Raw genomic sequence first — 91,611 nt, 5'->3', positions numbered from 1 at the left:
TCGCTTTGGCTTAAATTCTCAAATGAATCTTAGGTGCGTCGGCTCCAGTCATTGCTGACCAGAGCGATTTACAAAGTTTCATTCAAGGTATAAGCACTTGTATCTTGAGTGTCATCCGTCTGCAATCCAACAGCGCCAAACTTGCGTCCGGGGCCATCAAACCATCAGGTGACTGCGTCAACCACAAGCACTCACACCTATCAGTTGTTCATCTTGTTAAAGAGCAGTTTTACTTCTTACTACACAGCGTCAGCAGCCTTGCCGCCTTCGCTTCACTCGCTGCCTCAGCAACGAGAGGTGCGCATTATACAGAGCCACTTTCTGTCGTCAACTAATTTATTTCATACTGAAAACTTAGCGACTGTTTTGGTTGCGGGGACAGGATTTGAACCTGTGACCTTCGGGTTATGAGCCCGACGAGCTGCCAGACTGCTCCACCCCGCGTCCGTATCGACCTGTGCTGCGTCGAGAGGTGAAACTATAGCAAACTACGGAAGGCAGCGTCAACCAGAATCTGGCAAACAAACCAGTACAGACGCGGGATGTAAGGCACCTTAGGCAAGATAAGGGCTACACATCAGCCACTTGCATGCGGCTGAGAATTTAAAAAATGGTTCAGGAAAACAGCGCGCGTACGCGCAGCAGATCTTCTTCCGTATCCACGCCGGCTGCGGGGGCCTCTGCTGTGACAGCAACACTGATACGGTAGCCGTGCCACATGGCACGCAATTGCTCCAACGCCTCATACTGTTCAATTGCAGCAGGGGCCAGACTGGCATACGCACGCAAGAAGGCAGCGCGGTAGGCATAGATACCGACATGACGATAGACAGGCATCTGCGCAGGCAAGACCACACCAGCGGCAAAGGCATCACGCGCATAAGGGATAGGCGCACGACTGAAGTACATGGCATAGCCACGCGCATCCAATACTACTTTTACTGCATTCGGATTGAACATGACCTCATGCTCATGCACTGGATGGCAAGCTGTCGCGATCGCCGCGTCGGCTTGCTCCGCCAGGTTTGCCGCCACATCCGCAATCAATGTTGGTGCAATCAGGGGCTCATCGCCTTGCACATTGACCACGATGGCGTCATCACCCCAACCACACGCCCCCACCACTTCTGCGATACGGTCGGTACCCGAAGCATGATCTTCACGCGTCATCAGCGCCGCATACCCGTGATCACGAACCACTTCCGCGATGCGTGCGTGATCTGTCGCCACCACCACACTTGCCGCGCCACTTAACAGCGCCTGCTCAACCACACGCACCACCATAGGCAGGCCGCCAATGTCCAGCAAAGGCTTGGCTGGCAAACGACTGCTGGCATAGCGCGCGGGGATGACCACGTGGAACGCCATATCAGACCTCTTCTTCACCAGGCAGGCGGCGCGCTTCATCTTCCAGCATCACCGGAATGTCATCACGCACCGGAAATGCCAGGCGACAGGGTTTGCAAATCAACTCCAGCACCGCTTTTTTATAATGAAGCGGTCCCTTGCATAAGGGGCACACCAATATTTCCAGTAATTTGTTATCCACATCGACTCCTTAATTGATTCAATAGCTGACCGAGAAAATCACCCTCGATCTCTGCCTGCACGGGCAGATACCACCAGTTCGACTGTGCGAAGGCTGCACACTTGACCGCATCCTTCTCCGTCATCAGCACGACTCCCGTTGACTCGAATGCCAAATCGTCAACGACAAAAGCATGATGATCTGCAAACGCACGTGATTCAAACACAAGACCCAGGCTGCGCAAATGGCTAAAGAAACGTTCCGGATTGCCAATACCCGCCACCGCCATCAATGGCACGCCGATAAAGTCGGAAGCTGATCGACACTGTTGTGATTGTTGCAGATTGATGAACTGGTCGCCTTGCAAGCGCATGGTATAAGCGCCCGGGTGAGCAGCTCCATTACACAGACCATTATATAAAACGAGATCAGCATCGCGCAGACGACGCACCGGTTCGCGCAACGGGCCAGCAGGCAGCAAGCAACCATTCCCGAACTGGCGTTCACCATCGACCACGACTATCTCCACATCGCGCTGCAGAGCGTAATGCTGCAGACCATCATCACTGATCAGCACATCACATTCCGGATGGGCTGCCAGCAGTGCTGCGCCAGTGGCAGCGCGCTGAGCGCCGACCCAGACCGGACAGGCGGCACGACGCGCCAACAATAGTGGCTCGTCGCCTACACTGGCAGCCTGACTGTCCGCCATGACCGGCAGCACCTGCCCTGAGTCACGACCATAACCACGACTGATCACACCGGGATAGAACCCCTGCTCGCGCAAGCGCTGGACCAACCACACGACCGCAGGTGTCTTGCCAGCACCGCCAACGGTCAGATTGCCGACGACGATCACTGGCACCGACAAACGATATGACTTAAGCAGACCAAGGCGGTAAGCGTAGCGCCTTAAAGCAACGATCAAGGCAAAACACCAGGAAAGCGGGATCAGCAGCAGATGCCATACGGAAATACCACGCCACTGCTGCTGCAGCCAGATTTCCATGGCTTGTCAGTGGAACTGTTTACGGTACAGCTTGGCGTAATGTTCACCTAGCTGCATGAGCTCGGCATGACTGCCGGACTCGATGATATTGCCCTGCTCCATCACCAGAATGCGATCAGCGTTCTCGATGGTGGACAGTCGGTGCGCGATGACCAGTGTGGTACGGTTACGCATCAACTCATCCAGCGCAGCTTGTACATGCTGCTCGGATTCGGTATCCAGCGCAGAAGTTGCCTCGTCCAGCAACAGGATAGGGGCATCTTTAAGGATGGCACGCGCGATGGCCAAACGCTGGCGCTGGCCTCCGGAAAGGCGCACACCACGGTCGCCGATCTCGCTTTGCAAGCCGTTAGGCAATTGCTGAATGAACTCCCAGGCATGCGCAGCCTTGGCTGCTGCAATCACACGCTCCTCACTCGCATCGCGCAACACGCCATAGGCAATATTGTTGAACACCGTGTCGTTGAACAGGATCACATCCTGACTGACCAGTGCAAATTGCTGGCGTAATTGACGTAGTGACAGGGATCGAATGTCTACGCCATCCAGCAAAACCTCACCTTGCTGAAATTCATAAAATCGTGGCAGCAAGTTGATGAGCGTGGTCTTGCCTCCACCGGAGCGGCCAACCAATGCCACTTTTTCACCGGGCTGAATATGAAAACTAAGATGGCTGAGCGCAGACCGTTTGGCATTTTCGTAGCGCAGGCCAATGTCCCGAAACTCGATCGCCCCTTTCGATGCCAGCATGACCGCAACGCCATCATCCACTTCGGCAGGTGAGTCGATCAGCCTGAACACACTGTCAGCGGCGGCGAGTCCTACCTGCAGATCCTCGTTCATGCTGGTCAGGTTCTTGATTGGCGCGATCAGCATCAGCAGCGCGCCAATAAAAGCAGCGAATTCGCCAGCTGTGAATTTACCTATTGCATAGTAAACCACCAGACCAAGCGCGACTCCCGCCAGTATTTCAATGACCATACTATTCAAACATGCCAGACGGGCGAGGCGAATATGGATACGTCGATTAACGCCTGCGACCTGCGAGAATCTGGCGTTCTCGTATTCCCCACCGCCAAAAATCTTGACGACACGCTGACCAGAAACCGCCTCTTCAATCACCTGAGTCAAATTACCCATCGAATCCTGTACCACACGACTGGCGGCGCGCAGCCTCGGGGTCATGACTTTGAGGTAGATGGCCATCACAGGCGCCATGATCATAAAAATCATGGTGAGCTTCCAGTCCAGATACAGCATATAGCCGACCATGCCCAAAATGGTCAGGCTGTCACGTACCGCCGTGACCGCAACATTGGTAGCTGCTTTGGAGATCTGCTCAGTATCGTAAGTCAGCTTGGAAGTGATTACCCCAGCAGACTGGGCATCAAAAAAACTCACCGGGAATGTCATCAGCTTTTTGAATGCATCAACACGCAAGGCTTCAATCACTCGGCGACCAACCCAGCGCATACCGAATGCAGCGACAAAACCGGCAATTGCGCGTATCGCCAGCAGACCGAACAACATCAGCGGCAAATAATGTGACGTATCCGAATCAAAATTGACGAACCCTTGGTCCGTGACCATCTTGATGGTCGCCAGAAAGCCGGTATTGGTAGCGGAAAGAATGATCAACGCGACAATACTTGCAGCAAACACCACCCAGAACTTCCCGGTATAGCGCAGCAAGCGCAGATACAGATTTTTGGCGTTATATAGGGTTGAAACTTCCATAAGGGCGTGAATTTCTCTCAAATACCATCGAGTTGTCGATGGTTAGACTAAAAACGAACGGGCAGCAGTCCGCGCATGCAGAACTGCAAAACCAATAAACCAGAACAGGTTTAAGAGCCGGAAGAGATCTGTGTGGTAAAGGTGATACGGCTGTAACCAGCGGCACGTGCCGCTTCCATGATATTGATGACAGATTGGTGATTACTGGCACCATCCGCATTGATCACGATGGTCGGCTCTTTCTGTTCACCGGCTGCCGTGCGCAAGGCCGCGCTGATGGCAGCGACAGTGGGGCTTGCCACATTGGTGCCGTTGACCTGGTAGTTACCTGCCGCATCCAGATCGACATTGACCAGTTCAGGCTTGTTCTGCTGCGGTGTCGCTTCTGCAGAAGGCAGATTGATCTGCAGTTCACTCATGCGCGAGAACGTGGTGCTGACGACCAGGAAAATGATGATGACCAGCAGCACGTCGATCAACGGCACCAGATTCATCTCCAGCTCTTCATGGCGTTTGCCGCGTTGAAAATTCATGTCTATTTACGCTCGCCATGAATGATTTCCACCAGCTTGATGGCCTGCTGCTCCATCTCGACGATGTAGCCATCCACCTTGCCACGGAAATAACGGTAGAAAATCATGGCGGGCACCGCCACCACGATACCGCCTGCCGTGTTGTAGAGCGCCACCGAGATGCCACGAGCAAACTGAGCAACATCATGGCCATTTTCAGTGAACGCACCAAACAGCTCGACCATACCGATCACGGTGCCCAGCAAACCAAGCAACGGCGCAACGGTAGAAATGGTGCCCAAGGTGTTCAGATAACGTTCCAGCTTGTGCGCCACCGAGCGGCCTGTTTCTTCGATCGCCTCCTTCATGATCTCGCGCGACGAATCGAGGTTATTCAAGGCACTGGCGAAGATCTCTCCCATCAGGGAGTGATGACGCAACTTGGCGATGCCATCCTGACTGATCTTGCCGTCACGCAAACTGCGCTGCACATCATCCAGCAGATTGGATGGCGCGACCGAGCTGGTACGCAATGCCCACAGACGCTCGAGGATGATAGCCACCGCCACCACCGAGGCAAAAATCAGCGGCCAGATCGGCCAGCCTGCTGCCTTAATAATTTCCCACACGGAACAACTCCTCGATAAGCGCTAAAGTGGCGTTACTTTAGCGTGTGAACCCCGATTCAGCAAGCACGCTACCCGTACTCATTGCGCGATAACAGCAGAAGCATGCCAGTAGCGCGGGCGCTGTTGCCGCCATCCACTTAGCCGTATCCCGTCAGCATCGAAATCCACCAACACTGCACCATGCTGGTCGGTACGGTAAACATGACGGCCAGCATGCACATATCTGGCCACGATGTCTGGCTTGGGGTGTCCGAAACGATTACGGTAACCCGCGCTGACCAGCGCAAACGCCGGATTGACCGCCTCGATGAACGCCGTGGTCGAAGACGTACCACTGCCGTGATGTGGCACCAGCAGCACATCCGCCGCCAACAAGGACGCATCTTGCTCCAGCAGCTGCATCTCCGCACGACGCTCGATATCACCCGCCAGCAGCAAGCGGCCTGCCACATGACTGACGCGCAATACGCAGCTACGGTCGTTATCTTTGGTCGCCGCCTCTACCGACCGCGCTGGATGGAGCATCTCGAAACGTACACCATCCCAGTTCCAGACCTGCCCAGCCCGGCAAGGCTGGTGCCTGACTCCCCTGGGCACAACAGCCAAAGAACTCCAAACTCGACTAACCGGCAGAGACTCGAGCAAAGTCTGCATGCCACCGCTGTGATCACTGTCATCGTGACTGACCACCAATCCATCCAGATGTTGCACCCCCTCGCCCCGCAAGTACGGCAAAATGACGCGGCTGGCCGCATCCGCCTCTTCGGAAAAGCGCGGCCCGGTGTCATACAGCAGCGCATGTCCAGCCGTACGCACCAGCACGGCGGTACCCTGCCCCACGTCCAGCATGACCACTTGCATCGCCCCGTTCGCAGGGCGTGGTGGCGCTGATAAAAACAGTGGCAGGCACAGCACCAGCCCCAGCCAGCGCAGCGGCACACCCCGCGGCAACAACAAACAACCCATGCCCAGTAGCGCCAGCGGCACGCTCCATAATGGTGGCGCGGCCTGGGCCCAAAGACTCACAGGCAAGCTCGCCAACACTTCCAGCAGCTGCATACCCCAATCCAACAGCGCATGCGCCAGCAGCAAAGGCCAGTCCAGCTGCAGGAATGCGCCCAGCAAGGCCAGTGGCACCACCACCAGGCTGATGAGCGGAATGGCAAACAGATTCGCCAGCGGCGCCACCACTGACAGCTGATTGAACATCAACAGCAGCATAGGCAGCAAACCCAGCGTGACAGCCCATTGTGACCACAACGATTGTTTCAGCCAGTGCGCGCTACGCAAACGCCCATGCAAGGCATAGCCGATGACGGCGACTGCACCAAATGACAGCCAGAACCCGGGCGCCAGCACTGCCCAGGGGTCGATCAGCACCACCACCAGCAAGGCCAGCGTCAATACCGCAGACAACCCCAGACCACGCCCCAGCCATAAGGCGGCAGCAAACACCAGCAACATATACAGCGTGCGCTGGGAAGGGATGGAAAAGCCCGCGATCAAGGTATACGCCAGTGCGGCCAGTGCTCCGGCCAGCGTGGCGGCCTTTAGCGCTGGCAAATGCAAACACAGCCGCGGGCTGCGCCGCCAGCCTGCATAACACAATGCAAACACCAGCCCGGACAACATGGTGATGTGCAAGCCGGAGATGCTCATCAGGTGATTGGTGCCGGTATGCAAGAACAACTGCCACTGCTCTGCCGGAATGACCCCTTGATCGCCTATCACCAGCGCCTGCAGCACCCCGGCATAGGCACGCCCTGCCAGCACCTGCTGCATGCTCTGGCGCAACTGCTCACGTACTGCCTGCAGCAGATAAGCGGGTTGCCACACGCGCGATTCAAGCAATTGCGGAGCAGGCTGATGCCGCACATACCCAGTTGCACGCAGATTCTGCTGCAACAACCAGGCCTCGTAGTCGAAACCGTGCGGATTGTAATTGCCATGCGCTTGCTTAAGCCTTACCGTCAATTGCCAGCGCTGTGCAGCCTGCATGACCTGCGGCGATGCGCTGGATCGACTGACTTGATAATTGGATAACAGCACACGTCCCGGCAGGTGTGCGCCTGGCGTCAACACCTGCTCCACGTCAAACACAAAGCGCTGACCGCGTGCATGCGACTGTGGCAGGCTGGCCACCACACCAATCAGGCTGATATCACGCCCTTCCCAAGCTGACTCCAGGCGATCTGACAAGCGACTGTGTGCAGCAATGGCAGCCCAACTGAAACCGGCAAGGAATGCCAGCAGCAAACAGAGCGCTTTGATGAAAAACGAGGGGTAAACAAAGGAAAACCAGCGGTCACTGACTGGCCGGCTTGCAGCAGCTCGCCGCGTCAACACCAGCAACAGCAACAGGCCAAGACCGACTGCAAACGCCAGCGATGGCAAGCCTGGCAGCTCGGCTTGCTGCTGCAAACCCCAGACACCGCAGACAAACATCAGCGCGCCGGGGATAAGCTGCATGCCTAAGGCCTGGTTTGAGTGAGGATTCCGTCCTGCAAACGATACTGGCGCTGCATCTTGGCGGCCAGTGCCAGATCATGGGTGACCACGACCAGACTCACGCCCTGCTCGCGGTTCAGCGTCAACAACAGGTCGAACACGCTGTCGGCGGTATGACGATCCAGATTGCCTGTGGGCTCATCCGCCAGGATGCAGCGCGGCCTGGTGACCAGCGCGCGCGCCACGGCAGCACGCTGGCGTTCGCCACCTGACATCTCGCCCGGCATATGCTCCATGCGATGCCCCAAGCCCACCTGACGCAGCACTTCGGCCGCCTGTTCGGTGGCCTGCTTGCGCGACACACGCCGGATCAGCAAGGGCAGGGCGACGTTCTCCAGCGCCGTGAATTCCGGCAGCAAATGGTGGAACTGATACACAAAACCCAGTGCGCTGTTGCGCAGTTGTCCGCGCTGCTGTTCGCTCAGTGTGGCGACGTTCTGGCCCACGATGCGCACGCTACCGGCATTCGGGCTATCCAGCCCGCCCAGCAAATGCAGCAGGGTACTCTTGCCTGAGCCGGAGGTGCCCACGATCGCCACCTGCTCGCCATGCGCCACATGCAGGTCGATACCATTGAGCACCGAAACATCCAGCCCTGCATAGGTCTTACTCAGGCCGCTACAGGCCAGGATCTCGTCAGGACTATTCATAGCGCAAGGCCTCGGCCGGGTTGGTTTTGGCAGCACGCCAGCTTGGATACAGTGTCGCCAGCAGACTCAGCAAAGCTGACATGCCGGCGATCACCCACACATCCATCCATTGCAACCTGGAAGGCAGGTCGTTGATGTAATACACGTCTTTGGCCAGGAATTGCGAGCCGATGGCCCGTTCTATCATGGGCACGATGGTTTCCACGTTCAGCGCCAGCAACACGCCGAAGAACACACCGAACAAAGTACCGATGATGCCGATGAGGGCCCCTTGCACCATGAAGATCTGCATGATGCTGCGCGGACTGGCACCGAACGTGCGCATGATGGCGATGTCTGCACGCTTGTCCGTCACCGCCATCACCAGCGTAGACACGATATTGAAGGCAGCCACCGCCACGATCAGCGTCAGGATGATGAACATCACGCGCTTCTCCATCTGGATGGCGCGGAAGAAATTGGCATGCTGTTGCGTCCAGTCACGGATGGTGTAACTGCCCATGCTGCCCAGATGTGTCACCAGCTGTTCGGACACGCGCGGCGCCTGGAACATGTCATCCAGCTTGAGACGCAGGCCGGACACCCAGTCACCCATGCGGTACAGGGCGGCAGCGTCGTCCATGTGGATCAGCGCCAAGCCCGCATCGTAGTCATACATCCCCACTTCGAACACACCCACCACACGGAACTGCTTGATACGCGGCAACACCCCGGTGGGCGTGAACTGGCCCTGCGGGGCCATCACCGTGACCTTGTCACCCACTTCCACCCCCAGCGCCTGCTTGAGCTCCAGACCAAGGATGATGTTGAACTCACCCGGCCGCAAATCATCCAGCCTGCCCAGCTTCATGTGCTCATCCAGCTCCGCCACATTGCGCTCCGAGGCCGGCAACACCCCGCGTACGATGGTGCCGCGCACCGCCGACCCGTTGGCCAGCATGCCTTGTGCCCATATATAAGGTGCGGAACCCAGCACATGTGGCTGCCCGGTGACACTGGCCGCCACCGCGGGCCAGTTCTGCAAGCCGCCGTTCGGCTCGTTGATCTCCATGTGCGAGGCCACACTCAGGATGCGCGAGCGGAGCTCATGCTGAAAGCCGTTCATCACCGACAACACCACGATCAGCGCCGCCACACCTAGCGCGATACCGACCATGCTGGTCATGGAAATGAAGGAGATGAAATGGTTGTTGCGCTTGGCGCGGGTGTAGCGCAAGCCGATCAGGAGTTCGTAGGGTAGTGACATGCGCAGATTCTAACAGGCTTGCCTGAAAAATAGATTCAGTAAAAGGTGAGACTTGCATCACCCCGAACAGCCCCCATCATTGAAGGCATCACCCATACGACTTAACTCAGCCAAAAGGTTCATTATGCAACTCGATCTGCAAAACAAAACTGCCCTGGTGACCGCCTCTTCTGGCGGCATCGGCCTCGAAATCGCACGCTCACTTGCCGCCGAAGGCGCGCAGGTGGTCATCAACGGCCGCAGCCAGGCCAGTGTGGATCAGGCCATCGCCAACATTCGGGCTGACCAGCCTGATGCCAGGCTGCTGGGCATCGCCGCCGATGCAGGTACTGAAGCGGGCTGCGCCGCCCTCATCAGCCAACTGCCAGAGGCGGACATTCTGGTCAATAATCTGGGTATCTACGAAGCCGTGGGCTTCTTTGAGGAAAGCGATGCCGACTGGCAGCGCCTGTTCGAAGTCAACATCATGAGCGGTGTGCGTCTGGCGCGCCATTACCTGCAGGGCATGCTCCAGCAGGATAGCGGGCGCGTGGTATTCATCTCCAGCGAATCGGGCCTCAGCCCAGCGCCCGAGATGGCGCATTACAGCGCCACCAAAACCATGCAGCTAGGCATTTCGCGTTCGCTGGCCGAGCTGACCAAAGGCACACAGGTGACCGTCAATGCGGTGCTGCCCGGCCCGACCCTGACCGACAATGTGGAGAAATTCATCCAGGACGTATTTCCGGGTACCGCTCCGGCTGAAGCGCAGCGCCGCTTCATCGCGGAAAATCGCCCGACCTCACTGATCGGACGCCTGATCGACCCCAGGGAGATCGGCGACATCGTCACCTTTATCTGCAGCGCACGCGCCGCCATCATCAACGGCGCCACTATCCGCGCCGAAGGTGGTTTGGTGCGCACTGCGTTCTAATCACGCCCACGCCACCCAGCTCTGCTAAAATTCGAACCATGTTTACTGGAATCGTACAGGCCGTCGGCCAAATAGCGCAGGTCACCCCGGTCGGGGACGACGTGCAACTCAATATCACAGTCGGCGCGCTGGACATGGCAGATGTACAACTGGGTGACAGCATCGCCGTCAACGGCGTATGTCTGACCGTGACAGCTTTCGATGCGGCCTCGTTCAAGGTGCATGTGTCGCGCGAATCGCTGAACTGTACCGTGGGCCTGGACGCACCGCGTGCGGTCAACCTGGAAAAAGCACTGCGCTTCAACGACAGGCTGGGCGGTCACCTGGTCAGCGGCCACGTGGATGGCATCGGGCAGATCGTACGCTTCGAGCCTGTCGGTGACTGCATGCTGTTGGCAGTGCGCGCACCCAACCTGCTGTCACGCTTCATCGCGGTCAAAGGCTCGATCACCATCGATGGTGTCAGCCTGACCGTGAATCAGGTCGAAAAGGACACCTTTAGCGTCAACCTGATCCCGCACACCCTGTCGGTCACCTCATTGCAAACACTGGGCGTAGGCAGCCGTGTGAACCTGGAGATCGACCTGATCGCACGTTATGTGCAGCGCATGGCCGAATGGGAACAGGACAACAACGGGGATAGCGCCTGATGTCAGCGAACCATTCCAGCCTGCCGATCAGCCCGACCACAGAGATCATCGAGGACATCCGCAATGGCCGCATGGTCATCCTGGTCGACGAAGAAGACCGCGAGAACGAGGGTGACCTGGTGCTGGCGGCCCAGTTCGCCACACCAGAACATATCAACTTCATGGCACGCTTCGGCCGCGGCCTGATCTGCCTGACACTGACCGAAGCCCGCTGTCGCCAGCTCAAGCTACCCGCCATGGTGCAAAAGAACGGCAGCAGCATGCGCACCAACTTCACTGTGTCGATAGAAGCAGCAGAAGGCGTCACCACCGGCATCTCCGCAGCAGACCGCGCCCGCACCATCCAGGCTGCCGTGAGCAAGCACGCGACAGCGCGCGACATCGTCAGTCCTGGCCACATCTTCCCGCTGACCGCCGAGAACGGCGGTGTACTGGTTCGTGCCGGTCACACTGAAGCCGGTTGCGACCTGGCCGCACTGGCCGGGCTGGAGCCTGCTTCGGTGATCTGCGAGATACTCAAGGACGACGGCAGCATGGCCCGTCTGCCGGATCTGATCACGTTTGCCCAGACGCACGGCCTCAAGATCGGCACCATCGCTGACCTGATCCATTACCGCAACCAGACGGAAAGTCTGGTGACACGCGCCGCCGAGCGTACCGTGGTCACGCCGTATGGCGAGATGCGGCTGATCGCCTATGCCGACCAGATCGCCAACGAGACCCATCTGGCGCTCATCAAGGGCACACCTTCGCCCGATCAGGAAGTACTGGTACGCGTGCACGAGCCGCTGTCCGTGTTCGACCTGCTGGACAGCAGCAGCCGCAGCCACTCCTGGAACACGCTTAAAGCGCTGGAAGTGATGCAGCAGGCAGAATGTGCGGTGATGGTGTTGCTGCATCACAATGAAGACGGCGCCGATCTGGTGGAGCGCATCCAGCATGCCGACCTGCCGGTACGCCCGCGTCAGGACTTGCGCAACTACGGCATAGGCTCGCAGATCCTGCTGGATCTCGGCGTGCGCCGCATGAAACTGATGGCCACCCCGCGCAAGATGCCCAGCATGGTCGGTTTCGGCCTGGAAGTCACCGGCTACCTGCAGGCGGATGGCGCTGACATACAAAATCAAGCTGTGAGATAATCGATCGCGTGGAAAATGTAAACCTGACCGGCCACTTCCTCATCGCCATGCCTGCCATGAGCGACCCCTATTTTGCCAAATCCGTCACTTACATCTGTGAACACTCCGAGAACGGCGCCATCGGCATCGTCATCAACCGGCCCATCGACATGCAGCTGGATGCCCTGTTCGAACAGATCGATCTCAAGCTGGACGACCCTGGCCTCAGCAAACATAGCGTGCATTTCGGCGGCCCGGTACAGACCGATCGAGGCTTTGTACTGCACCGGCCAGCCGGCGAGTGGAAATCCACACTCAAAGTCAGCCCGGATACCTCGCTGACCACCTCGCGTGACATCCTCGAAGCCGTGGCCAATGGCACCGGCCCGGATCAGCTACTGGTCAGCCTGGGCTATGCCGGCTGGTCGGCCGGTCAGCTGGAACAGGAAATGGCGCAGAACGCCTGGCTGTCAGTGAAGCCGAACTCCGCCGAAGACGAAGACAAGGTCATCTTCAAACTACCGCACAGCGAAAAACTGAACGCAGCCATGGGCTTGCTGGGCCTGGATTTCGCACGCCTGTCGGAAAGTGCCGGCCATGCTTAGCCAGCAAGCAGGCCCTGATGCAGACCAGGAACCCTGCACACTGCTGCGCAGAAAGGAAGGCGCTGTGCTGGCCTTTGATTTCGGTGAAAAACGCATCGGCGTCGCCAGCGGCGACCTGCTGATGGGCATCGCCCACCCGCTGACCACCATCGCGACTGAAGCCAATGACCAGCGCTTTGAACAGATCGCTGCCCTGATCAAGGAATGGCGGCCAGTCCAACTGGTGGTGGGCCTGCCACTCAGCATGGACGGTGAAGAACATGCGGTCACGCTGCTCTGCAAAAAATTCGCGCGCCGCCTGCATGGCCGCTTCTCCTTGCCTGTGACCATGGTGGACGAGCGCCTGAGCTCAGTGGAAGCCAGCGCTTCGCTGCGAGCAGCCGGTGTGGCCGGACGCAAGCAGAAAGTCATGCTGGACCAGGTGGCTGCGCAGCACATCCTGCAATCCTATTTTGATGGACTCAGCGCATGACCACACCATTACCCGAGGCAGAACAGCTGCTGACACGACTGGCCGAGCAACTGCGGCCGGTGATCACGCCCGCCACCGCACTGGTGGGCATCCACAGCGGCGGCGTGTGGATCATGCAGCGCCTGCTCAAGCTGCTGGACGTGCCGCTGGCACATGGCACGCTGGACGTTTCTTTCTATCGCGACGACTTCAACCAGCGTGGCCTCAAGCCCACCACACGGCCCTCGCAGATCCCATTCGAGGTGGAAGCCCGTCATATCATTCTCATCGATGACGTGTTCTATACCGGCCGTACCATACGCGCCGCCCTGAACGAACTGTTCGACTATGGTCGCCCGGCCAACATCAGTCTGGCAGTACTGGTCAACCGTGGCGGTCGCGAACTGCCAATCGCACCGCAATTCAGCGCCTGCGAACTGCCACTGCCTGCTGACAAGAACCTGCAATTATTACAACATGAAGATGGCCGCTTTTATCTACGACTGGATGACCAAGCCTGATGCATAACCCGCAACTCAACAAGGACGGCAAGCTCAAGCACCTGCTGTCGATCGAAGGCCTGCCACGTGCCATCCTGAATCAGATCCTGGATACGGCGGAATCCTTCACCGGGGTCTCCGAGCGCGAAGTGAAGAAGGTGCCGCTGCTGCGCGGCAAGACCGTGTGCAATATCTTCTTCGAGAACAGCACGCGCACCCGCACCACCTTCGAGATCGCGGCCAAACGCCTCTCTGCAGACGTACTCAACCTGAATGTGAGCACTTCCTCACAATCCAAGGGTGAGACCATCCTGGATACCGTGGACAACCTTACCGCCATGCATGCCGACATGTTCGTGGTGCGCCACAGCCAGTCTGGCGCAGCACACCTGATCGCACGCCATGTGGCGCCGCATGTGCATGTGGTCAACGCTGGCGACGGCCGCCATGCGCACCCCACGCAGGGTCTGCTGGACATGTTCACCATCCGCCGCTACAAACCGGACATGCACAACCTGCGCGTGGCCATCATTGGCGACGTGCTGCACTCGCGCGTGGCGCGCTCGGAGATCCATGCACTGACCACGCTGGGGGTGCCAGAGGTGCGCGTGATCGCGCCCAAGACCCTGTTGCCGCAAGACGTAGAAAAACTGGGCGTGCAGGTATATCACGACATGCGTGCCGGTCTCAAGGATGTGGACGTGGTGATGATGCTACGCCTGCAGAACGAGCGCATGTCGGGCAGTCTGCTGCCTAGCGCGCAGGAATACTTCAAATGCTTCGGCCTCACCCAGGAAAAACTGGCACTGGCCAAACCGGACGCCATCGTCATGCATCCGGGGCCGATGAACCGTGGCGTGGAGATCGATTCAGCCGTCGCAGACGGCATGCAATCGGTGATCCTGCCGCAGGTGACCTACGGCATCGCAGTCCGCATGGCGGTGATGAGCATACTGGCAGGAAGTAACGACGCATGAAGATACACATCAAGAACGGCCGCCTGATCGACCCCAAGCATGGCGTCGACGGCCAGCATGACCTTTATATCGCCGCTGGCAAAGTGGTCGGCATAGGCGAAGCGCCAGCGGGCTTTGTCGCCAACCAGAGCATAGATGCCAGCGGTCTGATCGTCTGCCCTGGCCTGGTGGACTTGTCGGCACGCCTGCGCGAGCCCGGCTACGAATACAAGGCCACGCTGGAAAGCGAGATGCGCGCCGCCGCCGCTGGTGGCGTCACCAGTCTGGTATGCCCGCCGGACACCGAGCCCGTGCTGGACGAGCCCGGCCTGGTGGAAATGCTCAAGCACCGCGCCAAACAGCTCAACCTCGCGCATGTCTACCCACTGGGCGCGCTGACCCGCCAACTGGCTGGCGCACAACTGACCGAGATGTCGGAGTTGACGGAAGCCGGCTGTGTAGGTTTTTCGCAGGCCGATGTTGCCATCACCGACACGCTGGTGCTGTGGCGGGCACTGCAATATGCCGCCACCTTCGATTTCACCGTCTGGCTACGCCCGGAAGACCCTTACCTCGCGAAAAGTGGTGTGGCCCATGACGGCGAGATCGCCGCACGGCTGGGCTTGCGTGGCATCCCGGCGGCAGCCGAGACGCTGGCGCTGGAGATCATCATCCGGCTGGTGCGCGAGACCGGGGCGCGCGTGCATGTATGCCGACTGTCCACCGCCGAAAGCGTCAGCCTGCTGCGGCAGGCCAAGCAACAAGGCCTGCCGATCAGCGCGGATGTGGCGGCACATTACCTGCATCTGACCGAATTCGACATCGGCTTCTTTGACGCCAATTGTCACCTTAAACCCCCGCTACGCACACAGCGTGACCAGCAGGCGCTCTGCGCCGGCCTCGCGGACGGCACCATAGATGCGCTATGCTCGGACCATGCCCCTGTCGATGACGACGCCAAGCTGCTACCGTTCGCAGAAGCCGAGGTGGGTGCCACCGGCCTGGAGCTGTTACTGCCACTGACCGTGAAATGGGCACAGGATAGACAGCTTGCCCTGTCCACCGCCATCGCCAGCATCACCAGCCGCCCTGCCGCCATCATCGGCCTGGATGCTGGCCATCTGGCCTTGGGCGCAGTTGCGGATGTGTGTGTGTTCGACCCCGCGCAATACCGCAGGATAGAAGCCAAATCACTGATCAGTCAGGGCAAGAACACACCGTTCATCGGCATGGAACTGCCGGGCGTTGTGCGCTACACCCTGCTGCAGGGGCAGCTCGTGCATCAAGCGTGATGTACGCCATCAATCGATTCAGCCCGAGCGCGTAGCAGACAAAAAAGGCAGCCAGTGGCTGCCTTTTTGTTGATATCGAGTTTTCTTGAAATCTAGCGCAAACGCTATTCGCTGATCTGCTTGTGCAGCTTGACCGGCTCGCTCTTGCGGCGCATGCGGATATTGATCATCTCCACCACCACCGAGAACGCCATGGCGAAGTAGATGTAGCCCTTGGGCACATGGAAACCCACCCCTTCCGCAGTCAGCGTAGCGCCGACCAGGATCAGGAAAGACAAGGCCAGTATCTTGATGGTCGGGTGGGTATCGACGAACTCACCGATGGATTTGGCCGCGAACAGCATCACCCCCACGGCCAGCACGATGGCGATGGCCATCACGGAGATCTGGTCGGCCAGGCCCACGGCCGTGATCACCGAATCCAGCGAGAACACGATATCCAGCACCGCGATCTGCAGCAACACCATGCCCAGGCTGGCTGCCATCACAGGCTTGCCACCTTCGGACTCCACGCCTTCCAGACTGTTATGGATCTCATGCGTCGCTTTGGCCAGCAGGAACAGACCACCGCCGATCAGAATGAAGTCACGCCCGGATACCGGGTGGTCGAACACCGAGAACCACGGCTCGGTCAGGCCCATGACCCAGGTCAGCGAGAACAGCAAGGCCAGACGCGCCAGCATGGCCAGACCCAAACCCAGACGACGTGCCAGATTGCGCTGCTTTTCCGGCAAGCGCCCGACCAGGATGGAGATGAAGATGATGTTGTCGATACCAAGCACGATCTCGAGTGCGGTTAGGGTACCGAGAGCGATCCAGGCTTCCGGGCTGGCGATCCATTCAAACATGTGCGATTCCTGTGAATTCGAAGCGGCTATTATAGGGGGCAAATGTGCATGCCAGCATGACCTGGCTGCACATTTAAGCAGCCGTCATCACGGATGTCAGCGGCTGCCACTGCACATCACGCCATGAACGCGTCCTTGTTGGTGCTGCGCGTACGTGCTTCTTCTGCGGCGGTGATCAGATTGCGCTGTTGCAGGTCATGCAGGTGCTGATCCAGCGTCTGCATGCCGAAGTTCTGGCCAGTCTGGATCGCCGAATACATCTGCGCTACCTTGTTCTCGCGTATCAGGTTGCGGATGGCAGGTGTGCCCAGCATGATCTCGAAGGCGGCCAGGCGGCCGTTGCCGTCACGGGTCTTGCACAGCGTCTGCGAGATCACGGCACGTAAGGATTCTGACAGCATGCTGCGCACCATTTCCTTTTCCCCGGCCGGGAACACATCCACGATACGGTCTATGGTCTTGGGCGCAGAACTGGTATGCAAGGTGGCAAACACCAGATGCCCGGTCTCGGCCGCGGTGAGCGCCAGACGTATGGTCTCCAGATCACGCATTTCGCCGATGAGGATCACATCCGGGTCCTCACGCAGTGCAGCGCGCAGGGCATTGGAAAACGTCCGGGTATGCGTGCCGACCTCGCGCTGGCTGACCAGGCAGCGCTTGGACTGGTGCACGAATTCGATCGGATCTTCGACCGTGAGGATATGCCCCATCTGGTATTCATTGACGTAATCCACCATGGCAGCCAGCGTGGTGGATTTGCCCGAACCGGTCGGCCCGGTCACCACCACCAGACCGCGCGGGTTCTGCGCGATCTCCTTGAAGATGGGCGGGCAGTTGAGCTGCTCCAGCGTCAGGACAGCAGAGGGAATGGTGCGGAACACGGCTGCGGCTCCGCGACTGTGCTGGAAGGCGTTGACGCGGAAACGCGCCACACCAGCCAGATCGTAAGAAAAGTCGGTCTCCTGCGTCTCCTCGTACTGACGCAGATGTTCCGGCTGCATCAGGCTGCACACCATGGCATGCACCTGCTCGTGATTCAGCGCCTCGGCCGCCATGCGGCACATGTCGCCATGTACCCTTAACAGCGGCGGCATTCCGGCTGAAAGATGCAGATCGGATGCTTGGCTATTGACTGCATGTTTCAGCAGTTGCGAAATTTCCAACGCAGGCTCCTGTTATAATTTTGGCATGTTGTTTTGGCCTACCCTTTCCATCCGATTATGAGCGCAATCGCCAGCCACTTGCAAGCCGTAAACAGCGCGATCGCCGACGCCTGCAAGCTGGCTGGACGCACCGACAGGCCTGCACTGCTCGCGGTCAGCAAGACCCAGTCCGCCAGCGCCCTGCGCGAGGCATATGCCGCAGGACAAATACGTTTTGGTGAGAATTATGTGCAGGAAGCCATCAATAAACAGGCCGAGCTCGGTGACCTTGCCATCGAATGGCATTTCATCGGCCCGATACAAAGCAACAAGACGCAATTGATCGCGCAACATTTTGACTGGGTGCACAGTGTGGACAGGCTCAAGATCGCACAGCGACTGAGCAGTGCGCGCGGCGCTACATCCCTGCCGCTGAACATCTGCATCCAGGTGAACGTCAGCCTGGAAGCCAGCAAGAGTGGCGTGACCAGCAGCGAAACGCTGGCACTGGCCGAGACGGTGGCCAGCCTGCCCGGCTTGCGTTTGCGCGGCCTGATGGCCATCCCGGCGCCCACTGACGATGTCCGTGAGCAACGTGCTCAATTCCATGCGGTACGTACGCTGTTCGACCAGTTACAAGCCACGCACCCAGAACTCGATACGCTGTCCATCGGCATGTCGCAGGATTATCCGGCTGCCATTGCGGAAGGGGCCACCATCGTACGCATCGGCACCGCGATATTTGGTGCACGTCGTCCGCATGCGACCTCGACGCCACCATCAGCACCAGCGCAATCAATGTCAGCTTCAGAATCTCCGCATCTCAACCTAGCTGAAGAACAGAGCCCCACATGAACACTCCCAGCATCAGCTTCATCGGCGGCGGCAACATGGCCAACGCCATTCTTGGCGGCCTGCGCGCGCAAGGCTACCCCGCAGCAAACCTGCATGTGGTGGAAACCGACGCCGACAAGCGCAAGCAACTGCACGAGACCTTTGGCGTCAGCAGTGCCGCGGAGCTGGCCAGTGCCAGCCAGTCGGACGTGATCGTGCTGGCCGTCAAACCACAGCAATTACGTGACATCGCCATCTTCCTGAGCAGCTTGCTGCACCAGCAACTGGTGATTTCGATTGCGGCCGGTATCCGCTGCAATGACTTGTCACGCTGGCTGGGCGGCTATGCAGCCATCGTGCGTGTGATGCCCAACACGCCGGCCCAGGTGGGTGCCGGCATTTCGGCACTTTATGCCATGCCGGCGGTATCAAGCACGCAACGCGAACTGGCAACTCAGCTCATGAACGCCGTCGGCAGCAGCCTGTGGCTGGAACAGGAAGCACAGATGGATGCGGTGACGGCCATTTCCGGCAGCGGTCCAGCCTATGTGTTCTATCTGATCGAAGCCCTGGAGCAGGCGGCGCTGGCGCTGGGGCTGTCAGCCGAGCAGGCGCGCCAGCTAAGCGTGCATACCTTTGCCGGGGCTGGGCAACTGGCCTTGCACAGCCCGGACAGTCCGGGGCGCTTGCGTGAACAGGTCACCTCCAAGGGTGGCACCACGGAACAAGGCCTGATCAAACTGCAACAGCACGCAGTCAACACCGCGTTACTGGAAGCCGCCCGTGCGGCTGCCGCACGTTCACAGGAACTCGGCGACCTGCTGGGTAGGGATTAACCCATGTCGATATTACAAAACGCGCTGATCTTCCTGCTGCATACCCTGTTCGGCCTGTTCACGCTGGCCGTGCTACTGCGCTTTTACCTGCAGCTCACCAATGCACCGTTCCGGCACCCGGCCTCGCAGGCCATCGTCAGCCTGACCAACTTTGCGGTGCGTCCATTGCGACGCTTCGTGCCAAGCTGGCGCGGGCTGGATCTGTCCACCCTGCTGCTGGCCTTCGTGGCACAACTGTTGTTGCAGTTATGCTTGTTGTGGTTGCGCGATTTTCCGCTGCTGGTCGCTGGCAGTGGTGCATGGATCGCGCTACTAGGCTTGTGTGTACTGAGCCTGACCAAGCTCAGCATCTATATCTTCCTGTATGCGGTGTTTGTGCAGGCGATCCTGAGCTGGCTCAGCCCGCACAACCCGATGGCGACTCTGCTGGATGCGCTGACGCGGCCAGTGCTGCAACCGCTGCGCAAACACCTGCCACTGGCGGGCGGCATCGACATCAGCCCACTGGTGGTGTTCATCATTGCCGAATTGCTGCTGATCACACTGGTGACGCCACTGGAACAGCAGCTGCGCGTGTTGCTGTAAGCGGCAGACCGTCGTCTGGCGCAATGCCAGCACCCTCGGGCCTCAAAGCAGGACGATGTCGAAATCTTCCTGCGAGTGCTGTGGCTCCACTTGCAAGGACACCGGCTTGCCGATGAAATCGGACAAGTTGGCCAGGCTTTGCGATTCTTCGTCCATGAGCATGCCAATCACCTTGGCAGAGGCCAGCACACGGAACTCGCGCGCGCTGAACTGACGCGCGTGACGCAACAGCTCACGGAAGATCTCATAACACACGGTTTGCGCGGTTTTCAACTCGCCGCGTCCACGACAGGCCGGACAGGGCTCGCACAGCAGGTGTGCCAGGCTTTCGCGTGTGCGTTTGCGCGTCATCTCCACCAGCCCCAGCGCCGAGAAGCCGCTGACACTGATGCGTGCCCGGTCACGCGCCACCGCTTTTTGCAACTCTTCCAGCACGGCTTGCCGCTGTTCCGGCTCGTCCATGTCGATGAAGTCGACAATGATGATGCCGCCCAGATTGCGTAAACGCAGCTGACGCGCGATGCACTGCGACGCTTCCAGATTGGTCTTGAAGATGGTGTCTGACAGGCTGCGTCCGTTGACGAAACTGCCCGTATTCACATCCACCGTGGTCAAGGCTTCGGTCTGATCGAAGATCAGATAGCCGCCCGACTTCATCTCCACCTTGCGCGACAAGGCACGCTCGATCTCGGTTTCGATGTTGTACATATCGAACAGCGGGCGTCCGCCCTGATAGCGCTCCAGACAGCTCAATGCACCCAGCGCGTAATGTTCGGCGAAATCCACCAGCTTCTGATGCGTTTCGCTGGAGTCGACCAAGATACGCGAAGTATGGGTGTTGACCACGTCACGCAGCACGCGCATAGGCAGGCTCAGGTCCTGAAACACCAGTGAACGCTCGGCTGCACCGTGGCTGGCGGTCTGGATATTGCTCCAGACCTTGTGCAGGTATTCGATGTCGGCCAGCAGCTCATCGTCGCTGGCGGTTTCCGACATGGTGCGGATGATGTAGCCACCCTGCCAGTTCACCGGCAACAGCTTGGTCAAACGCTCGCGCAACAGCTCACGCTCGGCTTCATCCTCGATGCGCTGCGACACGCCGATGTGCTGCTGTTGCGGCAGATACACCAGAAAACGGCCGGCGATGCTGATCTGCGTGGTCAGGCGCGCGCCCTTGGTGCCGATCGGCTCCTTGATCACCTGCACGATCAGCGACTGGCCCTCGTGCAACACGTCCTGGATGGGTTTTTCCTGATCGGTGCGCGTGCATTCAAGGATGTCGGCCACGTGCAGGAAGGCAGCACGCTGCAGGCCGATCTCGACAAAAGCCGACTGCATGCCGGGCAACACCCGACAGACACGGCCGCGGTAGACATTGCCGACCAGGCCCAGCGAGCTGCTGCGCTCGACATGCAATTCCTGTGCGATGCCTTGCTCGATGATAGCGACGCGCGTTTCCTGCGGCGTCACGTTGATCAGTATCTCTTCACTCATGGTTTCCAGGCAGGCGCAAACCTGCGTTTCTCAGTAACTGTGCGGTTTCAAATACAGGCAGGCCCATCACACCGCTGTAGCTGCCTTCGATACGGCGAATGAACATGCTGGCCAAGCCTTGAATCCCATAGGCACCGGCCTTGCCGTAAGGTTCTCCGCTGGCGATATAGGCCGCAATGGCCGCTTCATCCAAATCATCCACCAGCACGCGCGTGCTGGACAAGGCGGTCTGTATGCCGGATGCGCTGGCCAGTGCGATGCCGGTGTGCACCTCATGCCAGCGCCCGGACAGTCGCCTCAACATGGCGGCAGCGTGGGGCGCATCCTCGGGCTTGCCCAGGATATCGCCATCGATACACACTGTGGTATCCGCTGCCAGTAAAGGCAATGCCGGCCGCTGCTCGGCCTGCATCTGCTGCAAACCTGCCGCCGCCTTCCCGGCAGCGAGACGCAACACATAGGCGTCCGGCGCTTCGCCTGCATGCACCGATTCGTCGATATCACTCAGCATCAAGATGAACGGCACCCCCATCGCCTTGAGTATTTCGGCGCGGCGCGGTGAACGTGAAGCAAGATAAAGCGTCGATGTGGTCATCCGGGTACTATGTTTCAGCTGGCTGTGTCGTATAAAGTCGTCATGCTTGCTGCAATCCCTGAACATCTGGCACAGAGCACAGGGGCGCATGCGAAATTGAGCGCTATCATCCAGTGGATATTCAGGTGTCTAGCGTTGAGTACCCTGGATGAAGCCTAGGCATACTAACCGATTCAATCTGCACATACCATCAAGGTGACACCATGAGTGAGTGGGCTTATCTGTTCAAAACCGGCGTCGCGCTGTTCGCCATCGTCAACCCCTTCGGCTGCCTGCCCATCTTCATCAGCGCCACGGATGGCTGGTCACCGCAGGACAGGGCACGCACCGCCAATACCGTGGCGTTCACCGTGTTTCTGGTGCTGATCGTCTCGGCACTGCTGGGCGACCATATCCTGGCTTTTTTCAGCATCAGCATCCCTTCGTTCCAGGTCGGTGGCGGCATCCTGCTGATGCTGATCGCCATCACCATGATGCATGGCCGCCAGAGCCACACGCGACAGACGCCGGAAGAAGCCGAGGAAGTGGCAGAGCGTAACGTCATCGCCATCGTACCGCTGAGCATCCCGCTACTGGCGGGCCCAGGCGCCATCAGTAGCATGATCATCGCTTCGCAACAAAGCACCGGGGTATGGACGCACTTTGGCCTGGTCATCCCGGTTGCGGCCGTGTGTCTGGTGATCTGGCTGGTGCTGCGGCTATCGAGCCGCATCGCACAGCGCCTGGGCACCATAGGCATCAACGTCATCACGCGCCTGATGGGCCTGATCCTGGCCGCCATGGCAGTGGAATTCATCGCCCATGGCATCAGCGGCCTGTTTCCGGGTTTGGCGACTAGTGCAGCCGCGTTGTAAAATCAGGCTTTTAGTCGTTTAGCGTTCACGCATGCCCGTCTGGAAACCCAACACCACGGTAGCCGCCATCGTCGAACAGGCTGGCAAGTTCCTGCTGGTGGAGGAAGAGACCGCCGAAGGCCTGCGCCTCAACCAGCCGGCCGGACATCTGGAGCATGGTGAAAGCCTGCTAGCTGCGGTGGTACGCGAAACCCGCGAAGAAACTGCGTTCCGGTTCACCCCTGAAGCATTGCTGGGCATCTACCAGTGGCGACGGGCTGACACGCAGGACATCACTTACCTGCGCTTTGCCTTCATCGGCCAAGTGGATGACCACGACGCCACACAAAGGCTGGATGCCGGCATCCTGCGTCACCTGTGGCTGAGCGCAGACGAGATCCGCGCCAGCCGTGACTTGCATCGTAGCCCGCAAGTGTGGCGCTGCGTAGAAGATTACCTGGCCGGACAGCGCTTTCCGCTGGCGGCCATCACCCATTTAGCGTTTTAGACTGTGAGTTCCAATCCATGAGTTCAAATCTGTGAGTTTCGATCAATGAGTTTCAGGCCATGAAAAAACGTGTCGTAGTGGGCCTGTCGGGCGGTGTGGATTCCTCCGTGGCCGCTTTGCTGTTGAAACAGCAAGGTTATGAGGTGGTCGGCCTGTTCATGAAGAACTGGGAAGATGACGATACCGACGAATACTGTTCGTCCAAGCAGGATCTGATCGACGCCGTCGCGGTCGCCGACCGTCTGGGCATCGAGATCGAAGCGGTCAATTTCTCTGCGGAGTACAAGGATCGCGTGTTCGCCAACTTCCTGGACGAATACCGCGCTGGCCGCACCCCCAATCCGGACATCCTGTGCAATGCCGAGATCAAATTCAAAGCCTTCCTGGACCATGCCATGGGCCTGGGTGCCGACCTGATCGCCACCGGCCATTACGCGCAGGTGCGCGAGAAGAACGGCCTGTTCCAGCTGATGAAGGCGGACGATGGCAGCAAGGATCAAAGCTATTTCCTGTATCGCCTGAATCAGGCACAGCTGTCCAAGACCCTGTTCCCGCTGGGCCACCTGCTCAAGCGTGAAGTGCGCGAGATCGCGCGCCAGGCCGGTCTCGCCACCAGCGAAAAGAAAGACTCCACCGGCATCTGTTTCATCGGCGAACGGCCGTTCCGCGAATTCCTCAACCGCTACCTGCCCCGCGAACCGGGCGAGATGCAGACCCCGGATGGCAAAGTGGTCGGCCAGCATGACGGCCTCATGTACTACACGCTGGGGCAGCGTCAAGGCTTGAAGATAGGCGGTTCACGCGACAGCAATGGCGAACCCTGGTTCGTGGCGGGCAAGGACATGCAGCGCAACGTGCTCATCGTGGTACAGGGGCATGAACATCCGCTGCTGCTCAATGACGGCCTGATCGCCGGGCAACTGCACTGGATCTCCGGGCAGCAACCCGAGACGCATTGGGTGTACGCCGCAAAGACACGTTATCGCCAGCCGGATGCACCGTGCGAGATCGACCGTGTCGATACCACTGAGGTGGATGTGCGCTTTGGTCAGCGCCAGTGGGCGATCACGCCGGGGCAATCGCTGGTGGTGTATGAAAGCAATGTCTGCCTGGGCGGCGGCATCATCGAGGCCGCCATCTAAGCCTGCGCTCGACGACGGAGCGCCATCAGGCTGGTGGCGCTGTGTCCTTGAACGAAGCACGCTTCATCAGGGCCGCATAGAGGCGGGCCAGGTTAGGGTATTGCTCGGGCCAGCCCAGTTGCTGATAACGCAACTCCAGATACCCTAGCACACAGCCGACCGCGATATCAGCCAGACTGAAGGTGTTGTTGACGCACCATCTGTTGCTGCCCAGCTGGTCACTCAGCGCCTGTAGGCCACGCTCGACCTTGCTCATCTGCTTGGCGATCAGGGCTGCATCCTGTTTTTCCGGCGCACGACGCGACTCCATCATCGCCGCCACGGCAGCATCACAGATGCCATCTGCGAGCGCTTCCCAGCGGCGCACCGCGATCTTGAGGCTGTGATCCTGCGGGATCAGGTGACCCAGCGGCGTGCGGTGGTCCAGATATTCCACGATCACACGCGAGTCGTACAAGGCATCGCCGTCATCCAGCACCAGTGCCGGGATCTTGCCCAAGGGGTTGTGCTGATGAATAGGACAATCCGGCGCAGACAAGGTCACCAGCACCATCCCGAGCTCGATGCGCTTTTCAGCGGCCACGATGCGGACTTTGCGGGCGTAAGGGCTGGTATGCGAATAAAGAAGCTGCATGATAGAGGTGGGCTTTTAGCGTTGGTGGATTTTGACTGCATTATAATCCATCCTCTGTTCATACACCTGTCTGCCTGAGCGCCCATGTTGCTTGCTTCCAGCCCCTTCAATACCGACCCACGGCTCAATGCCGCCCTGCTTGCCGACATTGATCGAAGCGTGCATCATGCGCTGCACGAAGACCTGGGCACTGGCGACCTGACTGCGCGGCTGGTCCCGGCAGATAAAAGCGTACAAGCGCACATCGTCTGCCGCGACACGGCCGTACTGTGCGGCAGCAGCTGGGTGGAACGCTGTTTGCAACTGGGCGCAGCGGATGTCAACCTGACCTGGCAAGTACAGGAAGGCGACACCATGCAGCCGGGCCAGACCATCTGCACGTTGCATGGCAATGCGCGCGCACTACTGACGACCGAGCGCTGCATGCTGAATTTCCTGCAGACCTTATCCGCCACAGCCACTCAGACGCGCCGCCATGTAGACGCCATCGCCGGTACCCGTGCACGCATCCTGGACACCCGCAAGACGTTGCCCGGCCTGCGTCTTGCGCAGAAGTACGCTGTCACGGTCGGCGGCGGGGACAATCAGCGTCTGGCCCTGTATGACGGCATCCTCATCAAAGAGAACCATATCGCGGCGGCAGGCAGTATTGCGGCGGCATTGCAGGCTGCGCATGCGCTGGGGGCAGGCGTGAGCATCCAGATCGAGGTGGAATCGCTGCAGGAGCTGGAGGCCGTGCTGGCCGCAGGCGCCGCCTCTGTTCTGCTGGATAATTTCGATCTGGATTTGCTGTGTAAAGCCGTGCAATTGAATGCCGGGCGCGCATTACTGGAGGCCTCCGGCGGGGTCGATCTGGACCATTTACGCGCCATCGCCGAAACCGGTGTGGATCGCATCTCCATAGGCGCGCTCACCAAACATGTGCAGGCTGTCGATTTTTCCATGCGTTTCGCCTGATTTCAGTGCGCTGACAGCCGATTCGCCTTGACCAATACCCGCCGAACAGATACTGTTCAGGGTTCGAAAATTATCAGCAAAAACAAGCACCATATATGGAAGACCGTACACCGCCGATCACCGGCGCAGAAATCCTCATCCGCTGCCTGCATGAAGAAAACGTCAAGTTCGTTTTCGGCTATCCGGGTGGTGCTGTGCTGAACATCTACGACGAGATTTTCAAACAGGACAAATTCAAGCACGTGCTGGTGCGTCACGAACAGGCCGCCGTGCACGCCGCTGATGCGTTCTCGCGCGCCACCGGCGCGGTAGGCGTTGCGCTGGTCACCTCCGGCCCTGGCGCTACCAATGCCGTCACCGGCATCGCCACGGCGTACATGGACTCCATCCCGATGGTGATCATCAGCGGCCAGGTGCCGTCACCCGTCATCGGCATGGACGCGTTCCAGGAAGTGGACATGGTCGGCATCACGCGCCCCTGTGTAAAACACAACTTCCTGGTCAAGGACATCAAAGAGCTGGCCGCAACGATGAAGAAAGCCTTCTACATCGCTGCCACTGGCCGCCCTGGCCCGGTTGTGGTGGACGTACCCAAGGACATCACGGCCCAACTGGCACATTTCGATTATCCGAAATCGGTCGAACTGCGCTCGTACAGCCCGGTCGTCAAAGGCCATTCCGGTCAGATCAAAAAAGCGTTGAAGCTGATGCTCGAAGCCAAGCGCCCTATGATGTACACGGGCGGCGGCATTGTGCTGGGCGACGCGGCAGAAGCGCTGACCAAGCTGGCACGCACGCTGGGCTTCCCGGTCACCAACACGCTGATGGGGCTGGGCGGCTACCCGGCCACCGACAAACAATTCGTCGGCATGCTGGGCATGCACGGCACCTATGAAGCCAATATGTCCATGCAGGATTGTGACGTACTGGTTGCAGTGGGCGCGCGTTTCGATGACCGCGTCATCGGCAACCCCGGCCACTTCTTCAGCAAAGACCGCACCATCATCCATATCGATGTGGACCCGTCTTCGATCTCCAAGCGCGTCAAGGTCGATGTGCCTATCGTCGGCCATGTGCAATCGGTACTGACCGAGATGAACGAACTGCTGGATGGCGAATTCAAGCCTGCCCTGCAAGCACGTCAGGGTGCGCCACTGCATGCCTGGTGGAAGCAGATCGATGATTGGCGTGGCCGCAAGTGCCTCAACTACGCCAAGAGCGACATGGTCATCAAGCCGCAGTCTGTGGTTGAGAAACTGTGGGAAGTGACCAAGGGCGATGCCTTTATCACTTCGGACGTCGGCCAGCACCAGATGTGGGCGGCGCAATACTACAAATTCGACAAGCCACGCCGCTGGATCAACTCCGGCGGCCTCGGCACCATGGGTGTTGGCCTGCCCTATGCCATGGGTGCGCAACTGGCGCATCCGGACGCACAGGTCGCTTGTATCACCGGCGAAGCGTCGATCCAGATGTGTATCCAGGAATTGTCCACCTGCAAGCAGTTCCATCTGCCGGTCAAGGTGGTCAACCTGAACAACCGCTACATGGGCATGGTGCGTCAATGGCAGGAGTTCTTCTACGGCAACCGTTACTCGGAATCGTACATGGACGCACTGCCTGACTTCGTCAAACTGGCAGAAGCCTATGGCCACGTTGGCTTCAAGATCGAAAAGCCTTCCGATGTCGAAGCCGTGTTGAAGGAAGCCTTCAGTCCGGCATTGAAGGAACGTATGGTGTTCATGGACTTCCTGACCGACCAGTCGGAGAACGTGTTCCCCATGGTGCCGAACGGCAAGGGTCTTTCCGAGATGATCCTGGCTGAAGATCTGTAAGCCGACCGATCTTGACGCGCTCAAGTACAAGTACAGCAAAAGCGAAAGTACGATGAAACATATCATTTCCCTGCTCATGGAGAACGAAGCTGGCGCGCTATCGCGTGTGGCCGGCCTGTTCTCTGCACGAGCTTACAATATTGAATCGCTGACCGTGGCGCCAACCGAAGACGCCACGCTGTCGCGCATGACCATCGTCACCTCCGGATCGGATGATGTGATCGAACAAATCATCAAACAGCTCAACAAGCTGGTGGATGTGGTCAAGGTGCTCGACCTCAATGATGGTCGCTACATCGAACGTGAACTGATGCTGGTCAAGGTCAAGGCCACCGGCGCATTGCGCGACGAGATGAAGCGGCTGTGCGACATCTTCCGCGGCCGTATTATCGATGTGGCCGACAGCAGCTACACCATCGAACTGACTGGCACCGGCTCCAAGCTGGATGCCTTCCTGGAGACGCTGGATAAAACAGCCATCCTGGAAACCGTACGCACCGGCGCCTCCGGCATCGGCCGCGGCGATCGTATTCTGAAAGTGTAATCCACCCGCGCCTGTGGCGTGGCATTCCCAAGATTGGTATTGAAAGGTAGAAAATGAAAGTTTATTACGACAAGGATGCTGACCTCTCCATCATCAAGAATCTGAAGGTCACCATCGTTGGTTATGGCTCCCAGGGCCACGCCCACGCGCAGAACCTGAAAGATTCCGGCGTCAGCGTCACCATAGGCGCACGCAAGGAAGGCAGCTCCTTCGCCAAGGCCGAGAAAGCCGGGCACAACGTCAAGGAGATCAGCGAAGCCGTTCAAGGCGCTGATGTGGTCATGCTGTTGCTGCCGGATGAAACCATGGCAGGCATCTTCCATGCTGAAGTCGAGCCTAACCTGAAGAAGGGTGCTGCGCTGGCCTTTGCACACGGTTTCAACATCCATTACAACCAGATCGTCCCTAACAAGGACATGGACGTGATCATGATCGCCCCCAAGGGCCCTGGCCACACCGTGCGTTCCGAATACCTCAAGGGTGGCGGCGTACCGTCCCTGATCGCGGTTTATCAGGACGCCTCTGGCAAGGCCAAGGACATCGCACTTTCCTACGCGGCAGCGAATGGCGGCACCAAGGGTGGCGTGATCGAGACCGACTTCCGCGAAGAGACCGAAACCGACCTGTTCGGCGAACAAGCCGTTCTCTGTGGTGGCGCAGTCGAGCTGGTCAAGGCTGGTTTCGAAACCTTGGTGGATGCTGGCTACGCGCCAGAGATGGCCTACTTCGAGTGCCTGCACGAACTCAAGCTGATCGTGGACCTCATGTACGAAGGTGGCATCGCCAACATGAATTACTCCATCTCCAACAACGCGGAATACGGCGAATACGTCACTGGCCCCAAGGTCATCAACGACGAATCCCGCTGGGCGATGAAGGAAGCACTGGCCAACATCCAGAATGGTGAATACGCCAAGAAGTTCATTCTGGAAGGCCGCACCAACTACCCGGAGATGACCGCACGTCGTCGTCTGAACGCAGCGCACCCGATCGAACAAGTCGGCGGTCAACTGCGTGCCATGATGCCTTGGATCGCCAAGAACAAACTGGTCGACCAGTCCAAGAACTAAGCGTCACAGCAACAGCGCAGCAGTAGCGAAGCAATTTAAATAGCGAAGCAATGTAATAGCGTAATAACGAAGATCGGGGCAGACGCCAAGCGTTCTGCCCCTTTTTTTGGTCCGCGCTATACTGGTCACAACTTAATTAACTGGTCACACCTTGCTGACCACACCTACAACCCGTCACCCCTTGACGCAGCGCATGTTGTTACGGAGACCCTTGTGCAGATCCAGATCCTCAGCCAATACCTGTTACCCAAGCAAGCGCTTACCGCACTGGCAGGCAAGCTTGCCGACCTGCGCGCAGGCCGCCTCACGCATGCGGTGATCCGCTGGTTCGTGCAGCGCTATCAGGTCAATATGCTGGAAGCCGCAGAGCCGGATATCCGCCACTACGACAGCTTTAACGCGTTCTTTACGCGTGCGCTCAAGGCAGACGCCAGACCGCTGGCGAAAGCCAGCCAGGTATGCCCGGTGGACGGCGCGATCAGCCAGTTCGGACGCATCGCGCAGGACCAGATCTTCCAGGCCAAGGGCCATCACTACAGCACGACGGCACTGCTGGCAGGCGATCGTAGACTGGCGGATCAATTCATCGACGGCCATTTCGCCACCATCTACCTCAGCCCGCGTGACTATCACCGTATCCACATGCCCTGTAGCGGGCGCCTGCTAAGCATGCGCTATGTGCCAGGCGACCTGTTCTCGGTGAACCCGCTGACGGCCCAGCACGTGCCGGGACTGTTCGCCCGTAACGAACGCGTGGTCTGTGAATTCGAATCTGCGCATGGGCCGTTCGTGCTGGTGCTGGTAGGCGCCACCATCGTGGGCAGTATGGCCACCCGTTGGCACGGCGTGGTGAATCCGCCGCGTCATAATACTGTCCAGCACTGGCGCTATGACGATCAGGACATCCAATTGCAACAAGGTGACGAGATGGGCCGCTTCCTGCTGGGTTCTACCGTGGTGTTGCTGTTCCCGGCAGATACGGTAAGCTTCAACGCAGAATGGGCGCCAGGCTGCAGCGTGCGCCTGGGCGAAGTGATGTCAGCCTGAGCCAGCCCAGCGCGGGTACCCGCCGGAATCTACGTTTCAATACAAAAAACGCCAGGACCAAGCCCGGCGTTCTTGTATAGCCCAGGATGTACGCTTTGCTGGTGACTTGAAGGCTAGTGGCTTGAAAGCTAGCGACGTCAGGGCTGCTGAATTCAAGCTGCTGCCGCAGGCTTGGCTGCAGCAGGCTGACGTGCGTGACGGTAGCGCCGCTGGCTGCGGTCTGTGTGCAAATGACCGGACAATTCGTTGAGCGCCAAGCGATAGACGTCGCGCTTGAACTCGATCACACTTTCCAGCGGCACCCAGTAATCGTTCCAGCGCCAGGCATCGAACTCCGGATGCTCGCTGGCACGCAACGACACATCGCTGTCACGCCCGACCATGCGCAGCAGGAACCAGATCTGCTTCTGGCCTTTGTAACTGCCACGCCACTCGCGCTTGACCCAGTTGCTGGGCACGTCATACCGTAACCAGTCGCGGGTACGGCCCAGGATACGTACGTGTTCAGGCCGCAGCCCGACCTCTTCCATCAGCTCGCGGTACATGGCTTGCTCCGGGCTTTCACCGTGTTTGATGCCACCTTGCGGAAACTGCCAGGAATGCTCTCGAATGCGCTTGCCCCAAAACACCTGATTCTGGGAATTGCAGATAATGATGCCCACATTGGGCCGATATCCATCCCGATCTAACATGATGTTCAACCTCAAATATTTAAGGTCAATTTTTCCACAATTCGACCTGCTTGGAAAGCGCAGATTCAGGGCGCACCAAGCACTCAACCCCAGACATTGACGCTCAACTTGAGCAACGCTTATACTGTTTCGTCAACCAGTTACATGAACACCCCGTTTTACCATCGTCACGTTCAACCGATATCCCGCCAGCACAGCGCCTATACAACCCGACCTCGACCATATACTGATCGCGCTACCGATACTTTGAATCCTCTTTTACGCCTGCTGGGTATCATCGTGCTGTGCGCCAGTGCTTCGGCATGGGCGGGCGGGCACGCCTACATCACCAACCAGGGAAGTGACTCGGTTTCCGTAGTGGATGTGACCAATCACAAGGTGATCGCGACCATCGGGGTAGGCAAGGCACCGGTAGGCGTGGCGGTTTCAGCGCGCTTGGGACGTGTGTTCGTCTCCAATGTGGAAGATCAAAGCCTGTCGGTGATCGACAGCAACACACAGCGTGTCATCAGCACCATTGCCATCAAGGGCGCGCCGGTAGGCGTAGCCTTGTCTGCAGACCACAGCCAGGTGTTCGTCGCCAACTGGTTCGATGACCAAGTCCTGCGTTTTGACAGCGCCAGCTTGCAGCCACTGGGCAGCCTCTCGGTAGGCAAGGCACCTGCCGGCATGATCGCCAGCCCGGATGGACAATGGTTGTATGTCGCCAACCGCGACAGCAACGATGTTGCCGTCATCAGCACCAAAGACTGGAACATCAGCGCGCGCGTACCGGTCGGTGCGCACCCGTTCGGCCTGACGCTGCGCCGCGACGGCAAGCAGCTGTACAGCGTGAATGTCTACGATAACAGCCTGACCATCATCGATACCGCCAGCCTGCAAACCAGCAGCGTCAAAGTGGGTGAACATCCCTACTGCGTGGCACTGAGTCCGGACCAGCGCCGCCTGTTCGTCACCAACACGCAAGGCGATAACGTCACCGTGATCGATGTCGCCAGCCGCCAAGTATTGACCAGCATAGACGTAGGCGGCTACCCGGAAGGCATCAGTGCCAGTGACCAGCACATATTCGTGGCCAACTGGTTCGACGACACGGTCACCGTGATCGACCCGGACACGCTGACCGTCATCAGTACCATCCGCACTGGCAAGCAAAGCCGTGCCTTTGGCCAATTTATCGACCCCAGCCTGCCATGAACACGCGACAGCCGCACCGCTAGCGCCCATCGCAGGTGGATATGAAAGATCTTTTTTCTTCGCTTTTTGTAACCAATCGCTTGGTCCGGCGTTGAATGAAGTAGTAAGCTCGGCGTTTTAATTACTTTGGAGAATATCGCATGAAAAAATTGTTTGCACTACTGGCCATGGCGCTGCTGCCACTGAGCGCTGCCGCTCACGGCCCATCGCCACAAAAAGTAGAAAAGTCGGTCACCATCAAGGCTGAACCCGCCAAGGTGTGGGCACTGGTCAAGGATTTCGGCAACATGCAAGCCTGGCACCCAGCTGTAGCCAGCACCAAATTGGAAAAGAAGGGCGAAGACACGTTCCGCCTGCTGACCCTCAAGGGTGGCGGCACCATCTACGAAAAGCTGCGTAGTGCCGACGATGGCGAGATGAAGCTCAAGTATGAGATCGTCGAAGGTGTACTGCCGGTCGCGGACTACAACTCCTTCATTACCGTCAAGGCAGGTCCTGGCGCTGGCGAAAGCACCGTCACCTGGGTTGGTCGCTTCTACCGCGTGTACAAGCTGAACCCGCCCATCCCACCAGGTCAGGATGACGCTTCCGCGCTGAACGCTGTGAATGGCGTCTATGACGCTGGCCTGGCCAATCTCAAGAAGGTTGCAGAAGGCAAGTAAGCCGGAGCAATGGCACGGGCAGCGCCGACTGCCTGCGCACACGACAAAAGAGCCTCATACGAGGCTCTTTTGTTATCATCCAACTGCAATGACGCTTAGCGTCACAGACTCTTTTTTTATTGGCCGCCATGCTCACTCACATCAAGCAATTCCTCGATCGCATCAGCCTGATCCCGTTGCTGCTACTGGTCGTCCTCGCTGGCATCGTTCTGGAGTACTTCTTTGGCTGACACCTCTACACTCGCCACCCTGGAACTTGGTGCGCAGAAAAGCACCAACAGCGTCATCTGGCTGCATGGCCTGGGCGCAGATGGCAATGACTTCGCCCCGGTGGTCGAACAACTGGACATGCCAGAAGTACGTTTCGTCCTCCCGCATGCCCCCAAGCGCCCGGTCACCATGAACAATGGCTATGTCATGCCGGCCTGGTATGACCTGTACGGGCTGACCTCCGGCACGCCACAGGATGCGGCCGGCATCCATGCCACCTCGGGCCAGATCAACGCGCTGATAGAACGTGAATATGCCCATGGGGTCCAGCGCATCGTACTGGCGGGCTTTTCACAAGGTGGCGCGATCGCCCTGCATACCGCCTTGCGGCAAACCAAACCGTTAGCAGGCGTGATGGCCTTGTCCACCTACCTGCCCTTGGCTGACAAGGCCAGCGCCGAAACCACTGCAGCTGGCCGCGTCACACCGATCTATATGGCCCATGGAACGTATGACGAGGTGATCACACTGGCACGTGCAGAAGCCTCTGCTGATGCCTTACGTGCGCTGGGCTGCGCACTGGAATGGCAGGAATATCCCATGGCACACAGTTTGTGCAGGCCTCAACTGGACGATATACGGCACTTTCTGCAGCGCGTGCTCGGCAGCTGAGTCTGTAACTAACCGGGGATCAACAAGGTCGGTTTAGGTAGAGTTGCTCGGCGCGTATGTAGTCCAGCACGGCACCGGACAAGCAGGCGTCTACAGCTTCGCCCTTGGCCAGAGCAGCCCGGATCGCTGTTGCAGAAACAGGCAAGGCGGGGATGGCCTGATGATAGATGCAGCCTGCTGGCTGCTCATGCAACAATTCAAGCGCGCTGACATGATGCGCGTCATGCCAGCGCTGAAGTTTTGCGCTGTAGTCATGGGTTGCACTGTCAGGACGCGTGGCAATCACGATATGACCATACTCCAGCAAGGTCTGCCAGTGATGCCAGCCGGCCAAGCCTGCAAAGGCATCCTGGCCCAACAGCAGACACAAAGAAACATGCTGACCAAGTTCTGCGCGTAGCGCCTGCAAGGTATTCACTGTGTACGATGGCCCGTCACGTTGCAATTCACGCGTGTCCAGCATGAACTCCGGACAGGCTGCGATGGCAAGGCTGACCATGTGAGCACGCTGATGGGCGCTAGCCTGCGGCTGTGGGCGATGTGGCGGCACGGCCGCCGGAATGAATCTCACCATGCTCAGCTTCAGCGCGGCACTCAGCGCCTGCGCAAGACGCAGGTGCCCGAGATGGATAGGGTCGAAAGTACCGCCCAGCAGGCCTATCATGACCTGATCAACCTGCCTGGCAGCAGCAAGCTCAGCCGCGCACCTGCCCGTCACCGAGCACGATGTACTTGAGGCTGGTCAGCCCTTCCAGACCGACCGGGCCGCGCGCATGCAGCTTGTCCGTGGAGATGCCGATCTCGGCCCCCAGACCATACTCGAAACCATCAGCAAACCGTGTTGAGGCGTTCACCATCACCGAGCTGGAATCCACCTCGCGCAGGAAACGCCGCGCCTTGGTGTAGTTCTCCGTGACGATAGCCTCGGTATGCTGGGAGGAATGCTGGTTGATGTGCTCGATGGCTTCATCCAGCCCAGCCACCACCTTCACCGAGATGATGGCATCCAGATATTCGGTGTAATGGTCTTCCTCTGTCGCTGGCTTGGCGTTCGCCACCAGCGCCTGCGTCTCGGCACAGCCGCGGATCTCGATGCCCCTGGCCGTCAGCATGGCGGCCAGCGCCGGTAATTGTGCCGCAGCGACACTGCGTGCCACCAACAACGATTCTGCCGTGTTACAGGTGCCCAGACGCTGGGCCTTGGAGTTCTCCAGGATACGCAGCGCCTTGACGGCATCCGCCTCATCATCCACATAGACATGGCAGTTACCATCGAGATGCTTGATCACCGGGATACGCGCCTCCTCCGAGATGCGTGCGATCAGGCCTTTGCCACCACGTGGCACGATGACATCCACATATTGCTTCATGGTGATCAGCTCACCCACCGCTGCGCGATCCGTGGTGTCCACCACCTGCACCGCTGCCTTGGGCAAACCTGCTGCCGCCAGACCTTCATGCACCAGTGCCGCCAGCGCCTGATTACAGCGGATAGCTTCAGAGCCGCCACGCAGGATGGCCGCATTACCGGATTTGATGCACAGGCCTGCGGCATCCACGGTGACATTGGGCCGTGCTTCATAAATGATGCCGATCACACCCAAAGGCACGCGCATGCGTCCGACCTGAATACCGGTCGGACGGTATTTCATGTCCGAGATCTCACCGATGGGGTCCGCCAGTGCGGCGATCTGCTCCAGGCCTTCGGCCATGGTGGCGATGGATTTTTCACTGAGCGCCAGACGGTCCAGCATGGCCGCTTCCATGCCTGCGGCACGTGCCGCCTCCAGGTCGGCCTGATTCGCCGCCAGCAAGGCCTGCTTGTCGCGCCGGATGGCATGGGCGATGTTGAGCAAGGCCAGGTTCTTGGCATGGCTATCGGCCTTGGCCATCAGACGCGAAGCCGCACGCGCTTGCTGACCCAGCTGCTGCATATAACGTTTGATATCACTCATGATGTGGTTTCTGTATTGCCTGTTTTGTGTGCGGTATTGCGGCGTTTGCTGTGCAAGGCCACGGCAAACGCACGGCGAGCCCAAACGGCCGCCAGCTCCGCGTCGTCATAAATCTGTTCCGGAGCAAGATGATACGACATTTTGATGGTCTTATCGCCCCTGCGATAACTGAATGGCGCCAGATGCTGAGCGGCAAAAAGCCCGGCACTGCCTGCATCGGTCTTGAGATAGAGCTGCTCGTCTACAACCAGCGCGAACATGACGCCTTGATGGTAGAGCCCGTAACCACCGAACATCTTGCGCGCCTCGACTGGCCCGAACCGGACGAACACCTCATGCAGATAATCGACAAATTCGGACATGCTACTCAGCGCGTGCGGCGCTCGGTACGTGACGACCCCGCCGACCTGAGCCCAACCTGCGCCAGGCCGGAGCATAGCCTGGAGATCTCCAGCCAGGCATCAGCGCTGCCTATGCCTTTGGACAGCTGATCGATCTCGGCCAGCCTGCTGAGCGCGGCGCGCAGCTGACGCAGGCTCAGGCGACTGCCCGCACGACGGAACAGGTCCTGCTTGTCGAAACGGATATAGGCTTTCTGCATCGCGGCATTGGCCGACTCGCCTTGCGCTTCGGCTTCCTTGAGCTTGAGTAGCGGGCGTATCACCCAGTCGGTAAGCAGACGGCTCACCGGTACTGCTTGCGCGCCCTCTTCCTGCAAGCCGCGCAGGATGCGCACCGTACGCTCGGCATCGCCAAGCAGTACTGCATCGCCCAGCTGGAAGGTGTCATAGCGCGACACATTCAGCACAGCAGCACGTACGGCTTCTGCGTCCAGTCGTCCGGCTGGGAACAACAGGCCCAGCTTCTGGATCTCCTGATGCGCCGCCAGCAGATTGCCTTCCACCTGCTGCGCCAGGAACTGCAAGGTATCGCCATCGGCTTGCTGCTGCTGTGCCGCGAGACGCTCCGCGATCCACTGCGGCAGCGCGGCAAGACTAACTTCCTGCAGCTGCACACAGACAGCGGCTTGCTGCAAGGCCGCATACCAGCTGCTGTTGCGCGCGTCCTTATCGAGTCGCGGCAGCAATACGATCACGCACACCTCCTGCGGCGGTGCAGCGGCCAGTTGCTGCAAGGCTTTGCTGCCCTCGGCGCCCGGCTTGCCACTGGGAATACGCAGCTCCAGCAAACGCAGGGTCGAGAACAAGGACGCGGACTGACCGTAGCTGGCCAGCTGCTGCCAGTTGAAACTGCGCTCCACCACCAGGCTTTGACGCTCCTCATAGCCTTGAGCTCGTGCAGCGGCACGTAGCGCATCCAGCGCTTCACGCTGACTCAAGGGCTCATCACCCGTGAACACATAAAGTGGCTTTAGCGCTTGAGTCAGATGCTGTGCAAGCTGGGTGATCGCAAGCTGCATGAGGAGCTAGGCTGCTGTTATTCGACTGGTGGCTTGGTGCGCGGCTTGGGACGTTGCACTGACAGCACGTGCATCAGCTCACGCACCGCATCTGCACGCATATCATCATTGAGTCGCGCCTCTTCGCCCTGCTTGGCCAGCAACTGGCTATCGTCAAAGGTGAAGTCGCGGCGGCCACTGATGGTTTGTGGCATGCCCCACAGCTCATTGGATGGGTCCTTGATGCGGAAATTGACCTGATAGTTGAGTTCGAACTCACGCACCCGGCCCGTGCCGGACAGTGACAGAATGCGCTTCTCAGCGGATTCACTCAGGATCTCCAACATCAGATCCGCCTGCTCTGGCGTGGGCACCAAGGCAACACCATTGCTCAATAAGGAGCGTTTGAGATCGCGCGCGATACTCACATTCTGGCCTTGCAGATACAGGTTTTTGAAGGCGATATCGTTGACACCGCGCAACTGGAAGCCACAACTGCTCATGGCCAGCAGGCAGAGCACCAGCCCGAAACGCAGGAACGAAGGAACCCATCTGTGTTTATGCATGTGCTATCCCACCACCACGTTGATCAGTTTGTTCGGTACCACGATGATTTTACGCACACTGGCGCCGTCTTCGAGGAATTTCTGTACGCACGACTGCTCCAGCGCCAAGGCTTCGATGGCCGCTTTTTCCAGTGTGCGCGCTACCGTCACGCTACCACGCAGCTTGCCGTTGACCTGGATCACCAGTTCGATCTCGTCCTGCACCAGCGCCGCCTCCAGTGGCTGCGGCCAGTCCGCGGCGAGGATATCGTCGCCGTAGCCCAGCTCGGCCCACAGTGCTTGTGTGATATGCGGACAAATTGGAGACAAAATTCTTAGTAGGATTGATAAACCATTTGCCCAAATCAGGGCTCGTGGACTTATATCAATAGATAGCGCATAGCCAGACTTGAGTACAGGTTCATTAATTCTTTGAAGGATGTTTAGTATCTTCATGCAAGCTGCACCCACCGTATTAAATTGGTGTCGTTCTAAATCAAAGTTTGCCTGCTTAAGATTCTCATGTAATTCTCGAAGTGCTGCCTTAGCACTGTCGGACAAATTATTAATTTCCAAGAGTACAGGGCCACGAGATGTTATTGCCTTAATAGCTTCACTATTTTCATAAGCAAAAGACCAAAGCCTCTTCAAAAATCGGTGCGCCCCATCAACACCAGCATCAGACCACTCCAGCGTCTGCTCGGGGGGGGCGGCGAACATCATGAAGAAACGCGCGGTATCCGCGCCATATTGTTCGATGAGGGCTTGCGGGTCCACGCCATTACGCTTGGATTTGGACATGGTGCCCATGCCCTGAAAATCGACAGGCAGGCCGTCCGCGTTGAGCGTAGCACCAGTGAGCTTGCCGGCAGCGTCATGCACCAGGGTCACTTCCTCCGGCGCGTAATACTGGATACCGCCCTTGTCAGTGCGGCGCGAGAAGATGTGGTTGAGCACCATGCCCTGGGTCAACAGGTTGGCAAACGGTTCGCGGCAAACATCATCGCGGGCGAATCGCGGTGTTGCCGAGGACAGCAAGCCTACATCCCCCATCACCTTCCACCAAAAGCGCGAATACAGCAGGTGCAGGATGGCATGTTCGATACCGCCTATGTACTGATCGACCGGCATCCAGTGATTGGTTTCGGCATCCACCATGACATCCGGGTTGAAACCACTGGCTACCGTGCTGGTGGCATAGCGCGCGTAATACCAGCTGGAGTCCACGAAGGTATCCATGGTGTCGGTCTCGCGCTTGGCTGGTGCGCCGCATTTTGGGCAGGCACAGTTGAGGAAATCCTCGCGCTTGTTGAGCGGATTTCCAGAACCGTCCGGGACGCAATCCTCAGGCAGTTTCACTGGCAACTGATCGTCTGGTACCGGCACATCCCCGCAACTGTCGCAGTGGATGATGGGGATGGGGCAACCCCAGTAGCGTTGACGTGACACGCCCCAGTCGCGCAGACGCCAGTTGATCTGCTTGTCGCCCAGACCCTTGGCGTGGAGGTCGGCCGCGATGGCATCCACCGCAGCTTCGTAGCTCAGACCATCATATTTGCCGGAATTGCAGCAGTATCCTGACTTGCTTGCATACCATTCCTGCCAGGCCTCAATCGCGTAGCCCTTCTCAATTCCCCCTTCCCCCTTCTCCGCAACGCTCTGTTTGATGGGAAGGTGATACTTTTTCGCAAAGGCAAAATCCCGCTCATCATGCGCAGGCACGGCCATCACGGCACCTTCACCGTAGGTCATCAGCACATAGTTACCCACCCAGACCGGCACCTGCTCACCGGTCAGCGGATGGGTCACGGTCAGGCCGGTGTCCATGCCTTCTTTTTCCATGGTGGCCATGTCGGCTTCCATCACCGAGCCCTGCTTGCACTTGTCGATGAAGGCGGAAAGGGCGGGATTCGAACCCGCGGCGAGTGTCGCCAGCGGATGCTCGGCTGCCACGGCGCAGAAGGTCACGCCCATGATGGTGTCGGCACGTGTGGTGAACACCCACAACTTGCCATCATCGATCAGTTGGCCGCTCGCATCCTGAATAGCATGCGTGAATGCAAAACGTACACCTGTGCTCTTGCCTATCCAGTTGGCCTGCATGGTCTTGACGCGCTCCGGCCAGCCCGGCAGCTTGTCCAGGTCATCTAGCAATTGCTGGGCATAGCCGGTGATATTGAAGTAATAGCCGGGGATCTCGCGCTTTTCCACCAGTGCGCCGGTACGCCAGCCACGGCCGTCGATGACCTGCTCGTTGGCCAGCACGGTCTGATCGACCGGGTCCCAGTTCACCACCTGCGTCTTCTTGTAGGCGATGCCCTTTTCCAGCATGCGCAGGAACAGCCACTGGTTCCATTTGTAATACTCGGGCTGGCAGGTGGCCAGTTCGCGGCTCCAGTCGATGGCAAAGCCCAGCGACTGCAGCTGTTTCTTCATGTAAGCGATGTTGTCATAAGTCCACTTGGCTGGCGGCACCTTGTTCTGGATCGCCGCATTCTCTGCGGGCAAGCCGAACGCATCCCAACCCATGGGTTGCAGCACGTTGTAGCCCTTCATGCGGTGATAGCGCGTCAGCACGTCACCGATGGTGTAGTTGCGCACATGGCCCATGTGCAGCTTGCCGCTGGGGTAGGGGAACATGGAAAGGCAGTAGTACTTGGGCTTGCTGCTGTCGGCAACGGCGCGGAAGGTCTGCTTGGTCGCCCAGCCTTGCTGGGTGGCGTGTTCGATCTCTTGGAAAGGATACTGCGGCTGCATGGCGGGCTTGGATTCTTGAGTTTTCAATGGAAAAACGATTATACCGCGAAGGCTGAGCCGGTGTTTTCCCACATGCTGTGGCAGAGAGCTACCCAAGGGCGGATTAGCTCGTTATAGTCTGGTCTGCACACGCATCAACAGCCGAGAACCGCCGATGAACTACTATCCAGTGACCGTGGTAGAGAACTTTTATGAAGACCCGGATGCGATACGCAAATTCGCACTGGCACAGGACTACAAGTTCTGCCACGAGATCCCCAACATCAATTATGTGTTTCCAGGCTCGCGCACCAAAGAGCTGCTGGACCTGGACCGCAAACTGTTCGAGAAAGTCAGCACCAAGCTGATCTCCCTGTTCCATAATCCGGAACTCGACCACATGCGCTGGCTGATCTCCACCAGCTTTCAGAGCGTAACCGAGGAGTATGGCCGTGGCGTGATCCACACCGACAACAACACCATTCTGGCCGCTGTGCTTTACCTCAACCCCGAACCCGGGCCCGACTCCGGCACCTCGCTGTTCAAAAAGAACCAGCATTTCGATGAAGCCGCTTATGCGCAGGCGATCAAGGAAAATGACACCCTGTTCCGCCAGAAACACAAGGTGATGCGGGAAGATTATCACCGCATGTTCGACGAAACAGTGCGAGTGAACAATGTGTACAACTCCCTGATCGTTTACGAGGGTGATACCTTCCATGCCGCCAATCGCTTCTTTGGCAAGACGCTGCAGGACAGCCGTCTGGCACAAGTGTTTTTCGTCAATCGTATCGATGCCAAGAAAGAAAGCGTATTCCCGCTAAGACGGCTACGCAACATCAAGGCCTGACCAGCAGACAGGAACAAAAAAGCCCGCAGCTGCGGGCTTTTTGATTTTCAGCATGACGGCAATTAAACCAGTGCCGTGAATATCTGCTTCTTGATGTCCTCAACAGCGCCGATACCGGACACTTTCACATACTTGGGCGCATTCGCTCCGCCAGTTGCTTGGGCTGAATAATAGCCGACCAGCTGTTCGGTCTGCTCGTGGTAGACCTGCAGACGCTTCATGACCACTTCTTCACGGTCGTCATCACGCTGCACCAGATCTTCACCGGTCACATCGTCCTTGCCTGCCACTTTAGGCGGGTTGAATACCACATGGTAGGTACGGCCAGAGGCCAGGTGTGCACGGCGACCGCTCATGCGCTTGATGATCTCACTGTCCGGTACATCGATCTCGACCACGTAATCAATGGCAACACCCGCCTGCTGCATGGCTTCGGCCTGCGGAATGGTGCGAGGGAACCCGTCGAACAGGAAGCCTGCCTGACAATCAGCGTCTTTGATGCGCTCCTTGACCAGGCCGATGATCACTTCATCCGGCACCAGCCCACCACTGTCCATGAAGCGCTTGGCTTCCAGGCCTAAGGGCGTGCCTGCCTTGACCGCAGCACGCAGCATGTCGCCGGTGGAGATCTGTGGAATATTGAATTTTTCTTTGATGAAGGTCGCTTGTGTACCTTTGCCTGCACCGGGCGCGCCCAGCAAGATGAGTCTCATGTCGTGTTCTCCCTTGAAACTGTAATTATATCAGCCGAGAAAATTGGCGATAGCCACGAATTGGGCCACCGACAGGTTCTCGGCACGCAACTGGGGATCCAGCCCCAGCGCAGCAAACCCGGCATCATCGAGGATACCTTTCAGCGTATTGCGCAAGGTCTTGCGCCGCTGACCGAATGCCGCCGTCACCACCTTGGCGAACAGCACTTCGTCCCTGGCCGGATAAGGCAACACCGCATGCGGCACCGCGCGCACGAAGGCAGATTCGACCTTGGGCGCCGGGTCGAACGCTTCGGGCGGCACCGTAAACAGATACTCCATCTGCAAGCGGTACTGCAGCATCACCGACAGCCGCCCGTACGCAGACGAAGACGGCGCGGCCACCATGCGCTCCACCACTTCCTTCTGCAGCATGAAGTGCATGTCGATCACATTCGCGACCTTGTCCAGCAAGTGAAACAAAATGGGGCTGGAGATGTTGTAAGGCAGATTGCCCACCACGCGCAGGCGTGGCGCCAGGCTGGAAAAGTCGAACTTGAGCGCATCCGAGGCATGGATGGTGAGCTTGCCCGCTGGGTAATGGCCTTGCATCCAGCTGATGATGTCGCGGTCGATCTCCACTACATGCAGATGATCGAGCTTTTTCAGCAAAGGCTGGGTCAATGCACCCAGGCCGGGGCCGATCTCCACCATCACATCGTCATGACACGGCGCTATGGCATCGACCAATGCCGTGATGACAGCTTGGTCATTGAGGAAATTCTGCCCAAAACGCTTTTTGGCGACATGCTTCACAGACACAGGTCCTGGCGTTTCAGTGCAGGCTCATGGGCGCAGCCCGTGATGCCGAAACTAAAACGTTTCTTAGCTACATAGTTCAAGGCTGACCCTCGTAAGTTTCAGCGCAGGCTCATGGGCGCAGCCCGTGATGCCGAAACTAAAACGTTTCTTAGCTACATAGTTCAAGGCTGACCCTCGTAAGTTTCAGTGCAGGCTCATGGGCGCAGCCCGTGATGCCGAAGCTAGAACGCTTTATCGATGAACGTTTCATGGTAATTTTTAAGCGGATCGCTGCCGACTGTGTGCCAACTCGACGGCAAGATGGATCGCTGCATACAGGCTACCAGCATCAGCGTTGCCCGTACCAGCCAGATCCAGCGCTGTGCCATGATCGACCGAGGTGCGGATGATGGGCAAGCCCAGCGTGACGTTCACGCCGCCACCAAAGCTGGCGTGCTTGAGTACCGGCAAGCCCTGGTCGTGGTACATGGCCAGCACGCAATCGCCTTTGCTGAGGTTATGTGGTGCGAACAGGGTATCCGCTGGCAACGGGCCCAGTAGCTGCATGCCCTCGGCACGCAGCTTTTCCAGCACGGGCGTGATGGTGGTGATCTCTTCCATACCCAGATAACCACCTTCCCCTGCATGCGGATTGAGTCCGGCCACCAGAATACGTGGCTTTGCGATACCAAAATGGCGCACCAGATCGGCATGCAAGATACGCAAAGTACGCTCCAGCCCGGCCGGCGTGATGGCGGCACTGACCTCTGTCAATGGCAGATGACGCGTGGCCAGGGCGACGCGCATGCCACCGCCCACCAGCATCATGACCACTTCCTCGGTATCGGTCTGCTCGGCCAGGTATTCGGTGTGCCCGGTGAAGGCGATGCCTGCATCGTTGATCACGCCTTTGTGGACCGGCGCGGTCACCATGGCAGCGAATGCTCCGCTGACACAGCCAGCTACCGCAGCACGCAAGGTTTGCAGTACATACTGGCTGTTGCTTGCCTCCAGCCTACCTGCAACAACATGATGGTCTGCCGGAACGTGCTGAACCAACAAGGTGCCGTTGCCGACATGGTTTGCGTGCGGCACTGCAGACTGCGGGCCATCATAAGGGGTGATCTGCAAGGGCAACCCTAGCTGATGGGCTCGCGCCTCAAGCATATACTGATCGGCTATCACCACGATCTGCGCGGCAAAGGGCTGCTGCGCCAATGCCACGCACAGGTCTGGCCCGATGCCAGCGGGCTCGCCGGCCGTGAGGGCGATAAGGGGGGGCAGGTTCACCACGTAAACCAGCTTAGAACTTGTCTTCCAGACGCATTTCCACGTAGGCGCGATCACGCAGTTCACGCACCCACTCCTGATAGGCTTCCTCCGCCTTGCGTGAGCGGATCTCCTGACGCGCCTTGATGCGGCCAGCTTCACGCGTCATATCCTGCTGACGGCGCTCCAGCACCTGAATGATGTGCCAACCGAACGGACTGCGGACTGGCTCACTGATCTGCTTGATGGCCAGTGCATTCATGGCTTGCTCGAACGGTGGGACGGTATCACCCGGGTTGACCCAGCCCAGGTCGCCGCCACTCACTGCCGTACTGTCCTCGGAATTGACCTTGGCCACCTCGGCAAAATCTACGCCATTATCCAGACGCTCTTTCAATAGCAGCGCGCGCCTGCGACCTTCAGTTTCGGAAACCACTTCACTGAGCTTGATCAGGATATGGCGCACATGCGTCTGCTGCACCACCAGCGGCGAAGTGCCGCCACGACGCGCGTTGACACGCAGGATATGGAATCCATTCGGGCTGCGCAGCACTGCCGTCGTCTGGCCCGCCTGCAAGGACTGCACAGCATTCAGGAATAGCTCGGGCAACTGGCTGGAAGGCTTCCAGCCCAGGTCGCCACCTTCGAGCGCATTCGGCGCATCCGAATAGGTGGCCGACACTTCACCAAAACTCACACCCGAATTGAGCTTGCTCATGGCCAGATCGATCTTGGCTTTCAGCTGCTGCAATGCCTGTGTGGAACTGTCATCAGGGACACGCACCAGAATATGGGACAGGTCGTATTCGTCGGTCTCTTTGCGGCTGGACTGCGTGGTAAGGAAGTTGTCGACCTCCGCCTCGGTGACGTTGATACGGTTCTCCACCTCGCGCTCACGCAGACGCGCGATGATGATCTCGCTGCGGATGTCCTCGCGGAATTTCCGGAAGCTCAATCCATCATCTTCCAGGGTCTTGCGGAACTCCTGTACGGTGAGCTGGTTCTGGTTGGCGATACGTTCTATGGTCTTGTCGAGCTGGCCGTCATCCACACGCAAGCCGGTTTGCGCCGCATATTGCAGCAGCAGGCTGTCGTTGATGAGGCGTTCGAGGATCTGTTTCTGCAGCACATCCTGCGGAGGCAGCTTCCCGCCCTGCTTCTCGATCTGCGCGCTCAAGGTGCGGATCCGGTCAGTCAACTCCCGCTCGGTGATGACACCGTTGTCCACCACCGCCACGATACGATCCAGTTTGACGATATCCGCCGCTTGAACAGGCTGAATATAGGAAGCAATCAGCAGCAGGCTGCCGAGGATAAAACGAAGATAAGTCATGGGAATTCTCTTTAAGGTGTCACGCTGCTCTGGATCTCGCCTGAGCGGGTATAGCCTGGGATTCCGCGTTCCAGATATCGCATCGGGCTGGCACCGATAGAAGCCAGTCCACCCAGTTCGAGTTGAAAGAAGAAAGCATAGTTGGCATCTGCTGTCGCCGTCGAAACACGCTGCAATACCGTGCGTGCCTGCCAACAACCGGCGTCATACTCGAGACCTGCCAGCCCCTCGATCGGGCTGTGCTCTTCCAGCGAGTAGTTGTAGCGGCCCAGGCCATACCAGCGCGGACTCAATGGCCACTGGCCGGACACATTGATCTGATCCAGCAAATCAGCAGTATAACGGTAACTCAGGTTCATGACCTTGCCGGGCTCAGGGTTGTAGCGCATGCCGATATTGGACCGGACCAGCTCAGCATCATAGGTGTTGTACTGCCACGCAGCATCGACGTTCCACTTGCTCAATAGTTTTGCTGTCACTGCAGCGACAATATCCGAGCTGTCTCCGCGACGCAGATTGGCGCCTGGCAAGCCAACTCGCTGTTCAGTGAAATTGAACCGCTGCCCCAAGGTAGCGGCAAAACGCTGGTCACCCGTCCGGGCGTCCAGCATGCGGGTGGTGACGGCCATGGTCAGTTGGTTGGCATTATTGATCCGGTCATTGCCGGTGAACTGGTTCTCCTGGAACAGGGAACTGGTGTTCAAGTCAGCCAGTGCGGTATCGAAGATCGGAATGGCGGACTGGTCACGATTAGGGATATACACATAGTACAGACGCGGCTCCAGCGTCTGCGTATAGCTGTTCTTGACGATACGTGTATTACGCTCGTAGTACAGGCCACTGTCCAGACTGAAGATCGGCAAGGTCCGCGTGCCGGACTGATACTCCCCATTCACGCCGTTCAGCGTGAAGTCCGTGTTATCCAGCTGATAGCTGGTGTGATGTGCGCCGAATTTGGGCGTGATGTAACCATAAGGCCGCGTGAATGGGATGCTCACGCTGGGATACGCCGTGAAACGACGCCCGGTGACACCGGTGAGCAGGTTGCCATTGGGCGTCGCCAGGAAGTTAGGCTGACTCTCGCTGCGATTGAAGCTGACCCACTGGGTATAGAGATTGGTGTTGACGTACCGATCACCCACCTCCCAATCCTTGGTACCGTTCAAGGTCAATTGTGGCAAGCGTTCATACGGGAATGTACGCTGCCCCAGCGTTTGATAGCGCTGCACCAGCAAGTTGAAGTCCCAGACATCGTCTGCATAATTCAGCGAAGCCTGTTGTGCCAGATTGACCCGGCTGGTAGTGGTGATACGCGTGGACAGCTCGGAGAAGTAATTGTCGTCCGACACTTTTTCCAGGCTATACCCGGCACTCCAGCCATTGAGGAAATCCTGCTGATGTTGCAGTTTGGCGTAGTAGCGGTTGTCACCGGTGCTGGTATCGCTTGGCAGGTATTCGATATTGTTACCGCCCTGGTAGGTCTCGCCCATATAGCGGAACTCACCTTGGTATTGCAAACCACGCTTACTCAACAAGCGCGTACCAAACGTAGCGTCCATGCCAGGCGCGATGTTCCAGTAGAACGGCGTCAGCACTTCAAAGCCACTACGCGTGGTAGTACCGATCAAGGGTGCCAGCAGGCCGGTCTTGCGCAAGTTCTGGAAGGAAAAATCAATCTTGGGTGCATACAGGATAGGCACACCCAGAAACTCGACACGCGCATTGCGTGCGGTGCCGGTCTTGTTGAAATCGTCGATCTCCATCTCGCTGGCACGGATATACCAATCATCCACGCCTGCTTCGCAAGTGGTATAGCGGGCATTGGTCAAACGCTTCTTGTTCTGCCCCTCGAAGAACATCGCATCGGCATCCCCACGCGATGCTGCAGTGGTGTTGGTGCGCAGTTGCGGCTGATACCCCTTGTTCGAATCATCATACGCCGACTTGGTAAGTCGATTACGCAGTGGACGGCTATTGCTACGTATCGCGTTGGATGTCGCCGTCTGAGGCAAGGCGCTCGCAGCAGCAGGGGCCGCTGGCTGATAGAAGAAGATAGGCTGCTTCATTTCGCCAACCGTATCGCCCATGTTCAAGCGCAAATCCGGGCCCTTGATCACACTGCCGCCGCCTTCGATGCGGGCGTTGCCGATGACGCGCAAGGTTTCGTTGAGCTCTTCGTACTGGATACGATCACCGCTGATCTGCTGCTTGTCGGTGATGATGGCGGCATTGCCGATGGCATCCAACCTGCGGTCCATGCGGAATTCCATGCGGTCCGCTTCGATCAGCGCACCGCCTGCAGCGATGGCATTGGCGGTAGAGGCTTCGGTGACGCGCGGGCGCGCCGTTTCATCGGCCGCATCACTGGCAGCACGCGCCGGGGCATGGGTCAGAACGCAAGAAATCAGGAGTAAAAAATTAAGAGGTTTGTTCACTGGGGGCTGGGGCGGAAAGTGTGGGCGCGCGTTTCTTTTATGGATGCTAAAATCGCACAAATCGCCTGTTTAGGCAATGTCTAAATCTGCCCGTAACGGCGCACTCACCAACTTCCGGAGCTCGTCCGTGCTGTCACGACAACAACAACTTTCCGATTGGCTGTCCCAGGTCCTGGCTGGCGCTGCCTTTGATCTGCAGCCCGCCTCCGCCGATGCCAGCTTCAGACGCTATTTCCGTGTCACGCTCAATGCCCACACGCTGATCGCCATGGATGCCCCGCCCGAACACGAAAACTGCACCCCCTTCATCCATGCATCGGAGATCCTTGCCGACGCCGGCCTGAATGTGCCACATGTGCTGGAACGCAACCTGGAACTGGGCTTTCTGTTGCTGACCGACTTGGGTGACACCACCTACCTGCAAGCCCTGCAGCAGGAGCCGGGCAGCGCCGACAAACTCTACCGCGATGCCAGCCAGGCGCTCATCAAGCTGCAACTGGCTACGCGTGATGGTGTATTTCCGCTGTATGACGACGCCCTGCTAGACCGCGAGATGCAGCTGTTCCCGGACTGGTATCTGCAACGCCATCTCGGCATCACACTGGATACCAAGCAAACAGCCTTGCTCAACGACACCTTCGCCCTGCTCAAGCGCAACATCCTCAGCCAGGCGCAAGTCTTCGTACACCGTGACTACCATGCGCGCAACCTCATGGTATGCGAACTCAATCCCGGCGTACTGGACTTTCAGGATGCCGTGATGGGCGCCATCAGCTATGACCTGGTGTCCCTGTTCAAGGATGCCTACATCCATTGGGAAGAGGATCGTGTGCTGGACTGGGTAGTGCTCTACTGGCAGGCCGCCAAAAAAGCCAGGCTGCCTGTCCCTGCCGATATCGCGGACTTCTACCGCGACTTCGAGTGGATGGGCGTACAGCGTCATCTCAAGGTGCTAGGCATCTTCGCACGCTTGTATCACCGCGACGGCAAGGACGGCTACCTCAAGGACATGCCACTGGTGATGGATTACCTGCGCCGCGCTTGTGCGCGTTATATCGAACTGCGTCCGCTGCTGCACATGCTGAACAAGCTGGAGAACACGCAGGCTCAGGTCGGTTATACCTTTTGATGCGCGCTATGATCCTGGCCGCCGGGCGCGGCGAACGCATGCGTCCACTCACGGACAGCACGCCCAAGCCCCTGCTGCAGGCCGGCGGTCAGCCATTGATCGTCTGGCATCTGCAACGCCTGGCCGCCGCCGGTTTCCATGAAGTGGTCATCAACCACGCTTATCTTGGTGACCAGATCGAGCAATCGCTGGGGAACGGCGCGCGCTGGGGTTTGTCCATTAGATATTCGCCTGAAGTGACGGCGCTGGAGACTGCGGGTGGCATCGCCCATGCCTTGCCGCTACTGGGTGATGCGCCGTTTCTGGTCATCAATGGCGATGTGTACTGTGAGCACCCGCTGACCGGGCTGCAACTCAGCCCGGGAAACTTGGTGCACCTGGTGCTGGTGGACAACCCGCCACAGCATCCGGAAGGCGATTTCTACTTTGAACAGCATCAACTGGAGAGTAGCGGGAAACGCAAACTGACTTTCTCCGGCATCGGGGTCTACCATCCCGCACTATTCGCGGAAGTTGAAGCGGGCAGTGCTGCACGACTTGCGCCCTTGCTGCATCAGGCCATCGCGACACAGCGCGCAAGTGCAGAGCACTACCAAGGCGAGTGGCATGACATTGGCACTCCCGAGCGGCTGTATGCGCTCAATGAAAAATTACAGGCCCAATTACAGCAACCATGACGGATGAACACGTGACCACTGCCTCGTTTGATGCCACACCGTTCCTGCAACGCCGCGCCGCCTTGACAGCCAGCATGGGCACCGGCATCGCCCTGATCCCCACGGCGCCTGAAGCGATACGTAACCGCGACAGCCATTATCGCTACCGTGCAGACAGCTATTTCTATTACCTGACCGGCTTCGACGAACCCGAGGCGGTGCTGATGCTGATCGCAGGTGCCGCACCAAAATCCATCCTGTTCTGCCGCGATAAAGACATGGAACGCGAGATCTGGGACGGCTTCCGTCACGGCCCGGAAGGCGCGCGCGCGCGATTCGGTTTCGACGAAGCCTATTCCATTCATGCGCTGGACGAAATCGCGCTCAAATACCTGGCCAATCAGCCCCAGCTTTATTACAGCCTGGGCGATGCACTCTGGGACACGCGCGTCACAAACTGGTTACAGCAGCTACGTATGCAAGGCCGCAGTGGCCTCGCGGCCCCGGCCAGCATCGTCGATGTGCGTGGCCTGGTCGACGAGATGCGCCTGTATAAATCCGCGTCCGAGATGGCCCTGATGCGCGAAGCCGCCAGCATCTCGGCCAGCGCACACGCGCAGGCCATGCGGGTCACGCGTCCCGGCATGATGGAATACCAGATCGAAGCCGAATTCCTGCACATCTTTCACCGCCATGGCAGTCAGGCACCCGCCTACACCTCCATCGTCGCGGGCGGTGCCAATGCCTGCACCTTGCACTACAACGCCAATAACGCCCGCCTCAGCGATGGCGATCTGCTGCTCATCGACGCTGGCTGCGAACTGGGCGGCTATGCTTCCGACATCACACGCACCTTCCCGGTGAACGGCAAGTTCAGTGGCCCGCAACAAGCCTTGTACGAGATCGTGCTGGCGGCTCAACACGCTGCCATCGCCGCGGTCAAACCGGGCAATCACTGGAACCAGCCTCACGAGGCGGCGCTGGAGGTACTGGTTCAAGGCTTCATCGATGTCGGCCTGTGTCAGGGCAGCAAGGACGGCGTGCTGGAATCCGGGGACTACCGGCGCTTCTATATGCACCGCACTGGCCATTGGCTGGGCCTGGATGTGCACGATGCGGGTGAGTACAAGACGCGCAGCGGCGACTGGCGCCAGCTGGAACCTGGCATGGTGCTGACGGTGGAACCGGGCTGTTATGTGCGCCCCGCCGACAATGTGCCGGAAGCGTTCTGGAACATCGGCATCCGCATCGAAGACGATGCCCATGTCACTGCAGATGGCTGCGAGATCATCACCGCAGCAGCGCCAAAATCAGTGGCGGATATCGAAGCCATCATGCGTGCCGCCCGCGCGTGAAACCGTGCATAAAAAACGTGCATAAAAAACAAGCCAGAAAACCGACCAATGACCCGCAGCACGACTGATATCCCTCACCACATCGTCATCATAGGCGGCGGCCCGGTAGGCGCCACGCTGGCGCTGGCCTTGCAACAACAAGGCCTTGCCAGCACCGTGCTGGAATCGCGTGCGCAAGGTGCCGCACATGCCGATCAGCGCGCGCTGGCCTTGTCGTACGGCAGCCGTTTGATCCTGGAACGGCTTGGAGTCTGGGACGAACTCGCAGCGCAAGCCACTGCCATCAACACCATCCACATCTCACAGCGCGGCAGCTTCGGGCGCACCCTTCTGCAGGCCAGCGAACACGATCAACCCGCACTGGGCTATGTCTTGTCCTACGGTGCATTGAGTGCCGCGCTGGATCGCGCCATCGCTGACGGCGACAGCATCGCTATGCACTATCAGTCAGAGGCCAGCGCCATCCTGCCCGGCCCCAACCATGCACAAGTGAGTTATCGTCAGCAGGACGCGGATAGGCAACTGCAGTGTACACTGGCCGTGCTGGCCGATGGCGGACGCAGCCTGGGTGACATCCCCGGCATGCAGCGCGAAATAGTGGAATACGGCCATGACGCCCTGGTCAGCAAGGTGCAATGCGAATTACCGCATGACAACATCGCCTATGAACGCTTCACCCCTGCCGGGCCGATGGCGCTGCTGCCCAACGGCGCCCGTGACTTCTCGCTGGTGTGGACCGGCAAACAGGATGAAGTCAGCCAGTTGCTGCAACTCTCCGATGCGGCGTTCCTGCAACAGCTGCATGCCAATTTCGGTGATCGCGTCGGACAGTTCCTGCACGTCGGCAAACGCCTGAGTTTTCCGCTGCGACTCGCACACTTGAAACCGGTCACGGCACCGCATCTGGTGGTGATCGGCAATGCCGCACAAACCATGCACCCGGTGGCCGGGCAAGGTTTCAACATCGGTTTGCGCGATGCCTGGGAACTCGCTTCAGTACTGGGCACAGGAGCAGAGTCCGGTAGCGTGACCATGCTGGAACGCTACCGCGAACTGCGCAAAACCGACAGTCAGGGTGGCATGCGTTTCACCGACTTTCTGGTCAAGCTGTTCAACAACAACATCGTCGGCCTGTCCAGCTTGCGTGCGGCCGGGCTGGGCCTGCTGGACCTGGTCCCGCCCGCCAAGGCGCATCTGGTGGAAAAAATGAGCTTCGGAGGCCGGGGATGATCGCACGCGATTTCGATGTCGTCGTGATCGGTGCTGGCCTGGTCGGCAGCGCCTGTGCACTGGCACTGGACGCGCTATCACTGCGTGTCGCACTGCTCTCAGCGCCCCACGCGCCAGCGCAGGCAGAGGCAGGCTGGGACAGCCGCATCTACGCCATCAGTGCTGGCAACCGGGACTGGCTGGAAAGCCTGGGAGTCTGGTCAGAGCTGAACCCTGCGCGCGTCTGCGACGTACAGGACATGCGCGTGTATGGCGACGACCTGGACGCCGCTCTGCATTTCAGTGCTTATGACGCACACCAGATGCATGTATGCAGCATCGTTGAGAACCGCGAATTGCAACAGGCCCTGAACCAGTGCCTGACCAGCAGCGGCGTACAGCAGATCGCGGCTAACGCCATGGGGTTGAAACGCGACAACGGCATCAATACCTTGCAGCTGGAAGATGGCAGCGTGCTGCAAGCGCCATTACTGACAGGCGCGGACGGCGCCAATTCCTGGCTACGTAGCCAGGCCGGCATCTCAGTGCGTGAGCATGATTATCAGCAACTGGGTGTGGTCGCCAACTTCCGTTGCCAATTGCCACATCAACAGACAGCACGGCAATGGTTCAGCCGGGACGGCATCCTCGCCTGGCTACCTTTGCCAGACCAGCATATTTCCATGGTGTGGTCCTGCGATCGCGCGCAGGGGCATCGCCTGATGCAATCAACGGACGAAGCACTGGCCACCCTTGTCGCGGCGGCAGGCGACATGTCACTTGGCGAACTGACACTGGTGACGCCCGCAGCCGCTTTCCCGCTGCAACAGCGCACGGCCAGTGCTCTGGTGCAGCCCGGACTGGCGCTGGTGGGCGATGCCGCGCATGTCATCCACCCGCTGGCGGGCCAGGGCGTCAACCTTGGGTTTCGTGATGTGATCACGCTATGCGACACCCTGGCGCAACGCGAAAAGATGCGCAGCCTGGCTGATCTGACGCTGTTACGTCGCTATGAGCGTGCCCGCAAAACCGATATGCTGGCGCAGCGCTGGGTGACGCACGGCTTGTTCAGCCTGTTCGCCAGCGAACGGCCTACACTACGCACTTTGCGCAATCAGGGCTTGCGCCTGACCGACCGTTACAGCCTGCTGAAGCAGCAACTGATACGCCAAGCCAGCCGTTAAGCCAGCGCCTCAACCCCCTACTGATCGATTGCGAACCCCATGACACTCAACCACAAAGGAAACGCCATGCTGCTACTGGCAAAACTCACCGCACTTCTCTTCACTGCCAGCCTGTTTCTGGGCGCGGCCCATGCGGATGAGGCCAGTCTGCGCAAGACCATCGAAACCACTTACCCGAAAGTGAGCATAGACAGCATCAAGAAGACCACCTATGGCGGTTTGTATGAAGTGTTCCTGAATGGCCAGATCGTCTATACCGATGAGAAATTCAGCTTCATGATTGCCGAAGGTCGCCTGATCGACCCGAAAAGCAAGCGTGATGTGACCAGTGAACGCATGGAAGAACTGACCCGCGTGGACTTCTCCAGCCTGCCACTGGAGCAGGCCATCAAAGTGGTCAAGGGTAACGGCAGCCGTAAAGTGGTGGTGTTCTCAGACCCGGATTGCCCATTCTGCAAGCGTCTGGAACAGAACGAGCTGAGCGCGATCAATGACGTGACCATCTACACCTTCCTGTATCCGCTGGAGCAACTGCACCCGGACGCCAGCAACAAATCCAAAGCGATCTGGTGCGCACCAGATCGCGCACGTGCCTGGAACGACTGGATATTCAACAACCAGCTGCCTAAAACCAGCGCCAGTTGCGATACACCGATCGCCAAGGTAGCCGATCTGGCACGCAAACTGAACGTCAGCAGCACCCCGACATTGGTGTTCGCGAATGGCAAACGCATGCTTGGCGCTTACCCGGCAAAAGACATCGAACAGGCCATGAACGAGGCCCAAAACAGCAAAAAATAAGCCATAAAAACCACTTGACTTCTAGGATTAATACACGTAAAAAAGCGTTCAGGCGTTTGAGTTCGAACTATATGTAGCCGGCATACCGACTTAAGTGTTTGAAATACAAACTTTTTGGGGACGCCTCCTCAACTCAGTAAGGATGTAAGAAATGGCAACTGGTACCGTCAAGTGGTTTAACGATGCTAAGGGTTTTGGTTTCATTACTCCGGACGATGGTGGCGATGATCTGTTCGCTCACTTCTCCGCGATCGTAGAAGCCGGCTACAAGAGCCTCAAGGAAGGTCAACGCGTGAGCTTTGACGTGACCGAAGGCCCGAAAGGCAAACAAGCCTCCAACATCCAGAAGGCCTGAAGCTTCTGGAGGGCCCTCAAGCTCACAGCTTTAAGAATCACTGCCTTAAAAAATACGACCCGATGGGATCACTTCCACCGGGTCGTCGTCTTTTGTAGGGTGCATCTATAGCCCACACCGTTGCGGATGCCGGCAAACCACCTTACATATGCTGGCTTACATATGCTTGATGATTTCCTGACCGAATTGCAGCGTGCCCACTTGGGTAGCGCCTTGCATCTGGGATGAGAAATCATGGGTGACATGCTTGGCCGCGATAGCCTTAGCCACGCCACCGATCACCAGATCAGCCGCCTCCACCCAGCCCATGTGACGCAACATCATCTCGGCTGACAGAATCAGCGAGCTTGGGTTGGCGATATCCTTGCCAGCGATCTTGGGCGCCGTGCCGTGTGTGGCTTCGAACATGGCGACGGTATCCGACAAGTTGGCACCTGGCGCGATGCCGATACCACCCACTTGGGCAGCCAGCGCATCGGACATGTAGTCGCCGTTGAGATTGAGGGTTGCCACGACATCATAATCAGCCGGATGCAGCAGGATCTCCTGCAAGAAGGCATCAGCGATGCAATCCTTGATGATGATGCCATTCGGCAACTTGCACCATGGGCCACCGTCGATCTCCACCGCACCGAATTCCTGCTTGGCGATCTCGTAACCCCAGGTCTTGAAGCCACCTTCGGTGAACTTCATGATATTGCCCTTGTGGGCGATGGTCAGCGACTTGCGGTTGTTATCGATGGCGTACTGGATAGCCTTGCGCACCAAACGCTTGCTGCCGTCCACGGACACCGGCTTGATGCCGATGGCCGAAGATTCAGGGAAGCGGATCTTCTTGCGCACGCCCATATCACTCAGGAAGTTGATGACCTTCTTTACTTCGTCCGTGCCGGCCGCCCATTCGATACCGGCATAGATATCTTCGGTATTCTCACGGAAGATCACCATGTTGGTCAGCTCCGGATGCTTGAGCGGGCTGGGCACACCTTCGAAATACTGGATAGGCCGCAGGCAGACGTACAGATCGAGTTCCTGACGCAGGGTCACGTTCAGGGAACGGATGCCACCCCCCACTGGCGTGGTCAGCGGGCCCTTGATTGAGATCACATAGTCACGCACCGCCTGCATGGTCTCTTCCGGCAACCAGGCATTCTCGCCATACACCTTGGTGGATTTTTCACCAGCAAACACTTCCATCCAGGCGATCTTGCGCTCACCGCCATAGGCCTTGGCCACAGCGGCATCGACCACCTGCAGCATGGCCGGGGTGATATCAACGCCGATGCCATCTCCTTCAATAAATGGGATAATCGGCTGTGCCGGGATATTCAGGGAGTTGTCAGCGTTGACGGTGATCTTTTCACCATGCTGAGGGATGCTAATTTTTGACATCGTGCTGGTCCTGTTCAAGGGCTAATGTGGGGAATTCGATTTACCAAGTCTATGCTCGTACTCTTCAATAAACCTTATGGGGTGGTCTGCCAGTTCAGCGCTCATGACAACCACCAGACACTCAAAGACTACGTTCCACTGCCCGATGTGTATGCAGCCGGGAGGCTGGATACGGACAGTGAAGGTTTGCTTATTCTAACCGATGACGGTGCCCTGCAACATCGGCTCTCGCATCCCAGACACAAAGAAACCAAGACCTATTGGGTGCAAGTGGAAGGCGCGCCTGACGATGCCGACCTGCAACCCTTGCGCCTGGGCGTCGACCTCGGCGATTACATTTCACAACCCGCTCAGGTTCGCATCATCGACCAACCGCCAGCGCTTTGGCCGCGCACGCCACCTATCCGTGAGCGCCAGTCCATCCCCACCAGCTGGCTGGAGATCCGCATCCACGAAGGCAAGAACCGCCAGGTGCGTCGCATGACCGCCAAGGTCGGCTTTCCCACTCTGCGTCTGATCCGTTATGCCATCGGCGCTCACACCCTCTCCGGGCTCGCACCCGGCACCTGGAAGATACTGCCATGAAACCTGTCCTCATCGTGCAACACGCCCTCACCGAAGGGCCTGGCTACCTGGCCGACTTCCTCGACCAGCAAGCCATCGCCTGGCAACTGCTGCGCATCGACCAGGGCGACATGCCACCCGCCTCCATCCAGAGTCACAGCGGCCTGGTATTGATGGGTGGCCCGATGAGCGTCAACGACGACCTGCCCTGGATCGCGCCAGTGCTGGCTCTGATCCGCGAAGCCGCCATGCTGGATATCCCGCTACTCGGCCATTGCCTGGGCGGCCAACTCATCAGCAAGGCACTTGGCGGCAGCGTAGCTGCCAACCCGGTGAAAGAGATAGGCTGGGGCCAGGTCCACCTGGTCGACCATGATGCAGGCAGGCACTGGTTTGGGGCACACCAACAGTTCGATGTGTTCCACTGGCATGGCGAAACCTTTACCCTGCCTGCTGGTGCCACGTTATTGCTGTCCAGCGCACATTGCCCACACCAGGCTTACAGTCTGGGTAAGCATGTAGCGTTCCAGTGTCATATCGAAATGACCGCCGACATGGTACGTAGCTGGTGCGAAGTCGGCAGTGAGGAAGTAGAAGCTGCCAGTGACAGCCCGGGCGTGCAATCCATCGCCGCGATGCAGCTGGACCTGCCACAACGCGTGTTCCAGCTCAACCAGATCGCCCACGGCGTCTACACGCAGTGGATCAAGGGCTTGCCGCCAGGCTGAGTCGGCGATTATGGTAAACTTTCGCCTCTTAATAGACGCATAACGAGACTGGCATGTCCGGCAACACCCTAGGCACTCTGTTCACCCTGACTTCTTTCGGCGAATCCCACGGCGCGGCCATCGGCGGCATCGTGGACGGCTGCCCACCGGGGCTGGAGATCAGCGAAGCGGACTTGCAGATCGACCTGGACCGCCGCAAGCCCGGCACTTCGCGTCATGTTACCCAGCGCAAGGAACCGGATGAAGTCGAGATCCTGTCCGGCGTGTTCGAAGGCAAAACCACGGGTGCGCCTATCGGCTTCATCATCCGCAACCAGGACCAGCGCAGCCAGGACTACGGCAAGATCGCCGACACCTTTCGTCCCGGTCACGCTGATTACACCTACTGGCAAAAATACGGTATCCGCGATTACCGCGGCGGTGGCCGCTCCAGCGCCCGCGAGACCGCCGTGCGCGTGGCCGCTGGCGCCATCGCCAAGAAATGGCTGAAACAGCGCTATGGCGTGACCATACGCGGCTACATGAGCCAACTGGGCGAGATCGACGTGCCGTTCCAGAACTGGGAAGCCGTGAGCCAGAACCCGTTCTTCGCCGCCAATCTGGATATCGTGCCGCAACTGGAAGCCTACCTGGACACCATACGCGCAGAACGTGACTCGGTGGGCGCACGCATCACCGTCGTTGCCGAAGGCGTACCCGTAGGTTGGGGCGAACCTGTGTTCGACCGCCTGGACGCCGAGATCGCTTACGCCATGATGAACATCAACGCCGTCAAAGGCGTAGAGATCGGCAGCGGCTTTGCCAGCGTGGCGCAGCGTGGCTCGGTGCATTCCGACGAAATGACCCCGCAAGGCTTCGTCAGCAACCATGCCGGCGGTATCCTGGGTGGCATCTCCACCGGTCAGGACATCATCGCCAACGTGGCGCTGAAACCCACTTCCAGCATCCCGCAAGAACGCCGCTCCATCGACAAGCACGGCAATGCCGTGATGATGCAAACCACTGGGCGTCATGACCCATGTGTGGGCGTGCGTGCCACACCCATCGTCGAAGCCATGCTGGCACTGGTGCTGGCTGACCATGCCTTGCGCCACCGTGCCCAATGTGCGGATGTGGCCTGTGACACGCCCAAGCTGTAAACCCGGCAAGCACCGCTAAGCACGCTCATCATGCAGGCCTTGCCCTACTGGCGTCTGTCCGGCTTCTATTTTGCCTATTTCGGCTTCGTAGGCGCGTTCACGCCGTTCTGGACGCTGTATCTCAAATCGCTGTCGTTCACGGCGTTCCAGATCGCCATCCTGATGTCCTTGTTCCAGGTGGCGCGCAGCTTCTCGCCCAGCTTGTGGGGCTGGCTGGCTGACCATACCGGCCAGCGTACACGCATCATCCAGTGGCTGGCGGGCCTGAGCCTGCTATCCTACCTGGGCGTGTTCTTCGGCGAAAGTTATGCCTGGCTGTTCGTGGTGATGCTGCTGTTGAGCTTCTTCTGGAGTGCTTCACTACCGCTCATCGAGGCCACCACCATGGGGCACCTGGGTGACCAGCTGGACCGTTACGGGCATATCCGCCTGTGGGGCTCCATCGGCTTCATCGGCGCCGTCATAGCACTGGGCTATCTGGTTGAACACACCGGCATCCGCAGCCTGCTGTGGGTGATCCTGGGCCTGCTGGCACTGGTGTGGCTGTTGTCCTGGCATCTGTTCGACCCGCTGCCGCGCGCGCATGCCAGCGAGCATGCTTCTCTGTGGGATATCATCAAGCGCCGCGAAGTACTGGGCCTGCTGGCCGCCTGCTTTGCCATGGCCGCCAGCCACGGGGCTTATTACACCTTCTATTCCATCTATCTGGTCGAGCACGGCTATAGCGCTGACACCATAGGCTGGTTGTGGGGCCTGGGCGTGCTGTGCGAGATCCTCATCTTCCTGGCCATGCCGCGCCTGACTGCACGCTTCGGGCTACGCAACATCATGCTGGCCAGCTTGGCTTTGGCGGTGATCCGTTTTGTCACCATAGGCTGGGCCGTGGATATCGTCTGGGTCATCGTGCTGGCACAAACCCTGCACGCCGCCACCTTCGGCACTTACCATGCCACCGCGGTGGCACTTACGCACCGTTACTTCAAAGGCAAGCACCAGTCCAAGGGACAAGGTCTTTACACCAGCATCTCCTACGGCGTGGGCGGCACCTTTGGCGCGGTGATGTCAGGGTTTGCGTGGGATAGCGTCGGGCCTGCCTGGACCTACACCTTCTCGGCAACTTGCGCGCTGCTGGGCGCACTGGCATTCGCCAGACTGATGCCACGCAGCGACCAAACCTAGGCTTGCTCTAGCCTTGCGTGGCTTGCCAATGCACATACCCACCACAGCCTAGGCTAGTGACAGACATGCACTTTTGCTGCTAGCGAAACTTCTCCAGACGATTCAGATAGATCTGGAAAGAGTCCAACGGGGAGACTTCGGCAGCCTTGCGTGCGTATTCAATTGCCTTGGGAAGATCACCCAGGGCATGGAATGCCATACTGAGGGATTTATAGTAATTTGGGTTTTTGGGTTCGTGCGCAACCAGTTCACCATGCAAGGCAATACTGCGCTGATGCATCTCCAGATTCTGCGCAATCTTGGCCTCCATTTTCTTGATTTCCAGCGGCACCCGCTCCAATTCAAGCAAAGGCTGCAAAGCAGTCAAGGCCTGCTGATACTGCTCGATCCGCAACAAGGATCGCCCTAACAAGTGGGCCACCTTCAGAGGTTGCAGACCCTTATCCCTAGCCTCAGCCCAGACTGCCGCCACTTGTCGCCAGTTATTATTGAGTTCATGCGTACGGGCACGCGCCATGTATACCGTAATGTCATCCTCAACATAATGCCGCAATCGTTCTGCATACATTTGTGCAGATGCACTAGCTTCGTAACGGTTCAAGGCCTCAATGGCATAGAGATTCTCTTCATCCCAGGAAGTGAATGGCCGAACCGCTTGCAACACCTGCTGAGTCGCCGCATCACGGTCCTGTGCCGCATGAAAGCACTCAGCAATGGCCAGCTGGATAAAGAATTTTTCGCGTGACTCGTTGACGTCAGCAGCGGCCGATCTTAACTTGTCGATGACGGTGGCAAACAACTGCGACTGCACAAGCACAGGCGCTGACTGACGGATATCAGAGAGAAAAATATTGTCCGAAAAATAGATACGCCGGAAAGAGATCGTGTCCAGCATGAAGTCGAGCTCAGAACTGAGCTTGAGATGTGCGTCTACCAGCTTAAGCCAAGCGCGCGCCACGAGATCAGCGTCCTGCAGCCGGACAGCCTCATGAAGCAATGCCCGATAGGATGAGTCGTACACCACGATCTGGCTGTCCAGAAATTTTTCCAGCAACCACTTAGCCACAGTACGCTTCGCTCTGACTTTGTTAGCTAGAATCAGCTCCACCTGTATATGCTGCTTTCGAGCCGCATACATCTGTTTTTGAGCCAAGCCCAAGTCCAGTTGATTTTTCAGCAGAGCCATAAGCATGCGCGAGGACATACCAAGCTTGGCAAGTGACAGCAAAGTGGCATGTCCCGTATGCGGCAATACCATGGTCTGGATCGGCCGGAGTTTCTTCAGTGCTTCCACATGTCGTTTATCTTCATCCCTCGGATCGTAAACGATGATGATGTCAGCGGTGCGGGAGATGCGAGCCTCCAGATCGTCGTGCACATAGCCTAGCTCATTCTCAATGCGCAGCCGTTCGATGTCCCAGCGCATTTCCTGCACGTCTTCATCCGGCTGGATGGAAAACTGGGGAGAGAACGCCAGCACCACGTCCGCGCCTACATTCGCTGACGTCAGCAAGGAAGCATAACCACCCATGCTAGCTCCATAACTTATCCGCTTCGGAAACGGCGCAGTGAAGGCGCGAATAGCCTGCTCGGCCTGTTCGAGATCTTCATACTGGTACCAGTCCGTAGCGCGACAGGCCAGCGAAACGCAGTTCAGTCCATATTTCTCGGCAAATACACGAGCGAATGGAAGCCGACAAAGTGTTCCAGCAGAAAAAGCGATGATGATGGGGGCGTTAGGATCAAAAACCACAGCACTGGCATGCAGATTCCGGCTGACATAGACATCCTGAATCTGGGGCAAGGTTGGGACACTCATTTCATAAACCTTTCAAACATGAGACTGGCGACATGCTGGACAGGCAGTCTCAAGCGATCACAACGGATAGCTCGGATATGTTTTGCCGTTAACAACCAACGAGCACCATCATAGCTGATTTTTCGGAGGGATTATAAAAGCACACTGCCGTGCGGCGCGATGCCAAATACACAGTATCGAAGCAGCAAAGAGCTTACCTTAGGCGCGCTCCTGATGCTCGATCGGCGCATAGGCAGCGTGGTTGTGGACGGATGAGGAGTGGCACGCCTGAGCGGCGGAGCGGGCAGCCCGTAGAGGCGACCCGCGCAGGTGGGCAATTTCGAATCAGTGCTTTTCAGTACGCTTGTCGCGTTCGATCAGAGCATAAGCAGAGTGATTGTGGATGGATGAGGAGTGGCACGCCAGAGCGGCGGAGCGGGCAGCCCGTAGGGGCGACCCGCGCAGGTGGGCAATTTCGAATCAGTGCTTTTCAGTACGCTTGTCGCGTTCGATCAGAGCATAAGCAGAGTGATTGTGGATGGATTCGAAATTCTCCGACTCCACCACATAGGCGTCAATACGCGGCTCGGCGTTCAACTGTGCCGCCACGTCACGCACCATGTCCTCGACGAACTTCGGGTTATCGTAAGCATATTCGGTCACGTACTTTTCGTCCGGACGCTTGAGCAAGCCGTACAGTTCGCTGGAAGCCTGCGTCTCCACCATGCGAATCAGTTCTTCCACCCAGATGAAATCGTTGATCAGCGCGGTGATGGTGACGTGTGAGCGCTGGTTGTGCGCGCCGTAGTTGGAGATCTTCTTGGAACACGGGCACAGGCTGGTGACCGGCACCATGACCTTGACGGTGATCTCGAACTTGCCTTTTTTGATCTCGCCTATGAAGGTGACTTCGTAGTCGAGCAGGCTGCGCACGCCGGAGACTGGCGCGGCTTTGTCGATGAAGTATGGGAAGGTCATTTCCACATGACCGGCTTCGGCTTCCAGGCGCGAGACCATCTCGCGCAGTATGGTTTCGAAGGAGTCGATGGAGATGGCGCGTTCGTTCATGTTGAGGATCTCAACAAAACGCGACATGTGCGTGCCCTTGAAGTTGTGCGGCAGGTGCACGTACATATTGAACATGGCCACGGTGTGCTGCTCGCCGCCGGATTTGTCCTTGACCTTGACCGGATGACGGATGGATTTGATGCCCACTTTGTCGATGGCCAGGTGGCGTTTGTCGGGCGTGTTTTGTACGTCTTCGATCATCAGATCTACAGGTTGATTCATGGCTGGCATGCTTTCAATGGCTGGCATTTAATAGTTGAGTTTAACACTAGGTTAATTTTTTCTCAATTGAGGCGAGGATGCCTTGCGCGTTGAGACCGCAATCCGCCAGCATGGTTTCATGCACACCGTGCTCGATGAACTGATCCGGCAAGCCCAGGCAAAGCGCCTCCACGGTGAGCTGCATGGCTTGCAAAGCCTCCAGCACTGCGGTACCGGCACCACCGCTCAAGGTGTTCTCTTCCACGGTCACCAATAATTTATGGCTGATGGCAAGTTGCGCGATGAGTGCCGTATCCAGCGGTTTCACAAAGCGCATGTTGACCACCGTGGCATCCAGTGGCTCAGCCGCCTGCAAAGCCGCAGGCAACAGGCTGCCAAACACCAGCAGCGCCACGTTTTTGCCCTGACGACGCAGTTCAGCACGGCCGATCGGCAAGGTGGTCAGTGCATGGTCTATGCTCACACCGGGGCCACCACCACGCGGATAACGTACTGCCGTCGGGCCGTCATGCCGGTAAGCCGTGGTCAGCATCTGCCGGCATTCGTTCTCGTCGGCAGGCGTCATCACCACCATATTCGGGATGCAGCGCAGGTAGGTCAGATCGAAGCTGCCCGCGTGCGTAGGCCCGTCCGCACCGACCAGACCACCCCGGTCGATGGCGAACATCACCGGCAGGTTCTGCAAGGCGATGTCATGGATCAGCTGGTCGTAGGCACGTTGCAGGAAGGTGGAATAAATCGCCACCACCGGCTTCAGGCCTTCACAGGCCATACCGGCGGCAAAGGTCAGCGCATGCTGCTCGGCGATACCGACATCGAAATAGCGCGTCGGGAACTGCTCGGCAAAACGGTTGAGACCAGAACCATCGCACATGGCGGGCGTGACACCGATCAGCTTGTCGTCCGCTGCAGCCATATCCACCAGCCAGTCAGCGAACACCTGCGTGTAGGTCTTGGTGGCACTGGCACTCACCGCACAGCCATTGCTAGGGTCGAACTTGCCCACGCCATGGAACTTGCCGGGGTTGTCCTCAGCCGGTTGGAAGCCATGGCCTTTTTGAGTGACCACATGCAGGAACTGCGGCCCCTTGAGCTGACGGATATTGCTCAGTGTGGTGACCAGCGTGTCGAGGTCATGGCCGTCGATGGGGCCGATGTAGTTGAACCCGAATTCCTCGAACAGGGTACCGGGCGTCATCATGCCCTTCATGTGCTCTTCTGCACGTTTGGCGAAATTCAGCACTGGCGGCACCACGCCCAGCACTTTCTCGCTGGAACGGCGCATGCGGTCATAGAACTTGCCAGACAGCAGCTTGGCCAGGTAATTCTGCAAAGCCCCCACGTTAGGCGAGATCGACATGTCGTTGTCGTTGAGGATGACCAGCAGGTTGGCATCCATGGCACCCGCGTTATTCAGCGCTTCGAAGGCCATGCCGGCGGTCATGGCGCCATCACCGATGATGGCCACCGAGCGCCGTTCGGAGCCAGCCTGTTGCGCAGCGACCGCCATACCCAGCGCCGCCGAGATGGAGGTGCTGGAATGGCCGGTGCCGAAGGTGTCGTAAGGGCTTTCATGACGGCGCGGGAAACCTGCGATACCACCAGGCTTGCGCAGGGCGCGCATGGCTTCACGGCGGCCAGTGAGTATCTTATGCGGGTAAGTTTGATGGCCCACATCCCACACCAGCCGGTCTTCCGGGGTATCGAACACATAATGCAAGGCGATGGTGAGTTCCACCACGCCCAGGTTAGAGGACAGATGTCCGCCGGTCTGCGCCACGCTGTCGATGACGAAAGCACGCAACTCTTCTGCTAGGGCTGGCAGTTGACGGCGCTCCAGCGCGCGCAGTTGCTGTGGATCATTGATGGTGTCGAGTAATGAAGTCATACGCGCCGCTCAAAAACTACGCTGGGTGATGAATTGCGCCAGCTGACGCAGTCGTGTGGCACCCGCCCCTTCGTGCTGCAAGGCGCTGATCGCCTCATCATGCAGCTCTTTGGCCAAAGCGCGCGCGCGCGGCAGGCCAAGAATGGTGACATAAGTGGGTTTGTTGCTATCGGCATCCTTGCCGGCCGTTTTGCCCAGCGTGGCGGTGTCGGCCTCGGCATCCAGGATATCGTCCACCACCTGGAAGGCCAGACCGATGGCCTCGGCGTAACGACTCACCGCCTTGACGCGCAGCGGGTCCACCACCGCTGCAGAGTAAACGCCCAGCAAGGCAGCGGCACGGATCAGTGCGCCAGTCTTGTGGATGTGCATGTACTCGAGCTCGGTCTGGGTCAATGCCTGCCCCACACTCTGCAGGTCGATGGCCTGACCGCCCGCCATGCCGCGTGAACCGCTGGCCACTGCCAGCAGCTGCACCATCTGCAGCTGTTGCTCAGGCGCCAGACCCAGGCCAGGCTCGGCCAGTAGCTGGAACGCCAGCGTCTGCAGAGCATCGCCCACCAGCAGCGCCGTGGCATCGTCATACTGCTTGTGACAGGAGGGTTTGCCGCGACGCAAATCGTCATCGTCCATGCACGGCATGTCATCGTGCACGAGTGAGTAAGCGTGGATCAGTTCGACCGCTGAGGCAGCCCGCTCGGCCAGGGCGGCATCCGCACCCGACAGTTCGGCGGCGGCATGTGCCAGCAAGGCCCGCACGCGCTTGCCTCCGCCCAGCACGGCATAGCGCATGGCCTGATGCAGGCGTTGCGGGGCGATGTCAGCGCCAGGCAGAAAGCCGTCCAGCACCTGCTCCATGCGCTGCTGTATGGTCAGTGACCACTCCAGGAAGGAACGGTCAGGCATCACGTGCATCACCACCATTGAACGGACTCAACTGATTGGCTTCATTCAGCACACGTACCTGTTGCTCGACTTCGGCCAGCGCCTGCTGACAGAAACCCAGCAATTCGGCACCGCGCTTGTAGGCGGTCAGCGATTGCTCCAGCGGCAACTGGCCGGATTCCATTTGCGCCACCAGGCGCTCCAGCTCGGCCATGGCCGATTCAAAGGTGGGGGCAGCCAGGTTTTCTGGCGCTAGTTTTTCTGTCGCTAGATGTTTAGTCATAGAGGAAAGGTTCGGAGATAACGACTCATGGAAAAGATATTTGCATCCATGCGGTATTATCCGCGATGTTGGCGATGCTGAGAAACAAAACCGGCAAATAACTCATGGCCAGCTGGCGTTTCCTGCAATGCAGATGTCTCATTAAAATGTGCTACCACCGCGATGCAGGGTGCCGGGATGCGTTGTTTGAGCGCATCCACATTGGCTTCGAATTCCAGCATCTGGGGGTCGATCTGGTTGGCGACCCAGCCCGCCAGCACCAGGCCGCGCGCCGCGATCGCCTGCACGGTCAGCAGCGCATGGCTCAGACAACCGAGGCGCATACCCACTACCAGGATCACCGGCAACGCCAGGCGCTGGGCCAGATCAGCTGTATCTTCCACGGCATTGAGCGGCACACAGAAACCGCCCACCCCTTCCACGATGACCACCTCAGCCTGTTGCTGCAGCTGTGCATGCGCTTCGATGATCACATCCAGATCGATGACACAGCCGGCCTGTGCTGCGGCGATGTGTGGCGCAATGGGCGGCAGCAAGGCATAAGGATTGACCAGCTCGCGGGCAACCGTCACATTGCTGGCGGCCAGCAGTTGCTGCACATCGTCCGAGCAAAGCACACCGTCTTGCCAGACACAGCCGGCGGCCACCGGCTTCATGCCCAGCGTGCTCCAGCCAGCGGCCACAAAATGACGGATCAGCAATGCGCTGATACTGGTTTTACCCACGCCGGTATCGGTGCCCGCGATGAAATAGCCTACGCTCATGCGCCCACCTGTCGCTTGCGGTGCAAGGTGATGGGCATGGCGCCATCCGGGCTTGTCAGCTTTTCCGGCGCACGCCAGGCATGGGCATACACCACTTCATAGGTGGCGGGCAGCTTGCCCAGCGCCTCGCCAGCATCGGCCTGCAGGCGGAAGGCTTCGTAACGCTCGGTGAGCTGACGCAGAAAACCACGCCCTTGCAAACCGCGATGACGGCCATCTGCCGCGTTGTGTGCGCCTATGGCCTTGAGGTCACGCATCAGGTCGACCACATTGTCGTAGGTGAGCACGAAGCGCTCTACATCCAGCACCGGTGCGCTGAAACCGGCACGCACCAGCGCATCACCAATGTCATGCATATCGATGAAGCGGCTCACATGCACATGCTCAGGGTCGGCAGCACTGGCGGCACGCAGTTCCTTCAGCGTATCCGGGCCGAAGGTGCTGAAAATGAACAGACCGCCCGGACGCAACACACGCTGCGCTTCCATGAAAGCGGCATCCAGATCGTTGCACCATTGCACGGCGAGGTTGGACCACAGCATGTCCATGCTGGCACTGGCGACCGGTAATTGTTCGATATCGCCTGACAGCAGTTCAGGGGCTGCAGCACCACGCAGCGCTTTCCACCAGCGACGCCAGCCTGAGAAGCGCTGGCGCGTCATGTGCAGCATGCCCATGGCGATATCCAGCGCGTACAAGCGCGCCTGCGGAAAACGCTGCCGCAAGGCCTCGCTACCCGCACCGGTGCCGCAGCCCGCATCCAGGATGGCTGCCGGTGCGATCTTGATAGGATCCAGACGCTCCAGCATGCGGGCACGCACCTCGGTCTGTAACACCGCCGCCGCATCGTAGTAGCGGGCGGCGCGACTGAAAGAGGCGCGTACCCGCGCTTTGTCCATGTGATAAGGATCGATCTGATCAGAGGTGTGCGTAGTCAATCGAGGCTCAACTTGCAGTGGAAACGAGTGGTTGGGAAAGGGGTTCGGCACCGGCAGCCGCAGGCGCATCGGCCTGCAGGAACGCCAGCAACATCTGGGCAAGGTCATGACGATGCGATAGGAATGGCGCATGCGCAGCACCGGCGATCACCTGCAGCCTGCTACCCGGACGCTGTGCAGCCAGCCAGCGGGCAGAGGCCACAGGCGCCAGTGCGTCCTTGTCGCCATGGATCAGCAGCGTAGTTTGCGGCAGTTGTGACCACACTGTGCGCAGATCGGTTTCCAGCAGGATATGCAGGGCGTCCATCAAGGCGGCTTGTGCAGCAGGCGGGCGTTGTTCGAACTGCTCGCGCAACTGGCGCACGATGTCGCGGCTGTCACTGGCCCCCATGCATTGCAAGGTCAGGAACTTGAGCAGGGTAGCGCGGCTATCCTCGGTGGCAGAGGCTGAAAAGCTGTGAAACACATCCGCATGGATGCCATGCTGCCAGTCCGGTTTATTGACGAAACAAGGCGTGCTGCCTATCAGCACCAGCTTTTGCACACGCTGCGGATAATGCTGTGCCAGACGCATCGCCACCTGTCCGCCCAATGACCAGCCGCACACATGGGCGGAGGCTGGCAGGCTGGCCGCCACGGTCGCCGTGACCGCATCCAGGTCACCAAGCGCGCAGTCCTGACTGTAGCCCATGCCCGGCAAGTCCAGCAGATGCAGTTCGAAATGTGGCGTGAGCAATGGCAGCAGCGGATACCACACCGCAGCATGCATGCCCCAGCCATGTATCATCACCAGCGGCTGACCGCTGCCGTGTATTTCCATGTGCATGCTCATGCGGCGATCTCCTGCGCGGCAGCATGCAAAGCCGTCAGCAGGCCTTGCACATCGTCTACCGTATGCGCTGCACTCAGCGAGATACGCAGCCTGGCCGTACCGGCAGGCACGGTGGGCGGGCGGATGGCCGGTACCAGCAAGCCACGCGCGAGCAAGTACTCACTGAGCGCCAATGCCTGGTGATTGTCGCCCACCAGCAGCGGCTGAATCGCTGTCGCTGAGGGCAGCAGAGGCCAGCGTCCATGCTGCAAGCCTGACTGCAGCATGGCGATCAGGTGATGCAAGTGCTGGCGTCGCCAGTCTTGCTGTGCGATCAGCGGCAAAGCTGTCAGCAACGTGGCTGCCAATGCTGGCGGGGCCGCGGTGGTATAGATATGGCTGCGCGCAGACTGCTGCAGATAATCGATCACGAGCTGTGCACCGGCCACGAAAGCACCGGCCACACCGGCCGCCTTGCCCAGCGTGGCCATGTAGATGAGCCGGTCCGAATATAGTCCGAACGCGGCAGCAGCGCCCTGCCCATGCGGACCGAGCACACCAAAGCCATGTGCGTCATCCAGATACAGCCAGGCATCGTAGCGTTCGCACAAGGCCAGCAAGGCGGTCAGCGGAGCCAGGTCACCATCCATGCTGAATACGGCATCCACCGCCACCAGCTTGCGCTTGGCCGTACTGGTCGCCAGCTGACGTTCCAGCATGACCATGTCGTTGTGGGCAAAACGATGCAGCTGTGCCCGGCATAGCACGGCAGCATCATTAAGTGAGGCGTGATTGAGCTTGTCGGCGAAGATGGCATCATCACGGCCCAGCAGCGCGGTGATCACCCCCAGATTGGCCATATAGCCGGTGCTGAACAGCAGGCTGGCGGGCATGGCGACGAACTCGGCCAAAGCCTGTTCCAGCGCCTGATGGTAGCGGTGATGACCGGTGATGAGGTGCGACGCACCGCTGCCCACACCGGCCTCGGCAGCGCCTTGCTGCATGGCGGCGATCAGTTGCGGATGCTGCGCCAACCCCAGATAGTCATTGCTGCAGAAGGAGATGACCTCGGCACCGTCCACACGCACATGCGCGCCTTGTGGCGATTCCAGCAGGCGGCGTCTGCGCAGCAGACCCGCTGCTGCGCGCGCATCCAGTGCCGCCTTCAGCTCGCCCAGAAGTGAATCAGACACACGCCGGATCAGGCTTGGTTGATGCCGAGCTTGGCGAACAGTGCACGGTCTGCATCCACCTCGGGATTGCCGGTGGTGAGCAGCTTCTCACCGTAGAAAATGGAGTTGGCACCGGCCAGGAAACACAGCGCCTGGATACCTTCGTGCATGCTTTGACGGCCCGCCGACAGGCGTACATGACTGGTCGGCATGGTGATACGCGCGGCAGCGATGGTACGCACGAATTCCAGCGGATCCAGCGCTTCGGTACCGTGCATGGGCGTCCCCTCCACCTGCGTGAGCAAGTTGATGGGCACGCTCTCGGGCGGCTGTTCCATATTGGCCAGTTGCGCCAGCAGGCCAGCGCGCTGCACGCGCGTCTCGCCCATGCCGATGATGCCGCCGGAGCAGACATGGATATCGGCAGAACGCACACGGTCCAGCGTGTCCAGGCGGTCTTGATAAGTACGTGTGGTGATCACGTCACCGTAATACTCCGGCGCAGTGTCCAGATTATGGTTGTAGTAATCGAGGCCGGCATCACGCAGCTGTTCAGCCTGACCGTCCTTGAGCATGCCCAGCGTGGCACAACTTTCCAGACCCATCGCCTTGACGGCTTTGACCATCTCCAGCACCGGCTCCAGGTCACGCTGCTTGGGGCCGCGCCAGGCAGCTCCCATGCAGAAACGCGTTGCGCCGCTGTCCTTGGCTGCCTGCGCTGCGGCCACCACATCGGCCAGCGCCATCAGCGGCTCGTTCTCGACCTCGGTGTGGTAGCGCGCCGCTTGCGGACAATAGCCGCAATCTTCAGAACAGCCGCCGGTCTTGATCGATAACAAGGTGCTGACTTGCACCGCGTTCGGGTCGAAATGCTTGCGATGCACGGTCTGTGCACGGTGCATCAGGTCACTGAACGGCAGCTCGAACAAGGCCACGATGTCTTGCACGGCCCAGCGCGGGGCGGCGGCCTGCAATTCTGGCTCAGGGGCACGCTTGCTCAGCGCACGGGTATCAATGACGGTTTCCAGCATAGTGTTCTCCATTTGTTCTTATTCAGCCTGATGCTCGATCTCACACCAGTTGGCGCGTTGTGCACGCAGCACATCGCGTACACCAAGTGGCACCACCACCAGGATACTGATGGCCCACAACAGCAAGGCCAGGTTCAGCGCACCACCCACCATATTGGCCAGATGTGAGCTGAAGTTCAACACCACCACCCAGGCACCCAATACCCCATAGAAGCGATAGCCGGCAGGCACCAGGTAAGCACATACTTTGTCGTTGGGATGATGCGCCACAGCGGCGTAGACAAAGATGGAAGCGGCGATCCAGATCGGGATCAGCACCGGGATCAGGATGGCGATACTGGAAAAGAACGGGAAGCTCTGGGCCGCACGCATTTGCTGCTTGGGGCTGATCAGTTTAACCGGCATGTGCTGTGCTCAATCGCTTAAGGTCAATGAGGTGATACGAAACAGGCGTCTTAGCCTGGTCCGCATTATATCTTGTCAAACCGAGGGATGCCATTTGATTGACGACTGGTTAAAAATTACTCAATCGCTGTGGCAACCCTGGTGCCTGCTGTGCGAGCAGCACCAGGCTGAGGCCCACGGCGTATGTTCCGGCTGTCTGGCCGACTTGCCATGGCTCACTGCGGCACATTGCCCATGCTGCGCCCTGCCCGCAGCGGCGGGCCAGTTATGCGGCCAATGCCTGCAAAACCCACCTGCATTCGACGCCACACAGGCGGTGTTCCGCTACGACTACCCGGTCGCTGCGCTATTACATGCCTATAAATATCAGGCACGCCTCGCACTCGCGCACAACTTTGCCAGCCTGATGGCGGAGAAACTGCAGCTGCAAACCCCTGTGGACTGCATCATCCCCATGCCCTTGCACCGTGACCGTTTGCGCATGCGCGGCTTCAATCAGGCTGCCGAAATCGCCCGCCTGCTGGCTAGAACACTGTCTGTGCCGGTGGCGCTGCAAGACTGCGAACGGGTTTTGGCGACACCCCCACAAGTCGGCCTGCCGCTGCGTCAGCGCAGCCGCAACCTGCGCAATGCCTTTGTGTGCAAAACCAGGCTGGACGGCCGCCATGTGCTGTTGGTGGATGATGTGATGACCACCGGCGCCAGCCTGCATGCGCTGGCGAGCTGCGTGAAAAAAGCTGGTGCCGCGCGGGTCAGTTGCTGGGTGCTGGCACGCACGCATACCAACTAGTGCATGCCGTTAGCGACATGCCATATCGAGATCAGCGCAGTCGCTGATTGATCTGCTTGAGGCGCTGGTCGACGAATTGCGCCAGTTGGCTGCTGAGCCCAGGGTCCTGCTGGGCGCGCTGATAAGCTTCGCGCGCATCGGCCAGCTTGCCGGAAGCCTGCCAGGAGATGCCCAGCCCGATCAGCCAGCTGGCATTCTCGGGACGCGTACGCAACGCAGTGAGATAGTGCTGTGCGGCCGCCTCATGACTGCCTTCACGCTGCAGCAGGGCGGCATAGAAGCCATGATAGTCGGCATCATCCGCCGCATACGGTAAGGCCTGTTGCATGGTCACCAGCGCGCCGGTCAGATCCGCCGCCTCCAGTTGCAGACGTGCCAGGGTCATGCTGAAACCGGTTTGTTTGGGGTCTTGCTGCAAGCCCTGCTGCAACAAGGCGATGGCCTGCACGTGACGCTGATTATCCAGGTGCAGGCCCACCAGCATCTGCCGTGCATCATGATTGCGAGGATCCGCCGTCAGCGCCTGGCTCAGCAAGGCCTGCGCTTCTGCCACGCGCCCCTGTTGCAGGAAATCCACGGCCTGGCGGTACTGGTTGGCGGATTGCTGTTCGGGACTGAACTGTTTCAGGCTGTTGCCACGCCCTTCCGTCAGCGGCTTGCTGTCAACAGCCCCAGCCTCTGACTTTGCTGGCCTGTTCACATTGGAAGCACTCGGGCTGGAACGTCTGGCGGTAGCCGGGATGGATGGGCTGGCCGGCAGCTCGGAAAGCGTGGATTCAAGCAGATGCAAGGCATGATAATGCTGCTCGGCGGGGGCTGCCGCTGGCGGCGCGACTGGCGCAGGCTCGGCAACAGGCGGGGGTGCAGCGGGGGTACGGTACTGCTGCCACCAGGCCAACAACCAGGGCTGCGCCTGCCACAGCAACAAAGCCAGCAGCACCAGGCATAACAGCACAGGCCAGTAGCGCTTGCGACGGCCCGGGGCCGCCTGTACCGGGATAGGCTGGCGACTCGGGCTCGCCACACCCGCGTTACGCCGCTCCAGGTCTTGCAGCATCTGATTGATCAAGCTCATTTTTGCACCATCCACAAGGTCGCACCAGCGATACCCAGCACCAGCGCCAGCGCGCTGCCCAACCACAGCGGGCGCCAGCGCAGGCCGACGGCGCAGGTATCTGCCGCCGCCGCGCGCACCTCGCGCATACCCACACTATGCTGGCCACGGCCAAATGCAGCCAGCAGCGATTTGTGCGCAAGGATGTTGATCAAACGTGGCGTACCACGTGCATAGGCATGCAGCCACCACAGAGCGGCACCGGTGAACAGGCGCGGACCACGATAACCGGCGATGAACAGCCTGTGCATGAGGTAGGCATGCAGTTCATTGAGGCCCATGCGGTCCAGTTTGTAGTCGAAGCTGATGCGCTGACGTAACTGACGGATGGATGGGTGGCTGAGTTTATCTTCCAGCTCAGGCTGACCAAAGATCACCACTTGCAGCAACTTGCGCTTCTCGGTTTCCAGATTACTGAGCAGGCGCAGGGCTTCCAGTGTTTCGATGGGCATGGCTTGCACTTCGTCCAGACACACCACCACACGCGTCTCCTGACGCGCGAATTCCAGCAGGCCAAGATTCAGGGCATTCAGCACTTCGTGCTGACCGGCTCCTTCCGGCAGTGAAATGGACAGCTCGGTGGCCAGCATCATCAGCAAGGAGCGCGGCTCCAGATACGGGTTGGGTAGATACGCCACCTTGTATTCCGGGCCCAAACTGGCCATCAGCTTGCGACACAGCAAGGTCTTGCCAGCCCCGACCTCGCCGGTGATCTTGATGAAGCCCTCGCCTGCGCTCACGGCGATCAGCAAGGTGTTGAGCGCCTCCTGATAACTGCGCGAGGCAAAGAAGAAGCTGGTATCTGGCGTGATATTGAACGGCAGCTCGGTCAGACCGAAGTGGTCAAGGTACATGCTTCAGCGCGCCTCCGCAGGCGTGGTGCGGCGCATCTGTTCCAGCCTGCGCTGCACATCCAGGGCATCCTCACTCCAGCTGTCGCTGCCTTGCACCACGGTGGCCTTGAGCAGGATCACCAGCTCGGTCTTGCTCAGGCTGGCGCTGCGCTGACGGAAGGCGTTGCCTATCCCCTTGAGGTCGCCCAGACCGGGCACCCGGGCGCGATCACGCGTATTGTTCTCGGTCATCAGGCCGCCAATGGCGATCACGCGGCCATCACGGGTACGCACGATGCTGTCTGTCTCGCTGATATTGCTGGAGGCGAGTGGCAGGCTGACCTGGCTCAGGTTGCCACCCAGGCTGATCTGACGGACCACCGTGGTGACCTGACTCACGGAAGGGTGGATGTGCAGAATGATATTGTCGTCCTTGTCGATCTGCGGCGTCACATCCAGCGCGATGCCGGAAAAGAACGGTTGCAGGGTCACTTCAGGCACTGTGGTGGTGGCGCCGGTAGAGGCCACCGTGCTGGTGGACACGCCAGTGACGAAGAACTCGTCTGTGCCCACCTTGAGTACCGCTTTCTGATTGTTGATGGTGGCGATACGCGGACTGGACAACACCTGCACATCGCCCTGACTTTCCAGGAAGGTCAGCAAAGCCGCGAAATTGGTGCCCTGCAAGGCCACGGCGAACAGCGAGTTACCCAGCGAAGTGGCGTTGTTGTTGAGCACACTGCCATCGGTGGCCGTCACGTTGCTGCTGCTGAGTGCTCCGTTACCGGAGCTGGCCAGCTGGGTGTTGGGGCCTATGTTGCCCGCGATGCCCTGACTGGGGCGATTGCCGTTGGCGCCGAAGAACGCCCAGTTCACGCCAGCTTGCGAACGGTCGTTGAGTTGCACATTGACGATCTTGGCTTCCAGGATCACCTGCCGCTCGATGTTGACCTGCATGAGCTTGAGGAAGGATTCGACATTGCGGATCTCCTTGGGCATGGCACGCACCAGCACCACCCCGGACTGCACATTGACCACCACCCGCCGTCCTGGCTCTTCGCCCACGATGCTTTCCAGGCCAGTGGTCAGCTCTGTCCAGAAATCGCTGTCGCTGGAGGTGGTGATACTGGTACTGATGATGGGGGTACGTACATTATTGTTACCGAACTGATTGGTGTTATTCCCGGTGCCGGACAGCCCCTGAGTGCCGGTGTTACCCTGATTGGAACCCTGATTCTGGCGATTGTTACCACCCGAATTGACCGAGCCGGAGATCACCCGCGTGTCCGACGAACCACGACGCTGACCGGCGATGTAATTAACCTGGAACACGCGCGTCTGGATGCTTTGCGGTTCGACCAGGATGCGCGTGCCATCCACCTTGTATTCAAACCCGTACAGCTCGCGCAGCGCATCCAGCGCTTCGAACACGGTCACGTCCTTGAGGTTGACCGAAATGATGTTGTTCACTTCCGGGCTCACCAGCATGCTGTAGCGGGTGCCACTCACGATGCCCATCAACACCTGGCTGGCTGGCGCCTTGTTGATGACCAGATCAAAACGCGGGTCCAGCTGTTTGGCGGTGGATTTTGGCAAGGGGATGCGCAGCGGCGGCAACAGTGCATCGCTGACGGCGGCAGAAGGTCGCTCGGAGGCCGCAGGCTGTGCCGCCTGCTTCACTTCCTGCTCGATGCGGCTGGAGGTGGATTTATCGCTGACCCAGGAGGGGCCTGCACAAGACGCAAGTAAGCCGATAGTCGCTAGACCGGCGCTGGCGACAAAAGTAAACGCGCGCATTTTCATCACTTTCATGGTCGACCTGTCTGCGCCGGGCTGACCGGCGTTTTTGCGATAGCATAGTCTATCTTCAAGGTCAGCAAACTGCCATCCGTTTGACGCAGCACGGCTTCGTTCTCACCCAGCCGGATCAGCACCGCATCGCCATACTGCTGACCGACCTTCACTTTTTCGCCATTGATCACAGCGGCATGCAAACCCGGGCCGCGCAGAATGGATTGCAGCACCGGCCCCTGGTTCAGCAGGGCCGCATCACCGCTCAGCAACCAGGCGGGCGGCTCGGTCGGGTCTGCCAGCGTCTCAGCCAGCACAGGCAGGCTGACCAAAAGGCTGACCAGCAGCAGATTCTGTCGGGTACGCATCATAGATTCAACCATGCCGCATCCAGGCTCAGGGTATACACCACCAGCTTGAGGCGCGAACGCGGGTATTGCTCCACATTGAGTTTCAACTGGCGCCATAGTACACGTTGCGGCAAGCTTTCCACCGCGGCTACGTACGCCATCAAATCTGCATAGCGGCCGTCCACGGTGATCTCCACCATGTGCTGATACATGCCCTCGCTGACACCGTTGGCGCTATTGGCCGGCTCGGCCGCCAGCGCAGGGGCGAAACGACTGGCGGGCAAGGTGTTGAATTCCACCAGCTGCAGTTTGGCATTCTTGCGCAGCAAGCCGCGCAACAGCTCGGGCATCTGCTCCGGGCTGACCAAGGCACCCTGCAAGCCTTTGAGCTTATCCTCCAGCGCCTGGGTACGCTGCTGCAATTCGGCCAGCAAGGCCTTGTTCTCTGCATCCGGGTCTACCACGGCCTGCGTCTGAAAGCTCTGGATCTGCTGGGTCATCTGCTCGATCTGCACACGCGAGGACACCAGCTCCGCAGATTCAGCCTGCTGGCGGGCAGACAAGGGCGTCAACAGCAAGGTGTCATGCATGAACCACAGCGCCGCCAGCGCCGCGAACAGCAGCAGCAACCGCTCACGTCGGCTGAAGGCGAGGAACTTGCCGGATAAACGCTGCCAGATCATCCGCATCAGAGGGCCTTTCCGCTCACCGGAACCGGCGGCACGGGTACGGTGGCAGCTGTAGCCGGCAAAGGCACTTTTTCAGTAGATTCCAATACGAAATCGATCATATTGGCGATCAGGCTGGCCATCTCGGGGCCTTGCAGATTGGCATTGACCGGCACGTCCGCAGCAGCACGTGGCGGTGCAGAAGCGGTCCCGGACGCCTGCAAGCCCGGGGTCTGCATGCGTAAAGCTGCGAAGCTGCGCCCTTGCAGCAGGGGTTCGCGCGACAGCTTGTCTATGTATTCGGGTAACAGTTCGGGGCGCAGGGCCTTGCCGGCGATGCGCAAGGCATCACGACTGGTGTCCATGCTGATATTGGTCAGCCACAAGCCTTCGGTGTCCTGCCGTGCAAAAGCGCGCAGCAAGCCGGAGAAGGCATTGGCACCGCTGACGGCGTCCTGCTCGATCGCCTGCAACATCTGCTGGCGCGCTTCCAGTTGCTGGGTGATGCTGGCCACTTCCTGCTGCAGGGCGATACTGGGCTGGCGCGGCGTGTAGCGCGCTGCGGTGGCCCGCAGCTGCTCCTGCAATTGCACCAGGGTCTCGGCCGCCACCTTACGCTGCTGCGCCATCTCCTGCAGCTGTTGCCGGGCGAATGCGTAGTGCACCAGCATCAGCACCATGGCCAGCAGCAACATCAGCAGCATGCGCTCAGCCGTCAGCAGCTCCCTGGGCGTCGCCAGTGCTGGATTGAGCAGGTTGATCTGTTGACTCATGCGCGCGTTTCCTCGCGCAAGGCAGCACCCAGCGCCAATAACAGCGCGGGTTCGATGTCCACTTGTGTCGATGGCAGCAGGCTGGTATCGAAGATATCGTGCAGCTCATAACCAGCGACCGGCAGGTACAAGGCATCGCGCAGATAATTGATCAGGGTATCGCGGCCTGTGTAGGGCGCGATGACCAGCTGGGCGATGCCCACGTTCGGGAACTGGCGTTCAAAGTTATCCAGCGATCGCTGCAACTCCAGTGCCAGGCGTTCATACAGACTTTGCCGCAGCTCCGCCTGCTGCTCCTGCTGGAGCTGACGCAGGCTGATATCGAACTGACGGGCATGGTAGAGCTCGCCGTTCCGGGTGACGGTGAGCAGGCCGCCATTCAGCCCGAAAGACAGCATGGCAAGGCCACGCCCCGGCTGCTCCAGCCGACTGGACAGATTGCGCTGCGCGGTCTCCGCGATGTCGATGACCTCCAGCGCGATATTGGACTGGTCGATGAAACGCGTCATGCGCTCCCGGATGATGTCGTTCCTGGCCACGGCCACGTACAGATAATTGGTGCGATTGCCCGCCTCGCCCGGCAGTGTCAGCACGTCCAGCGTGGCCTGATCCATGGGGTAATCGATCAGGTCTTTGAGGCGCCAGCGTACGGCCTGGCGCACTTCGTCCGCAGGCACCCGCGGGGCTTCCACTTGCAGCAACTGGTACTCATTAGCCTGCAGCAGACTGACGCAATGATAATGGTTGAAACCGAACTCGACAGCCAGACTTTTCAGCCCGGATTTTTCGTTCGGCAACCAGCGCCGGTATTCGCTGAGCACGATACGCGGCTTGTCGGCGGCAGGCTCCAGCCTTGCCACACAAACCCCGTCGCTCACAGGCACAAGCGCTAGCCACCCCTGCTTTTTTTTATTGTTGAAAAAACGCATGATTTAGCATAACTCATAACGTCAGCAAATACAGCATCAGACTCAGACATGACGTGTTGCCGCCGCAAAAGTCGCGCTCACCGGGACGGCCAGCCGGATGCGCAGGCTCAGAAACAAAACCCGTCAGAACGAGACTGTCTAGAAATTCTCGCGCAAATAGATCAGCGGACTACGCCTCAGGCCAAAGGTGGCACGCGCACCAGGATTGACGCCGAACCAGCCAAAACCCGCCGCTGTTGCCGTGGTGGCCGCACCGGCGATACAACTGTTGCCACTGGCTGCCACGCCCGCGTTGAGGCTGAGGTCCACACTGCCACCGTTGCCAGGCCCGGGCCGGCTCAAGGTCAGGTTGATGCGGCCGGACTGCAGCAGGCCAGCCGTGCTGACACTGGTCTCACAGGCAGCAAGCGAGCCTTGGTAGTTGCCCATGGCGACCTGGGAAGCAGCCAGTGTGGTGCAGCTGTCCAGCGTATTGGTCGCGTACAGGCTGCCGTTCCAGTATTGCGCCTCCAGCGGCACCGGCAATGGCAGCAATTCCGAGCCATAGGCATTTTGCAAGCGCAAGCGCCCCAAACGCATACGCATAGGCGTACTGTCCAGCAGTTGATGGTTGCACGTACTGCAGGTAGCGGCCGTGGCCGGGTTCATGTTCAGCCCGTCCAGCACAGCACCGTCGCTATCCGCGACACGCACGCCCAGCAGCAGGTTGTCGTACGGCCCCCAGCTGGCGTCCGGGCTGGCACTCAATGGGCGCGCAAACTGTGCGGTACCGTTCAATGTGTACACCCCGGCCAGCCAGCTTGAGGTCGGCACGGTCAGACGGCTGGAGAGATCGATGCCATTGTCAGCATGCTCTGCCGCCAGCAACACCTGACCTTTGGCATACGCGCCGCGGTAGTTCTGCGTGACGCTCTGGCTGCTGCCTGCCGCGACCGCCTGTAAAGTGGCCGCCACATTAAAGCCCTGACCCATGTAGGTGAAATCTGCGACCGCACTGCATGCAGGCGTGACGTCACTGCTGAGACGACGGAAGCCGGCGGGGTAGAAACGGCCGATATTGCCACTGGGCGTCGCCAGTGCAGCAGGGCCTGCGCCCAGGTAATCGCCATCGGCAATCCCCGCCACCAGCTGCATGATGCCGACTTCATTCCAGCCCAGGCTGGTCGGCCTGACCACGCCGCCTACGAAACTGCTGCCGGGCAGGCTGGCATTGAACAAGGTGCCGGGATTGAGCAGATCCGCATCCGCGATCAGTGCATGACTGAGCAGCACACCTTCCGGCACCAACTCGCGTCCAAAGTTCGGTGCCACGGTATAGCCGGGCGCATTGTCCGAGTAGGCCGCCGCGGCCACGCTCAGACTGAATTGGCTGACGGCCGTACTGCCGTCGCCGGCAGCCACGAATGCCGGCCCACTGGCGTTGGCGGCGCCGGGGTTGGCTGCCGCACTTGCCGTAGCCGCGATGTCCACGATACGCAGGTCATAAGGGCGCACCACATAGTTGTTGCTGCTGCCACTCACGAACACCCCAGGTTCCAGGGCATAGCGCGCACTCAATCTGATGCTGCCCACATCGGGGTAACGCTGGATGAAGCTGGCCGTGCTGTTGGCACCAAAGCTCAAACTCACTGGTGTATAGCCCGCGATGCTGCTGGCCGGGCTGCCTGCGATCGGCACCCCGTTGATGCTGACCGCCTGCCCGGCGCAGGTGGTCGGGTTCATGCACTGCGCCGCCATTTCCACGACGCGGTTACCGCTGAACAAGGTGCTGCACACGCCGGTGTTGTTGTCGGTACGCACGGCTTGCATGGTGATGCTGGCAGAATTGACCCCGGCGATCTGATTGGGGATGGTAGAGAACAGAAAGCCGGTATTGGTGAACTGCAGCTGACAACTGGCACTGCCGTTGCTGATGTTAAGACAGTCTCCGACATTACCGGGCAGCGGGAACACATTACTGCTGCCCAGGATGATGGCCTGCACCGTGGTGACACTGACATTGACCACGGTCTGGCCACTGCCCGGCAGACTGGGGTTGATGGTGAACGGGATGATGCCGTTGGGCACGCCGGTCCAGATCAGGTTGCCGGTCACTGTGCCGCTGGTATACAGCGTCGTGCAGGCGGGGTCGGCACAGGCTTTGACCACCACCGGCTCGGCGGCGCAGGTCAGGGCGCTGCCATCATGCTCGATGCGGATATGATCGAACAGACTGGCCGAGCGCAGGATGATGGATTGCGCAGCGCCAGTATCTGCTGCCGCACTGGCCGTTGCCGTGCGGGTACCACTGGCACCACTCAGAAAGCGTGATTCAAGATGCGTGGATAGTGAAATACCGTCATTGCTGCCCAGCGTGGTGGATGCCACATCGGTCAGCTCGGTCATGCCACCCGGCGCAGTCCAGCTGGCCGCACTGCTGTAGGCGTGCGCTGTGAACAAGGCATGACTGGCCCGGCTGGCGCTGACGCTGGGCGCGGTATGGCTGACGTCGCTCACCGTCGCAGCACCCGCCTCGGCATCAACGACAGGGGCCGTCACATCCACGCCGGTCAAGGCGGTCAGGCTGCCCACCAGACCGACATGCGCCCCACCCGAGAAGGTCCAGTTATAACTCACCGGCTCGCTACCACCCGCCACGCGCAGGTAGGTATAGAGCTGGCTGGCATTGCCTGCCGACTGCGTCACCTGACGCACCAGGCTCCAGCCACTGGGCGGGGTGATGGTCAGGTAATCCTTGGTGACAGCCAAGGTCGCCAGCAGCACGTCGCCAGACTGTGTCCCGGTCGGCCGGTTCAGGGTCAATACCGCAGGCGCAGGTCGCAGACTGCTCAACACGCCATGGCTGATGCCGGTTTGGGCATTGGCGCTGACCACTAGCGGCCCCACTGCCGCGGTGGGCGACTTCTGCGCATAGAACAGGCTGATCATGGCGTCATCAAGCGCCAGCCCCAGATCCAGCACGGCATTGACGGTGGTGTGGTGGGCTTGCGTCCAGCTCAGGCCACCTGCCGTAGTGACGCTGGTGGTGGCCGGGTCGTTATTGAGATGTGCCGACAGCAGCAGCATGGTGTCGCGTGTGACATTGCTGGCAGTGGTGCCAGTCTCTATGGTCAGGTCGGCAGAGTCGTCCCCGGCACTGGCAGAGGCGATATCGAACGGCGTACCGGTATCCACACCACGGAACGCCGAGCAGCGTGCCACTGCGCTGTTGAGACTGAGCAAGGACAACAGCCCGCCACGCAGGATGACAGGGGCCGGCTCGGCCGCCGAGGTGGCGATCTTGAAGAACATGGAGGCCCGATGCGGAGGTGCCAACAGGCCCAGGATGCCGCCGGGGAAACTCAGGCTGTAACGTGTGGTCCAGCCTGGGGTGGAAGCGCTGATGGCATGTGCGTAGTCATCATGGGATTCGATCATGCACACCAGCAGATCACCGGTCTGTATGCCGCCCGGCAATGGTGGTGTCAATGAGCCTATGCCCAGCAAGGGGATGCCGATGGAGCCGACCACCGGCGTGCCATTGCCTACAAAGGTCACGCCACTGGCTACCGAACTGGCCGTGCTGCTGGCGCGCACGCCCACCAGCGCCTGGGCAGGCAAGGCGAGCGCCAGCAGGCTCAGGATCAGCAAGGCATGCCCAAGCAAATACTTCATGTCATCGCCTCTGACACGGCTGTGCCACAGACCAAGCACACTGAACCAGCTGCGCCGCATGCTAACCACACTGATACGGCTGCGCTGCATCCGTGCCCCTACACTTGCTGACCAGCACCTGCAGGGCGCGCTCGCTGTAATCCGGCGTACCGGCTGTGCCGCTGCGTGCAATGGCTTGCAGGTCGTAAACACGGATGGTGCGGTCAGTGCCCTGTTCATAGTATTCCGGTGCCTGACTACAGGTCAGCGTCACGCTGTAGCCTTCTATGCTCAGTGTGGCCGGGCTGGCAGGACAGGCTGCCAGGTTAGTGGTGCCCGGCAGCATCACCTGATAAATGCCCCACTCCAAACCACTGCGCGCCGCCTGATAAGCACGGCTACCGCGTACATCCTGCATGGAAGCCGCCTGCTGCAAACTGACGAAATTGAGCGCATAAGCGCCCAGAATTGACAGTACCACCAGCAGGAACACGGCACTGGGCAAGGCGAATCCGCGCTGATCCAAACAGGCTCGCGTCATGGCGTGTTCACCACATTGATCTGATGCATCAAGGAGACCCGGGCGGTAGCACGTTGCAACTGCAGATGCAGGGTGATCAGGCCATTACGCTGCTGTATCCCGGCAGCATAACTCACACTGCAGCCCGCAAGGCCGGTGGCCAGCGCTTGTGGGCTGGCCAGTGCATTCAATGCCGCCACGCTGGCTGGCTGGCTGGCCTGGATGGCATAGCGGTAACGCCACAAGGTGCCGGAGGCAAGGTCACAGGCGTAGCTGACCGCTTCTCCCACCACATAGAAGCGGCTGGAGATGGAGGAAAACGGGAATGCGCCGCCAGTGTAAGCCAGCTGGCTCAAGGTGCCCGTCACTGTGAGGTCACGCCGGTTGCTGCCAGCATAGACATCAGCGCCAGCGATCCCCAGGTTGTTGATCACCAGTTTGTCACCGGCACTGACGGTCACGGCTGGCCCGAGCACGTCAAAGCTGTCTGCACTGGCAGAGAAGTCGAGTGGATTGTCTGCCGGATCGGTGCCCACCTCGGCGCGGTAACGTCCGGCCGTGAGGATGGGCACGAATTCCACCAGCATGTCACTGCCGCTCACGGCCACGCGCAGACTATTGGGCAAGGCGTTACGGATCTCCCGCGCCATGCGACGCAAGGCCGTATCCGCCTGATCACCAAGCTCGGCACGTGCCGCCCCGTCGAAATAGGTCTGTAATGGATTGCGGATAAAGATGGTCAAGGCACCGGCGATGATGCCGATGATGCTCATCACCACCACCAGTTCGATCAGGGTGAAGCCGTGCATAGCGGGTTCAGCTTTAGGCTCAGCGCTGGACCGGACGCTGGGCGCATCACCAGACGAGCGCAGCAGGCGGGCGTTGGGCATCTCCTCGGTTCGGCGCATATGCTCAGTTTGGTGCATAGCGCAGACGGTAGCCGGTGAGATTGACTTCGGTGGCCGCCGGGCCGGTGACACGTACCTGCACACGCAGCACCGCATCCAGCGGCGCGGCGGCAAACGGGGCTGCAGCACCCGCACGGGTCACGGTGACGCTGGCCGCATAGCCCGCAAGATTGGGCAGCGGCGTCGCATCCCCAGGGTTGCAGATGCCGGCACAACTGGCGTCCGGCATGGTAAAGCCCGCGTAGTCGGCCACATTGTCCAGCGGGTCGGTCTGGCTGTAGCGGCTTTCAGTGTTGGGGATAGGGCCAGCCAGTGCAGCACCACCGGCATTCTGGTCCAGGCTGTTGCAGTCGGTGGCCGCCAGCGCGATGGAGGCATTGGCATCGTCCGGGTCGCACAGGGTGAAGGCTTGCTGCTGCACCTCCTGCAGCAGGGATTCAGCGATGGCCAGCGCCTGTTTGCGCACCAGCGGGTCGGTGCTGCCACGGTTGATCAGTTCGAACATCTTGAGCACACCACTGAGCGCGACACTGAGCACGATGATCGCCACCACCAGCTCGATCAGGGTGACGCCGGATTGCGGTTTGTTGCGCCGATTATTGCACATGGCCGGTCTCTGCCGTGACGTTGATGGTGCGGGTAGGCATGCTGGGATCCACACTATTGCTCACACTGTAACTCGCTGCCGCGTTCGGCACCGGGCGCCCCAGGCCATCGTAACCCAGCACGGCTGTGCTAGCCGTCAACACCACACTGGAGGCCATCTGGCGCACGTAGGCAGACTGCGTCCTTGGGTCCAGTACAGGGGAGCTGCAATCACTGCTATAGCCCAGACAGAGTTGACGCGTGCTGGTGTTGAGGTTGACATACACCGTGGTTCGCTGCGCGATGGCGAGCTTCTGGGCATAACGCAGACTGGCCAGCAGGGTGTCATGGGCGCCACGCGCATCAAAGGCATCACGGCCGATGAAACGTGGCACCAGCACAACTGCCAGGATGCTGGTGATCACGATCACCACCACCAGTTCGATCAGCGTGTAGCCACCCAGTATTCTCATGCACCGGCCTACCATGCAAAAGAGGAGGCGACGCCTCCTCTTGGCTTGTTCAACTGATCAGCTTAGCAACCTGAAGTGACCGTCACCACAGCACCGGTCGTGCCATCATAGGTAGCCTGGCAGTTTGCACCGCCGCCATTGGCAGGACGGAATGTTGCTGGAGATGCGGTGTAATCAACGGTATAGCCTTCTGTACTTTGCAGTGCAGCACCAATCCCTGCGGCTGCACCGGTGGGAATGCCGGTACCGGCGTTGACCGTTACAGAGGTCCCGCTCATATCCACGGTGGTGGCTGCAGTATTCCCTGTTGCCAGATATTTGGCTTGAGCCAGCGCCACGGCAGAACGCAGACCGCCTGCCACACCATTCACGGATGCGATACGCGCGTCCGCTGTCAGATTGATGAATCTGGGCAGCGCGGTGGCGGCCAGAATGCCCAGAATGACCAGTACCACCACCAGTTCGATCAGCGTGAAGCCCGATTGTTGTTTCATGTTATGCCCCTTATTAGTAGTTCAAAAAAAACGTCTGTTAAAACTGATACAAGCCGCCCTATCCAACAAAAGCGAGCATACACCAGCGTTGCCCGTTACAACATAGCCTGCTGCGCAAATCCACCCAAACCGGCACACCGTCACTCGTTGCGCCGACTGCAGCGGACTTCAGTGAGGTGCGCGATCCCGTTAGCACCGACCACGGTGCAACTGACGGCCAGCACACCGCGCACAGAACAATCCCCTTCACCATCGATCAGGAACTCCTGCTGCTTGACGGGATGGTCCACCAGCACCGCATCGCCGACAAAGGGCTGCATGCTCGTATTGTTGCAAACATTGCGCGCATCCAGGCTTACTGCTTCTGCATTCCCGCTGCTGGCCGACTGCCGCAAAGCGTGATTGACGCGCGTGGCGGCGGCGATCCGTGCGGCTACTTCTGCGATCGAAGCATTCGCTGCATCGGCTCGGAATCCCGCATAGCGCGGCAACAGGATCGCGGCGATCGTGCCAATGATCAACAGTACGATCACCATCTCGATCAGCGTCAGCCCTGCCTCTCGTTTCAACACCATTCAATCTCCACTGTCCCTCACCCTTGTCATGCCCGCCTTGGGATGCGCGAAGTGACGAACAAACCTGATCGTCACCTACAAGCGACCACATGTTTTGTTAGAGATGCTGATGCAAGAGTAATGCCATGTTTCAATTAGACTTCCGGGCGCACTATCAGGCGCTGTGCAATGCCACGCTGCCTATGTCCCAGATGGGCAGGAAAATGCCCAGCGCCAGCAGCAAGACCATGATGCCTAGGAACACGATCAGGATGGGTTCGATCTGCGCACCCAAGGTGTTGATCTGGTATTCCACATCGCGCTGGTACATATCAGCGATCTCTTCCATGAGGTCATCCAGCGCCCCGGACTCCTCTCCCACCGAGATCATCTGCATGACGATGGAACTGAACACGCCGGTGGCCGCCGCCGTGCGCGAGATGCTTTCGCCACGCTCCACACCCGCGCGCATCTGTTCCACCTTGCGCGAGATGTAGCTGTTATCCATGGTCTGGATCACCAGGCCCAGGCCGCTCACGATGGGCACGCCACTCTTGCTGGCCAGCGCAAAGCTGCGCGAGAAACGCGCCATGCTGGCCATGTGGATGATCTTGCCGGCGATGGGCAGTTTGAATTTGAGGCTGTCCCACTGGTAGCGCCCGGCCGGTGTCGCGATATAACTGCGCACCAGCATCACCAGGATCAGGCTCACCAGGATCAGATACGGCCAGGCCACCACCATGAAGCCGGAAAAGCCCAGCAGGCCGCGTGTGATCAGCGGCAATTCCGCTCCAAAACTAGCGAACACATCAGCAAAAGCCGGGATCACAAACAGATTGACTACCGCAATGGCCACTGCCATGGCGATGATCACGAAGCTGGGGTAGCGCAAGGCGGCGCGTATCTGGTCGCGCATGTATTTCTCGAACTGCAGATGGTCATACAGCCGCAGGAACACCTGCTCCAGCATGCCGGTGGTCTCGCCGACGCGGATCATGCTGACATAAAAACTGGAGAACACACGCGGGTGCTGGCGCATGGCCGCAGACAGTTCTCGCCCGCCATCCAGACTGATACGGATATCGCCGATGATGGCGGCCATGCGCTTGTTCGTGGTGGACCCCTGCAGGCCGCTCAGCGCGCGCATGATGGGGATGCCCGCCTTGAGCAGGGTATACATCTGCCGACTGAACATCATGATGTCCAGCGTCTGGATACGCTCTTCGAACAACTGGATGGACATCGCGGCTTTACGCGGCGCTGCCGTGGCGCGGATATGCAGGGGTGTGATACCGATGCTGGCCAGATAGCCGGCCAGCGTGGCGCTGTCCTGGCTCTCCATGCTGCCTTCGATCAGGTCACCCCGGTTGTTGCGACCACGGTAGGAAAAGAACGGCACCTTACTCTTCCAGCTGGTTGCTGATACGCATGGCTTCCGCCACCGTGGTGCGCTTGGCCAGTACCAGTTCCACCGCTGCCCGTCGCAGCGTATGCCCGGCCATCTGTTTGCGGGCCTGATTCACGAACAAGGCGGTGTCCGCCTGATTGGCAGCTTCGGTCAGTTCGGCATTCATCTCCAGCAGTTCATACACACCGACCCGGCCCTGATAGCCGGTATGGTTGCACTGGGTGCAGCCGCGGCCTTGCACCAGCGCACTGCTCTCCGCCGCATCGCCCAACTCCAGTCGCAACCAGGCGAGTTCAGCCGGTGTGGGCGCATGTGGCTGACCACAGCGCTCGCACACCATGCGCAACAAGCGCTGCGCCACCACGGCCAGCAGGGACATGGCCACCATGTAACGTGGCGCGCCCATGTCGATCAAACGGATGGGGGTGCTGATGGCGTCATTGGTATGCAGGGTGGACAACACCATGTGACCGGTCATGGCAGCCCGCAGCCCGATCTGGGCAGTTTCCTGGTCACGCATCTCGCCAACCAGGATGATGTCCGGATCCTGACGCAGCACCGAGCGCAGCACGCGTGCAAAATCCAGATCGATCTTCTCGTTGACCTGTACCTGGTTGATGCCGGGCAGACGGTACTCCACCGGGTCTTCCACGGTGATGATCTTGTTGGCGGTGGAATTGAGCTCGCTGAGAGCGGCATACAAGGTAGTGGTCTTGCCACTGCCGGTCGGGCCGGTCACCAGCACCATGCCGTTCGGCCTGTGCAGCAGGCTGCGGAAACGTGCCAGCAGGGCAGGTGGCATGCCCAGCCGCTCCAGCGAAAAGCCGCTGGCATGCTGGATCAACAGCCGCATCACCACCGACTCGCCATATTGTGTGGGCATGGTGGACATGCGCACGTCCACCTGCTGATGGCGCACGCGCACCTGGAAGCGGCCGTCCTGCGGCAGCCGCTTCTCCGAGATATCCAGACCTGCGGTGAGCTTGAGACGCAACACCAGTGCCGTGGTGATCTTCAGATCAGCCTCGGTCTGCAGATGCATGACACCGTCGATACGGAAGCGGATCAGCAATTTGGCTTCCTGCGGCTCGATGTGGATATCGGAAGCGCGCACCTGCACGGCATCCTCAAACAGGGTCTGCAACAGCTTGACCACGGGCGCTTCGTCTATGCGCTGTGTAGGCAGGTTGGCGAAATCCACCACGCTGTCGCCCATGTCATCACCCAGCTCCTGAGCCAGTGTGGTGATCTCGCCGGTGCGTCTATGGGTGTTGTCGATGAGTTGCAGCAGGGTGCTTTCCACCACCACCGCCAGTTCGATGCGGCGCTGCAGCACACGACCGATCTCGTCGTAGGCGAACAGATCGGTGGGATCCACCATGCCGAGCAGATAACTGTGCGGGCGATCTTCCAGGATGATGGCGCGGAAGCGCCGTGCCATCAGCTCCGGCAGCTTCTGCATGGCCGCGGCATCCAGATTGACCTGGCGCAGATCCACAAAAGGCAGATCCAGCTGTGTAGCCAGCGCCTGCGCCAGCTGGGGCTCGGTCAGCGCGCCAGTATCCAGCAGGATGCGTCCCAGCTTGCGCCCGGAGGCTTTTTGCTCCTCCAGCGCGTGCTCCAGCTGCGCCTGAGTCAACAGGCCCTGCTCCAGCAGCACTTCGCCCAGACGGGTCTTCTTCGGTCGCGCCATGTAGGATTCCGGGTGATCGATCAGAAATGAACGTGCAGGAACGGCGCGGATGCTGGCGTGAATGCTAGAATCGACGGCCACAACTGCCCTGCCCGTTTGATTCTATGTCATCCCCACCCAAAACGACAATGTTTGATCTGGTGTTGTACCAACCGGAGATCCCGCCCAACACCGGCAACATCATCCGGCTGTGCGCCAACACCGGTGCAGGCCTGCATCTGGTCAAGCCGCTAGGCTTCACACTGGAAGACAAACAGCTGAAACGGGCCGGCCTGGATTACCACGAGTTCGCCAGCCTGCAGGTACATGAGGATTGGCAGGCCTGCCGCCAGGCACTGGCTGGACGGCGCATGTTCGCCATCACTACCAAAGGCAGCACCCACTATCAGCAGGTGCGCTACGCGGCTGGGGATGTGTTCGTGCTGGGGCCGGAAACACGCGGCCTGCCCGCCGAGGTGTTGGCCGGATTCGCAGCTGAGCAGCGCTTGCGGCTGCCCATGTTGCCGCACAGCCGCAGCCTCAATCTGGGCAATTCAGCGGCGGTACTGGTATACGAAGCCTGGCGGCAGCTGGATTTTGTGGGTGGGGTATAGCGGGAAAGCAGCAGGCATGCGGGCACATGCGGCAAGTCGGTAAAGCTAATCGCGTTCGGCTTTTTGTTCGCGTCCCAGCAAGGTCTCTACCGCATCGCGCGGTGCGCGCTGCTCGAACAACACACGTTCCACTTCACGGCTGATCGGCATCTCCACACCGAGTTGTTCCGCGCGGCGCACCACTTCGCGGGCGGTATGCACGCCTTCCGCCACATGGCCCAATTGCTCGAGGATCTGCGGCAGATGTTGCCCGGTGGCCAGGCGCAGCCCGACCTCGCGGTTACGCGAATATTGGCCGGTGCAGGTCAGTATCAGGTCGCCCACGCCACTTAGCCCCATGAAGGTATCTTTCTTGCCACCCAGTGCCAGACCGAAACGGGTCATCTCGGCCATGCCGCGTGTGATCAATGCGGCGCGCGCATTATTGCCGAACTGCATGCCGTCACTGATGCCAGCCGCGATGGCCATCACGTTCTTGACCGCACCGGCAACCGAGACCCCGACCACGTCATCACTGGTATAGACACGCAGATTGGCGCCATGTAGCCAGGCACCGGCTTCACGTGCAAACGCCGCATCCGGGCATGCCAGCGTCACGGCGGTAGGCAAGCCACGCGCCAGTTCAGCCGCGAAACTGGGGCCGGACAACACACCATAACGCTGACCGGCAGGTAGCTCGGCGGCGGCGATCTCGTGCGCAAGCTGGCTGCTAGCGGCTTCCAGGCCTTTGGAAGCCCAGATCAGTGGCGCGCTGCAGCCCAGCGCGCGCACCTGCCGCATGATGTGGCGCAGGCCTGCGGTGGGCACCACAGACAGCACCATGTCCACCTCTTGCAATGCCGTCGCCAGGTCGGCGACCACTTGCAAGCCTTCGGGGAACGGGGTTTCGTCGAGAAATTGCGGATTGCAGCGTGACTGCTGCATGTGCAGAGCGTGTTCCGCGCTGCGTGTCCACAGGCTGACGCGATGTCGCTGGCTGAGCTGCAGTGCCAGCGCCGTGCCCCAGGCACCTGCGCCCAGCACCGCAATGTGCCGTGACTGATTCAAAACGGGCTGATTCAAAACAAATAGACTCGAAACAGACGCATGCGAACCGTTCAGATACCCCAAACGGCCGTCGCGGGGACGAACCCGGTCACGCCGTCACGATGACGTACCTTGACCCAGCCGCTGTTGTTCGGCTCCAGCACCTCCAGCACCAGATGCCGGGTCAGCCGCGCCTGTACCGGCGACTGGTTATCTGCCGCCTGGCGCAGCTCGACCTCGTCCACTTTGATCACCACGGTACGTTTTTCGCTGAGCTGTCTGGCTTCCACCCAGTTCAGGCTGCCCTGCTGGTCACGCACCTTGATCCAGTCACCCAGATTGACCAGCACTTCCAGCGGATAGCCCTGACCCACGACGTACAGCTTGTGCGCCTGCGCCGAGGGCGCGTCGTATAGCACCGCCTTGGGCACGCTGACACTGCGGAACTCCAGTGCCGCGACCCAGGGCGAAGCCACCAGCAACGCGCTGGCCAGCAGAACGCTGCTTAACTTAGTGGGTGGTAGGCGCACTGCCATCCATCTGCTGACGTTGTTGCGCGAACAGCGCTTCAAAATTGACCGGATTCAGCATCACAGGCGCAAAGCCAGCGCGTACCACGGTGGTGGAGACGGCTTCACGCACGTAGGGGAACAGGATGTTGGGGCAACTGATGCCCAGGATCATGTCCAGGTTCTCGGCAGGCAGGTTGCGGATCTGGAAGATGCCACATTGCACGATCTCGACCAGGAAGACGGTTTTATCTTCCAGCTTGGAGGTGACCGTCACGGTCAGCGAAACTTCGTATACGCCGTCCTGGATCTGGGCGGCGGCATTGGTCAGCTCGATGCCGACCTGAGGTGCCAT

Annotated in this window: 93 protein-coding genes and 1 tRNA gene (1 of these 94 cut by a window edge); 36 read left to right on the top strand and 58 right to left on the bottom strand. The window is 59.3% G+C overall.

The window, feature by feature from the left end; translation table 11 throughout:
* Positions 1-367: 367 nt before the first annotated feature.
* From ED236_RS06390 to ED236_RS06345, 10 genes are all read right to left on the bottom strand, one after another.
* Positions 368-444: transfer RNA gene (locus tag ED236_RS06390), tRNA-Met, on the bottom strand.
* A gap of 171 nt (positions 445-615) precedes the next feature.
* On the bottom strand, positions 616-1,368 hold the full coding sequence (kdsB, locus tag ED236_RS06385) for a 3-deoxy-manno-octulosonate cytidylyltransferase (RefSeq protein WP_123237092.1): 753 nt from the start codon (positions 1,366-1,368) through the stop codon (positions 616-618).
* A gap of 1 nt (position 1,369) precedes the next feature.
* Entirely contained in the window at positions 1,370-1,549 is a 180-nt protein-coding gene (locus ED236_RS06380; RefSeq protein WP_123237091.1) for a Trm112 family protein, read from the bottom strand.
* The gene (lpxK, locus tag ED236_RS06375; protein WP_123237090.1) at positions 1,542-2,537 is read right to left on the bottom strand and encodes a tetraacyldisaccharide 4'-kinase; all 996 of its coding nucleotides are present in this window, start codon (positions 2,535-2,537) and stop codon (positions 1,542-1,544) included. The genes ED236_RS06380 and lpxK overlap by 8 nt, the downstream gene beginning before the upstream one ends.
* 6 nt (positions 2,538-2,543) lie before the next feature.
* Entirely contained in the window at positions 2,544-4,274 is a 1,731-nt protein-coding gene (gene msbA, locus ED236_RS06370; protein ID WP_123237089.1) for a lipid A export permease/ATP-binding protein MsbA, read from the bottom strand.
* A gap of 110 nt (positions 4,275-4,384) precedes the next feature.
* Positions 4,385-4,807, bottom strand: a complete 423-nt coding sequence (locus tag ED236_RS06365; protein WP_123237088.1) for an ExbD/TolR family protein — start codon at positions 4,805-4,807, stop codon at positions 4,385-4,387.
* Positions 4,808-4,809: 2 nt separating this feature from the next.
* Positions 4,810-5,415, bottom strand: coding sequence for a MotA/TolQ/ExbB proton channel family protein (locus ED236_RS06360; RefSeq protein ID WP_123237087.1), 606 nt, complete (start codon positions 5,413-5,415; stop codon positions 4,810-4,812).
* A 78-nt stretch (positions 5,416-5,493) separates the two neighbouring features.
* Positions 5,494-7,884 (bottom strand): DNA internalization-related competence protein ComEC/Rec2, encoded by a 2,391-nt coding sequence (locus ED236_RS06355; RefSeq protein ID WP_123237086.1) that lies wholly within the window; start codon positions 7,882-7,884, stop codon positions 5,494-5,496.
* A 2-nt stretch (positions 7,885-7,886) separates the two neighbouring features.
* On the bottom strand, positions 7,887-8,573 hold the full coding sequence (gene lolD / locus ED236_RS06350; RefSeq protein ID WP_123237085.1) for a lipoprotein-releasing ABC transporter ATP-binding protein LolD: 687 nt from the start codon (positions 8,571-8,573) through the stop codon (positions 7,887-7,889).
* Positions 8,566-9,819, bottom strand: coding sequence for a lipoprotein-releasing ABC transporter permease subunit (locus ED236_RS06345; RefSeq protein WP_123237084.1), 1,254 nt, complete (start codon positions 9,817-9,819; stop codon positions 8,566-8,568). The genes lolD and ED236_RS06345 overlap by 8 nt, the downstream gene beginning before the upstream one ends.
* A gap of 124 nt (positions 9,820-9,943) precedes the next feature.
* On the opposite strand from ED236_RS06345, the gene ED236_RS06340 reads away from it, so the two are divergent.
* The 8 genes from ED236_RS06340 to ED236_RS06305 are packed head-to-tail and all read left to right on the top strand — an operon-like array spanning position 9,944 to position 16,304.
* Entirely contained in the window at positions 9,944-10,732 is a 789-nt protein-coding gene (locus tag ED236_RS06340; protein WP_123237083.1) for an SDR family NAD(P)-dependent oxidoreductase, read from the top strand.
* A gap of 38 nt (positions 10,733-10,770) precedes the next feature.
* On the top strand, positions 10,771-11,382 hold the full coding sequence (locus ED236_RS06335; protein ID WP_123237082.1) for a riboflavin synthase: 612 nt from the start codon (positions 10,771-10,773) through the stop codon (positions 11,380-11,382).
* The gene (ribBA, locus tag ED236_RS06330) at positions 11,382-12,521 is read left to right on the top strand and encodes a bifunctional 3,4-dihydroxy-2-butanone-4-phosphate synthase/GTP cyclohydrolase II (RefSeq protein WP_123237081.1); all 1,140 of its coding nucleotides are present in this window, start codon (positions 11,382-11,384) and stop codon (positions 12,519-12,521) included. Before ED236_RS06335 ends, ribBA begins: the two co-directional genes overlap by 1 nt.
* 8 nt (positions 12,522-12,529) lie before the next feature.
* Positions 12,530-13,105 carry a YqgE/AlgH family protein gene (locus ED236_RS06325; RefSeq protein ID WP_123237080.1) on the top strand — a complete coding sequence of 192 codons (576 nt, stop codon included), beginning with the start codon at positions 12,530-12,532 and terminating at the stop codon, positions 13,103-13,105.
* On the top strand, positions 13,098-13,577 hold the full coding sequence (gene ruvX, locus ED236_RS06320) for a Holliday junction resolvase RuvX (protein ID WP_123237079.1): 480 nt from the start codon (positions 13,098-13,100) through the stop codon (positions 13,575-13,577). Before ED236_RS06325 ends, ruvX begins: the two co-directional genes overlap by 8 nt.
* Entirely contained in the window at positions 13,574-14,077 is a 504-nt protein-coding gene (gene pyrR / locus ED236_RS06315) for a bifunctional pyr operon transcriptional regulator/uracil phosphoribosyltransferase PyrR (protein ID WP_123237078.1), read from the top strand. Before ruvX ends, pyrR begins: the two co-directional genes overlap by 4 nt.
* Positions 14,077-15,033 carry an aspartate carbamoyltransferase catalytic subunit gene (locus tag ED236_RS06310; RefSeq protein WP_123237077.1) on the top strand — a complete coding sequence of 319 codons (957 nt, stop codon included), beginning with the start codon at positions 14,077-14,079 and terminating at the stop codon, positions 15,031-15,033. Before pyrR ends, ED236_RS06310 begins: the two co-directional genes overlap by 1 nt.
* Positions 15,030-16,304, top strand: a complete 1,275-nt coding sequence (locus ED236_RS06305) for a dihydroorotase (protein ID WP_123237076.1) — start codon at positions 15,030-15,032, stop codon at positions 16,302-16,304. Before ED236_RS06310 ends, ED236_RS06305 begins: the two co-directional genes overlap by 4 nt.
* A 104-nt stretch (positions 16,305-16,408) precedes the next feature.
* Here the strand turns inward: ED236_RS06305 and ED236_RS06300 are convergent, their stop codons facing one another.
* Both ED236_RS06300 and ED236_RS06295 read right to left on the bottom strand, forming a co-directional pair.
* On the bottom strand, positions 16,409-17,152 hold the full coding sequence (locus ED236_RS06300; RefSeq protein WP_123237075.1) for a TerC family protein: 744 nt from the start codon (positions 17,150-17,152) through the stop codon (positions 16,409-16,411).
* Between the two features lie 116 nt (positions 17,153-17,268).
* Positions 17,269-18,315: a type IV pilus twitching motility protein PilT gene (locus ED236_RS06295; protein ID WP_123237074.1), complete on the bottom strand. Its 1,047-nt coding sequence runs from the start codon at positions 18,313-18,315 to the stop codon at positions 17,269-17,271.
* Between the two features lie 57 nt (positions 18,316-18,372).
* Here ED236_RS06295 and ED236_RS06290 point away from each other — a divergent pair, with 57 nt between their 5' ends.
* The 3 genes from ED236_RS06290 to ED236_RS06280 are packed head-to-tail and all read left to right on the top strand — an operon-like array spanning position 18,373 to position 20,549.
* Positions 18,373-19,149, top strand: a complete 777-nt coding sequence (locus ED236_RS06290; RefSeq protein ID WP_123237073.1) for a YggS family pyridoxal phosphate-dependent enzyme — start codon at positions 18,373-18,375, stop codon at positions 19,147-19,149.
* Positions 19,146-19,964, top strand: coding sequence for a pyrroline-5-carboxylate reductase (gene proC / locus ED236_RS06285; RefSeq protein ID WP_123237072.1), 819 nt, complete (start codon positions 19,146-19,148; stop codon positions 19,962-19,964). The genes ED236_RS06290 and proC overlap by 4 nt, the downstream gene beginning before the upstream one ends.
* 3 nt (positions 19,965-19,967) lie before the next feature.
* Positions 19,968-20,549 (top strand): YggT family protein, encoded by a 582-nt coding sequence (locus tag ED236_RS06280; RefSeq protein ID WP_338053154.1) that lies wholly within the window; start codon positions 19,968-19,970, stop codon positions 20,547-20,549.
* A gap of 42 nt (positions 20,550-20,591) precedes the next feature.
* On the opposite strand, the gene rng is transcribed toward ED236_RS06280, so the two are convergent.
* Together rng and ED236_RS06270 are read right to left on the bottom strand one after the other, a co-directional pair.
* Positions 20,592-22,043: a ribonuclease G gene (gene rng / locus ED236_RS06275; protein ID WP_123237071.1), complete on the bottom strand. Its 1,452-nt coding sequence runs from the start codon at positions 22,041-22,043 to the stop codon at positions 20,592-20,594.
* Entirely contained in the window at positions 22,036-22,638 is a 603-nt protein-coding gene (locus ED236_RS06270) for a Maf family protein (RefSeq protein WP_123237070.1), read from the bottom strand. Before ED236_RS06270 ends, rng begins: the two co-directional genes overlap by 8 nt.
* Before the next feature lie 203 nt (positions 22,639-22,841).
* Between ED236_RS06270 and ED236_RS06265 the strand changes: the two genes are divergently transcribed.
* Genes ED236_RS06265 through mnmA form a run of 3 tightly spaced genes read left to right on the top strand, consistent with a single transcriptional unit; the run spans position 22,842 to position 25,121 of the window.
* Entirely contained in the window at positions 22,842-23,492 is a 651-nt protein-coding gene (locus ED236_RS06265) for a YchE family NAAT transporter (protein ID WP_123237069.1), read from the top strand.
* 31 nt (positions 23,493-23,523) lie between these two features.
* Positions 23,524-23,979 (top strand): NUDIX hydrolase, encoded by a 456-nt coding sequence (locus ED236_RS06260; protein ID WP_123237068.1) that lies wholly within the window; start codon positions 23,524-23,526, stop codon positions 23,977-23,979.
* Positions 23,980-24,038: 59 nt separating this feature from the next.
* Positions 24,039-25,121, top strand: coding sequence for a tRNA 2-thiouridine(34) synthase MnmA (gene mnmA / locus ED236_RS06255; RefSeq protein ID WP_123237067.1), 1,083 nt, complete (start codon positions 24,039-24,041; stop codon positions 25,119-25,121).
* Between the two features lie 25 nt (positions 25,122-25,146).
* Here mnmA and ED236_RS06250 read toward each other — a convergent pair whose 3' ends face one another.
* Positions 25,147-25,755, bottom strand: a complete 609-nt coding sequence (locus ED236_RS06250; protein WP_123237066.1) for a glutathione S-transferase N-terminal domain-containing protein — start codon at positions 25,753-25,755, stop codon at positions 25,147-25,149.
* Positions 25,756-25,839: 84 nt separating this feature from the next.
* On the opposite strand from ED236_RS06250, the gene nadC reads away from it, so the two are divergent.
* The 5 genes from nadC to asd all read left to right on the top strand — a co-directional run bounded on the left by nadC (position 25,840) and on the right by asd (position 31,208).
* Positions 25,840-26,712, top strand: a complete 873-nt coding sequence (gene nadC, locus ED236_RS06245) for a carboxylating nicotinate-nucleotide diphosphorylase (protein WP_123237065.1) — start codon at positions 25,840-25,842, stop codon at positions 26,710-26,712.
* A 95-nt stretch (positions 26,713-26,807) separates the two neighbouring features.
* Complete coding sequence (locus tag ED236_RS06240; protein WP_123237064.1) at positions 26,808-28,547, top strand: acetolactate synthase 3 catalytic subunit; 1,740 nt, start codon at positions 26,808-26,810, stop codon at positions 28,545-28,547.
* A 52-nt stretch (positions 28,548-28,599) separates the two neighbouring features.
* Complete coding sequence (gene ilvN / locus ED236_RS06235) at positions 28,600-29,091, top strand: acetolactate synthase small subunit (protein WP_123237063.1); 492 nt, start codon at positions 28,600-28,602, stop codon at positions 29,089-29,091.
* Positions 29,092-29,144: 53 nt separating this feature from the next.
* The gene (ilvC, locus tag ED236_RS06230) at positions 29,145-30,161 is read left to right on the top strand and encodes a ketol-acid reductoisomerase (protein WP_123237062.1); all 1,017 of its coding nucleotides are present in this window, start codon (positions 29,145-29,147) and stop codon (positions 30,159-30,161) included.
* 213 nt (positions 30,162-30,374) lie between these two features.
* Positions 30,375-31,208, top strand: coding sequence for an archaetidylserine decarboxylase (asd, locus tag ED236_RS06225; RefSeq protein ID WP_123237061.1), 834 nt, complete (start codon positions 30,375-30,377; stop codon positions 31,206-31,208).
* Positions 31,209-31,360: 152 nt separating this feature from the next.
* On the opposite strand, the gene ED236_RS06220 is transcribed toward asd, so the two are convergent.
* Complete coding sequence (locus tag ED236_RS06220; RefSeq protein ID WP_123237151.1) at positions 31,361-31,900, bottom strand: RNA pyrophosphohydrolase; 540 nt, start codon at positions 31,898-31,900, stop codon at positions 31,361-31,363.
* A 246-nt stretch (positions 31,901-32,146) separates the two neighbouring features.
* Here ED236_RS06220 and ED236_RS06215 point away from each other — a divergent pair, with 246 nt between their 5' ends.
* The 3 genes from ED236_RS06215 (at position 32,147) to ED236_RS06205 (ending at position 34,641) form a co-directional block, all read left to right on the top strand.
* The gene (locus ED236_RS06215) at positions 32,147-33,097 is read left to right on the top strand and encodes a beta-propeller fold lactonase family protein (protein WP_240032048.1); all 951 of its coding nucleotides are present in this window, start codon (positions 32,147-32,149) and stop codon (positions 33,095-33,097) included.
* 140 nt (positions 33,098-33,237) lie between these two features.
* Positions 33,238-33,759 (top strand): SRPBCC family protein, encoded by a 522-nt coding sequence (locus tag ED236_RS06210; RefSeq protein ID WP_123237059.1) that lies wholly within the window; start codon positions 33,238-33,240, stop codon positions 33,757-33,759.
* Positions 33,760-33,981: 222 nt separating this feature from the next.
* Entirely contained in the window at positions 33,982-34,641 is a 660-nt protein-coding gene (locus tag ED236_RS06205; protein WP_240032047.1) for an alpha/beta hydrolase, read from the top strand.
* Between the two features lie 19 nt (positions 34,642-34,660).
* On the opposite strand, the gene nadD is transcribed toward ED236_RS06205, so the two are convergent.
* From nadD to leuS, 6 genes are read right to left on the bottom strand one after another with little or no spacing between them, the layout of a single operon-like run.
* On the bottom strand, positions 34,661-35,305 hold the full coding sequence (gene nadD, locus ED236_RS06200) for a nicotinate-nucleotide adenylyltransferase (RefSeq protein WP_123237058.1): 645 nt from the start codon (positions 35,303-35,305) through the stop codon (positions 34,661-34,663).
* A 31-nt stretch (positions 35,306-35,336) separates the two neighbouring features.
* Complete coding sequence (locus ED236_RS06195) at positions 35,337-36,596, bottom strand: glutamate-5-semialdehyde dehydrogenase (protein WP_123237057.1); 1,260 nt, start codon at positions 36,594-36,596, stop codon at positions 35,337-35,339.
* Complete coding sequence (locus ED236_RS06190) at positions 36,593-36,958, bottom strand: TfoX/Sxy family protein (protein ID WP_123237056.1); 366 nt, start codon at positions 36,956-36,958, stop codon at positions 36,593-36,595. Before ED236_RS06190 ends, ED236_RS06195 begins: the two co-directional genes overlap by 4 nt.
* 5 nt (positions 36,959-36,963) lie before the next feature.
* Positions 36,964-38,016, bottom strand: coding sequence for a DNA polymerase III subunit delta (gene holA / locus ED236_RS06185; RefSeq protein ID WP_123237055.1), 1,053 nt, complete (start codon positions 38,014-38,016; stop codon positions 36,964-36,966).
* A 17-nt stretch (positions 38,017-38,033) separates the two neighbouring features.
* Positions 38,034-38,561 (bottom strand): LPS-assembly lipoprotein LptE, encoded by a 528-nt coding sequence (locus ED236_RS06180; protein ID WP_123237054.1) that lies wholly within the window; start codon positions 38,559-38,561, stop codon positions 38,034-38,036.
* A gap of 3 nt (positions 38,562-38,564) precedes the next feature.
* A complete protein-coding gene (gene leuS / locus ED236_RS06175) occupies positions 38,565-41,297 on the bottom strand; it encodes a leucine--tRNA ligase (RefSeq protein WP_123237053.1) in 2,733 nt (910 codons plus the stop codon).
* Between the two features lie 154 nt (positions 41,298-41,451).
* On the opposite strand from leuS, the gene ED236_RS06170 reads away from it, so the two are divergent.
* Positions 41,452-42,126, top strand: a complete 675-nt coding sequence (locus tag ED236_RS06170) for a DUF6445 family protein (RefSeq protein WP_123237052.1) — start codon at positions 41,452-41,454, stop codon at positions 42,124-42,126.
* 62 nt (positions 42,127-42,188) lie between these two features.
* Here ED236_RS06170 and adk read toward each other — a convergent pair whose 3' ends face one another.
* The 5 genes from adk to ED236_RS06145 all read right to left on the bottom strand — a co-directional run bounded on the left by adk (position 42,189) and on the right by ED236_RS06145 (position 48,656).
* Positions 42,189-42,839: an adenylate kinase gene (adk, locus tag ED236_RS06165; protein ID WP_123237051.1), complete on the bottom strand. Its 651-nt coding sequence runs from the start codon at positions 42,837-42,839 to the stop codon at positions 42,189-42,191.
* A gap of 30 nt (positions 42,840-42,869) precedes the next feature.
* Entirely contained in the window at positions 42,870-43,634 is a 765-nt protein-coding gene (gene rsmA, locus ED236_RS06160; RefSeq protein ID WP_123237050.1) for a 16S rRNA (adenine(1518)-N(6)/adenine(1519)-N(6))-dimethyltransferase RsmA, read from the bottom strand.
* Between the two features lie 264 nt (positions 43,635-43,898).
* Positions 43,899-44,909 (bottom strand): 4-hydroxythreonine-4-phosphate dehydrogenase PdxA, encoded by a 1,011-nt coding sequence (gene pdxA, locus ED236_RS06155; RefSeq protein WP_123237049.1) that lies wholly within the window; start codon positions 44,907-44,909, stop codon positions 43,899-43,901.
* 13 nt (positions 44,910-44,922) lie between these two features.
* A complete protein-coding gene (locus ED236_RS06150) occupies positions 44,923-46,221 on the bottom strand; it encodes a peptidylprolyl isomerase (protein ID WP_123237048.1) in 1,299 nt (432 codons plus the stop codon).
* Positions 46,222-46,232: 11 nt separating this feature from the next.
* Positions 46,233-48,656 (bottom strand): LPS-assembly protein LptD, encoded by a 2,424-nt coding sequence (locus ED236_RS06145; RefSeq protein WP_123237047.1) that lies wholly within the window; start codon positions 48,654-48,656, stop codon positions 46,233-46,235.
* 76 nt (positions 48,657-48,732) lie between these two features.
* On the opposite strand from ED236_RS06145, the gene ED236_RS06140 reads away from it, so the two are divergent.
* The 7 genes from ED236_RS06140 (at position 48,733) to ED236_RS06110 (ending at position 55,345) form a co-directional block, all read left to right on the top strand.
* On the top strand, positions 48,733-49,785 hold the full coding sequence (locus ED236_RS06140; protein ID WP_123237046.1) for an aminoglycoside phosphotransferase family protein: 1,053 nt from the start codon (positions 48,733-48,735) through the stop codon (positions 49,783-49,785).
* A complete protein-coding gene (murU, locus tag ED236_RS06135) occupies positions 49,785-50,462 on the top strand; it encodes an N-acetylmuramate alpha-1-phosphate uridylyltransferase MurU (protein ID WP_123237045.1) in 678 nt (225 codons plus the stop codon). Before ED236_RS06140 ends, murU begins: the two co-directional genes overlap by 1 nt.
* A gap of 11 nt (positions 50,463-50,473) precedes the next feature.
* A complete protein-coding gene (locus ED236_RS06130; RefSeq protein WP_420820415.1) occupies positions 50,474-51,796 on the top strand; it encodes an aminopeptidase P N-terminal domain-containing protein in 1,323 nt (440 codons plus the stop codon).
* Positions 51,797-51,844: 48 nt separating this feature from the next.
* Entirely contained in the window at positions 51,845-53,026 is a 1,182-nt protein-coding gene (locus ED236_RS06125) for an FAD-dependent monooxygenase (RefSeq protein WP_123237043.1), read from the top strand.
* Positions 53,023-54,189: a UbiH/UbiF family hydroxylase gene (locus ED236_RS06120; RefSeq protein ID WP_123237042.1), complete on the top strand. Its 1,167-nt coding sequence runs from the start codon at positions 53,023-53,025 to the stop codon at positions 54,187-54,189. Before ED236_RS06125 ends, ED236_RS06120 begins: the two co-directional genes overlap by 4 nt.
* 66 nt (positions 54,190-54,255) lie before the next feature.
* Positions 54,256-54,990 (top strand): DsbC family protein, encoded by a 735-nt coding sequence (locus ED236_RS06115; protein WP_123237041.1) that lies wholly within the window; start codon positions 54,256-54,258, stop codon positions 54,988-54,990.
* A 151-nt stretch (positions 54,991-55,141) separates the two neighbouring features.
* A complete protein-coding gene (locus ED236_RS06110; RefSeq protein ID WP_123237040.1) occupies positions 55,142-55,345 on the top strand; it encodes a cold-shock protein in 204 nt (67 codons plus the stop codon).
* A 156-nt stretch (positions 55,346-55,501) separates the two neighbouring features.
* Here ED236_RS06110 and icd read toward each other — a convergent pair whose 3' ends face one another.
* Positions 55,502-56,737, bottom strand: a complete 1,236-nt coding sequence (gene icd, locus ED236_RS06105; protein WP_123237039.1) for an NADP-dependent isocitrate dehydrogenase — start codon at positions 56,735-56,737, stop codon at positions 55,502-55,504.
* 51 nt (positions 56,738-56,788) lie between these two features.
* On the opposite strand from icd, the gene ED236_RS06100 reads away from it, so the two are divergent.
* Genes ED236_RS06100 through ED236_RS06085 form a run of 4 tightly spaced genes read left to right on the top strand, consistent with a single transcriptional unit; the run spans position 56,789 to position 60,347 of the window.
* Entirely contained in the window at positions 56,789-57,322 is a 534-nt protein-coding gene (locus tag ED236_RS06100; protein ID WP_123237038.1) for a pseudouridine synthase, read from the top strand.
* Positions 57,319-58,029 carry a type 1 glutamine amidotransferase gene (locus tag ED236_RS06095; RefSeq protein ID WP_123237037.1) on the top strand — a complete coding sequence of 237 codons (711 nt, stop codon included), beginning with the start codon at positions 57,319-57,321 and terminating at the stop codon, positions 58,027-58,029. Before ED236_RS06100 ends, ED236_RS06095 begins: the two co-directional genes overlap by 4 nt.
* A 53-nt stretch (positions 58,030-58,082) precedes the next feature.
* Positions 58,083-59,168 carry a chorismate synthase gene (aroC, locus tag ED236_RS06090; protein WP_123237036.1) on the top strand — a complete coding sequence of 362 codons (1,086 nt, stop codon included), beginning with the start codon at positions 58,083-58,085 and terminating at the stop codon, positions 59,166-59,168.
* Between the two features lie 30 nt (positions 59,169-59,198).
* The gene (locus ED236_RS06085; protein ID WP_123237035.1) at positions 59,199-60,347 is read left to right on the top strand and encodes an MFS transporter; all 1,149 of its coding nucleotides are present in this window, start codon (positions 59,199-59,201) and stop codon (positions 60,345-60,347) included.
* 79 nt (positions 60,348-60,426) lie between these two features.
* On the opposite strand, the gene ED236_RS06080 is transcribed toward ED236_RS06085, so the two are convergent.
* The 11 genes from ED236_RS06080 to ED236_RS06030 form a co-directional block, all read right to left on the bottom strand.
* Positions 60,427-62,166, bottom strand: a complete 1,740-nt coding sequence (locus ED236_RS06080; RefSeq protein WP_123237034.1) for a tetratricopeptide repeat protein — start codon at positions 62,164-62,166, stop codon at positions 60,427-60,429.
* Between the two features lie 459 nt (positions 62,167-62,625).
* A complete protein-coding gene (gene folE2, locus ED236_RS06075) occupies positions 62,626-63,435 on the bottom strand; it encodes a GTP cyclohydrolase FolE2 (protein WP_123237149.1) in 810 nt (269 codons plus the stop codon).
* Positions 63,436-63,481: 46 nt separating this feature from the next.
* On the bottom strand, positions 63,482-65,323 hold the full coding sequence (gene dxs / locus ED236_RS06070; RefSeq protein ID WP_123237033.1) for a 1-deoxy-D-xylulose-5-phosphate synthase: 1,842 nt from the start codon (positions 65,321-65,323) through the stop codon (positions 63,482-63,484).
* A 9-nt stretch (positions 65,324-65,332) separates the two neighbouring features.
* Positions 65,333-66,229 carry a polyprenyl synthetase family protein gene (locus ED236_RS06065; RefSeq protein WP_123237148.1) on the bottom strand — a complete coding sequence of 299 codons (897 nt, stop codon included), beginning with the start codon at positions 66,227-66,229 and terminating at the stop codon, positions 65,333-65,335.
* A complete protein-coding gene (locus tag ED236_RS06060) occupies positions 66,222-66,491 on the bottom strand; it encodes an exodeoxyribonuclease VII small subunit (protein ID WP_123237032.1) in 270 nt (89 codons plus the stop codon). The genes ED236_RS06065 and ED236_RS06060 overlap by 8 nt, the downstream gene beginning before the upstream one ends.
* A 56-nt stretch (positions 66,492-66,547) precedes the next feature.
* Positions 66,548-67,255, bottom strand: coding sequence for a dethiobiotin synthase (gene bioD / locus ED236_RS06055; RefSeq protein WP_123237031.1), 708 nt, complete (start codon positions 67,253-67,255; stop codon positions 66,548-66,550).
* Positions 67,252-68,154: a malonyl-ACP O-methyltransferase BioC gene (gene bioC / locus ED236_RS06050; protein WP_240032057.1), complete on the bottom strand. Its 903-nt coding sequence runs from the start codon at positions 68,152-68,154 to the stop codon at positions 67,252-67,254. Before bioC ends, bioD begins: the two co-directional genes overlap by 4 nt.
* 46 nt (positions 68,155-68,200) lie before the next feature.
* A complete protein-coding gene (gene bioH, locus ED236_RS06045) occupies positions 68,201-69,025 on the bottom strand; it encodes a pimeloyl-ACP methyl ester esterase BioH (RefSeq protein WP_123237029.1) in 825 nt (274 codons plus the stop codon).
* Positions 69,022-70,197, bottom strand: coding sequence for an 8-amino-7-oxononanoate synthase (gene bioF / locus ED236_RS06040; RefSeq protein ID WP_123237028.1), 1,176 nt, complete (start codon positions 70,195-70,197; stop codon positions 69,022-69,024). Before bioF ends, bioH begins: the two co-directional genes overlap by 4 nt.
* A gap of 8 nt (positions 70,198-70,205) precedes the next feature.
* Complete coding sequence (gene bioB, locus ED236_RS06035; RefSeq protein ID WP_123237027.1) at positions 70,206-71,207, bottom strand: biotin synthase BioB; 1,002 nt, start codon at positions 71,205-71,207, stop codon at positions 70,206-70,208.
* Between the two features lie 18 nt (positions 71,208-71,225).
* Positions 71,226-71,612 (bottom strand): hypothetical protein, encoded by a 387-nt coding sequence (locus ED236_RS06030; RefSeq protein ID WP_123237026.1) that lies wholly within the window; start codon positions 71,610-71,612, stop codon positions 71,226-71,228.
* A gap of 94 nt (positions 71,613-71,706) precedes the next feature.
* On the opposite strand from ED236_RS06030, the gene ED236_RS06025 reads away from it, so the two are divergent.
* Complete coding sequence (locus tag ED236_RS06025) at positions 71,707-72,402, top strand: ComF family protein (protein WP_240032046.1); 696 nt, start codon at positions 71,707-71,709, stop codon at positions 72,400-72,402.
* Between the two features lie 31 nt (positions 72,403-72,433).
* Here ED236_RS06025 and ED236_RS06020 read toward each other — a convergent pair whose 3' ends face one another.
* The 16 genes from ED236_RS06020 to ED236_RS05945 all read right to left on the bottom strand — a co-directional run bounded on the left by ED236_RS06020 (position 72,434) and on the right by ED236_RS05945 (position 89,128).
* Positions 72,434-73,477 (bottom strand): tetratricopeptide repeat protein, encoded by a 1,044-nt coding sequence (locus ED236_RS06020; RefSeq protein ID WP_123237024.1) that lies wholly within the window; start codon positions 73,475-73,477, stop codon positions 72,434-72,436.
* Positions 73,474-74,370, bottom strand: a complete 897-nt coding sequence (locus ED236_RS06015) for an ExeA family protein (RefSeq protein ID WP_123237023.1) — start codon at positions 74,368-74,370, stop codon at positions 73,474-73,476. Before ED236_RS06015 ends, ED236_RS06020 begins: the two co-directional genes overlap by 4 nt.
* A 3-nt stretch (positions 74,371-74,373) precedes the next feature.
* Entirely contained in the window at positions 74,374-76,161 is a 1,788-nt protein-coding gene (locus ED236_RS06010) for a secretin N-terminal domain-containing protein (RefSeq protein ID WP_123237022.1), read from the bottom strand.
* On the bottom strand, positions 76,158-76,511 hold the full coding sequence (locus ED236_RS06005) for a hypothetical protein (protein WP_240032045.1): 354 nt from the start codon (positions 76,509-76,511) through the stop codon (positions 76,158-76,160). Before ED236_RS06005 ends, ED236_RS06010 begins: the two co-directional genes overlap by 4 nt.
* Complete coding sequence (locus ED236_RS06000; RefSeq protein WP_123237020.1) at positions 76,508-77,179, bottom strand: type IV pilus inner membrane component PilO; 672 nt, start codon at positions 77,177-77,179, stop codon at positions 76,508-76,510. The genes ED236_RS06005 and ED236_RS06000 overlap by 4 nt, the downstream gene beginning before the upstream one ends.
* The gene (locus ED236_RS05995) at positions 77,179-77,931 is read right to left on the bottom strand and encodes a PilN domain-containing protein (RefSeq protein ID WP_123237019.1); all 753 of its coding nucleotides are present in this window, start codon (positions 77,929-77,931) and stop codon (positions 77,179-77,181) included. Before ED236_RS05995 ends, ED236_RS06000 begins: the two co-directional genes overlap by 1 nt.
* The gene (locus ED236_RS05990; protein ID WP_148042258.1) at positions 77,928-78,791 is read right to left on the bottom strand and encodes a type IV pilus biogenesis protein PilM; all 864 of its coding nucleotides are present in this window, start codon (positions 78,789-78,791) and stop codon (positions 77,928-77,930) included. Before ED236_RS05990 ends, ED236_RS05995 begins: the two co-directional genes overlap by 4 nt.
* A gap of 207 nt (positions 78,792-78,998) precedes the next feature.
* Complete coding sequence (locus ED236_RS05985) at positions 78,999-82,514, bottom strand: DUF6701 domain-containing protein (RefSeq protein WP_148042257.1); 3,516 nt, start codon at positions 82,512-82,514, stop codon at positions 78,999-79,001.
* Between the two features lie 61 nt (positions 82,515-82,575).
* The gene (locus ED236_RS05980; protein WP_123237016.1) at positions 82,576-83,034 is read right to left on the bottom strand and encodes a pilus assembly PilX family protein; all 459 of its coding nucleotides are present in this window, start codon (positions 83,032-83,034) and stop codon (positions 82,576-82,578) included.
* Complete coding sequence (locus ED236_RS05975; protein ID WP_240032044.1) at positions 83,031-83,921, bottom strand: PilW family protein; 891 nt, start codon at positions 83,919-83,921, stop codon at positions 83,031-83,033. Before ED236_RS05975 ends, ED236_RS05980 begins: the two co-directional genes overlap by 4 nt.
* A gap of 4 nt (positions 83,922-83,925) precedes the next feature.
* Positions 83,926-84,528 (bottom strand): type IV pilus modification PilV family protein, encoded by a 603-nt coding sequence (locus tag ED236_RS05970; protein WP_123237014.1) that lies wholly within the window; start codon positions 84,526-84,528, stop codon positions 83,926-83,928.
* Positions 84,518-84,979, bottom strand: a complete 462-nt coding sequence (locus tag ED236_RS05965; protein WP_123237013.1) for a pilus assembly FimT family protein — start codon at positions 84,977-84,979, stop codon at positions 84,518-84,520. Before ED236_RS05965 ends, ED236_RS05970 begins: the two co-directional genes overlap by 11 nt.
* A 62-nt stretch (positions 84,980-85,041) precedes the next feature.
* Complete coding sequence (locus tag ED236_RS05960) at positions 85,042-85,473, bottom strand: pilin (RefSeq protein WP_123237012.1); 432 nt, start codon at positions 85,471-85,473, stop codon at positions 85,042-85,044.
* 140 nt (positions 85,474-85,613) lie between these two features.
* Positions 85,614-86,048: a type II secretion system protein gene (locus ED236_RS05955; protein WP_123237011.1), complete on the bottom strand. Its 435-nt coding sequence runs from the start codon at positions 86,046-86,048 to the stop codon at positions 85,614-85,616.
* 154 nt (positions 86,049-86,202) lie between these two features.
* The gene (locus tag ED236_RS05950) at positions 86,203-87,426 is read right to left on the bottom strand and encodes a type II secretion system F family protein (RefSeq protein ID WP_123237010.1); all 1,224 of its coding nucleotides are present in this window, start codon (positions 87,424-87,426) and stop codon (positions 86,203-86,205) included.
* Position 87,427: 1 nt separating this feature from the next.
* Positions 87,428-89,128, bottom strand: a complete 1,701-nt coding sequence (locus ED236_RS05945; protein ID WP_123237147.1) for a GspE/PulE family protein — start codon at positions 89,126-89,128, stop codon at positions 87,428-87,430.
* Positions 89,129-89,256: 128 nt separating this feature from the next.
* Between ED236_RS05945 and trmL the strand changes: the two genes are divergently transcribed.
* Positions 89,257-89,721 (top strand): tRNA (uridine(34)/cytosine(34)/5-carboxymethylaminomethyluridine(34)-2'-O)-methyltransferase TrmL, encoded by a 465-nt coding sequence (gene trmL, locus ED236_RS05940; RefSeq protein ID WP_123237009.1) that lies wholly within the window; start codon positions 89,257-89,259, stop codon positions 89,719-89,721.
* A 45-nt stretch (positions 89,722-89,766) separates the two neighbouring features.
* On the opposite strand, the gene ED236_RS05935 is transcribed toward trmL, so the two are convergent.
* The 3 genes in view from ED236_RS05935 to secB are tightly spaced (at most 50 nt apart) and all read right to left on the bottom strand, a layout consistent with a single transcriptional unit that may run on beyond the window.
* Entirely contained in the window at positions 89,767-90,768 is a 1,002-nt protein-coding gene (locus ED236_RS05935) for an NAD(P)H-dependent glycerol-3-phosphate dehydrogenase (RefSeq protein ID WP_240032043.1), read from the bottom strand.
* Between the two features lie 50 nt (positions 90,769-90,818).
* Positions 90,819-91,283: an SH3 domain-containing protein gene (locus tag ED236_RS05930; RefSeq protein ID WP_123237008.1), complete on the bottom strand. Its 465-nt coding sequence runs from the start codon at positions 91,281-91,283 to the stop codon at positions 90,819-90,821.
* On the bottom strand, positions 91,258-91,611 hold the 3' portion of the coding sequence (secB, locus tag ED236_RS05925) for a protein-export chaperone SecB (RefSeq protein ID WP_123237007.1). The gene runs 123 nt beyond the window's last position; 354 of the gene's 477 nt are visible here — the last part of the coding sequence; the start codon falls outside the window, past its right edge; its stop codon occupies positions 91,258-91,260. The genes ED236_RS05930 and secB overlap by 26 nt, the downstream gene beginning before the upstream one ends.

Origin of the sequence: Pseudomethylobacillus aquaticus, assembly GCF_003730115.1 — a bacterium.
GTDB lineage: Bacteria > Pseudomonadota > Gammaproteobacteria > Burkholderiales > Methylophilaceae > Pseudomethylobacillus > Pseudomethylobacillus aquaticus.
The sequence above is the reverse complement of the archived record's forward strand: the minus strand, read 5'-3'. Positions and strand labels throughout refer to the sequence as shown.

Coding starts and splice junctions, on each gene's coding strand:
- ED236_RS06170 (WP_123237052.1), top strand. CDS start 41,452: ATGAACTACTATCCAGTGACCGTGGTAGAGAACTTTTATGAAGACCCG.
- murU (WP_123237045.1), top strand. CDS start 49,785: ATGCGCGCTATGATCCTGGCCGCCGGGCGCGGCGAACGCATGCGTCCA.
- ED236_RS06270 (WP_123237070.1), bottom strand. CDS start 22,638: ATGACCACATCGACGCTTTATCTTGCTTCACGTTCACCGCGCCGCGCC.
- ED236_RS05930 (WP_123237008.1), bottom strand. CDS start 91,283: ATGGCAGTGCGCCTACCACCCACTAAGTTAAGCAGCGTTCTGCTGGCC.
- ED236_RS06085 (WP_123237035.1), top strand. CDS start 59,199: ATGCAGGCCTTGCCCTACTGGCGTCTGTCCGGCTTCTATTTTGCCTAT.
- nadD (WP_123237058.1), bottom strand. CDS start 35,305: ATGATAGGCCTGCTGGGCGGTACTTTCGACCCTATCCATCTCGGGCAC.
- ED236_RS06065 (WP_123237148.1), bottom strand. CDS start 66,229: ATGCCTGACCGTTCCTTCCTGGAGTGGTCACTGACCATACAGCAGCGC.
- ED236_RS06220 (WP_123237151.1), bottom strand. CDS start 31,900: ATGTTAGATCGGGATGGATATCGGCCCAATGTGGGCATCATTATCTGC.
- trmL (WP_123237009.1), top strand. CDS start 89,257: ATGTTTGATCTGGTGTTGTACCAACCGGAGATCCCGCCCAACACCGGC.
- ED236_RS06340 (WP_123237083.1), top strand. CDS start 9,944: ATGCAACTCGATCTGCAAAACAAAACTGCCCTGGTGACCGCCTCTTCT.
- bioD (WP_123237031.1), bottom strand. CDS start 67,255: ATGAGCGTAGGCTATTTCATCGCGGGCACCGATACCGGCGTGGGTAAA.
- ribBA (WP_123237081.1), top strand. CDS start 11,382: ATGTCAGCGAACCATTCCAGCCTGCCGATCAGCCCGACCACAGAGATC.
- msbA (WP_123237089.1), bottom strand. CDS start 4,274: ATGGAAGTTTCAACCCTATATAACGCCAAAAATCTGTATCTGCGCTTG.
- ED236_RS06020 (WP_123237024.1), bottom strand. CDS start 73,477: ATGAGCTTGATCAATCAGATGCTGCAAGACCTGGAGCGGCGTAACGCG.
- ED236_RS06095 (WP_123237037.1), top strand. CDS start 57,319: ATGAAACCTGTCCTCATCGTGCAACACGCCCTCACCGAAGGGCCTGGC.
- ED236_RS06030 (WP_123237026.1), bottom strand. CDS start 71,612: ATGCCGGTTAAACTGATCAGCCCCAAGCAGCAAATGCGTGCGGCCCAG.
- ED236_RS06210 (WP_123237059.1), top strand. CDS start 33,238: ATGAAAAAATTGTTTGCACTACTGGCCATGGCGCTGCTGCCACTGAGC.
- pyrR (WP_123237078.1), top strand. CDS start 13,574: ATGACCACACCATTACCCGAGGCAGAACAGCTGCTGACACGACTGGCC.
- mnmA (WP_123237067.1), top strand. CDS start 24,039: ATGAAAAAACGTGTCGTAGTGGGCCTGTCGGGCGGTGTGGATTCCTCC.
- ilvN (WP_123237063.1), top strand. CDS start 28,600: ATGAAACATATCATTTCCCTGCTCATGGAGAACGAAGCTGGCGCGCTA.
- ED236_RS06240 (WP_123237064.1), top strand. CDS start 26,808: ATGGAAGACCGTACACCGCCGATCACCGGCGCAGAAATCCTCATCCGC.
- ED236_RS05960 (WP_123237012.1), bottom strand. CDS start 85,473: ATGAAACAACAATCGGGCTTCACGCTGATCGAACTGGTGGTGGTACTG.
- folE2 (WP_123237149.1), bottom strand. CDS start 63,435: ATGAATCAACCTGTAGATCTGATGATCGAAGACGTACAAAACACGCCC.
- ED236_RS06150 (WP_123237048.1), bottom strand. CDS start 46,221: ATGACTTATCTTCGTTTTATCCTCGGCAGCCTGCTGCTGATTGCTTCC.
- ED236_RS06260 (WP_123237068.1), top strand. CDS start 23,524: ATGCCCGTCTGGAAACCCAACACCACGGTAGCCGCCATCGTCGAACAG.
- ED236_RS06365 (WP_123237088.1), bottom strand. CDS start 4,807: ATGAATTTTCAACGCGGCAAACGCCATGAAGAGCTGGAGATGAATCTG.
- ED236_RS06140 (WP_123237046.1), top strand. CDS start 48,733: ATGTCTAAATCTGCCCGTAACGGCGCACTCACCAACTTCCGGAGCTCG.
- aroC (WP_123237036.1), top strand. CDS start 58,083: ATGTCCGGCAACACCCTAGGCACTCTGTTCACCCTGACTTCTTTCGGC.
- ED236_RS06190 (WP_123237056.1), bottom strand. CDS start 36,958: ATGTCCGAATTTGTCGATTATCTGCATGAGGTGTTCGTCCGGTTCGGG.
- ED236_RS06195 (WP_123237057.1), bottom strand. CDS start 36,596: ATGAGTGATATCAAACGTTATATGCAGCAGCTGGGTCAGCAAGCGCGT.
- ruvX (WP_123237079.1), top strand. CDS start 13,098: ATGCTTAGCCAGCAAGCAGGCCCTGATGCAGACCAGGAACCCTGCACA.
- ED236_RS06345 (WP_123237084.1), bottom strand. CDS start 9,819: ATGTCACTACCCTACGAACTCCTGATCGGCTTGCGCTACACCCGCGCC.
- bioB (WP_123237027.1), bottom strand. CDS start 71,207: ATGCTGGAAACCGTCATTGATACCCGTGCGCTGAGCAAGCGTGCCCCT.
- ED236_RS06280 (WP_338053154.1), top strand. CDS start 19,968: ATGTCGATATTACAAAACGCGCTGATCTTCCTGCTGCATACCCTGTTC.
- ED236_RS06335 (WP_123237082.1), top strand. CDS start 10,771: ATGTTTACTGGAATCGTACAGGCCGTCGGCCAAATAGCGCAGGTCACC.
- rng (WP_123237071.1), bottom strand. CDS start 22,043: ATGAGTGAAGAGATACTGATCAACGTGACGCCGCAGGAAACGCGCGTC.
- icd (WP_123237039.1), bottom strand. CDS start 56,737: ATGTCAAAAATTAGCATCCCTCAGCATGGTGAAAAGATCACCGTCAAC.
- adk (WP_123237051.1), bottom strand. CDS start 42,839: ATGAGACTCATCTTGCTGGGCGCGCCCGGTGCAGGCAAAGGTACACAA.
- ED236_RS06015 (WP_123237023.1), bottom strand. CDS start 74,370: ATGTACCTTGACCACTTCGGTCTGACCGAGCTGCCGTTCAATATCACG.
- ED236_RS06290 (WP_123237073.1), top strand. CDS start 18,373: ATGAGCGCAATCGCCAGCCACTTGCAAGCCGTAAACAGCGCGATCGCC.
- ED236_RS06080 (WP_123237034.1), bottom strand. CDS start 62,166: ATGAGTGTCCCAACCTTGCCCCAGATTCAGGATGTCTATGTCAGCCGG.
- ED236_RS06110 (WP_123237040.1), top strand. CDS start 55,142: ATGGCAACTGGTACCGTCAAGTGGTTTAACGATGCTAAGGGTTTTGGT.
- ED236_RS06100 (WP_123237038.1), top strand. CDS start 56,789: ATGCTCGTACTCTTCAATAAACCTTATGGGGTGGTCTGCCAGTTCAGC.
- ED236_RS06060 (WP_123237032.1), bottom strand. CDS start 66,491: ATGACTAAACATCTAGCGACAGAAAAACTAGCGCCAGAAAACCTGGCT.
- ED236_RS05965 (WP_123237013.1), bottom strand. CDS start 84,979: ATGAGAATACTGGGTGGCTACACGCTGATCGAACTGGTGGTGGTGATC.
- ED236_RS05945 (WP_123237147.1), bottom strand. CDS start 89,128: ATGGCGCGACCGAAGAAGACCCGTCTGGGCGAAGTGCTGCTGGAGCAG.
- ED236_RS05955 (WP_123237011.1), bottom strand. CDS start 86,048: ATGGTGTTGAAACGAGAGGCAGGGCTGACGCTGATCGAGATGGTGATC.
- ED236_RS05980 (WP_123237016.1), bottom strand. CDS start 83,034: ATGACGCGAGCCTGTTTGGATCAGCGCGGATTCGCCTTGCCCAGTGCC.
- ED236_RS05975 (WP_240032044.1), bottom strand. CDS start 83,921: ATGCGCCGAACCGAGGAGATGCCCAACGCCCGCCTGCTGCGCTCGTCT.
- lolD (WP_123237085.1), bottom strand. CDS start 8,573: ATGAATAGTCCTGACGAGATCCTGGCCTGTAGCGGCCTGAGTAAGACC.
- ED236_RS06005 (WP_240032045.1), bottom strand. CDS start 76,511: ATGATGCGTACCCGACAGAATCTGCTGCTGGTCAGCCTTTTGGTCAGC.
- ED236_RS05970 (WP_123237014.1), bottom strand. CDS start 84,528: ATGTGCAATAATCGGCGCAACAAACCGCAATCCGGCGTCACCCTGATC.
- holA (WP_123237055.1), bottom strand. CDS start 38,016: ATGCAGCTTGCGATCACCCAGCTTGCACAGCATCTGACTCAAGCGCTA.
- leuS (WP_123237053.1), bottom strand. CDS start 41,297: ATGCAGCCGCAGTATCCTTTCCAAGAGATCGAACACGCCACCCAGCAA.
- ED236_RS06010 (WP_123237022.1), bottom strand. CDS start 76,161: ATGAAAGTGATGAAAATGCGCGCGTTTACTTTTGTCGCCAGCGCCGGT.
- lpxK (WP_123237090.1), bottom strand. CDS start 2,537: ATGGAAATCTGGCTGCAGCAGCAGTGGCGTGGTATTTCCGTATGGCAT.
- ED236_RS06250 (WP_123237066.1), bottom strand. CDS start 25,755: ATGCAGCTTCTTTATTCGCATACCAGCCCTTACGCCCGCAAAGTCCGC.
- dxs (WP_123237033.1), bottom strand. CDS start 65,323: ATGACTTCATTACTCGACACCATCAATGATCCACAGCAACTGCGCGCG.
- ED236_RS06115 (WP_123237041.1), top strand. CDS start 54,256: ATGCTGCTACTGGCAAAACTCACCGCACTTCTCTTCACTGCCAGCCTG.
- ED236_RS06180 (WP_123237054.1), bottom strand. CDS start 38,561: ATGCATAAACACAGATGGGTTCCTTCGTTCCTGCGTTTCGGGCTGGTG.
- ED236_RS06120 (WP_123237042.1), top strand. CDS start 53,023: ATGATCGCACGCGATTTCGATGTCGTCGTGATCGGTGCTGGCCTGGTC.
- ED236_RS06125 (WP_123237043.1), top strand. CDS start 51,845: ATGACCCGCAGCACGACTGATATCCCTCACCACATCGTCATCATAGGC.
- ilvC (WP_123237062.1), top strand. CDS start 29,145: ATGAAAGTTTATTACGACAAGGATGCTGACCTCTCCATCATCAAGAAT.
- bioH (WP_123237029.1), bottom strand. CDS start 69,025: ATGAGCATGCACATGGAAATACACGGCAGCGGTCAGCCGCTGGTGATG.
- bioC (WP_240032057.1), bottom strand. CDS start 68,154: ATGGACAAAGCGCGGGTACGCGCCTCTTTCAGTCGCGCCGCCCGCTAC.
- ED236_RS06310 (WP_123237077.1), top strand. CDS start 14,077: ATGCATAACCCGCAACTCAACAAGGACGGCAAGCTCAAGCACCTGCTG.
- ED236_RS06300 (WP_123237075.1), bottom strand. CDS start 17,152: ATGTTTGAATGGATCGCCAGCCCGGAAGCCTGGATCGCTCTCGGTACC.
- ED236_RS05995 (WP_123237019.1), bottom strand. CDS start 77,931: ATGAGTCAACAGATCAACCTGCTCAATCCAGCACTGGCGACGCCCAGG.
- ED236_RS06000 (WP_123237020.1), bottom strand. CDS start 77,179: ATGCGGATGATCTGGCAGCGTTTATCCGGCAAGTTCCTCGCCTTCAGC.
- kdsB (WP_123237092.1), bottom strand. CDS start 1,368: ATGGCGTTCCACGTGGTCATCCCCGCGCGCTATGCCAGCAGTCGTTTG.
- ED236_RS06355 (WP_123237086.1), bottom strand. CDS start 7,884: ATGCAGCTTATCCCCGGCGCGCTGATGTTTGTCTGCGGTGTCTGGGGT.
- ED236_RS06305 (WP_123237076.1), top strand. CDS start 15,030: ATGAAGATACACATCAAGAACGGCCGCCTGATCGACCCCAAGCATGGC.
- nadC (WP_123237065.1), top strand. CDS start 25,840: ATGTTGCTTGCTTCCAGCCCCTTCAATACCGACCCACGGCTCAATGCC.
- proC (WP_123237072.1), top strand. CDS start 19,146: ATGAACACTCCCAGCATCAGCTTCATCGGCGGCGGCAACATGGCCAAC.
- ED236_RS06265 (WP_123237069.1), top strand. CDS start 22,842: ATGAGTGAGTGGGCTTATCTGTTCAAAACCGGCGTCGCGCTGTTCGCC.
- ED236_RS05985 (WP_148042257.1), bottom strand. CDS start 82,514: ATGAAGTATTTGCTTGGGCATGCCTTGCTGATCCTGAGCCTGCTGGCG.